Origin of the sequence: Paraliomyxa miuraensis (assembly GCF_026337845.1) — a bacterium.
Classification (GTDB): domain Bacteria; phylum Myxococcota_A; class Polyangia; order Nannocystales; family Nannocystaceae; genus Paraliomyxa; species Paraliomyxa miuraensis.
The window spans coordinates 71,670-187,012 of sequence record NZ_JAOVZF010000150.1 but is presented as its reverse complement, the minus strand read 5'-3'; the positions used below and the strand labels follow the sequence as shown (position 1 = coordinate 187,012).

The window sequence follows — 115,343 nt, the reverse complement described above, 5'->3', positions numbered from 1 at the left end:
GTGCACCTGCTCGTCGAGCACGGCCGGGTCGTTGCTGGTGTCCACGTGTCCCGAGGGCCAGCGCACCACCACGCTGTCGATGGCCGTGTGGGCGCCGAGCCCGAAGTGCGTGGTGAACGAGTTGACCACGCCGTAGCCCTCACCCGCCCGGACCTCTCGCACCATGATGCCCCACGGGCCGTGCAGCTCCACGCGGGCGCCCACCGCCTCCACGTTGCTCTCCACCCCGGTCAGGCGAATGTCGAGCCAGTGGTTGGCGTTGCCCGGGTTCAGGAACAGCCGGTCGGGATTGCCGAAGCTGGGCTGGTTGTAGCCCGTGGCGAAGCCGGCCAGCACGTCGCGGAAGCCGTCGGCGTCCAGATCGCCCACCACCGCGCTCTGGATGCCCAGGCCCCCGGTGGGGAAGGCATCGAGGTCGGCGGTGAAGGTGTGGTCGCCGTTGTTGAAGAACAGGCGGTGCTGACCCTCGCGACCGGTGACCAGGAGGTCGATGAAGGTGTCGTTGTCGAAGTCCTCGAAGTGCGCCTGGATGCCCAGGTCGATGGCCTGGAGGTCCGCGGTCATGCCCGACCCGGCCGTGATGTCGACGAACGGCGCGCCGCCGCCCGGGTTCTCGTAGAGCTGGCTGAGCATGTCGTGGTTGACCAGGAACCCGTCCATGTCGCCGTCGTTGTCGATGTCGCCGAAGTCCATCACCCACGACTGCGCGCCCGGTCTCAGGCCTCGCGCCTCGGCCACGTCGGTGTAGTTGCCGTTGCCGTCGTTCTCGAACAGCAGGTTGAGCCGACGCCCGTCCATGGGGTCGTTGACCGACAGCCGGCACTTGGCGATGTAGAGGTCGAGATCGCCGTCGTCGTCGTAGTCGGTCCACACCGTGCCGTAGTTGCCCGAGTTGTCCGAGGGCACGGTGGACACGGGGTTGATGAGGCCGGTGTCGTAGGTGAAGTTGCCCGAGCCGTCGTTGGACAGCGGCGCGGACAGGCCGTCGTCGTGGCACACGAACAGGTCGAGCGTGCCGTTGTTGTCGATGTCGGCGAAGTTGACGCACTGCACGAACACGCCCGGCGCCGGCAGTGTCGACAGCGTGAAGTCGTCGCCCATGTCGTTGGCGCGCAGCAGCTTCATGCCGTTGTAGGCACCGCCCGCGAAGATGTCCTTGTAGCCGTTGCCGTCGGCATCGCCGATCGCCATGCCCCACTGGCTGCTGCCGGGCAGGCCCTGCATCCACACGTAGTGGCTGAAGGTGCCGTCGGGCTGCTGGTACTCGATCTCGAGGTCGTCCGCGTCGTGCATGCGGATGATGTCGTCGAGCCCGTCGCCGTCGAGGTCGGCCACGCCCATGGCCACCCCGCTCGAGACGTTGGGGTTGTTCAGCATCGGGGTGGCGTTGGTGAACGGATCCAACGCATGGGCCGCTCCGGGAAGTGCCAGCAGTCCCAGCGCACCGACGCCGAGGAGGGAGAGACGCGAGGAAACGACCGGGTGATGGCGCATGCGTAGGTCCATTCGAATCGGCTCGATGGCCGGAGACTACCAGTCCCTTCGTGAGCGCGGGGAATCGTAAGGACGCCCACGCGGACTACGCTCGCCCGACACTCACGGTGCAGGTCGAGCCCGAGGGCGATCCGGACCGGGCGTCGGCGACAGCGTGAGGCCGAAGACCAGGTGGTCGCCGCTGCGGCTGGCGCTCTGCAGCTGGGCGCGCAGGCTCTGCTGGCCCAGTTCGAAGTCGGTGCGGGCGGCGATGCTCTCCACGTGCTCGAAGCTGCGGCGGCTGACCCCGCCGAAGAACAGGCCCGCCTTGACCGCGGCCGAGCCCTCGACGTCCTGCACCTTGGCGTCGCTGGTGGCCAGCACCAGGTGGCCCTGCTCGGCGCTCACCTGCGGCGTGGCGCCGAGGGTGACGTGGGCGCAGTCCTTGGGCGGGCGACCGGCGGCGGCGGGATCGAGCAGGAACGCATGCACGAGCAGCGGCTTGGGGGCGGCGCCGTCCCAGGCGAGGTGAGCCTCCAGAGGGCCGTTGGGATCGGCATTGCCGTCGAGCTCGAAGCGGCGGGGTACCTGACCGCGGCGCATGGCGTCGTTGACCAGCTCGACCGCGGCCGCAGCGTGGATCGTGAGCTCCACCTGGTGGGCCGGGGTTGTGCGCGGCACCGTCGGTGCGATCGCCCCGCGGGAGGGAAGGGGCGTGTGGACGCCGATGACGAGGTCGGCCTCGCTCGAGCGCACGTGGATCTCGTCGACCGGAATCGGCGGGAGGTCGAGCTCCACGCGGGCGACCTTGCCGAGGTCGTCGAGCAGCTCGCGCTCGACCAGGTTGGCGGCGCTGCGCAGCAGCTGGTTGGCGGTGGGCTCGGCCAGGCGTGCCAGATCGCTCTTGGTGGTCAGCATGCGTGCCGCGCCGGGAAGCTGGGCCCACAGCGCATCGATCAGCGTCGTCGTGCCGCCGGGGCCCAGCGTCGCATTCATGGCGACCAGGCCCTCGGGATCGAGCGCGATGACGACCCGGCCGTTGCCCGGATCGAGCTTGGGTCGCACGCGGGCCGTGACGCGCACGGGGAGCAGCGTTCGCGTGCCCGAGCGGACCGAGACGTCGGCCACGAACGACACCTCCTCGGGCGGGCCGGGGACCACCGCGACCCGGTCGACCCCGACGCTCGCCGCACCCAGCGACACTCCGGCGATTGCAGGCAGGGGCAGGTGGGCGCGCGGCAGCCCGCGGAGCTCGCGGTTGACGACTTGGTCGACCAGCGCGAGCGGCATCGACAGGCGCAGATGATCACCCGCGACACCAGGCGCCGTCGGCTGGGTGAGCTCGGTGTGAGCCTGTTCGACGCGAGCACACGGCGACGCGCACCCGCCGAGGGTCGCGGTGGCGCAGAGCAAGGCGAGCAGGGGCGTCGGGCGCATGGCCAGAGGCTACCCGAAGGGCAGCAGCCTCTGGCCATGCGCCCGCTGGCGTGGGTGTCGTCGACGCCCGGGCGCTTTGGTTCACTTGTCCGAGAGCGCCACGTCGCCGATGTCGTAGACCTCGCCCTCGGTCATTCGCGTGCCGAGCGCAGCGCCCAGGGTGATCTGCCACTTGCGACCGGACTTGATGGCCAGGCCGTACGCACCCAGCGGCACGTCGTCGAACGCGAAGTTGCCCTCGGCGTCGGTGGTGCCGCGCAGGTGGGTGGGCGAGCCCGAGCAAGGAGTGCGCGTGTAGATGAGCCCTGGGCTCTCGCACAGCTCGATCTTCACGCCGGCCACGCCGGCGCCGGCCTTCGTGACTCGACCTCGCAGGCCACCCTTCTTGACCGCGCCGGCCTCGGGCAGGGTGGGGCCGTCGCCGCGTACGATGACCTGTGAGATCTGTCCCGCGATGGCCTCCATGCTGCCCGAGCGCCACACCACCGGGTCCTGGCCCGGGGCCACGATGGTGACCCCGGCGTCTCCCGCCGCCCACACGCGGCCTTGCTCGTCGATTGCCACCGCGGAGAGCGTGCCGATCGCCAGCGCCTTCTTGCCGTAGAGCACGGCCTTGTCGGCGGGCAAGAAGATCGAGACGCTCTCGAGCCCGCCCTTGGCCACGCCGTAGGTCGACTGCGAGAACGCGAAGTCGCTCGGGCGCTCGTAGGTGGAGACCTTGACCTTGACCTTGCCGGGCGTGCCGGTGAGGCGAAAGAGTCGATCGTAGGTGGAGAGGTAGACCTCGCCATCGGCCCCTCGTCCCATCTGGTCGAGGTACTTGGTGGGCCCGCTGGGAAGCGACGCCGGCTCCCACTTGCCGCCCGTGCGGTGGACCAGGCCGTCGCTGTTGGCGGCCCATGGCTCACCGGTGGAGTCGACGGCGATCCCCACCGCGAACTCCTCGCTCAGGCCCACCGCGCTCTTGCTCTCGGTGTGCCAGGCACCATCGCGAAACTCGGAGACGCCGGCGGTGCCGATGACCCAGATCTCGCCCTTGGGGCCCACGTCGAAGTCGGCGACGCTGCCGACCGTGTCGTAGTCGAGGGTGGCCACCGAGACCGTCCCGGTGGTGCCGAGCTTCGCGACGGCCGACGTGGACATCGTGTAGAGCTGGCCGTCGGCGCCGTGCAGGAGCTTGGCCGTGTAGGCATTGATCGCGCCGGGGACCGTGGCGAACCCCTCGTCGGTGAGGACCACCAGCCCCTTGTCGCGAACGGCGAAGTACGCCGCGTTGGGCACGTCGACCGGCGGCTTGGCGACGGGCGGGGTCGGTGCTGCGTCGGCGCCGTCGGCCGCTTCGGCGCCGTCGGCCGCCTCGGCGCCGTCGGCCGCTTCGGCCTTCGCGTCGCTGCCCTTGGCGTCGTCGGCTGCGATCGTCGACGTCGGGGTCGGGGTGGGGCTGGGAGACGGCGGAGCCTCGCTGGAATCGCAACCGGCGAGCAAGGCAGCAGTCGAGGAGAGGGCGAGCAGGAACGTCTTCATCGGATTGGGTGAGGGTGCGTGGCCGTCAGTGGCCGGGGGACGATCACACAGATCCGCAAGACGTTCGGCAACCCTCGGGCGTCCCTGGGTGCGGGTGAACGATCGATGGTGCGGCTGGGGCCCCGTCGAGTGATCCGCTGGGGCCCCACCGCACGCAATTTACGCAGGGCATGCGACGACGTCGTCGATGGTCGAGGCTCGAGTTCGTGCGCCAATGGCGCTCGAGCGCCGCAGTCACGGTTGCTGCGGTTCGACCGGCGCGACCGGGCACGATTGGTAGTCGAGGCAACCGCCACCGCCACCACCGCCGCCACCACCACCACCACCACCACCGCCACCCGGCGGGGGAGGGGGCGGGTCCTCGATGCGGCACAGCCCGTTGGTCCCCGTCTCGTAGATCTCCGAGAGTTCCCATCCCGTGAGGACTCGGCCGTAGAGCTGCACCTCGTCGAGCTTCGCGACGATCCTTCCGCTTCCGCTCTCCGAGCGGGCGCCGATTCGCAGGGGCCGGTTGTTGCTCAGCGATTGCGGGCGCACGGTCGCGTTCTTCGAGGACACCAGCGTTCCATCGACGTAGAACCGAAGCCCGCTGACGCCGTCGCGGTCGACCGTGATCGCAATGAAGTGCCACGCTCCATCGGCGACGTCGAAGCCCGAGTCGTAGTTCGTGCAGGAGGCCGAAGCACTCGACGAGCAGGACGAGGAGCCGGTGCCATCGGCGAGCTGGAAGCCGAGCTTGCCGTTCGACAGGTAGGCCACGTAGCCCTGCACGTCGTTGAAGACCTCCTTGCGCTTGTCGACGAGGACCTTGACGCCGTTGACGTCAGTGGTCTTGAGCCACATCACCAGCGACATGTCGCTGATCCCGAAGTCCAGGTTGGAGTGGTCGGCGACCTGGACGTAGCCGGTGCCATCGAGCGAGAACGCACCGCTGGAGAAGCCCGACGCCCCCGCCGAGGCTCCGCCGTGCAGAGCGCCGTGCCGGCTACCGATCTCATCGGTGGCGTTGGTGTCTGCCGTCCACCAGGCCCGCAGCTGCGAGGGCGTGCCCATGCACGGTGCCTGGCAGACGTCGACGGTGGGATCGGTCCCATACTTGGCCCCCACGTTCGAGTCGCACTGCAGACCAGCGCCGCACTGCAGGTCCGAGTCGCAGTCGCCCTCGAGGGGATCGCAAGGACACTCATTGGTGCAGTAGCTCCCGCCCCACAGTGCACCGACACTACACGTGGCTTCGCGGGGAGCGGTGGGGTTCGCGAGCGACTGAGACTCGGGCTCACCGTGGTTGTCCACGACTTGGGCATCGGGATCATCGGTGTCGTCGGGATCGCAGGCCACGAGGGGCAACGGCAGGGCCAAGGCCGCGCAGAGGGAGAGCGAGAGTGGGCGAGGGGAACGAGAGGATCGAGACATACGCATCTTTGTGTCCTGGGTGGTCGTCAGCCCGGCGCTCGGCGCTGGGCGAGAGCATTCACCGAAGGAGTGCCCACCAAGCTCGGTGTTGACGAAGCACGCGATGAGGCTGCTGCGGATCTGGACTCTCGCCCCGCTCAGCCGCCGCGGATCTTCCGTCGCAGGTCGGCCGCCCACGTTCGAAGCCCCATCAGCGTGCTCTCCACCCGCTGCTCGCCGTCCATGAGCGCCCCGAGCCTCTGCCGCAGCAAGACCTTGGCACGCTGCCTGCGGTCGCGGATCGTCGAGGCCGGTACCCCGAGCGCCTCGCCGATCTCGCGCGAGTTCAGGCCTTCCCAGTAGTGCAGCTCGACCACGATCTGGTGCTCGAGGGGAATCCGTCGCAGCGCCTTGACCAGGAGCTTTTGGTCCTGGTTGCCTGCGACCAGCTCGAATGGCCCGAGGCCGAGATCCTCGCAGGAGGCCGCCTCGCCGTCGAGCTCGAGGCGATCGCGTCCGCGGGCGCGCAGATGGTGACGCAGCACGTTGACCGCAATCCCCAGCACGAACGAGCGTACGCTGCCGGTCCCTTGGAAGTTGCTGCCACTCTTGATCAGGTTCTCCATGGTGGTCTGGGTGAGATCCTGGGTGGCCTCCGGGATCTTCGACCGAAAGAAGCGGTAGACGACGTCGAAGTAGCGGTCGTAGAGCTGCTCGCCGGCGCGTCGATCGCCGGCGACCCACGCCTGCAACAGTCGACGATCTTGCTGCTCGGTCGGTTGTTCATCGTTCACGGTCGAGCCCCCGTTCCTCGGCCCATCGTTGCACTTCCGCCCGCCCGAACTCGGCGCCGGGGATTCCGTCCAGTAGCTCGTTGGTCTCCTGCCACCGCTGCCTCGCCGTCGCGCGGTCACCGATTTCGAATGCGGCCTGGGCGTATCGAAAGCCGAGCTCGGCTCGAAGCAGGGCGTCCGCATCCGCCCCCAGGGACTCGTGCGCATGTCGGCTCTGCAACAACGCCAGCTCGGGGTCGCCGGCGGCGAGGGCAGCCTTGGCGAGCATCATGCGAGCCAGCGCCACTTCGGCATGACCGTCGGGGTAGTGCAACACTGCGGTCTCGAGCAATCGCTCGGCGGTGACCCTTGCGTCATGGGGCACACCGAGATCGAGGTGGGCTTCGATGAGCTCGTCGAGCGCGTGCAGCAAGACGGGCCGAGCGACGATTCCCTGAGCGGCGAGCACCGCCACCACATCCAGCAGGATCTCCTGCGCCAGCATTGCCCCACCCTCCAGCCTGAGTGCTCGCGCCAAGGTAATGCGAGCCTGCTGGTGCTCGAGCTCGTCGACGGTCGCGCTCGCCCGATAGAACGCATCGGCCTCACTGGCCAGCTCCCGGGCCTCCTCCACGGCCTGCTGGTCGAGAGCGACGAGGGCGAGGTTGTGCAGGGTGGGTGCAAGGAGCGACGTGCCACCAGCGCGCTCGAGCATCCTGCGGAGGTCTTCCAGGGTCTGCCTCGCGTCCAACAGATCCCCACGAGCGCGCTGGACCTCGGCCACGCCCAATGCCGCTCGGGTCGCATCATGCCCCGGCTCGCCCAGGGACAGAGCTTGCCGATAGTGGCGCAGGGCGTCGTCGAGCGAACCTCGCTCGCGGGCCAAGTCCCCGCGCGCCAGCATCATGCGGCGTGACAGGTCGACATCGAACGGAGCGAGCGCCGCGTGGGCCGCGGCCAGCTCCACCCATATCGAGCGGTCCTCGGATGCTCCCGTGATCGGGGCCATGGCAGCGAGCTCCAGGAAGGCCACCGCTGCCAGGCGTGGACTGCCGGATGCGACGGCGAGCGGTGCCGAGTCCTCCAGCGCCTTGCGAGCCCGGTCGTGCTGCTGCTGGGTCCGGGCCAGGCGCATGCCATAGGCTCCTTCGAGCAAGCGCGCCTCGGCCAGCAGGTAGCCAAACCCCTCCGCCTCGGCCAGCTCGGCCACCGATCGCGCCTCGTCGAGCGCTCGGGGGTAGTCGGCGAGCGCCGCTGCGACTCGAGCCCGAGTGAGGCGTTCGGTGAGCTCGCGCCACGTGGCCTCGGACTCGGGGGTCGCCGAGCGCTCGGTTCGATGGCTGAATGCTCGAGCCCGCGTGGCCAGCTGTCGCACGAGCTCTGCACTGCAATCGGACGCCGGAGCGAGCTGACGGGCGAGCGACAGCGCCTCGATGCCGGCAGGGCCACCGGGGGCTTCGAGCGCAGACCGTATCGACGAGAATTGCACGCGCTGTCGCTCGAGACACGCCACGCGTAGATCCATCACCTCGGAGCTCTGCTCGCCTCGCACGAGGGTCGCCTCGCAGGTGTCCTTGCGCGCCGCGGTCCAGGTGTGGGCGCGTTGGTCGAGCACTGCCATGCTCGGCCCGATCGCCCACGAGTCCGTCGTGGACCGCTCGAGGAGCGCATCGTGGACCCGCGCGCGTTCCTGCACGGTCCAGGGCGCTTCATCCACGGCGCACGGCGATGCCATCGAATCTCGTGGCCACCAATAGCCACCCAACGCGGTACAGAGCGCCACCGCAGCCGCACCACACGACCATGCGATCCGCGTCCGACGCAACAGCACCGCGCGGAGCCGATCGACCAGCTCACTCATCGACGGGTGACGATCGTTCGGATCCGATGCCAGCCCTCGCAGGACCAACCCGACCAGGGCTCGCGGCGCCCCGTGCCGATCTGCGGGCGGTCGCAGGTGCCCTTCCATCACGTTGCTTGCGAGCTCGTCGAGGGTACGGCCCGAGAACGGTGGCGCGTGAAACAGCGCGCGGTAGAGCGCATTGCAGTAGGCGAACTGATCCGCGGGTGGGCCCACGCTCGAGCCCCGATACTGCTCGGGCGCCATGTACTGCGGGGTTCCGACCACACCGAGTGAGGTCGCGGGAATGGCCTCACCGGTGAGGTTGCCGGGGCGAGTCACCTTCAGCTCGTCGGCCACGCGCGCGAGGCCGAAGTCGGCGACCCGCGCGCGACCATCGGTGCCGATGAGCACGTTGCTGGGCTTGAAGTCGCGATGGACGATCCCTTGCTCGTGGGCCGCTGCGAGCCCCTGCCCGATCTGCACGAAGAGCTCCACGATCTCGCGCCACGAGCGTGGGCCCTCGACCAGCCACTGGTCGAGGGTGGGTCCCTCGACCAGCTCCATCACGACGTAGAGGTCATCGCCCTGCACCCCACAGTCGTAGATCTCCACCACGTGGGGGTGCTGCACCCGGGCCGCGCTGCGCGCATCTCGGAGCAGCGCATCGCGGAGACGCTGGGCATCGTCGGCGTCCACATCCGAGCACCCCACGACTCGCTTGATGGCAACGCGGCGATCGAGCTCCGGGTCGTGAGCGGCGTAGACCTCGCCCATGCCTCCGCTGCCGATGAGTTTCTCGAGGCGATGACGACCAATCGTTGCCGCCCGAACGTGACCGAACAGGCGCTGTCGGATGGTCTCGTAGGCGATGCCACGAGCGAATCCATCACCCGCCTCCACCATGGGTCGACGCAGTTCGACCGAGAGTGGATCGTTCGATGCCGAGGCCTCGACCATCGAGTCGTTGGCCCGAACATCCACCATCGCATCATGCCCGATCATTGCGGAGTACGCATACAGCTCGGAGAGCCTTGACAGGACTGATGGCTGTTGCCTCCTGGGGGCACCGTGCCAGTTGGGGTGATGGATTGACCGCTGGACCACGAGAACGAGGTCACCTGCTTGGGCCCGTCGGGCCCGTCGGGCGCGTCGGGCTCGTCATCGCTCGGCGGTTCGTCGTCCGGGGCCGGTTGGTCAGCCTCTGGCCAGGACTCCTCGTCGACCGCTTGGTGTGCGTGGATCGACTCGCTTCGCATCCACGCATGTTCGTCCTCCTGCAGCACGTCATCGCCCAGTGTCTCGTCGTCCTCCAGCGCCTCTACGTCGATCTCGTCGCCACGCCACTCGGCGAGCTCGTCATCCACGCACCCTGAACAAAGAACTGAACTAACGAGCATCATCACAATCCTGCGCATGGCGATTCCCCCTCCAGAGGGATCGTGCCCTCCAGAGGAAATTCTGACGGACCCTCGATCACGAACGCCTCCATGGGCGACCGCTGGGCGTCGATGGAGGCGAACGAGCGGAGCCGAGGTGCGGCGCTCGGGACCCGAAATCACCAACGGCCTCCCAGGAACCCCTGGAAGGCCGTCTCCCCTTTGGTGGGCGCGACAGGACTCGAACCTGTGACTTCCACCGTGTGAAGGTGGCACTCTACCAACTGAGTTACGCGCCCTCGTTGGTGGGCGGGCTGTATAGCCAAAGCGTGGTCGGCTTGCAATGGGCGTCGGGCGTGAGCCAAGGTCGCCGCGCATGACCGTCCACAAGCAGATCATCCAGACCTCGTCGGCCCCGGCCGCCATCGGACCCTATAGCCAGGCCGTGGTGGTCAGCGGCGGCCGCACGCTCTACTCCTCGGGGCAGATCGCCCTCGATCCGGCGACCGGCGCCTTGGTGGGCGAGGGCGACGTGGCGGTCCAGACCCGGCGCGTGCTCGACAACCTCGAGGCGGTGCTGCAGGCGGCGGGCATGGGCTTTGGCGACGTGGTCCGGGCGGGGATCTTCCTGGCCGACATGGGCGACTTCGCGGTGGTCAACGAGCTCTACGCCCAGCGCTTCTCGACCGCCCCGCCGGCCCGCTCGACGGTGCAGGTGGCCCGGCTGCCCAAGGACGTGCGGGTCGAGATCGACGTGGTCGCGGTCGCCGACTGACCACGACGGCGATGGCGGAACCCTAGGCGTCGGGGTGGGGGAAGACCCGGCACCTCGCGGCATGACCCGTCGCAAAATTAGTAGTGAATCACACTTTAAAAAGATCCGGATCGTGAGCCAGATGTAGGTGTCCAACTCACGAGGCGCCACCATGCCCGACCCCATCGAGGGACCCTCGAGGGCGGGAGACACCGGCGACTCGAGGAGCGAGCGGATGCGGATCTTCGCGCATGGGTGCGGGGTCGTGGCCGGGTGCGGCCTGACCATCTCGAGGGCGGCCTCTACGGCCGGTCTGATGGCCAGCCTGATGGCCAGTCTGATGGCGGGGCTGGTGGCTGGCTCGACGGGCTGCGACGCGGCCTCCGGCCGGGCTCCCGGCGAGGGCATCGGCATCATCCTCCCCGGCCAGGACGATGGAGGCGAGGACGGAGGCGATGCAGACGCGGCCGAGGCCCCGCCGCCGGCGCGCGTGCAGCTGCGTCGGCTGACCCGCGCCCAGTATGGCGCGTCGATCCAGGATCTGCTGGGCACGCAGATCGAGCTGCCCACGGCGATCGAGCCGGATCTCGTCGTCGACCTCTATACGACCATCGGTGCCACCCAGGCGGTGCTCTCGGAGCTGGGCGCCGAGCAGCTCGAGACCGCGGCTCGCGACCTGGCCGAGCAGGTGGTGGACGATCCAGCGATCCGCGCTCACGTGATCGGCTGCGAGCCGTCGGCGCCCGACTGCGCGGGACAGTTCATCGCCAGCGTGGGCCGCCAGGCGTTCCGGCGCCCGCTGACCGCGGACGAGCAAGCCCGCTACGAGGGGCTGTTCTCCAGCATGCAGGGGCTGCACGGCGATCCATGGGAAGGGGTGCAGGGCGTGCTGACGGCGATGCTGAGCTCGCCGCACTTCGTGTACGTGGTGGAGCTGGGCGAGCCCGATCCTGGGGACGAGGCGCGGCTACGGTTCTCGAGCCTGGAGATGGCCAGCCGGCTGTCGCTGGCGCTGTGGGCCAGCGGACCCGACGAGGTGCTGCTGGCGGCAGGCGAGGCCGGCGAGCTGGTGGAGCCCGAGGCGATCGAGGCCCAGGTGGAGCGCATGCTGGCCGACCCGCGGGCGCGCCGAGGGCTGGGGCGGTTCTTTGCGGAGTGGCTGGGGCTGGACGTGCTCGACGGGCTGAGCAAGGAGACCGCGCTGTTTCCCCAGGCGTCGCCCGAGCTGTTCGCCTCGATGCGCGGGCAGATGGAGCGCATGGTGGAGGACGCCGCGTTCGAGGGCGGCTCGCTGCAGGCGCTGGTGGCCGGGCGCCGCACGTTCGTCGATGCGCGGCTGGCTGCGCTCTACGGGGTGGCGGCGCCGACCGAGGTCGATGCGGAGGGCTTTGGCGAGATCGAGCTGCCCCAGGACGGACAGCGCACGGGGATCCTGGGGACGGGCGCGTTCCTGGCCACGCAGAGCCGCCGCACGCGGACCTCGCCCACGCTGCGCGGGGTGTGGGTGCAGGCGCGGCTTCGCTGCCACGAGCTGCCGCCGCCGCCCCCCGACGTGGAGACCGACTTGCCCGATGGCACCGACGACTCCGAGATGACCCTGCGCGAGCTCCTCGAGCAGCATCGCGAGAATCCCACGTGCGCCGGCTGCCATGCGCAGGTGGATCCGATCGGGCTGGCGCTCGAGAGCTACGACGCGCTGGGAGCATTCCGCACGACCGACCGCGGCCAGCCGATCGACACCTCGGTGGATCTGGACGGCGTGGCGCTCGATGGGCTGTCGGACCTGGCCGAGCACATCGCCGACGACCCCGCGTTCGCGACCTGCGTGGTCAAGCAGCTCTACCGCTACACCACCGGGCACCACGAGGCGCCGGAGGAGATGCCGGCCATCGAGGCGCTGGCAGGGGCGCTGGTGGACGCCGAGTTCTCGCTGCCGGCCTTCCTGCCCCGGCTGATGTCGTCGCCGCAGTTTCGCACCCTGGCCATTCCCGAGTGAGCCCATCGAACCCGCCCGAGCACGAGAGAGCCGAGCCATGACCACGAACACGCGATCGATCGGACGACGAGCCTTCCTGCGTGGCCTGACCGCCGCCGGTGGTGCGATGGTGGGACTGCCCCTGCTGGACGCGATGATGAACGATCACGGCACGGCGATGGCGACCGGCGAGCCGCTGCCGCTGCGGCTGGGCACGTTCTTCTGGGGCAATGGGATCCGCCCGGGCGACTGGACCCCGGCCGTACAGGGGCCCGGCTGGGCACCCACCCCCAACCTCCAGCCGATCCACGACGCCGGGGTGGTGGCCGACGTGGCGGTGGTGTCGGGGCTCGGGCACGCGAGCGCAGTGGGCTGCCACAACCCCGGGCGCGCGCTGATGCTGTCGGGGAGCTGGGATGGCACGCCCTTCGATGGCAGCGCGGGCCGCTCGTCGGCGACCCTGCCCAGCGTGGATCAGCTGGCGGCCGATCACTTCGCGTCGCTCACCACGTTCCCGTCGCTGGAGCTGGCGATCTCCAAGGCCGGCATCACGGGCCAGGACACGTTCGGCTGTGCCTGGCGCGATGGCAACCTGCTGCCGGCCGAGACCTCGCCGCGGGCGCTGTTCGACCGCCTGTTCCTGGGCTTCTCGCCCGACGACAGCGTGCGGATCGGGAGGCTCTCGGTGCTCGATGCGGTGCTCGACGACGCCGAGGCGCTGCGGGGTCGATTGGGCGCCAGCGATCGCCAGCGCCTGGAGGCGCACCTCGAGGCCCTCTACGCGCTCGAGGTGCGGGTGGAGGCCGAGCCCCCGGTGTGTGCGATACCGGCCGCCCCGATCGACCCGGCGGAGGAGCGGCTGATGGAGCGGACCTCGTCGTTCGCGGAGATCCTGGCGATGGCGCTGGTCTGCGATCTGACCCGGGTGTTCTCGATCCGCTTCACCCAGTCGGTGGGCGACACGGTGTTCACCGACGTGGGGGCGGCCGAGGGGCACCACACGCTGTCGCACACCAACATGGCGATGCACTCGGCCACGGTGACCCACACGGTGGCGTGCTTCTGCGAGCTGGTGCGGCGCTTCGGCGAGCAGGTGGAAGGGGAGGGGCGGCTGCTCGATCGCTGCGCCTTGATGGCGGTGTCGGATCTGGCCGATGGCTCCACCCACACGGTGGAGGACCTGCCGGTGCTGGTGGCCGGGCAAGCGGGTGGCGCATTGGTCACCGGCCAGCACCTGCGCGATGCCTCGGGCTCCCGCGCCAGCATCGTGCCGTTCACGCTGCTGCGCGCCGTGGGGGTCGATGCGAGTGCATTCGGGACCGGCGAGGGCGAGGTGACGCAGACCCTGTCGGGTCTGACGGCCTGAGCCTGCTACGCTGCCGGGTGTTGCCACGCGCACGGGCATGGGGGCTGGCGTTGGGGCTGGTGGTCGGCTGCGCTCCGGCACGGGACGAGCCCGCGGCGCCACGCGAGCCGACGGCGTCGAGCGACCCCAAGCGCACGGTCGCCGGGGCATTCGTGCCGCCCGGGCCCCGGCAGCGTCGCGATGCGGTGGGGTCGCTCGAGGGCCTGCGTGGGCCGGACCGACGGGTGTTCGAGGAGGGCGAAGGGCTGTTTCATCCCGTACCCCAGGCCGGGCCGGGCGACTGGCTCGACGAGCACGCCGAGCGCTTCCAGACGTTCGACGACTATCGCACCCATCGGACGATCCACCCCGACGCGAACCGGCGAGCGATCTATCTGGTGGAGATCGGCGAGTTCCCGCCGGGCTCGAGCCCCTCGGTCGATGCGCTGGCCCGCTACGTGTCGACCTACTTCGCGCTCCCGGTGCAGCGCCTGCCTCCGCTGGACCTGCCCACGCTGGCGGTGGATGCCCGCAGCAGCGAGGGCCGGATCCAGCTCCACGCCAAGCAGATCCTCGAGCGTCTGCGCGAGCGCAAGCCCGATGATGCATTCACCCTGGTGGCGATCACGATGTTCGACCTCTACCCCGACGAGGACTGGAACTTCGCGTACGGCTATGCGGACGGGGCCACGCAGGTGGGGGTGTTCGGGTTCGCGCGCCTGCCCACCGATCCGGCGCAGCAGCTGCAGCGCAGCGCCAAGACCCTCACCCATGAGCTGGGTCATGCCTTCGGCGTGTCCCACTGCACGCACTATCACTGCGTGATGAACGGCCACAATCACGAGGAAGAAGGCCGGCGAGCCCCCATGCACCTGTGTCCAGTGGACCTGCGCAAGCTGCACCACAGCATCGGCTTCGATCCGGTGAAACGCTACCGACGGCTGCTGGAGGTCGATCGAGCGCTGGGGTTCCTGGACGAGGCGCGGTGGCTGGAGGAGCGCCTGCGGCAGATCGAGGGATGAGGGGCGACAACGAGGCCACGTGGGTGCGATAGTGAGCTGCCCTCCGTGATCCCTCGCGACGTCAGCGTCCTGCTGGGTGACTCCACGCCATCGGAGCTGCCCGCCAACATCCTCGATACGATCTCCGAGGTCGTGCACTGTGCCCGCGACGTGGCCACGGCGTTCGCGGAGATCGAGCAGCTCGAGCTGCGGCGCGCCGAGTCGTCGAAGACGACCGAGGCGATCGTCGAGGAGCTGGGGAGCTTTGGGCGGCAGACCGAAGTGGGCATCCGGGCCACGGCCGGCACGTCGCGGCGATCCGAGCTGAAGACGCACGGCGAGGAGGTGATCGCGGCCGTCAATGCGATGATCCTCGGCTGGCGGCAGCAGTACGAGCGCAAGCTGCAGACCTCCCACGCCCAGATCGCCGCGCGCACCACCGAGCTGCGGGCCACGATGCGCGGGGCGCTCGAGCGCTACCTGGTGCCCCGGCGGGTGGATGCGCCGCTCCAGCGGTTCCATCGCATCCACGACGGACAGCGCTACCTCGACTCCGCCACCGTCGAGCCGCTCTCCGGCGTGCGCGTCACCGTGACGCTGGCCGACCCCGAGGTGGAGGTGCCCCGTCGGATCCGATCGCTGCTGGGCAAGGGCCACAAGATCCAGGTGGGCACGCGCCGGGCTCGGCTCCGGCGGACCGAGGAGCCCGTGTACCAGAGCCTCGACGACCAGCTCCTGCTCGAGGCCGAGCGAGGCCCGGGACGGCTGCGGGTGGTGCTGGCGCGCAAGCCCGGGGTACCGGAGATGCTCCGGGTGGAGATCAAGCGCGGCGATGCAGCGCTGGCGGGGCAGGTGATCCGGGGCGAGGGCGAGGGCATCGCCTCGCCGATCGAGGACCTCCCCGTGCTCGAGGCGCTGTGGAGGGCCCTCGACGCCGAGCGCGATCGGATCCTGGGATGTCCGGCGCAGCTCGCCGAGGTCTCGCTGGATTCCCGTCCCGTGGACGGCCCGGGCCCGATGCTCGCGGTGGCCGAGCGCCTGATCCAGTGTCACCGTCCCACCGTGGCCGTGCTGGCGCGGCACAGCCCCAACCCGGCCGAACTCTCGATCAAGCTGGTGACCGGCGATGGCAAGCGCGAGGAGGCCTGGGTCCGGCGCGACGAGCTGGCGCAGCACCTGCTGGGTTTGCCCGGCCCCCTGCGCAAGCGGATGGGGATGCCCGAGCTGCACGACGGGGTCGACGACGACGCGCTGGCCGAGGCCAAGACCGGGGTGCACCAGACGGTCGGAGACGCGTTGGGCGGGGTCGTCGGGGGGACGATCGGCGAGCTGCTCGAGGACGAGTCGCTGCGGATCGAGCTCGAGCCCGCCGATGGGGTGCCGGGGGCACCCGTTGCCGACCTGACCCAGGACATCTCGCTGGGCGAGGTGCTCGTGGAGATCGGTGGCTCGGAGGACAGCGGCTGCATCGACGCCACGCGGGTGCGCCTGCGCTGAGCGGATGCGGCCCGCGAAGCGCGCTGCTACGCTCGGCCCGGCTTGAGCGAGTCGAGCGAGCAGATCGAGCCGAGCGATTCCACCAAGCGCTCCGCTCGGCCGTCCTCGTGGTGGCCGCGGGCGGGCGGGCTCGTGGTCTTGCTGGGTGTGCTGTGGCTGCTGCTCGGTCGCACGGAGCCGCTCGTCGAGGTCGAGGGCGCCGACGGCGACGGCCCGGCCCTGCTCGACGCGGGCACGACCGTGGCGGTCGCCGAGGGTCCGGTGGCGCGAGTGCAGGGCCGGGTCTACGTGGAGCGGCCGCTTCCCCGGCCCGAGCCTTCGGTGGAGGTGGTGGTCGAGGACGACGAGCCGCCCGAGCCCGAGCCGCCGGCCGAGCCGCCACCGGTGGCGCTCGATCCACCACCGCAGGGCGCATGCACGGTGATCGCCTGGCAGCAGGGCGAGCGCGCGTCGGAGCCCACGGCGTGCGCGGCCGACGGGACCTTCGAGGTCTCGCTGCTCCCCGGCCGCCACGGGCGAACGGCCTTCGAGGTGCTGGTGCCGGGACACCTGCGTGCGGTGCTCGAGGCCGACGTGCCGCCGGGTGCGGTGGCGCGCCTGCCCGCCGTTGGGCTGGGCTGGGCGGTGCGGGTGGATGGCCAGGTGATCGATGGCCATGGCGAGCCCCTGGCCGGGATCACGGTGCAGGCCATGCCCCGCGACAACCTGGGCGAGCCTGAGCCGTGGCGGGCCCAGAGCGACCCGAGCGGTGCGTTCGTGCTCGATACCCTGCCTCCGGGACCGGTGACCCTGCGCGCCGAGGCGCCCGGCTACGCCCCGAGCGTGATCGAGGCGATCGCACCGCAGTCGGAGCTGCTGGTCACGCTGCAGGCCCTGGTCGACCTGCGCGGTCGGGTGGTGGGCCCGCCGCAGGCGCTGGCGCGCGCGCGCGTGCGCATCGAGGGCAGCGCGATCTGGCCGGTGCGCGAGCAAGCGGTGCAGGCCGACGGCGGGTTCGTGCTGGCCCAGGTCCCCGATGGGATCTATGCGCTCGAGGCGGTCGTCGAGTCGGACCCGTCCGGTGGGGTCGAGCTGGCCTCGATCCCGCTCGAGAACGTGACGCCCGAGCTGGCCATCACGCTGGCTCTGGTCCCCGCGTTTCGGGTGCCGGTGCAGGTGGTGGCCCCCGACGGCACCCCGGTGGCGGGGGCAAGGGTGACCCTGAGCAACTCGAGCATCGGCCTGCTGCCCCGGCTGGCGGTCACCGATGCGGAGGGCACGGTGGCGATGGGGCCGGTGGTGCCGGGCCCCTATGTGCTACGGGCCCACGCCGATGGCTTCCTGCCCACGCCCCCGGTTGCGCTGTCGGTGGACGGCCCCGACACGCCGCTGCAGGTGCTCACGCTGGCCGAGCCCGGGCGCATCGAGGGCCGAGTGGTCGACGAGGACGGACACCCGGTGGAGGACGCACGGGTGGAGCTGCTGGCCGAGCACCTGTTCACGGCCGGCGAGGGCCAGACCCGGGCTCGCTTCGCCCAGGCCGCGCTGCGCTCGGCGGGCTCGCTGGGGGTGACCACCGGACCCGTACCCGAGGTGCCAGTGGGGGACCAGAGCCATGCGGACCTCGGCACATCGATGCTCACGGGCGAGGGAGGGCGCTTTTCGTTCGACATGCTGGTGCCCGGCAAGTACCGCTTGCAGGCGAGCCACGGGCGCTATGCCCAGAGCGACGAGCTGGAGGTGCGGCTGGGCGCGGCACGAACCCGGGCCGGGGTCGAGCTGGTGCTGCGCACCGGGCATCGGCTCACCGGGCGCGTGCGCGACGGCAACGATCGGCCGATCGAGGGGGCGGTGGTGCGCTTCGACGATGGGCGCCGGGCCAGCACCGATCGCCGCGGGGTGTTCGACGGTGGGATCCGTCGCGGGCGACAGCACCTGGTGGCGCGTGCCGACGGACTGGCCCCGCGCGCGCTCGAGGTGACGGTGCGCGAAGGACCGGTGGACGTGGAGATCGTCCTCGGCCGGGCGGGCGCACGGCTGCACGGCCGGGTCGAGGGCGGCAATGGCGAGGTGCTCGCGGATGCGCGGGTCACCCTGCGTACGCTCGATGGCCTGACCCCGACGCGGGTGACCTGGACCGACCCACGGGGCGTGTATCGCTTCGAGGATCTGCCTCCGGGACCGGTGGAGATCGAGGTCGATCATCCCGAGCACGGGCTGGTCGTGCAGCAGGCGGAGCTGCTGGGCGAGGACGACGAGGCCGGGCTCGACGTGGCGCTGTCCCCGGGATGGGCGATCGACGTGGAGGTGCTCGAGGAGAGCACGGGCCGGCCGCTGTCCGGGGTGCGGGTGGAGGGCGGGGGCGCCCACGCGCGCACCGACGCCGATGGACGCGCCACCTTGCCGCGCTTGACCGAGGAGCGCGTACGGGTGGAGGTCCGCGCCGAGGGCCACGGGCTGCACGATGTCTCGGTGGCGCGTGGCGGGGCCGAGCGGCGCGCGATCCGGATCGAGCTGCGCGAGGGCGGAGGGCTGCGGGGCCGCGTGATCGACTACCGCGGCGATCCGGTGCCCGGGGTCGAGGTGGTGGTTCGTGAGCTCGATGGCGGCGAGCTCGGTCGCGCTCGTACGGACGCACGCGGCCGCTGGGTGCTGTCGGGGGTTCCGGCCGGCGACGTGGAGGTCACGGTGGAGCCACCCTACGATCGCGAGGACGAACTCGCGCCGGATGCACTGCGCAGCGACGTGCTGCGCGGACACGTGACCCGTGGCGTGGATCTACGGCTGGATCGACGGTGAGCCGATCTTGCCCGCCGCGCACGTGCGCGGTGTTGCATCGATTCGAATTCGCCATGGTCCAAATCGACCATGTGCGATCGTGGTACATGCATGATCCCGCGCGCTCATGAGTGAGCCGCTGCCGTTTGCGCGGGCGACTCGTCGCGATTGCGCACGATCCCAGAATGAGCCCCGAATGAGCAGGAACGAGCCCAAAATGAGGACGGAGTGAACGGAGCGACGAGTGTGACGAGTTGTCTTGACGCTCGACTGGCATGCATGCTAACTCGGATCCTCATATGCAGGATGCTGCCCGCAATCGCTTCGATCGCATCGCCGACAACTACGCCAATAGCGAGGTCCATGCGTCCAGCCCCACCTTGCAGCAACTGAGCGAGTTGGTCGGCGATCGCACGGACCTCGAGGTCTGCGATGTCGGCTGCGCAGCCGGGCACACCGCGTTCGTGTTCGCCGGGCGAGCGCGCACGGTGGTCGGTGTCGATCCCTCGCCGACCATGCTGGGCAACTTTCGCACGCTCGCACGGAGCAAGGGCCTCGAGGTCGAGGCCGTGGAGGCCTTCGCCGAGTCGATCCCGCTGGCCAGCGATCGCTTCGACTACGTCACGTGCCGCCTTGCCTCGCACCATTTCTCCGACATCGACGCGGCCATGGCCGAGCTTCGCCGCATCACCAAGCCCGGGGGCAGGGTGGTGATCATCGATCTCCACGGTGACGACGATCCCGAGCTCGACGGACTCAACCATCAACTCGAGGTGCTGCACGATCCGACCCATGTTCGCAGCTACACCATCGCGCGGTGGCGTGAGCTGTTCGGCCGGGCCGGGCTCGAGATCGTGCACCTCGAGCGCGACGTCTCCGAGCGTCCCTCCGGGGTGCCACTGTCACGATGGTGCGAAATTGCGAGCTCCGGTGCGGCGGCCCACGCGGCCCTGGTGACACTGCTCGAGCACACCGATCCCGCTCGCCATGAGGCGATCGGCGTGCGCAGAGGTCCATCGGAATACATGGTTCCAGTGCGAACCTGCATCATCATGGGTGAGAAACCGCGGTGATCCGTGCCGGTCGTCCATGTCTATCATCACGCGGTCCCGGCCGAGGTCCCACGCGTGCTGAGCCGAATCCGCGACCGGGGCGCTGCCGCCGTCGGGGTGCCCTCCGAGCGGCTCTGGGTCCTCTGGCACGAGGTCGACCGTGCGCACGTGTGTCGTCCCGACTGGAGCATCGATCACGACGCCGGTCCGATCGTGCGCGTATTCTGCCGTCGAAGCCACCCCCGACCCCGTGTGGACGCCCTGCTGCGATCGCTTCGCCAGAGCCTGAGCCTCGAGCTGTCATGCCCCGAGCGTAGCGTGTTCGTCCAGGCGGTTCGGGTGGACGACGAGGATGTGATCAATGTCGAGTGAAGCCATCGCCCTGCGACCGATTGCGGTGGTCCACTGCCATCGTACCGACACCAGCGACGACGACTGGGGGAGCGTCGAGTCCACCATCGAGCTCGACGCGGAGCGCTTCGCTCCGGAGGTGCTGCTGGGGCTCGATGCCTTCAGCCACATCGAGGTGGTGTATGCCTTCCATCTCGTCCGCGAGGATCGGATCCACCTCGGGGCACGACACCCCCGAGGACGCAGCGACTGGCCGCTCACGGGCATCCTGGCCCAGCGCGCCAAGGCGCGACCCAATCGGCTCGGGGTGTCACGCTGCGCGCTGCTGGGCGTGGAGGGCCTGGTCCTGCGGGTCCGCGGCCTCGATGCGATCGAGGGCAGCCCGGTGCTCGACATCAAGCCCTACTTCGAGGAATTCGGCCCGCGCGGCGAGGTGCGGCAGCCCGCGTGGAGCCACGAGATCATGAAGGACTACTACCGCTAGCGCCTCGACTTCCCAGGACCCGTACGCTCGCTTGGAGCTCTCGATGAACGTGGTGGCCACTCCAGGGCCCGCCCCGCTGGGGCGGGTGCGCTCCGATCGCAGCATCGCCCGCCGGCGGGTCGGCCCCGACTTCGCCGCCGTCGATGCCGCGCGCGTGTGGGCCCGCGCCGACAGCTTCCAGGCCGACTTCTGCAACGCCTACACGCTGCTGTTGACCGAGGAGCACGAGTTCGTTCGCGTGGTGCGTCATGCGCTGCCCGAGACCCAAGACCCGGACCTGCGGCAGCAGCTCAAGGGGTGGCTGGCGCAGGAGGCCAGCCACGGCGTGCAGCACACCCGCGCGCTGCTCGTGCTCGACCGGCAGGGCCTTCGACATCGCAGGCTCCTGCGCGTGCTGCACTTCGTCGACTTCGGGATCTTCGCGCGACTCCTGGGCCGGCGCCTGATGCTTCGCATCGTGGCCGGGCTCGAGCACTTCAACACCATGCTCGGCGAGATGATCCTGCGCCACCCCGAGTGCCTCGAAGGCGCCGATGAGCGCATGGCGTTGTTGCTGCGTTGGCACTTTGCGGAGGAGATCGAGCACCGCGCCGTCATCCACGACGTGGCCACCGCCCACGGCATGGGCTATGTCTCACGCGTCCTCACCGGGGCCGTCGCGTTCGCGTTCTATGCATTCAACCTGTTCCTGATCACCTGGGTTTTTGCGATCCAGCGTGGCGGTCTGTTTCGGCTCTCGACCCATCGCGGCGCGCTGCGCTTCTTGTTCGTGGACGAGCGCTTCGTGTCCTATCTGCTCGCATACGCACGCGACTACCTGCGCCCTCGCTTCCACCCCCTCGATCGGCCCATCGATCACGTGGCCGAGCCGATCCTCGCGAGCATCGACTCGCGTACATGACGACCAGTCATCGACGTACTGCCTGCGCCACCGCGTCTCCTGCGACGCACGAGGAGGATCATGAACATCGTACTCTCTGGCACGCTCCAGAAGTTCGCGCAGTATCAGCGCGAGCACAGCATCGACGCCTGGACCATTCAGGAAGGGCTCGACCACCTCGTCAAGGCCCACCCCGCGCTCGGCAACGCGCTCTTCGACGGCGCCGGCGAGCTCCGGCGGGCCCACCTGGTGTTCCTCAACGGCGATCAGGTCACGTCCGATCGCTTCTCCGAGCGGGTGGGGGAGCGCGACGAGATCGAGATCTTGACCGCAATTGCCGGCGGATGAGCGATAGTGCCACCGCGCGAAACTGTGACACTGGCTGGTCGTGGATGACCCGATGTGGATGACTCGACGATGATGAACGGTGCGATGACGGCACGGGACTCGACGACGACCGTCGAGCCCCTCGACGACTCGCGCGAGAGGATCGCGCGCTGGGTCACCGACGTCGCCGGTGCGCTGCTCGAGCGCATGTCGGAGACCACCCTGGCGCGCGATCGCGACGGCACGCCGATCGACCGCGGGGACCTGCGGGAGGCCGCGCGCTGCGGTCTACTCGGGGCTTCGCTGCCGGTGGAGGTGGGCGGTCGCGGCATGAGCACGCGGCGATGGGGACGCGTGCTCGAGCACGTGGGCGGGGCGTGCGAGGACGGCTCGTTCGCGCTGCTGGTGAGCCTGTTTCCCGCCGTGGCGCGGATGATCCACGCAAGCGGCCGGGCGGACCTCGTCGACCGCTACGTTCGCGGGTGCATCACCGGTGAGGCGCTGGTCTCGTTCGCGTACACCGAGGACAGCGATCCGTTCTCGTTGGCGAGCACGCTCGAGTCGGCGGGCGACGACGTGATCGTCACCGCCAGCAAGACGATGGTCACCGGCGGGGCGATCGCCGACGCCTACATGACCTACGTGGTCGACCAGACCAACGGCGACCTGGCGGTGGTGATCATCGATCGGGGCGTGCCCGGCGTGGAGGTCGTGCCGATCGACACGATGGGGCTGCGCGGTGCGGGGCTGGCCTCGGTGCACTTTCGCGGCGTCCGGATCCCGAGGTCGCAGGTGATGCTCGAGCACGGCGGCCTCGACCACGTGCAGATGTTCCTCAACCCGCGCCGGGCAATCCTGTGCTGTGCGCCGGTGGGCCGCATGGAGCGAATCATCGAGGACTGCGTGCGGCGGCTGTCTCGCACCGTGCGCTACGGCCAGCCGCTCACGGCCATGCAGGTGGTCCAGGCCCGCCTGGGCAAGATGAAGCTGGCGCTGAACGTGGCGCGTACGCTGCTCGACCGCGCGCTGCTCGAGCTCGACGAGGGCAGCGCCCACCCGCTGTTCGACGAGTACGTCTCCACGGCGAAGTTCCAGATCACCGAGGCCGCAATCGCGCTCTCGCTCGATGCGATGTACCTGCTCGGCAGCCACGGCTACACGCGCGCCGTGCCGGTCGAGCGCTACTTGAGGGACTTTTGTGGGCTGCTGGCCGGCGCCGGTGCGCAGGACGTGATCCAGACCAACCTGGGGATGATGGCGATCGGTGGCGCCAAGAAGGGGAGATAGACCGATGGTGCGACAGACCAAGATCCACGTCTTGAACGACACGAGCTTGTTCGACTCGATGCAGCTCCAGCTGCGGCCGATCCTGACCATCGGCATGCGCTGCTGGGCCCAGTGGTCCAGTGAGAACCTCCATAGCTTTCCGGTGCTCATCAAGGAGCACCGCTTCGGGCTGGTGGTCGTGGGCGCGCAGGTGGTCCACGAGCGGCCCTACGACTTCTTCAGCGCATCCGGGTTCGACGTGGTCGGGCACGCCGAGGTGGTGCAGGAGCGTCGCCTGATCCTGGGCCACATGAGCTTCCTGCACGGCGAGGAGCGCTTCTTGTCGCTGCGGATCACGTGCCGACCGGTGGCGATGGCCGGCGGGGGATCGTTCGCGGCCATGCCCACCGCGATCGAGGGGCACCTGCTCGACAAGCTCGCGCCCGAGGTCACCAATCGCCGGATCGAGCGCGAGGTGCCGGCGCTGTTGGCCGCACTGCGGCCCGAGCAGCAGGTGGCCGAGGCGCTCGAGACCCACCGGCTCCACCGCCACGACTGCGAGGCGGCCGACCAGTGGTCGTACATCGAGATCGGGGCCCGTGCCGCATCGGCGCGCGAGTCGATGGTGAGCCGAGCGTCCAAGGAGCTCCGTCCGCGCCTGCAGGCGGGGCTGACGACGCCGGTGCGCTCGGTCGACCTCGAGATCAAGCGCCCGCTGTTCCTGTTCGACGAGCTGCACGTTCGCACGCAGGCCTTCGTGCAGGACGAGCGCCTCACGTTCGTGCACACCGTGCAGTCGAAGATGGGTGGTCGCCACGATCACGCGGTGATGGTGGAGCGGTTCTAGGGGCCGGTGGACGGTCGGAGACGTGAGGAGGGACGGATGAGCTCGATCGACGCATCGGTGCTGCACGGCGAAGGGGAGGGGACGGGCGCTCGGGCCCCGGCGATCCACCGCGATCACCCGTTGATGCTGGGGATCCGCATGCCGCTGACCGCGGCGTGGATCACGGTGCGCTTGCTCCTGGTCCCGCTGCTCTACCTCCCGTACCGGCTGGGACGCTCGATGCGCTGGGCCCACGAGCTCGATGCCGCCGTCAAGCGTCGGTGCTTTCCGCTGACCGAGCGCGCCGACGAGCACGCCACGCAGCAGGTCGTACCGCGATTGCGCGAGGGCGACCCGATCCCCGACGTGACCGTGGCGCTCGCGGGGCGCTCGGTGTCGCTGCCCGAGCTGGCGGAGGAGGGGCGGCTGCTCGTGGTGCTCTATCGCGGCAATTGGTGCCCCTACTCGCGGCTGCACCTCGGCCACCTCGCGGCCGAGCACGCGCGGCTGCAGGCGGCCGGGATCACCGTGGTGGGCATCACGGCCCACAGCCGCGCGTGGTGGTGGCGGGCCAAGGGCGTGTCGTTCGACATGGTCGACGACCCGAGCGGCACCGTCTTCGACGCGTTCGGGGTCAAGGCCCTCACGTCGCTGCCCAATCGGGTGTGGGGCAAGCTCGTGCCCCACGAGAGCGTGTTCCTGTTCGAGCGCGGTGGTGCGCTCATCGCCGGCGACGTGCGCAAGCTGAGCAGCTACCGCCTGCGGCAGAGCTTCCTCTCCGTCGACGCGCTGCTGCGGCTGGCCGCGCCGCGCGAGGCGTGACGTGAAGAAGGTCGTCTCGATCGTGCTTGGAGTCGCCATGGTGATGTCGATCGCATCCTTCGTGCTGTTCCGGTGGGGAGCGGCACCACCCCCGGAGCCGCCGCTGAGCGCGGCGCTGCGCCGGGGAGCGATCACCGTGGGGGGGCTCGAGCGCACGTTCGAATACTTCGTGCCCAGCGCGCTGCCGCCCGCGCCCGGCCTGCTGCTCGCGTTCCATGGCGGGGGTGGCTCGGCCGCGCAGATGCGGATCCACTCGGGCCATGGCTTCGACGTGCTCGCGGATCTCGAGGGCTTCGTGGTGGCCTATCCCGAGGGCCACGAGGGGCACTGGAACACCTGCCAGCGCGGTCGCGAGACGCCGGCCACCACGCTCGGGGTCGACGACGTGGCGTTCGCCCACGCGCTGGTCTCATGGTTTGGGGAGCACCACGGCGTCGATCCGACCCGGGTGTATGCGGTCGGTTTCTCCAATGGCGGCCACATGGTCTACCGGCTCGCGCTCGAGGCTCCGCAGTCGCTCCGCGCGGCCGCGGCGATCGCCGCCAATCTACCCGAGCCCGCCGATTCCAAGTGCGTGCGCGAGGGTGGGCTGCCGCCGCTGATGATCGTCAACGGGGTGGATGATCCCATCAACCCTCACGAGGGCGGCGAGCTGTCGTTCCATGGCCTGTGGGACATGGGACCGGTCATGGCGACCGAGCAGACCGCTCACACCCTTGCCGATGCCGATGCCGATGCCGATGCCGATGCCGATCCGGAGGCGCGCGTGCGCGAGCCGGAGGTCGATGGAGATCCCGATACCTGGGTCGAGCGCATCACCTGGGAACGGGGACGAGTGACGGTGCTGGCCGTGCACGGCGGAGGGCACGGGGTTCCTCAGCGGCGGTATCGCTTTCCGCTGGCGTTCGGGCCCACCAGCACCGAGCTCGATGCGCCGCTCGAGATCTGGACGTTCTTCGAGCAGCAGACGGGCAGCTAGCTTCCGCGTGACTTGGTCGTTCGGTGCATGCGCGCCGAACCTGCGATGTCGAGCCTCGCTCGAGCACGAATGACACGACGCGAATTCGATCGCGCAGACTTGGAAAGGATGAAAGAGGAACATGCTGGATACCATCGATGCTCGGTCCGATCTCGAAGGATACGAGCCCGACATGGGGGCGCTGCTCGCTCGGCACCCCGAGCTGCAGATCGAGCGCGACGACTACAACATCAACGTGACCGCCAACTATGGCGAGCGCCTGACCCCCCAGGAGGTGCTCGAGCACTACCGCGGGCACCCGGGGGCAGGGGCGCCCACGCACCTCTACTATCACTTCCCGCTGTGTGCGTACATCTGTCACTTCTGCAACTACGTCAAGCAGCTCGCGCCCACCAAGGATCCGAAGGAGGCGTACGCGCGCTGGACCCGGGCGCTCGTCAAGGAGTCGACGTTCTACCTCGATGAGATCCCCTGGGTCTCGAAGGCGAGGATCGAGTCGTTCTACATCGGCGGGGGCACGGCGGCGCTGCTCGAGCCCGAGCACCTCGCCGAGGTCCTCGAGCACGTGCGCTCGCGGTTCTCGCTCATCGAGGGCTGCGAGCTCAACATCGAGGGCAACCCCGACAACTTCTGCGATCCGACTCGCGTGACCGAGCTGGTGCGGCTCGGCTTCAACCGCTTCAGCGTGGGCGTGCAGTCGTTCACCGAGGACGTGACTCGCTTCACCAACCGCGGGCACACCGCGGCGATGTCGCGCCAGGCGATCGAGAACCTCGTGGCCACGGGCCTTCCGTTCAACGTGGACATGATGTTCGGTCTGCCCCATCAGGATCCCGACACGGTCGCCGAGGATCTGCGCACGCTCGTGGAGCTGCAGGTGCCCACCATCACCATCTACCGGCTGCGCAACGCCGATCGGGCGGCGATGGGCATCGGCAACCGTGCGGCCTGGAACCTGCCCAAGGTCCGGGATCGCCTGCAGCAAGAGGGCTTGTTCCCCTCGCTGCACACGACCTACGCCATGCGGCAGCGGGCGGTGGAGCAGCTGCTCGCGCACGGGTATCGGCCGAGCCCGTGCGGGTGGTGGAGCCGGCCCGACACCTATCCCGAGGGCAACATCCCCCGGGTGTCGCGCAACAAGTGGCAGCGCTTCGACACGATGCTGGCGTTCGGTCCCGGGGCCTACGGCTGGCTCACCGGCCACGATCGTCGAGTGGTGCAGACCCACAACGTCTCGGACATTCGCGAGCACATCGAGCGGGTGGAGGCCGGTGGCGAGCCGCCGCTGGCGTTCGGTCGGCTGCTGACGGGCGTGCAGGCGGTGGCGACCGCGCTCGGGTTCGCCTACAAGTCGTGCCAGCCGATCGAGGTCGCGCGCTTCCGCGAGGGCTACGGGGTGGAGCTGCTCGAGGACGAGCCCTACCGGGGCGTGTTCGAGGAGCTCGAGTCCCGGGGGCTGGTGTCGATCGCGAGCGACCGCTCGCAGATCCGACCCACGCTCAATGGCGAGACCCTGCACGAGGAGATCATCTCGATCTACCTGCACGAGCGGATCGGCTCGTTCGCGGCCGAGGTGTGCCACAAGGTGTAGCCGCGCGGCGGCCGAGGAGTTCGTGCACATGTCGGCAACGGCGGCACCCAATTCGATCGCGCTCGTACCCATCGGCCGGGTGCGATCCCCCAGGGACGAGGTGAGCCACGACGAGTGGGGCGACGTGCGCTCACGGATCCACCTCGACCCGACGCGGTTCGAGGTGGACGCGCTGCGGGGTCTCGAGGCGTTCTCGCACCTCGAGGTCGTGTTCGTCTTCGATCGGATCCCGGTCGATCGGATCGAGGTGGGCTCGCTCCACCCGCGGGGCCGGGTGGAGCTCCCCAAGGTGGGCATCTTCGCGACCCGACAAAAGGAGCGCACCAATCGCTTGGGGGTCAGCCGCTGTCGGTTGCTCGCGATCGAGGAGTTGGTGCTCCACGTGGCGGATCTCGACGTGCTCGACGGAACGCCGGTGGTCGACGTCAAGCCGTGGGTCGCGCGGCTCGGTCCGCGCGGCCCGGTGCGAGAGCCGCGGTGGATCACGGAGCTGATGGCGGACTACTACGAGCCTCGTTGAATCCGCTCCGCGGCCGCAGGGCTCGCGCCGGCGCAAGGTGCGCGACGCGAGATTCGGTTTGACAGCCGCCGTCTCGCCTCACTACCGTCGGCCACCGATTCCGTCAGGAGCCATTGCCATGCTCGCCACCGCCGCTCGTGTCGCCCTCGTCACCCTCGTGCTCGGCCCGCTGCTCGCCTGCAGCGGCGAGTCCAAGCCGGCTGCCACGTCGCCCACGCCCGAGGCCAAGTCCGACGCCAAGCCCGAAGGGGCACCGGTGGCCAACGCGGACGGCGGCGACAAGGTCAAGGTGGTCGAGGGGCAGCCTCCGGGCAAGGACGACCGCTATGCGCTGCAGATCGAGCCGCCCGCCGAGGCCACGGCCGGTCAGGAGGCCGAGGTGGTGGTGCGCGTGATCCCCAAGGATCCCTGGCACATGAACCTGGACTTCCCCACCTCGCTCAAGCTCACCCCGCCGGACGGCCTCGTGCTCGCCAACGCCAACCTCAAGAAGGGGGATGCGCGCAAGCTCGACGAGGGCTCGTGTGAATTCTCGGTCAAGGTGACCCCCAGCGCGGCCGGAGAGCACACGGTGGCCGGCCAGCTCAAGTTCGCGGTGTGCCAGGACGAGGCCTGCTCGCCCGTCACCGAAGACGTCGAGCTCAAGCTCGCGGCCAAGTAGTAGGATCACGGGCCAGTGACCGAGCCCGTCCCCCCCATGCCGAACGAGCCGAGCGAGCCGACCGAGCGCAGCGAGTCGAGCGAGTCCAGCGAGTCGAACCGCGGCGAGCCCCAGACCCCGACCTCGAGGATCCAGGCGCTGGCCACCTCGGTGTCCGAGGAGTTCAAGACCACCCGGCGCCTGCTGAGCTTCGACGAGTGGTTCGCGCTCCTGTCCAGCGAGCCCACCGTGCACGCTCGCAGCGCGGCGCAGTACGTGCGCGACGCGTTCGAGCACTTCGGCACCCGCAGCGTTCGCACCCCCAAGGGGCAGATCCAGCGGCTTTGCCTGTTCGACAGCGAGGTCGAGGGCTGGCATCGGTTGGTCGGCCAGGAGGAGGCGCAAAACGAGCTGCTCGAGGCCATCGAGGGCTTCGTGCGGCTGGGGCGGGTCAACAAGCTCGTCCTGCTCCACGGCCCCAACGGCAGCGCCAAGAGCACCATGCTCGAGTCGGTGCAGCGCGCGCTCGAGGTCTACTCGCGGACCGAGCGCGGCGCGCTCTACCGCTTCTCGTGGGTGTTCCCCAACCGCCGCAAGTCCACGGGGGGCATCGGGTTCTCGGCCAACGACGCGCTCCGCGACGCCCTGGGCGAGGAGACCTTCGCGCGCCTGGCCAGCGACGAGATGGATGCGAGGGTGATCGACGAGGTCAAGGACCACCCGCTGTTCCTGGTGCCCGTGTCGGCCCGGCGCGCGCTGCTCGAGGACGTGCTGGCCCCCGAGCGCCGCTTCGTGATCAGCGACGTCATCCTCCACGGCGAGCTGTCGCACCGCAACCGGCGGATCTTCGATGCGCTGCTCGGTTCCTATAGCGGCGACCTGCGCCGCGTGCTGCAGCACGTGCAGATCGAGCGCTTCTTCCTCAGCCGCCAGTACCGCCAGGGTCTGGTCACGGTGGAGCCCAAGCAGACGGTCGACGCCCGCAGCTTCCCCGTGACCCCCGACTCGGCCTACGCCTCGCTGCCGGCCGCGGTGGGCAGCCAGGCCCTCTACGCGGTGCAGGGCGACCTGGTGGATGCCAACCGCGGGGTCGTCAACTTCTCCGATCTGCTCAAGCGGCCCTACGAGCACTACAAGTACCTGCTGACCGCGACCGAGACCGGCCACGTGGCGCTCGACCACCTGGTGCTCAGCCTCGACCAGATGTTCACGGGCAGCGCCAACGACGTGGAGCTCTTGCAGTTCCGGGTGATGCGCCCCGCCGAGTACCAGAGCTTCCGCGCGCGCCTCGAGCTCATCCGGGTGCCGTTCCTGCTCGACTACCGGGTGGAGCGCAAGATCTACCAGGAGCAGGTGGGCGACATCCTCCGCGGCGTCCACGTGGCGCCCCACGTGACCAAGATCCTCGCGCTTTGGGGGGTGATGACGCGGATGCGGCGGCCCGACGCCAAGCGCTACCCCAAGCTCGCCAAGGTCATCGAGCAGCTCACCCCGCTGCAGAAGGCCGACCTCTACGCCTACGGGCGGGTGCCGCGAGGGCTCTCGTCCGAGGAGGCGCGGGAGCTGCTGGCCGCCGTGCCCGAGATGTACCAGGAGTCGTTTCCCCACGCGGTGGTCAAGGCCGAGGGCAGCGAGCACCCGCTGGGGGAGTACGAGGGCAGCTTCGGGGCCAGCGTTCGCGATCTCAAGGCGGTGCTGCTGGCGGCGGCCTCCGAGCCCGGCACCTCGTGCGTGACCGTGCCCAAGGTGTTCAAGGAGCTGCGCGAGTACCTGCGCGACCGCGTCAACTTCCGCTGGATGCTGCTGCCGCCCGACGGCTCGTTCCACCTGCTCGACGGCAAGCCCGAGTCGATCACCGAGCAGTGCTGGCAGCGGTGGCTCGACTGGTCCGACTGGGAGGTGCGCGAGGCCCTGGGGCTGGTGGACGAGGCCCGCTACCTCGAGCTCTATCGCCGCTACGTGGTGCACGTGTCGCACCAGCTCAAGCGCGAGCGGCTGTTCGACGAGGTCACCGGCGAGCTGACCGATCCCGACGCCAAGTTCATGGCCGACCTCGAGAAGACCATGGTGCCCGACATCACCACCGATGCGGCGCGGACCAAGCACCGCGCCGAGGTGCTGTCGCGGATCGGCGCCTGGGCGCTGTCGCATCCCAACGAGGATCCGGCCTACGACGAGATCTTCCCCGACTACTTTGCGCTCTTGCAGGAGGACTACTACAAGCGCCAGAAGGAGGCGGTGGGCAAGAGCGTGCAGGCCATGCTGGGCCTTTTGCGCGACACCGACGAGCTGCGACCGGACAAGGGCGGGGTGCAGCTCGAGGGCGCCGCGCTCGACAAGGCCCGCCACGCGGTCGAGGTGCTGCTGGGCGAGCACGATGGCGGCGATCGACGCGAGCGCCACACGCGGGAGACGCTCAAGGAGACGCTGGTGAACCTGGCGCGCTATCGCTACTAGCGTCGGGTCGCGGGAGCCGAGCGGGATGGAATCGAGCATACGAGCCGTCAGCAGCGGCGGCACGAAGGCCGATGCGCCGACCGCCTCCGAGCACCCTCCGCCCCCGCCGCTCCGCCCCTTCTTCGGCTACTACGGCGGGAAGTGGCGCGATGCGCTCAAGCTCTATCCCCCGCCCGAGCACGACACGATCGTCGAGCCGTTCGCCGGCTCCGCGGGCTACTCGCTGCGCCACTACTACAACCGCAAGGTCATCCTGTGCGAGGTCGACCCCGTGCTCTCGGCGGTGTGGAAGTACCTCACCACGGTCGCGGCCAAGGAGATCCTGGCGATCCCCGACCTTCCGCGCGACGGCTCCGTCGACGATCTCCGGGTAGGCCAGGAGGCGCGCTGGCTCGTGGGGCTCTGGCTCAATCGCGGGGTTGCCAGCCCGCGCAAGCGCCCGTCGAAATGGATGCGCGACGGCATAAGGCCCGGCTCGTTCTGGGGCGCTCGTGTTCGCCAGACGATCGCGTCGCAGGTCGAGGCCATCCGCGACTGGAAGGTGTTCAATCGCAGCTACGTCGATTGCCCCACGCCACGTGCAGCCACGTGGTTCGTCGACCCTCCCTACGAGACCGCAGGGAAGCACTACCGCTATGGGTCCGAGCAGATCGACTACCGTGAACTCGCGGCATGGTGCCGATCACGCCCCGGGCAGGTGATCGTCTGCGAGAACGAGGGGGCATCGTGGCTGCCCTTTCGACCGCTCGCCGACGTGAAGACGACGCGGGTGGATCGCCGCTCGAAGGAGGTCGTCTGGGACTCGAGTACCACCCCTCTCCGATCGCGGACCACGTCGCACGAGTCATGACCGGCCGTGCTTCGAAGGACTCGCGGGCCGAGTATGCGGCCCGGGTCAACCGCGTGATCGACCACATCGAGCGGCACCTGGGCGAGCCGCTGTCGCTGGCGGCGCTGGCCGAGGTGGCCCACCTGTCGCGATTCCACTTCCATCGCATCTTCGGCGCGGTGGTGGGCGAGACCCTGGGGGCCTTCGTGGGGCGCCTGCGGGTGGAGCGGGCCGCGGTGATGCTCGTGACCAACCCGCGGGCGAGCATCACCGAGATCGCGATCGACTGCGGGTTCTCGAGCTCGGCCACGTTCGCCCGGGCCTTCAAGGACGCGTTCGGGATGAGCGCGACGCAGTGGCGGGCCAGCAAGGGCTGCCTGGAGGATCGCAAGATCCGCAAAGCGCTCGGCAACCCCCGGCAAGCGGCCTCGATCTCGCCTTGCTATCTCGATCCCCGGACGTCGACACCGACGTGGAGGTACGAGATGAACGAGAACGGAAGCACGATCGAAGGCAAGATCGAGGTCGCGGAGCTCCCCGCGCACGAGGTGGTGTACCTGCGCCACGTGGGGCCCTACGGGCAGGTCGACGTGGTGCCGCGCCTGGTCGAGGAGCTGCGCGGCTGGGCCGTGCCGCGCGGGCTCTACACCCCGGACACCCGGCTGCTGCTCGTGGCCCACGACAGCCCCACCGTCACCGACGAGGACAAGCTGCGGCTGTCCGTGTGCTTCACCGTGCCGCCGGGCACCGCGGTGGCCAAGGGGGGAGATGGCGAGGTCGGTACGATGACGATCCCCGGGGGCAAGTTCGCGGTGGGGCACTTCGAGATCGAGCCGCGCCGGATCGCCGAGGCCTGGAACGTGGTGATGGGCGACTGGCTGCTCGGCAGCGGCTTCCAGCCCGACGATCGGCTGTGCTACGAGGAGGCCAAGAACGACCCGCGGCAGCACCCGGAGGGCAAGATCGTGGTCGACATCTGCGTGCCGGTGCGGCCGCTTTAGCGGCCAGCCCTCACCCCCGCACGCGGCCGTGCGGGGTGCCCTCTTGCCAGCCGCCGGTGGTCTGCACGCCCACCACCACCTGCTCGTGGAAGGCGGGCAGGGTGGCGGCACCCACGTAGGTGAACGCCGAGAGGATCCCCGTGATCGCATCGACGATGATCGAGCCCACGCTCTCGAAGCCCTCGCGCAGATAGATCCGCGAGGTCGAGATGCCCTCGCGAAAGAAGCCCTTCTTGGCCCGGGTGAATGCATCGTCGGTCTCGTTGCGCTCCTGCACCGCGCGCGCCGAGGCCATGCCGTAGTTCTCCTTGTAGAGCCGCCCCTCGCGATCCTCCTTGATGTCGCCGGGGCTCTCGAAGGTGCCCGCGAGCATGGTGCCCACCATCACCCGCGAGGCACCGGCGGCGAGGTAGAGCGCCACGTCGCGGGGATGGCGGACGCCGCCGTCGGCCCACACGTGGCGACCGAGCGCATGGGCCTGGCGCGCGCAGGCGAGCACGGAGCTGAAGCTGGGGCGGCCCACGCCGGTCTGCATCCGCGTGGTGCACATGGCCCCCGGGCCCACGTTGACCTTGACCACGTCGGCCCCGGCCTCGATGAGCGCCCGGGTGCCCTCGGCCGTGCACACGTTGCCGGCCACCAGCGGGACGCCGGGCCCGAGCTGCTGTCGCACCTCGTGCACCGCCTCGAGCATGCGCCGCTGGTGGCCGTGGGCGGTGTCGATCACCAGGCAGCCCACCCCCAGCTCGCGCAGCGTGGCGGCCCGGCGGGCGGTCTGGCCCGAGATCCCCACCGCGGCCGCGACCATCAGGCGCCCCGCCTCGTCGACGGTGGGGCGCAGCAGCTCCGTGCGCACGGCGGCATCCTTCTCGAGCACGCCGCACAGGCGGCCCCCGTCGTCGACCACCGGGACCGCGCGCAGGCGGGCCTCCTGCATCACCTCGAACGCGGTGCGATTGTCGGCGTGGGACGGGAGGGTGACCATGTGCGTCGACATCACGTGGCCCACCGCCGTGTACTGATCGCGGTCGCGCAGGTCGTGCTGCGTGATGATGCCCAGCGGCCGGCGCTCGTCGTCGACCACCACCACCATCCCGTGCGAGCGCTTGCGGATGATGCCTTGCACGTCGCGCAGGGTGGCCCGGGGGGCGACCTGCAGCGGCGTGTCGAAGCGAGGGCTGGCGGTCTGGATGTGCCGGACGATGCGCTCGACGGTGGCGAGCGACATGTCCTGGGGCAGCACGCCGAGGCCCCCATGGCGCGCCACCGTCTCGGCCATGCGCTTGCCGGTGACCGCGTTCATGTTGGCCGAGACCAGCGGGTGGGCGCCCACGGGGAAGTCGTGAGGACGAAGATCCACGTCTCGGCGCGAGCGCCCGTCGAAGAAGCCCGGCACGATGAAGCAATCGTCCAGGGACAGCTCGAGCTGCTCGTCGCGTTCGGGGTGCAGGAAGCGCATCGGCGGGAGCGTAGCAGGACGGGCGACGGGAGGTTTGCGCGGCGTGGGGCGGGCGTGGGATCCTCGAGGCATGGAGCATGGTCTGGCGGAGCTACGCGCCTCGATCCTGGCGGCGCTGGGCCTTTGGGGAGCGGCGTGCGGACCCGCGATCTCGATCGACGGGAGCGCGGCCAGCGGCGACGAGGTCCCGACGATCACCTGCGAGGGGGCGATGCCGATCCTGCAGGCCGACGTGGCGGGCACGGTGCCCACGGGCTGGGAGATCTGCGACGACGGGGTCGTGCATCGCGTGGAGGCGATCGCCTGCGAGGTTCCGCAGCCGCAAGGGCAGAGCTGCGCGCTCGAGGGCCAGAACTGCGCGACCGATGCCGATTGCACCGCGGGCGCCTTTGGGCGCTGTCTACAGCAGAGCGATCCGTTCTTTGGCGAGGAGTTCTGCAGCTGCTCCTATGGCTGCGCGACCGATGCCGATTGCGACGCCGATCAGGTGTGCGCGTGCGGAGGGACCGTCTCGGCCACCCAGTATCCGACGCGTTCGCGGTGCATCGCGTCGTCGTGCACCGACGACGCCAGCTGCGGCAATTCCCTGTGCGCGCTGGGCCAGGGCGAGGACGGCTGCGGGATCTCGTATGGCGCCGCCTGTCTCACCCCCGACGACCAGTGCCGCTCCGATCTCGATTGCATGGACTACGTGGACTGCTTTCCGCAGAGCGAGGGCCACTGGGCGTGCGAGGACTTCTGCTGCTGCGGTCGACCGCTGCTGGTCGACGGCTGCCCGGTGACGGCTCCCGCGATCGTGCGAGCCGACTGGAGCACCGGGCCGACCACCGACGTCTCCGGGCTCCCGGCCGTGGTGCGCCGGCGGATCGCCGAGCACTACACCCAGGCCGCACAGCTCGAGCACGCCTCGGTGGCCTCGTTCGCCCGCTTCACCCTCGAGCTGATGGCCCTGGGGGCGCCCCCGTCGTTGCTGGCCGATGCGCAGCGGGCCGGGCTCGACGAGATCGACCACGCCCGGCGCTGCTTTTGCCTGGCGTCGAGCTACGGGGGGCGCCCGGTGGGACCGGGATCGCTGGCCACGGCGGGCACGAGCCCGGCGACCACGCTCGAGGCGGTGGCCCGGGCCGTGATCGACGAGGCGTGCATCGGCGAGACCCTGGCTGCGGCAGAGGCCCGCGCGGCCCTGTCCCACGCGACCGTTGCGACCGTGCGGGCGACCCTCGAGGCGATCGCGGCCGACGAGCAGCGCCACGCGGCGCTCGGCTGGCGCACGCTGGCGTGGCTCCTGTCGCGCTGCGGCGGTGCCACACGAGACCGACTGCTCGCGCACCTGCGTCGCGCGGTCGAGGCGAGCGTGCGTGCGATGCCGGTGGCGATGGTGGACCACGATCGCGCGTGGCTGCGCGCGCACGGGGTGCTCGATCCGGCCGACCGCCGCGCGGCCCAGGCCGCCGCGATCGCCGAGGTCCTGCACCCGTGTGCGGCGGCCCTGAGTGCATGCGAGGCGCCGCCCGCCTGCCGCGCGTAGCCAGCCGTCGGTCGTGTGCGAGGAGCCGCGCGTTGCTACTCGGCGTCCTCGGCCGTGTCGTCGGGGTCGGACTTGCTGCGGGCCTCCCCCGACAGCGGCAAGCCGGCCGCGTGCCTCGCCAGCAGCTCGACGATCTCGTTCTGTACGGCGCGCGCCTGCGAGGTGTCGGCGCGTCGCAGGCCATTGAACAGGATCGAGAATGCGATCGGATCGCGATCGGGCGCCCCCGCGTAGCCCGACAGCGCCGACACGCCGTCGAGGGTGCCGGTCTTGGCGCGGATCCAGCCCGCGCGCGAGCTCTTGCGCAGCCGGCTGCGGGTGGTGCCATCGACCCCCATGATGGCCAGCGAGGCCAGGAAGTCCGGTCGCACGCGGAGGTCGGCGTAGACCGCCGAGAGCAGCGCCGTGAGCTGGGCGGGGCTGATGCGGTTGGTGTCGTAGAGCCCCGAGCCATTGCCCAGCGAGAGCCCCTCGCTCGGCACGCCCAGGGCCGCGAGGTGGGCGCGCACGCGGCCGAGCGCGCCGTCGAACGTGGCGGGCGAGGAGTCCTGGTCGATCGTCTTGAGGATCTGCTCGGCCATGAAGTTGTTGCTGAGCTTGTTGACCGAGCGCACCAGCACCGAGAGCGGGGCCGAGGCATGGGCGGCCACCAGCGGGGCCTTGGCGGGGACCTTGCCGGTGGTGATCCTGCTGCGGCCCACCTTGATCCCGCCGCGCCGCAGCAGCGAGGCCAGCACCTGTCCCGCGTGGGTCGAGGGGTCGACCACGGGGTAGCGCAGGGTGGTGGCGCTGCTGCCCACGCCCACCGTGCCGCGCAGGCGCAGCGCGATCGCGGGGCCGTCGTCCTCGTAGTCGGCGAACAGCGAGCGGCGGCGGCCGGAGGCGGTGGTGGCCTCCACACCGAGGGTGATGCCCTCCACCGGCGGGACGACCCCGGCGAACGGCGGGCTGCCCACGCCCTCGGCCGGACGCACGTGCACCTCGAAGGTGTTGAAGTCGACCGACATGCAGCCGCTGGGGGCCCGGTACGACGCCAGCTCTTGCTTCTGGTCGAATCCCGGCGGCAGCTCGTCGCGATCGAAGCAGGTGGCGTCGACCACGATCCCCCCCGTGATCCGCTTGATGCCGCGCGCATGCAGGGTCTCCACCAGCTCGTAGAGGTCGGCGCTCACCAGCGAGGGATCGCCGCTGCCGCGCAGATAGAGGTCGCCCTTGATGGTGCTGCCCGAGAGCGCGCCGTCGTCGTGGTAGAGGCCCGTGGCATAGCGGTGGGCGGGACCGAGCAGCCCCAGCGCAGACGCGGTGGTCACCAGCTTGACGTTGCTGGCGGGGTTCAGCGGCACCGTGTCGCCGCGCTGGTAGAGGACCTCGCCGGTCTCGAGGTCGACCACCGACACGCCCACCTGGGCCTCGGCCAGGAATCGCTTGGCGAGGGCGGCGTCGATCTCGGCCACCAGGGCCGGGGCGGAAGAGCCCTCGGCCGGGCCCGGAGCCAGCGCGCGGGCGGGACGGCCGCCGAGGTCGGGGCCCGTGCCCCAGGACAGGAGCGCACCGAGGAGGGCAGCGCACAGACCCAGGCGCCGGGATCGGTGACGTGGAGGGTCGAAGACGGCGTGGGCCACGGCGCCAGGCTACCGCAGGCCGCCGAGCTCGGGCCACTCGGTCTCCAGCTCGGAGGGCGGCGGTACCCGGCGGGACGGAGCGCTCCGAGGGTCGCGCAGCCCCGGTGGCTCGCTGGCGCCAGCGCCCTCGCCCTCGTCGTCGCCCGGGTGGGCCAGGCACTGCTCGGTGGCCAGCAGGTGCAGCGCCGTGGCCAGCGAGCCCTCCTCGGCGTCGCCCAGCTCGTGCATCAGGTCGTCCGGTGCGGCGCAGGTGGGGGGCAGGCCGTCGTAGTAGTCGCCCACGCCGTCGGCGTTGAGCAGCCGGAAGGTGATCGGCACGGCGATCTTGTCGCAGAAGTCGAAGTGCTTGGAGCCCACGGGCTTGCCGCCGGTGGTGTTGCCCACGATCGACACCGGCACGTGCGCGGCCACGGCGTTGATGAGCAGCTCGCTCGCCGAGAGGGTGGTGCCCGTGGTGACGAACACCACGTGGTCGACCGCGGGCAGGGTGTGATCGAGGCGCATCAGCTCGCGCTCGTCGTTCTCGTCGGCGAACGCGTCGTTGTAGCGCACCTGGTAGGCCATGCGGCCCTCGGCGACGCCCCCGGCCAAGAGGTGCATGAAGTGCCGCGCCACCGAGACCAGACCGCCGCTGTTGTAGCGCAGGTCCACCACCACCTCGCGGACCCCGGCGGCCTTCAGCTCGGCGAAGGCTCCGTTGAGCGCGTCGGTGGAGGTGTCGACGAAGGTGGCGAGCACCACGTAGCCCACCGGTCGGCCCTCCACTTCGTGGATGCGCACGGTGGGGACGGTCACGATCGAGATCCAGTCCTTGACCAACGAGACCTCGCGGACCTCGCCCGTGGCCTCCTCGACGTGCAGATCCACCGCGACCCCCGGCTCGGATTCGCCGTAGACGTCGCCCCAGCGGTTCTCCTCGTCGATCTGCTCGGTGAACAGGCCGCCCACCGACTGGATCACGTCACCGCGCTTCATCCCCGCGGCGGCAGCCGGCGAGCCCTCGTCGACGGTGGCCACGACCACCCGCCCCAGCGGGTCGCGCCGGGTTCGGAAGCCCAGGCCGACCACCTTGCCCTCCTGGAACAGCGCGTCGGAGCGGGCCTTGTCGGAGACCCGGCTCCAACGATCGTGGCCGACGCGGAGCTCGGCGACCATCGCTTCGGGCGTGTCGTAGTCGAGCGGATCGATCTGCGGCAGCTCGTCGGCCCACAGATACGCCTCCTGCATCAAGCCGTACACCCACTCGTTCTGATCGGGAACCTCGCAGCTGCGTGGCCCGCCGAAGTCGAAGGGGTCGCCGACCGAGCATCCCGCCACGAGGGCGGATCCCATCGCTGCGGCGAAGAGCGCCGTCACCACCGATTTCACCATGGACTCGATCAACCTACCACGTGGATCGCCTCGCCGACGACGCCCCATCATCGCCATTGGTCGGATTGGGACGCTTTGCCTCCCGCCGCATCGCGAGGATCGGAGCCCCCCAGCGCGCGCAGCCGATGGGCTATCCTTGCGGCGCCATGCACGGCAGCAGCACGCGGCGCCCTGGGGGCGGATCGATGGGCAGTTCGGCATGCGGACCGATGGGCCGGTTCGTGCGGCGAGGACGGGCGCCGTGGGTGAGCGCGGCGACGATCCTCGGGATGCTGATGGGGGCGGTGGCCCACGGCGCGCCGGGGCCCGTGGGGCCCGAGCTCACGGTGGCGCGCAGCCGGCCGCTGGCGCTCTCGCCTCGGTTGTCGCGCGGCGGTCGGGTGGAGCAGCGCGAGCTGGCCCTGCACGGCCTGCCGGTGCGCGGGGCCTACGAGACGGTGCGGGTGCTGGGCGACGGCAGCGAGCAGGTGCTGTCATCGTCGCATCCCACGGCCGCGCCCCAGCTACGCCCCTCCGATGCGCGGATTCCCGCGGCCGACGTCCCGGCCCTGGTGGCCGCGCACCTCGATCTCCATCGAAACGGCGATCGGGAGCCGCAGCTCGAGGGCCCGCCCATCCTGGTCTATCTGATGGTGCTCGGACATCCCGTGCTCGCCTGGGAGACCCAGCTCGCCCTGAGCCTTCGGCCCGAGCCTTCGCGCCCCACGGTGTGGGTCAGCGCGGCCACGGGTCGCGTGCTGCGGGAGCGCGAGCAGGTTCGCGCGAGCCGGGCGCGAGTGTTCGCCGAGAATCCCTCCAAGACCCCCGTGCCGGTGCAGGTCGAGCTCTACGACATCCACGTGGAGGATGCAGGCCATCCGCTCGTGGGGCCGCGGGTGCAGGCCTTCAACTGCCTGGGGGAGGAGCCCGACGAGGTCTCGCCCTGGTGGGACGAGGACGAGTGCTGGCCGGTCCAGACGGTGTTCTCCAACGACGACGGCGACTTCTTCGTGCCCACCCCCAACGTGGTGCTGGTGCAGGACAACATCGACCGCTTCGATCCCTACGCGGAGCTGTCGATGTACGTGCACGCCGAGCGCTTCTTGGAGGCCATGCGGGAGAAGGGCATCGAGCAGTTCAAGTGCGAATTCTCGTCGATGCTGGCCAACGTCCACACCCTCGAGCCCTCGTCGTCGTTCGACTACAGCCCGCTGAACAACGCCTACTACACCAACCAGTGCGACCCCGAGAAGGGGCCCACCATGCTGTTCGGGCAGGGCTCCGAGGTCGACTTCGGCTATGACGGCGACGTGGTCTACCACGAGCTGGGGCACGGGATGGTCGCGCTGCTGGCCCCCGACAACCTCGGCGATCGTCGCCTGCGGTCCGATGCCTCGCTGGTGGACGCGGGGGCGCTCAACGAGTCGCTCGCCGACTACTTCTCGGTGATGCTGACCGACGACCCCCGGCTCGCCGAGTACGTGGGCCGGTTCTGGTCGGGCATCGGCTCGCCCTCGATCCGCGACGCGGAGAACTCCCGGACCTGCCCCGACGACATCGTGGGCCAGTCGCACAACGACGGCGAGCCGTTCACGGCCGCGCTGTGGGCCACCCGCAAGCGGCTGTCGCAGACCGGCAAGGAGGCGCTCGATCGCGCGGTGATCGAGGCGCTGATGCGCATGCCTCCCGACATCGCGCTCGAGGAAGCGGCGGCGCTCGTGCTCGAGCAGGCCGACCTCGAGGTGCAGGACGGCAGCCTGCATCCCGACGACTGGACGCTCCTGCAGCGCTCGTTCGATGCGCGGGGGCTGCTGCATTGCCCGCGCGTCATCACCGACCCCACGCGCGTCGACGACGGCCGCAGCATGAACCTGCGCCGGGCCGACAGCGGGATCCACCCGTTCCATCCCGCGCCCATGCAGCTGCGCTACGAGGTGCCACCGAACGCCGACGACATGGTGGTCGCCTTCACCCTGCGGCCGCGCGGATCGGACGATCCGGTCGAAGGCCTGGTGCTGGTCAAGCGCGGGGATGCGCCGATCGAGTTCGAGTACCAGCTGGTGGCGGTGGACGATCCTCCGCTGGAACCCCCCGAGGATCCCACCGGGCTCGAGGATCCGGTGCGCGAGCTGGTGCTGGTCACCGGCGACTGGGACCTCGAGCTCGCGGGCACCGAGGTCACCGACGACGACTACGTCGTGACGCTCGGTGGGCTCGAGCCCGGCGAGGTGCTGCACGTGACGGTGGTGGACGCGAGCCCCACCGATGCCTCGGTGAGCGGGTTCCTGGTGCGCAGCTCGGCGGCGCTGCCCGACGACGCCGCGGACGGGGGCAGCAGCTCCGACGACGGCGGCGAGGGGCCGGGGGCGGCGGTCGACCGCGTCGTGCCGGGCGAGGGCGCGGCGGGATGCGCCTGTCGGGCCTCGGTCGGCGACCGCCGCGGTGCCGGAGGCGGGCCCTGGGCGCACTTGCTGCTGCTGGGGCTTCGGCGAGCCCGGAGGCGTCGCCCATGAGGGCGCTGTCGAGGGTGGTCCGGGCGCTCGGGGTGCTCGCCGTGGTGGTGGTGATCGTGGGTCCCAACCTGCCCACGGACTGGGTCGGCGCGTGGTCCTCGGAGCTCGGAGGCAAGCTTCGGCAGGTGAGCTTCGTGCAGAGCTGGCGCATGTATGCGCCCAATCCCCAGCGCGCGCAGACGTACATGAACCTCACCGCGCACTACGAGGACGGCACCACGCGGCCGCTTTGGGAGACCGAGCAGGAGCGCAACGGCTGGGGCACGGTGTGGGCGTGGAACAAGTCCCGCGAGGACATCTGGAGGCACTACGCCAACTTCCATCCCAAGCGCGCCAACGATCACCGCACGTGGTACCTGCGGGCGGTGTGCGTTCGTGAGGCCCGGCAGGGTCCCGTGCCCGAGAAGATCGTGATGGAGCAGGTCACCCGCCGCTTCGCCCGCCCCGAGGAGGTCGCGGCCGGCAAGCCCGCGCTGGGGCGGTCCCGTCGAGCGCTGGTCACGGTGGCGTACTGCAAGGTCAAGCAGGTGCGCGAGATGATCGAGGACGACCAGCGGAGGCGATCCGGCTGATGGCGAGCGCATGGACCCGCGGATGGGCGAGCGTCGATCGCCTGCTCGGTCGCGCGATGCTCGACGACGAGGATCCCACCGCGCTGGGTCTATGCCGCATTGCGGTCGTCGCCGTGATGACCGCCAGCATGCTCACCCACCTCGGGGCGGTGTCGGACTACTTCTCGAGCCACGCGACCATCGGCGGGGCCGCGGCCCGCGAGGCGTTCCACTCGCGGTGGTCGCTGTTCTTCACCATCGGCGAGCCCTGGGCCGTGCGCACCGTGTTCGGCATCGGCGTGCTCGCCCACGTGATGTGGATGGTGGGGCTCTACACCCGGGTGGTCTCGGTGATCGCGTGGGTGGTGTGGATCAGCATGGTGGGGAGGCAGCCGCTGCTCTATGCGCTGCCCGACCAGCTCCACACCGCGCTGGCGACGATCCTGATGGTGGTTCCGGCCGGCCGCGGGCTCAGCCTCGACGCCCGCTGGCGCGGCAAGGGGGGGCGGGTGCCCGTGTGGTGCCGCCGGGTGCTCCAGCTCCAGATCGCGGTGGTGTACGTGTCCACCGGGGCGCTCAAGACCGGCGAGACCTGGCGCGAGCAGGGCACCGCGCTCTACTACACGCTGGCCAATCCCTACAACCGGCACTTCGTCATGGACCGCGCGCTGGCGCTGGTCCAGCCGTGGGTGCTGCGGCCGATGACCTGGGCCGTGCTGGTCTACGAGGTGGGCTTCGGCGGGTTCGTGCTGCTGCACTGGCTGCGCGAGCTCCTCGGCCGCCCGCGGCGCTTTCCCGATCTGCGCAAGCCGTTCCTCGGGTTCGGCGTGCTGATGCACCTGGGGATCCAGGCGCTGCTCTACGTGGCGTGGTTCACCCCGATGATGCTCGCGGCGTACACGGTGTTCCTGAGCCCGGACGAGGTGAAGACGATCGGGGCGTGGCTGCGGCGGCGGTCGCCCGAGGTCCCCGCATCCGATGGCGAGCAGGCGGTGCAAACCGCTCGCTCGCACTCGAGTTCAGCTCAGCTGTCGGCATCGCCGGCACAGGCGGTGCTGTGACCCCGTGGACAAGAACCGCTGCTCGCAGGCCAGACACTCTCGCATCGAGGGCCAGGTGCCGTTGATCCGGCACTGCTGCACGATCTGATTGGTCAGGCCCAGCAATGCGGCCCTCGCACGAACCGAGCGGGCCGAGTGTCCGTGCTCGCGCATCCACTTCAGCAACGCCGCTTCGTCCTCGACCAGACCGCGGAGGATCCGTGCGTCCTGCTCACGGGTGAAGGTCGCCGCCGAGGGCTGGTCGGACGAGTCGGACGGCGAGTCGTCGGTCATCGAGTCGCGCTCCGATCGATCGTGCAGGCCTTGGCGATGCCATCGAGCTCCGCTCGCTGCGAAGCTCGATGGGCAGGAGGTCCAGGATCCAACCAGGTGCTAGTAGCGCCGGCCTCCGGTGCGACCGCCACCGCCACCACCGTAGCCGCCACCGCCACCACCGTAGCCGCCACCTCGACCGCCGCCGCCGCCGCCGCCGCGCTCACTGGCCTCGTTGACGCGGATCGACCGGCCATCGAGCATGCTGCCATCCATCTCGCGCATCGCGGTCTGGGCCGCGCTGCCGTCTCCCATGGTCACGAACCCGAAGCCACGCGAGCGGCCGGTCTCTCGGTCCATCACGACCTTGGCTTCGACGACCGGGCCATGCTGGCCAAAGGCGTTCTTGAGCCCTTCGTCGTTCGTATCCCAGCTCAATCCGCCTACAAACAGTTTGTTCGACATTTCGTTCTCTTCGTGCGTCGAGCGCCACGCCCTGGGCGTGGCGCTCGTTCTTCGTTGGTCGGCACCCGGCATCATCGCCGTCGGCCATCGTCCTCGCCAGCTCCAGCGTGGGAGCTCGCGAACGAACGCCGTCGGCCATCAATCCGAGCGAAAGACCGCTTTATACCCTTGGATCGAGCAGGTTGCACGCTCCTCCCCGTGAAGCGACTCACGGAGGGCTCCGGATGACCGTTCCTGTTCTCCAGCATCCACGTACGTGCCAGCTACGGCACCTCGAGCAGCTCCACGCGATCGATCGTCCACCCGTCGGCGGTGCCCGAGTCGTCGCTGCCGAACACGAACCGCAGGTAGAGCGGGTCGTAGCGGGCAAAGCCCTCGAGGCGAAAGCGTGACTCGGTCCACCCGTCCTCGTCGGGGTTCTGCCCGTGGAATCCAGGCTGGCCGTCGGGGGGCACGTGCGTGGTGCCGAGCGTGCCCGAGTCGTAGAGGGTGCCCGACACCGGCATCAGCACGGTGAAGCCGGTGGTCGGATCGTCGCTGACCTGGAGGTTGCCGCCGTCGGTGATCACGGGGCCGGCGGATTCGAAGTCCATGAAGTGGCGCACGCGGATCTCCAGCGCATCGTGAACGCATCCGCGTCGTAGCTGGATCGGCGGCGAGCGCAAGATGCTGCTCTCGTCGTCGAGGTAGGGCCCGGCGAGGTTCGTGCTCCACACCCCCGAGTGAGGGCCGGGGCCCACCCCGGGCGCGGCCATCCCCTGCGCCCAGCTCGGCGGTGGTGCGGCCGGGTTGCCCGCCAGCGCGGTCCAGCCCTCGGGGCCGCGATCGAACTCGAAGACCACGCCACAGAACGTGCACCCGCTGACGTCCTCGCGGCACTGCGCGTTGCAGATCGCGTCGCCGGCCACCCCGGCGCCGAGGAAGGCGCAGCTGCCCGGCAGCGGCTGCCCCGGGGGCTCGCACTCCTCGACCCCAAGGAGCATGCCGTCGCCGCACCACGTGCACGCGGTGGTGTCGAAGCGGCAGGTCAGCGGGTTGCAGTCGAGGACCCCGCCGGTCAGCGGCCCGGGAGCCTCCGGGTCGTCCACGTCGGCGCAGGTCAGCCCGGAGAGCCCCTCGAGATCGCAGGGAATGCCGCCGCAGTCGCACTGCTCGTCGCCTGCGATCACGCCGTCACCACACACGGCGGGCGGAGGCGGCCCGCTCTCGTCGAGCGCGGTCGTCGTGATCGGGGAGGTCGAGGTCGACTCCGCATGACTCGTGCCCGTACCTTCGCCCGGGCCCGAGCCAAAGCCCGGCCCCGGGTCGGGCACGTCGACCGGGCAGCCCACCGCGGTCACGGTCGCGAGCAGCCCGAGCAGCCCGAGCGTCGGGCGACGGATGCGGCGCGGAGCCATGAGCTGTTCTACCATCGGACCCCCCGTGGCCGACCCCGTCCAGGCCCCCGTTCGGGCCCCCGTTCGGGCCCCCGTCCGGGCCCCCATCCGGGCCCGGCGCGTGCTCACCGTCGCGCTGCTGCTGCTCGTGGTGCTGCACGTGTTTCCGCTGCCGCTTGGCGATTCCGACCAGCTGCTGGCGGGCTTCATCCCCTGGGATCTCGCGTATCCCCTCGCGTGGATGGCCATGGCGTCGATGGTGGTCGTGTACATGACGACCACCCCGTGGCCCGACGAGCCTCCGCCCGAGCGGCAGCCGCGGCCACTGCAGCCGCCGTCGCGGGGTGACGATCGATGAGCGTGGGCGCGACCTTGTTGCTGGTGTGCCTGGTCTACCTCGCGGTGGTCCTGGCGATCGGGGCGGCCGCCTATCGACGCACGGGTACGGGATCCGAGGAGTACTTCCTGGGCGGCCGCACCGCGAGGACGGTGGTGCTGTTCATGGCGCTCCTGGGCACCAACGTCACGCCGTTCGTGCTCATGGGAATCCCCGGTCAGGCCTATCACCATGGCGTGGGCGTGTTCGGCCTCAACGCGGCCATCGTCGCCCTGGGCATCCCCTGGACCTTCTATGCGATCGGGTGGCCGGCCTGGAAGGCGGCGCGGCGCGTGGGCGCCATCACCCCCGCCGAGCTGTTCTCCGAGCGCCTGGGCAGCCCTGCGGTGGGCGTGGTGCTGTTCGTGGCCTTCGTGGTCTACACGCTGCCCTACCTCGTGACGTCGGTGCTCGGGGTCGGGATCGCCGTCAGCACGCTGACCCACGACGCGGTCACGCTGCCCGTGGCGGCGGCCCTCATCCTCGTGGTGACGCTCGGCTACACCGCGGTGGGCGGCATGAAGGCCACGATGTGGACCAATGTCTTTCAGGGCGCGGTCTTCATGGCCTTCATCGTCGTCGCCTTCTTCGCGGTGGCCGATGGCCTGGGCGGGTTCTCGGCCGCCACCGAGGCCGTGCGCGAGGTGGCCCCGCAGCTGCTCCGCAAGGGGGACCGCCCCCCGTTCGCGCCCGGGGCCTGGGCCTCGTGGGGGCTGGCGATCTCGCTGACGGTGATCGCCTTTCCCCACATGCTGGTGCGGATCTTCGCGGCTCGCGACGTCACCGCGCTCAAGAACAGCTGCCGGCTCTACCCGGTGTCGCTGGTGCTCCTGTGGGTGCCGGCCGTGGTGTTCGGGGTGTGGGGCGCCGCGGCGATCCCGGGCCTGCAGGGGCAGCAGTCCGATCGGATCTTCCCGCTGCTGGTCCAGGCCCACATGGGCCCGGTGATGCAGGGGATCGCCCTGGCCGGGGTGCTCGCGGCGGTCATGTCGACCGTCGATGCGCAGCTGCTGACGCTCGGCTCCATGCTCAGCCGCGACGTGGTCCGCCGCCTCGCCCCGACGCTGCCCGACCGCCTCGAGGTGGCCTGGAGCCGCGGCTTCGTGCTGGTGCTCTCGGTGGTCACGTTCCTGGTCGTGCTGTGGCGGCCAGCCTCGATCTTCGGCATCGCCAAGTTCTCGTTCTCGGGCTACGTGATGCTCGTGCCCACGATGTATGGGGCGCTGCACTGGCGGCGCACGACGGCGGCGGGAGCGATCGCCTCGGTCGTGGCCGGCAACGCGATCTTGTTGGCGACCTGGACCTTGGAGCCTCCGCTCGGGGGCCTGCTGCCCGTGGCCTGGGGCCTGCTGGCGGCCATCGTCGCGCTGGTGGTGGTGTCGTGGAGGACTCGACCGCCGCCCCCGGCCGTCGTCGAGCGGGCGCTGGGACCCGCGGGCGGCGCGTCCGCGGGGGCCTGAACGGACGGTCGGGGTGGGCGGGACCGGAGGCGGGAGGGCGATTGACGGTACGCGCCCGCGGCCGAGTGTCCTATGCTCTGCCCGCTCATGGCCAAGCAGCTCGAGTACAACGCCACCCTCGTCGAACGCATCGATCTCGAGCCCGCCTTGTCGATCTTCAAGGTTCGCCCCGACCAGATCACGCGCAAGGGAGGGCCCGACGAGCCGTGGTTCGTGCCGGGGCAGTACCTGACGATCGGTCTCAATCGCGTGGAGTCGGGGGAGGCGGCCGAGGGCGAGGACGATCCCCGCCCGCCGTCGGTGCGCCGCCCCATGTCGATCGCGTCGGCTCCCGAGGAGGGTGAGACGGTCGAGTTCTACATTCGCTACGTCGGCCAGCCCGAGTCGGATCTGCCGCTGACCCACCTGCTGTGGAAGATCCAGCCCGGGGCGCGCATGTACTGCCGGGCGGTGGCCACGGGCAAGTTCACCGTGCGCGACACCATCGGCGACGACGATCCGCGGGTCAAGCTGTGCGTCGCGGCCGGGACCGGGCTGGCGCCGTTCATCAGCATCGCGCGCAGCCGGATCCTCCGCGATCCCAAGGCGCGGCTCGACGACATCGCCATCATCCACGGCGCGAGCTACTCGATGAGCCTGGGCTACAAGGACGAGCTCGAGCGGCTCGCCCAGGAGCACGGCCTGCGCTACGCCCCCACCATCAGCCGGCCCAAGGAGGAGCCCGAGTGGACCGGGCTCGGCGGGCGCGTGGAGGCGCTGCTCGAGCCCGATCGCATCGAGGAGACGGAGGCGGCGCTGGGCCTGTCGGCGGGCGAGCTGCGGCCCGACAAGGCGGCCGTGCTGATCTGCGGGCTCAACGGGACGATCGCCCAGACGATCATCAACCTCAGCTCGCGCGGGTTCGTGCCCGACAACCGCAAGCTGCGGCGGGCGCTCGGCATCGGCGACGAGCGCAAGGCCTCGGTGTTCTGGGAGCAGTACGACAGCACTCCGGTCATCGATACCAACGACACCGCGCTGATCGAGCGGCTTCGGGCGCAGCTTCAGGCCGCGCTGGGGTGAGCATGCCGGGTGCTCGGTCGGGAGCTCGCGGGCTCGGATGCATGCTCGCCGCGATGCTGCTCGGGGCGGGCTGCAGTCGAGGCTCGGTGAGCGAGACTCCCGTGGAGCAGGCGGCCGATGTTGGCGAGCCGATCGCAGACGAGCGCGCGGCCGCAGCCGAGGCCGCCGAGGCCGGCGGGGGCGGGCTGGTGACGATGGTGGAGCAGCAGGTCGAGGCCGCGCGACGAGCCGCGCCGCCCGCCGTGTCGGCCGTACCGTCTGCCGTACCGCCGGGAGCAGAGCTGATCGCGGTGGTGGGCGGCATGCCGATCCCACGCTCGGCGTTCGACGTGCTCTACGCGCTCAAGGAGAAGAAGTACCGCGAGCGTGGACGGGAGATCCCCAGCTCGGCCAAGCGGCGCTATCGCAAGGCCATCGTGGAGCGCCTCGTTCACCACGAGCGTCTGCGTCAGACCATCGCCACGCTGGGGGAAGACGTCGACCCGGCCGCGATCGATGCCCGGTGCGAGCAGCAGCGCCTCGGGATCGAGGACTGGGTCGCGCATCTCGAGCGCCGGGGAGAGACCGAGGCCACGCTGCGCGCCATGATCGAGGCCGAGCTGCGCGAGAGTCTGATCCTCGAGCGCGAGGGGGCGCTGGTGGTGAGCCGGGCCGACATCGAGAAGGACTACGCGGCCATCGAGAGCGAGTGGGTCTCCACCAAGCCCCGCGTGCGGGCCTCGCACATCCTGATTCCATTCGACGAGTCGCTCGATCGCACACGGGCCGAGGCCAAGGCGCTGGCGGAGGCGCGCAAGCTCTACGAGCAGATGAGCGCTCCCGGGGCCGACTTCGAGGCGCTGGCCCGCGAGCGCTCCCATGGCCCCAGCTCGCGCAAGGGCGGCGACCTCGGGATCTTCACCGAGGACCGCATGGTCGCGGAGTTCTCCAAGGTCGCGTTTTCGCTGAACGTGGGCGAGATTTCCAAGCCCGTGAAGACCAAGTTCGGGGTCCACCTCATCAAGCTCACTGGCAAGTGGCCACCGGGTCCGCTGCCGATCGAGGCGCTGCAGGACCAGATCGAGGAACGCCTGCGGCAGCGAGCGCTGCACTCCGGTCGTCGCGCGCTGAAGGACCGGCTCGAGCGCGAGCTGCCGGCGACCCACCACCTGCTCACGCCCGAGGAACTCGCGCCTCCTTCGCCGCGGGGGCCAAGCGTCACCGTCGATCGCGAAGACCTCGAGCCCGAGCAATAGCGCGACGAGTCCCGTGTGTGGCTGACGGCCGAGCGCTCGCGATGACGTCGACCATCGCGAGCGCTCGTGAAGCGGTTGTTCACCGCCGGGCCTACTCGGCCGCCCGGGCCGCCGCCGCGCGCTTGCGCAGCGAGGTGACCAGCGCGGGCACGTCGAACGGCGGCAGCCCCTGCACGAACGCGCTCACGCTGCTCTCGCCGAGGTCTTCGGCATCGCGGCAGCGCACGTTGATCGTCCCGGCCTCGACCTCCTTGGCGCCCACCACCACGAGGTAGGGCACCTTCATCATGGTGGCGGTGCGGATCTTGTAGCCGAGCCGCTCGTCGCTGGCGTCGAGCTCGGCGCGCAGGCCGGCCTCGCGCAGCTGCGCGACGACGTCCTTGGCGTAGTCGAGCACCTTCTCGGACACCGGCAGCACCCGGACCTGCTCGGGAGCCAGCCACAGGGGATAGGCACCCGCGAAGTGCTCGGTGATGATCCCGAAGAAGCGCTCGAGCGAGCCGTAGCACGCCTTGTGCACCATCACCGGGGTGTGCCGGCCGCCGTCGGCGCCCACGTACTCGAGCCCGAAGCGCTCGGGCATCGAGAAGTCGACCTGGATCGTACCGCACTGCCAGGTGCGCCCGATCGAGTCGCGGATGTGGAAGTCGATCTTCGGGCCGTAGAAGGCCCCATCGCCCTCGTTGACCTGGTAGGGGCGCCCGACCGCCTCGAGAGCGCCCCGCAGAGCTCCCTCGGCCTTCTCCCACATCTCGTCGGAGCCGATCGACTTCTCGGGGCGCGTGGACAGCTCGAGCCGCACGTCGTCGAGGCCGAACACCCCGTAGACCTCGAAGTAGAACGCGATCAGCATGGTGATCTCGGACTCGAGCTGCTGCGGCGTGCAGAAGTGATGGCCGTCGTCCTGCACGAACGACTGCACGCGGAACATGCCGTGGCGCACCCCGGAGGGCTCGCGGCGGTGCACCTGGCCCATCTCGGCGATCCGCAGCGGCAGCTCGTGGTGGCTGTGCATGCGGTGCCGGTAGATGATGAGGTGTCCCGGGCAGTTCATGGGCTTGACGGCCATGGCCCGATCCTCCTCCACGTCGGACAGGATCTTCTCGGGGTCGTCCTTGTCCCGCAGCTTGCGCCGCGTGAAGAACATGTTCTCCATGTAGTGGTCGTAGTGCCCCGAGGTGTGCCACGTGGTCTCGGGCAGGATGAGCGGCGTGCGGACCTCCTGGTACCCGTGATGGCGCAGCCGCGATCGCATGAACTCGATGAGCGTGTTGTAGACCAGCGCTCCGCGCGGGTGCAGGAACGGGAAGCCCGGGGCCTCGTCCTCGAAGTGGAACAGGTCGAGCTTCTCGCCGAGCACCCGGTGGTCGCGCTTGCGGGCCTCCTCGAGCATGTGCAGGTATCCGTCGAGATCCTCCTTGGTGAAGAAGGCCGTGCCGTAGACGCGCACCAGCTGCTCGCGGCTGGCGTCGGCGCGCCAGTAGGCGCCCGCGATCTTCATCAGCTTGGTGTGTCGCAGCCACTTGCTGCTGGGCACGTGGGGGCCGCGGCACAGGTCGATGAAGCTGCCGGTGCGATAGAAGCTCACCGTGGGGGCATCCGCCGCGCCGGAGAAGGCTCCCTGGGCCTGCAGCCCCTCGATGATCTCCTGCTTGAAGGGGTTGTTGCCGCCGTCGATGGCCACGTACTCGCGGTAGACCTCGGAGTCCTTGGAGCTGGCCTCGCAGCGCACGAACGGGGCGTCGGCGTCGGCGAGGACCTTCATGCGTGCCTCGATGCGCGGGAAGTCCGACTCCGACAGCGAGCTGCCCTCGGGGAGGTGGATGTCGTAGTAGAAGCCGTCGTCCGTGGTGGGGCCGATGGTGAGCTGGGCTCCGGGCACTTCCTCGAGGATCGCGGCCGCCATCAGGTGGGCGGCCGAGTGGCGCAGCGTGTCGAGGCCCAGGGGGTCTTCGCTGGTCACGATTCGCACGCGGCTGCCGTCGGTGAGCGCGTGGCCGAGGTCCACGGGTCGATCGTCGACCACGCCGAGCACGGCTGCCTTGGCCAGGCGCGGCGAGATGGCCTTGGCCAGGTCACGGACCGTGCTGCCTAGCGGGAGCTCCTTGGCGGAGCCGTCGGGGAGCGAAACGGAGATGCTCATGATGGGATGCCTCGAAAGCGTGACGCGGGGTCGGTCTGGTGGCGGTGGCCGAGCGTGACGGCCGAGCGTGGTGGTGGAGGGTAAACCAACGAAAAAACCCCCGGGGGCCGGGGGTTCTCGCATGCGAACACACCACACCGGCCGGCTACGCCGAGTCGGTAGTGGTGGTCGTGTGGATGCGTGCGTGCATCGTCATGGCAACCATATCGCGTGCGCGGCTGGTGGCAAGGCCGAATGTGGATGCGCAACGTGCGCTGGCCGCGGCCCGTCGCGGCAGGACCGGCGAGGTCGCCTTCACACTTCTTCATGAAGGCGGGTCTTGGGGCTTAACACTCGCGGCTCAAGCTCGAACCCAAGGAGAACGACCCAGATGTTCGGATTCGTCCTTGGAGCATTGTGTGTGATGGGACTGGGCGCCATGGCCCGGCGACGACGCTACTGGCGTGCCTACCATGACAGCGGATGGGACAGCGGATGGGGCAGCGGTTGGGGCCACGACCCGGGGTGTGGCCCCGGTGGCTGCGGCGATGGCTACGGCGGGCATCATGGGCATCACGGTCATCACGGTCCGTGGTCCGGTGGTTGGCATGGACCGGGCGCGGGCGGCGGGTACGGCCGCGGTGGCATGGGCGGTCGATGGTGGCGGGGCGGTTTGTCCATGATGATGCGCCGGCTGCAGCTGACGCCCGATCAGCAGACGGTGGTTCGCGAGGAGCTCGAGCAGCTCGGACGGACGCTCCGCGAGCATCGGCAGGAGTGGCACGCCAGTCGACGTGACGTGGCGGCCGCGCTGCGCACGGAGAGCTTCGACGAGACGGTCATGGGCGAGCTGTTCGGTCGCCACGACGAGCGCCTCACCGAGGTACGCAAGGCGGTGATGGAGGCACTGGGCCGGATCCACGCCGTGCTCGACGACACGCAGCGCCAGCGGCTGGCCGAGCTCGTCGATCGCGGGGCCGGCCCCTGGCACCCGTTTCGCGGAGACATGGTGTGAAGGGAGGCAAGGTCATGCGAGCGATCATCGGAAGTCGCGTGGTGATGGGCCTCTTGGTGGTGGGAGCAGTGGTGGGCTTCGGCTACGAGGCGCATCAGCGTGGGCACTGCCGCCACGCCCACGCCGATCGGCTGACCCGGGTGTGCGTGGAGGCAGCCCTCGGTCGGGGTGACGCCGACGCGGGATGGCACGGCCATCGGGCGCGCTGGGTGGCCGAGCGCTGTGCAGCCCACGCCCAGCAGCTCGAGGGCCCCTGAGCCCGTACGCCCGCGGCGGGTCACCCCCGTCGCGGGCTGCTACCGTTGGGGTACCCCGTGTCGCTCCGCCTGCTCCTCATCGATGACGACGCTCGTCTCCACGCGCTGCTCGAGCGCTTCTTCGGCGAGCACGGGGTGACGCTGCAGTACGCGTCCGACGGGCAGGCGGGACTGCGAGCGCTGCAGCAAGGCGCCTTCGATGCCGTGCTGCTCGACGTGATGATGCCGGGCCTCGATGGGCTGGAGACGCTGCGGAGGATCCGGGAACGGAGCCCCGTCCCGGTGCTCATGCTCACCGCGCGCGGTGACGAGACCGATCGGGTGGTGGGGCTGGAGCTCGGGGCCGACGACTACGTGCCCAAGCCGTTCAGCCCCCGCGAGCTGCTGGCGAGGGTGCGGGCCGTGCTGCGGCGCAGTCGCCCCGAGGCGCTGGGCGAGCACCTCTCGGCCGGAGGGATCACGGTGGACGTGGCCGCACGCGACGTGCAGGTCGATGGACAGCGCGTGGAGCTGACGGGGCTGGAGTTCGATCTGCTGCTGGCCTTGATCCGACGGGCGGGCCGGGTGGTGCCCCGCACGGCGCTGCTGGCCGAGGCCGGCCGCGACGACGTTGCGGTGGGCGAGCGCACGGTCGACGTGCACATCTCGAAGCTGCGCAAGAAGCTCGGCGACGACCCCAAGACCCCTCGCCGGATCCAGACCGTCCGCGGAGTGGGCTACGTGCTGGCGAGGGAGCCATGAGGGGGCATCGGCACCATCACCATCGCCATCACCACGGCCATCATCACCATGGCCAGGAACCGCATCGCCGTCGCCGCTTCGCGCCGCTGGCCTACTACGTGCGCAGTCGGCTGCGGCGACGGCTCTTCGTGTGGTTCGGCGTGACGATCCTGCTGTCGGGCATCGTGGCGGCCACCACGGTGGGGGCGCTGTCGGGCTCGCGGGGCGGGTGGCGAGAGTCGCTCGAGCGCGTGGCGACGTTCGTGGGGCATCGCTTCGGCGAGGTGTGGGACGATCCCGTGGCGCGCGATCGGCTGGCCCAACGAGCTGCGGATGAGCTGCGCCTGGCCATCGAACTCCACGACGCAGACGGCCAGACCATGGCCCGGTTCGGAGGGACGTGCCCGCCGCGCTCGGCCGAGCTGAGGGCACCCGTGGTGCGTGACGGTCGGGTGCTGGGCGAGCTCGCCGCGTGCCAGACCGAGCCGCTCCGCGCCGATCGATCCGCAGTGGGGCTCGGCTTGCTGGGAGTGCTGGGGGTGCTGTGGGCGGCTTCGGGGGCGATCGCCTGGCGGCTGACGCGACCGCTGGCGCAGCTGGTGCAGGTGACCCAGGCGTTCGGCGAGGGCAAGCTGTCGACGCGGGCATCGCTGCCGCGGGGGCCGGGCGAGCTGTCGGTGCTCGCCCGCACGTTCAACGACATGGCCGATCGGATCCAAAAGCAGATCGCCGACCAGCGCGAGCTGCTGGCGGTGGTGAGCCACGAGATTCGAACCCCGCTGGGGCACATGCGCGTGCTCATCGACCTGGCCCGCGATGGCGAGGACCCGGGCATCCTCGACGAGCTCGAGCGCGAGGTACTGGAGGTCGACCGCCTGGTGGACAAGCTCCTGGCCAGCTCGCGGCTGGAGTTCGATCAGGTCGATCGCCGACCGCTGCGGGTCGACGAGCTGGTGGCTCGGGCCCTGACGCGCGCCGAGCTCCCGCCGGAGCTGATGGTGGTGGAGACGGATGCGCTGACGATCCATGGCGACGCCACGCTGCTGTCGCGCGCCCTGGCCAACCTCGTCGACAACGCGCGCGTGCACGGCGGGGGCTTGCGGGCGCTGCGGGTGTACCGTCGCGATGGATCGCTGTACCTGGCCGCGGAGGACGAGGGGCCCGGGCTTCCGGTCGAGGATCGCGAGCGGTTGTTCGAGTCGTTCGTGCGGGGTGGCGGCGGGGGCAAGCTCGGGCTGGGGCTCGCGCTGGTCGAGCGGATCGCCAGAGCCCACGGGGGTCTTGCGTTCGCCGAGGATCGTGAGGAGGGCGGTGCGCGGGTGGGGTTTTGCCTGCCCGAGAGCAAGGACGAGCCTGGCGAGGCTGCTACCCCTGCGGTGCGAACGCGCCAAAGTCGGTGATCGACGGAATCCCGGGGTCGACCAGTATCGAGCGCATCGAGTGGTCGGTGGCCAGGTGGATCACCAGCGCCTCGGGAAAGCTGCGTCGGTAGTCGTTGACGTGGGTGGGCTCGTTGTCGAACACCACCTGCACGCTGCCCACGGTGGGCAGATCGGCGTGGACGCGGGCCTTGAAGCCGTCGTCGTCCTCGTCGAGCGATGGCTTCATCCACAGTCGCACGCCCTGGTCGTCGGGGAGCGGAAGGGCGAGCCGCTCCATGCTCTCCACCGTGCCGTCGCGCATGCCCTCGTGGCGGCCGGTCAGGTAGATCACGATGGCCCCGGCGGCCCGCACGGCGCCCACGAACGGCGCCGCACCGGGCACGGGTCCGTCCACGCGGCAGTACTCGGAGGTGAAGAAGCGGTCGCGCCAGCACACGCGGTAGGGCTCGACGTGGGCCTCGACCTCGTCGGCGGGCAGCCCAGCGGCGCGCATGGCCGCGCGGAAGTCCCAGCCCGTCCAGTGCTCGGGGCGACAGCCGGCGAGCGAGGCAATCCCGTGCTCCCGGCCATACTCGGCCAAGATCCGGGCCTGACGCGGCTTGTTGTCGAGCAGGGTCGAGTCGAGGTCGAACACCACCACCGCGGCGGGACGGCCCGCCCGGGCGACGGCTTGCTGGAGCAGGGTGGTGGCGTCGGTGCCTCGGCGGAGATCGAGGGCGGCGAGCACGGGGTCGACGGAGGAACCGGGCAGGGTATCGTGGCTCATGGGGACGTCGGAGTCTCGGGGGCCGGGGCCTCGTCTTCGAGGGCAGGCTCGTCGGAGGGCTCGGAGGGCTCGCTCGGCGTGGCGGGTGCGTCGTTCCAGCCCATCAGCAGGGGAAGACTGTGGATCGGCGGAGCGCCGTGCGAGAGCGCTTCGTCGTGGAATGCACGGGCGTCGAACGTCTCGCCGGCTGCGGACGCACGGGCCTGCGCTTGCTCGCGCAGGCGCTTCCAGTCCTGTGCTCCGACGAAGTAGGTGGATAGCTGGGTCGAGGTCACCTGCGCCCGCACCCACTTGGCCTTGGCCTCGCTCTCCTGCTGGAACGAACGGAACACCATCAGCTCGAGCGCCTCGAGCTCGTCCATGGTGCCCGCGTGGAGCGAGTGGTCGAGCAGGGCATTGGTCACCGTGCGCAGGTAGAACTTGAGTCCGTGCAGGGCGATGGCCTTGGCGCGAAGCCGAGGCTCGGTCATCACCTTCCACACGCGCTTGGAGACCGAGCCGGGGCGGTCTCCCGCCGGGGCGGCTCCGTCGTAGCCGGCGTCGACCATCACGTGCTCGGCGTAGACCGCCCAGCCCTCCACGAACGGGCCGTTGGCGAGGATCTTGCGGATCTTGGACCCGGAGGGCTCCTTCTTGGAGTAGTAGAGCTGCACGAAGTGGCCCGGGATCGCCTCGTGGATCGAGAGGATCTCGAGCATGAAGTCGTTGTACTCGCGCAGGTACGAGTCCTTGTCGGTCTGCGGCCACTCGGAGGGGATCGGCTGCACGAGGTAGTAGCTGGGCAGACCCTGGCTGCGACCGGGTTGGGCGGCGTCGAGCGGGCCCGGAGCCGCGAGGCCTGCGATGGCCACCCCACGCTGGTGGGGCGGCGTCCAGATCACCTGGAGCACCTCGCCGTCGTCGAGGGTGACCACGCCCGCCTCGCGGACGAAGGCATCGAGGCGGGCGAGCTTGGCCTCGATGACGTCGCGCAGCTCGTCGGGCGAGGGGTGGGCCTGGGCCAGCTCCTCGAGCACGGCCGACACCAGCGCGGCCTGGCGATCGCCGGAGCTTCGATCGATGGTGCGGCGCTGGGCCGGGGTGAGCAGCACGTCGGCGAGCTCGGTGGCGAGCTGGACCATGCGCCCGCGGACCGCGGCATGCTCGAGGATCGCCCGCCGCCGCACCTCGTCGGCCGACAGCTCGGTGTGGAGGGTGAGCCGCAGCTTGCGCTCGAACGCGTCCTTGCCCAGGCGCCAGTCGGCCGCCGCCTCGGGCAGCAGGGCCTCGGAGTGCTCGCGGAGCTCCTGCACCGCCTCGCGGGCGGCCGGGCTGGCCGCGGTGACGGCCTCGAGGGTGGCCGGGGCGGCGCCATCGAGGCGCGCGGGAAGCTCGTCGATGAGCGCGAGCACGCCGTCGAGCTGGCCGCGGGCGACCTCGGTGTGCGGTCCCATGACCTGGGCGGGCTGGAGGTTGGCGATGGCTTCCTCGCACAGCGTGGGCAGGCCCTGCAGGCGGGCCGCCACCGCGCGGGCGCGGTCGTCGACCGGCGCGTAGTCGCGGGAGACCAGGTCGTCGAGGCCGCTGCCGATGAGCTGCGAGTACCACATGGGACTGCGCAGCCAGGGCTGCTCGATCTCGTGCGCGAAGCGCTGGAGCTCGAGCTCGTTGCGCAGCATGTCGAGGTCGACGCGGTCGGTGGCGTCGAGGCTCTTGGGGTCGATGGCCGAGAGGCGGCCGATCCCGTCCTCGATGCGCTGGCGGTCGGCGTCGATGCTCGCGGCCGAGAGCGACGGCCACTGACCGTCGAAGCGGTGCTCGCCGAGCCCGGTCGCGGTGACGGGATGGGACTGGAACCAGGCGTCGAGGATCGCGGCGCTGGCCGCCTCGAGCGGAGGCACCTGCGGGGCGGGCTCGTCGGCGGGCGGGATCGGTGGCGGCGAGTCCTTTTGGCAGGCGCTGGAGGCGAGCAGGGCGAGACCGAGGCCGAGCGCGGCCCCAATCCGGCGAAGGGGGCGACCGGTGGTGAGGCGGGGTGATCGAGTCATGCGGTGGTCACCATCGACGGGGGCAGGTGTCCCGTCTCGTTGAAGCTGATGAGGGCTTCGAAGCCGTTGGCGTAGACCCGCAGCTCGCTGATGGAGGCGTGGGCGATGTCCATCATCGCCCACGCCTCGTAGGGCAGCCGGAGGGTGCGGGCCACGAGGTAGCGGATGAGGTTGCCGTGGGCGAAGAGCAGCACGAAGGAGCGACGCGTGGGGGGCTTGAAGAAGCGGTCGCGGATCTTGTCGATCTGCTGGTCGACGAACACGCGGCCCTCGGAGGGGGTCGCCTCGAGCCCGATCGGAAACGACTTGAACTCGGGGCGCTCGGGGTCGACCAAGGGCACCAGCTCGTGCAGGTACCGCTTGATGCGAATGTTGTCGAGGTCCATCTCGCGGCCGGCGATCTCGGCGCTCTGGGTGGCCCGCGGCCACGGGCTGGCATAGACCCCTTCGAAGCGACCGCTGGCGGAGTCGACGAGCTGGGCCAGCCGGCGACCGACTCGCACGGCCTGTCGCCGCCCGAGCGGGCTGAGGCCCCACACCGTGTCGCCGAGGTTGCCGGTCCGCTCGTAGTGTCCATGCCGCATGAGGAACACGCGGCGACAGATGGGCGGCTCGTGGCTCATGGCAGGAGCGATCTCATAACATGGGCGGGTGGGCGTCGCACGGGCGATCGAGGGGGACCGCACGCCCCACGGGAGCGCGCGCCGCCGTCCCGGGCCCGGTGACGGGCCCTTGCGATCGCGCTATCGTGCCCGCGAGCATGGGTGACGCCATCGATGTGGTCGAGGTCCTCTTGACCAAGGACGTGCCCTACGCGGGTGAGTCGATCTCGGTCGCGACGCTCGAGTCGGCGATCGAGCAGGAGCGCACGCGACAGGACCACCAGGTCAAGGCGCTGCAGGTCCTGCAGCACCGCAACACGGAGGTCTCGGGCTCGCTCGCCCGCGAGGTGCAGCAGCTGGGGCGGGTGTCCCAACACCTGGGGCAGGGGCGGGTCAACGCGTCCGTTTGGGGGCGGTTTCGCGAGGCGATGGCCCGCATACCCGGGTTCTCGTCGCTCGCGGTCACGCCGCAGTCGGTCGAGGAGATCCTGCGCCACCAGTACGAGGTGAGCCTCGTTCGCGTCAAGGAGGCGGCCGAGCTCGCCGATCGCCTCGGTATGGCCGAGGCCGAGCTGCACGACGAGCTCGAGCGGCTCAACACCAAGATCATCGACTCCGCCCGCAACGAGACCCTGGCCGCCGAGCACGTGCTGGCGCTGCAACAGGAGCGCGATCGCCTCGAGCTCGAGCTGGAGAGTGCCATCGAGCCGGGGCCCCGGACCCATGAGATGCAGCGCAACATCGATCGGCTCCGTCGCGTGATGGCCGATCACAGCATGCGCCTGCAGCTCTATCACACGGCGGAAGGGCGGCTGTCGCGGCTGCAGGAGAGCACGCGGCTGCTCATCGGCACGATCGGAAATCTTCGCAACGACGTCACCGCCTACGCGACCGCGGCCAGCGAGAAGCTCGACCTGGTGGCGGGACAGATCCGGGCGATCGGGACGGCCGCCGATGCCTCGGTGGTGATGCTGGAGATGAAGCGCTCGCTCGATGCGATGGCCGAGGCGCTCGACCAGAGCACGCGCTTCATCGCCGACACCCAGCTCTACTTTCGTCAGAGCCTGCCCGGTCTGCTCGACGACCTCCACGTGTTCGACACGCAGACCCGCGACGTGCTCCAGCGCAACCTCGAGCTGAGCCAGGCGCTCGAGGACGAGAGGATCGCCCGGGGGGTGGAATTCGCGCTGCTGATGCAGGCCGAGCAAGAGGCGCTGCCCGAGTCCTCCGATGCTTGAGTTCACCCGTGACCCCTGACCCCATGAGCCAGTGAGCCCGTGACGATGGATCCGCTCGAGTTCGCCTCTCCCTCCGTGTCGGCCGAAGAACTCGCGCTCGAGGGCGATGCGGCGCAGCGCTACGTCGATGGGCTCTCGCGTGCGATCGCGCGGGCGCGGCTCTCGGACCAGTATCCGCCGGGCAAGCGTCTGGCCGCGCAGGTGAGCGCGATGGGTCCCGCGGCCCACGGCGGGCTCTATCCCGAGCTGCGCGTGGATCGGCGCAGCGGCCTGCCGAGCTACCGCGAGTGGACCCGGGTGAGCGCCGACGCCGAGCTGTCGAGCAAGATCCTGGCCGAGCTGCCGCCCGAGGACGAGCTGCGCGCGCGGGCGCAGCGGGAGGCCGGGGGGGCCCACGACGGGATCTGGACCAAGCAGCTGCGCAAGCTGTGCTACCACCGCCTGCTGTCCACCATCGACGGCACCCCGCCGTCGCAGATGGTGGTGAAGCTGCGGCGCGTGGATCCAGGGCAGCGTCGGGCATGGTTCCACGTGGTGCTCGACAAGCTCGATCAGAGCGGGGTGTTCGTGCGCTCTTGCCTCGACCTGGCGCAGACGGCCTCGTTCTGGAGCCGCCCCATGCTGCGGCTCGACGACGACGCGGTGCGCGAGACCCAGGCCCTGCGCACCATCATCTACCGGCTCACCTCGCTCGACGCCGAGCTCACCTTCGTGCGCCTGGCCGACACCGAGGGGCTGACGATCGAGCGGGTGATCAAGGGCACCGTGGGCCCCGTGTACGTGCCCGGGGTGGCCATGCCCGAGGCGCTGCGGGCCGAGCTGCCGGGGCCGCCAGCGCCCGGGTTCCTGATGGCGACGTTCGGCCTCGACATGGCAGCGGGCGACGTGGCCGAGGACGGCGACAACGATCCGGTGGAGGACCTGCTGACCGAGCGGCTCGATCCCGAGGGCCAGGCCGCCTATGCCGCCGCCCGGCAGCGCTACGGCTATCGCGTGTACAAGGATCGCAAGCTCGTCGTGAGCAGCCCCGCGCTGGTCGACGTGGCCCATCGCTTCTGCGCCCGCATGGGCACCCGCAACGTGGTCTACGCCCTGCGCGGAGGAGCGACATGAGCCGGCCGCACGACGTCGAGGTGGGTGACGCGCTCGCGGAGCTCGTCGATCAGTTCGCCGACCCGCTGGTGTTCCTGCGCGAGCTGGTCCAAAACGCGCTCGACGCGGGCAGCCCCGAGGTCGACGTGTACGCCGAGCTGAGGCCGTCGGGCGACGACCCGGACCAGGGCGTGATGGTGATCGGCGTCGACGACTACGGCGAGGGCATGGATCGCCAGATCATCGACACGCGGCTGACCCGGCTGTTCAGCTCGGCCAAGGACGGCGATCTGACCAAGATCGGCAAGTTCGGGATCGGCTTCGTGTCCGTGTTCGCGCTGCGCCCCGATGCGGTCTGCGTGGACACCTCGCGGGGCGGCGAGCACTGGCGGATCTTGTTTCGGGCCGATCGCAGCTTCGTGCGGATCGCTCGCGAGCACCCGGTGGACGGCACCAAGATCCAGGTGTTCAAGGCGGTGACCAGGGCCGAGTACGGTGACCTCGCGGCGCGGGCCGAGAAGACCCTGCGCCACTGGTGCAAGCACGTGTCCGGCACCGTGCGCTGGAACGACGACGACATCGCCGAGCCGTTCGACGTGCCCGGAGCGCTGTGCTCGGTGCGGAGCGAAGCGGAGGGGATCCGGGTGGTGGCGAGCTATCTGCCCGGGGGCGCGTCGTCGTTCGGGTTCTACAACCGGGGGCTCACGCTGCTCGAGGGCACGGGCTCGGGGTTCATCGACGGCGTGGCCTTCAAGGTGGACAGCCGCTACCTCGAGCACACGCTGGCGCGCAACGACATCATGCGTGACGCCAACTTCGACAAGGCGATGGCGGTGGTGGAGGGGCTGGCCAGGGAGCAGCTGCCGGCGGCGCTGTGGCAGCGAGTGCAGCAGGTGCTCGAGGCGGAGGCCGACACCAGGTCGCTCGATGCGGTCCACCGCGTGGCGGCCCGGGTGGCGGCGTCGTCGGAGGTGCCCTCGCAGATTCCGCTGCTGCGTGCCATCGACGGCGCGCCGCTCACGGCCGCGGCCGTGCGCAAGGCGGCCAAGGCGGGGACCCTGCGCAACGCCGAGCAGCGCTCGGCCCTGGCCGACGCCGCGGTCGCGGCGGGGGTGACGGTGGTCGAGGTTCGCTCGGGCTGCGCGGGTACCCTGGCCCTGCTCGGTTGGCTGGCCGACGGGGAGGTGCATCACGTGGCCCGCACCTTCATCATGCCCGGGCCGCTTCGGGATGCGGAGGAGCAGACCCGCTGGGCGCCGCTTCGGGCCGCCACCGAGGCGCTCTTGCAGGCGGCGGGCGTGCGCGTGGCGGGGGTCGTGCCCGCACGGTTCGACTATGCGGGCTCGTGCATCGCGCGTCGGCTGTTCGTGCTGCAGCGCGAGCCGCTGTCGTTGTCGCCCTGGGCCGAGGAGGTCGTGCGACCCGCGGAGTGGAAGCGCAAGGACACGGTGGTGATCAATGCCGCCGGGGACGGCGTGGATGCGGTGCTGACCCTGGCGCAGCGCGAGCCCGAGCTGGCCGCGTATGCCCTGGTCAAGCTGCTGCACCTGGCCGTCGGCCCCTTGCCGGTGGAGGTCGACGCGCAGCTGTGCAGCGCGAGCGCGGAGCTCCGCGCCACGCGGCTCTCCGAGCGCCTGGGGGTGGTGGCGCGGTGATCGACGACGTCCTGCGCGAGCTGCAGGCCGTGGGCACGGTGGAGTCCGAGGGCGAGTTCACCCTCGACCGTGCCAAGGCCCGCGAGAAGATGCGACGGTTCCAGCTCGCCGATCCGCGGGCCTACGTGCTCGAGCTGGTGCAGGCGGCCTCGCTCAAGGGCGCCACCCGGGTGCGCTTTGCGATCGACAGCCGCGACATGGTGATGGAGCTCGACGGGCGCCCGTTCACCGTCGAGGACTTCGACGACATCTACGGCGCGGCGCTCAGCCGCCGGCTCGATCACGACGTGCTCGCGCGGCGACAGCTGGCCCTGGGGATCAACAGCGCCATGGCCCTGCGGCCCAGCAAGATCGTGGTGGAGAGCGGCGATGGCCAGACCGGGGCTCGCCTCACGCTGCGGCCGGACGAGGACGACGAGCTGGGGGTGATGGAGACCACCTCGCTCCGGGGCACGCGGATCCACGTGCGCGAGCGCTTCCGGCTGGGGACGTTCGTGGCGTTCTTCAAGGACCTGCGGGGCACCCTGGCCGAAGAGCAGCTCTTGCGCGCGCGCTGCACCTACGCGTCGTTCGAGCTCGACCTCGAGGGTACGCGGATCGACGCGGGCCTGCGGCTCGACACCGAGCCGGTGCTCGATCCGATCGAGCATCGCACCGAGCACACCACGGTGGTCGGCGGGATCCACCCGGAGCTCGAGGGCATCGCCTACATTCGGATCGTCAAGGACGGGGTGTGGATCACCGATCACGCCCTGCCGAGCCAGCGCTTTCCCGCTGCGTTTCGTGCGGTGGTGCAGGACCACGCGCTGCGCAAGGAGGTCTCGCAGGGCGACGTGGTGCGCGACGAGGCCTACGACACCATGCTCGCGGTGGTGCAGACGGCGGCGTTCTTGGGGGTCGAGGCGCTGGTCGAGCGCTTCGAGACCGGCCAGGCTCCGGCGTGGGCCGAGCTGGAGCTGCTGCGGCAGCTGTCGCGGCTCGACGCGTCCTCGATCGGTGCGCCGAGCGAGGCATCCGGGAGCATCCTCGCGCTGCGTCGCCTGGTGCTGTGGGAGAGCACCGATCGCCGCCGGCTCTGCCTGGACCAGATCCTGGCCGAGGCCGACGCCCAGGGCAGCGTGGGCTACACCTCGAGCTCGCGCTTCGAGGGCCTGTCGCTGCCCTCGCGCTCGTTCGTGCTCTACGTCGTGGGCGTGGACGAAGCGTCCGCACTGCGCAAGGAGGTCCTGGGCACGCTGCTGGGCGACCGCCTCGTGAACGTGACCGATGCGCTCCAGCGCATGCACCTGCGCGAGAAGGCGCGGCGAGCCTGGCGGGCGCGGCCGGCCGAGCCGCGGCTGCCCGCGGGGTCGTACCTGGTTCGTCGGCTGATCGAGGGCCCCGGGGTTCGGGGCGAGGTGGGCATCGTGAGCGCGGCGACCGATCGCGCGCGGGTGGGGCTCATCGCCGACGGCTGCATGGTGGTGGAGAAGCAGCTCGAGCTGCCGTGGCTGGGCCTACGGGTGGTGGTGGAGGCCGAGGCGTTCCAGCCGACCGAGAGCTACGTGGACCTCGTGCGCGATGCGGCGACCTTTGTCGCGATGCTGGCGGTGGGGGAGCAGCTCGCCGCGCTCTATGGCGAGCTGGACGGCGTGCCGGCGAGCCCGTGGCGCGATGCGTGCGCGCGCAGCCTGCTCGATGCGCTGCTGCGCGAAGAGCCGGTGGGGGTGGGGTTCGCCCTGTACCTGTGCGATGTGGCCGACGCACTGGCCTCGAAGGAGGTCGAGGCGTTCGGGCGCGAGCGGCTGCGGGTCGAGCTCGAGCCGCTGGGGTCCTCGCCGCATCCGGTGTCGACCATGCCGCTGTTTCCCACGCTGGGGGCCAAGCGCTACTCGCTGACCGAGCTGTGCGGGCGCGCGCGCAAGGGCGAGGTGCTCGAGGTGGTGGAGAAGGCCGAGGAGGGCATCACGGCCGACATCCTGGTGCTCGACGCCGAGGACCGCGAGCTGCTGCAGCCCTTGTTCGCGCGGAAGTTCGTGGACGCCTCCAAGAAGGTCCGCCGGCTCGTGCGCGAGCGCGACTTCATGCGTCGACCCACGTTCACGCCCTTGGTCGAGCGAGCGGGGCCCGCGGTGCTGGTGCCGGTCGAGGGCGAGGGCATCACGGGGATGCTGCGCGTCGATCCCCACGCGAGTCCGATCGCGCGATCGCAGGCGATCACGCTCTTGTATCGCCAGCGCGCGATCGGAGGGGTCCCGCTGCTGCTGGTCGGCGCGTGCGAGGGCTGGGTCGAGTGCACCGAACTCGTGCCCCGGGCCGACTACTCGGGGGTCAAGAGCACCCCGGCGCTCGACGGGGTGCGGGTGGCCGTGCTGCGGGCGTTCGCGGCGGCGTGCCTTCGGATCGCCGAGCGAGCGGCCGAGCGCCCCGCCGCCGTGGATCTCGCGTTTCTGCGCGAGGTGGTGGCGCTGCCGTTTCCCACCCGGGGGCTGCGCTCGGTCTACGACAAGCTCGAGCGCAGCAAGGGGGTGTCGCGCGCCCAGACCCTGGAGGCCTACGCGCGGCTCTACGCGACGCTGCACGTGGAGGGCGGCGGATCCGACCTCGAGCACCGCATGTGGAGGGCCGCCCGGTCCAGGTCGACGCTCGATGAGCTGGCCGGGGTCGAGTCGCCCAAGCGCGGGATCTTCTGGGCCTTGGCCGCGATCGATCGGCTGTTTCCCCCGCGGGATCGAGACCAGCGCATGGACGAGCGCGCGCTCGCCCCGGTACCGGCGCTGGCCGAGCTGCCGCTGTTCCAGCGCCACGATCGGCGGCCGCTGACGCTGGCCGAGCTGAGCGCCAGTGGGGGGCGGGCCGACACCGTGCTCCACGTCGATGACTTCGTCGCGGTCGACATGGGCGAGCGTCTGGTGATCCAGGCCGACGCCGAGCGGCTGGAGCTGCTGCGCCGCATGCTCGGGACCAGCCGGATGCTCAATGGCGAGGGGGCGGTGGAGCGCGAGCGCCAGCGCCATGCGCTGAAGCAGCGGCCAAAGGTCGCCACGATCGCCTTGCCGCGGGGGGAGGCGATGGTCTCGGTACGCTGGACGCAGGCCCATGGCAAGAAGCAGGTCGAGGGCGAGGTGGGGCTGGCGAGCGAGCACCTCGGCGATCCCAGCCGCATGCCTCGGCTGAAGCTGCGGATCCATCGCGAGCGGGTGGAGATCGAGACGGCGCACGTGCCCGATCAGGCGGCGGAGCTATGCGCCACGGTCAACGACGATCGGCTGGCGCTCGCGGTCGACTTCAAGAGCATCCACCGCAACAAGGCGTTCGAGAGCCTGGTGGAGGCCTGCGAGGCCAAGGCGCCCGAGCTGGTGGCGCAGCTGATGGCGCGCTGGTCCGAGCTGTCCTCGGCTGCACGCAAGACCGCGTGGTACCACGTGCTCGACTTCCTGCGCGCCAGGCGACCCGATGGCATGCGGGGCTGGGCCGACGCGAAGATCGCAGGGGAGTGGTATGCACGCGCGGCGTCGCTGTCCTGGTTCTTCGCGGTGGGCGGGGCGCAATGGACGGCCGCCCAGCTCGCGGCGCTGTTCGAGCGGCGAGGGACGATCGAGGTGCTGCCCGCCCCCTGGACCGCATGGGGAGCGTCTCCGCTGCCGCCCGAGCGCCCGGTGATCTGCGTCGATCCCTACGAGATGGTGGTGCTGCAGGCGATGTTCTCGAGCGTGGTCGACGTGCGGAGCTCGTGGGGCCGGTGGAAGGAGCGGGCCAACAACCTCCAGGCGGCCTCGATGGCCTCGACGCCCTCGAGCGTGCCCAGCCTGGTGTCTCGTGCGGTGCAGGCCGGAGGGATCGAGGGCTGGCTGGCGATCCCCACCGATGAGCGCGTGATGACGATCGAGCTGTGCGCCGAGGGGCGGGTGGTGGTGCGACGATGGATCGAGCCGATGCTGCCGTGCGTGGGCTCGGTCAGCGGAAGCGGGGTGACCCCCGACGAGCTGTTCACCGCGGTGAGCGTGAGCCCGCAGGCCCTCGCCGCGTTGTCGCTGGCCTGCGTCGAGCTCTACCGCGAGCTGGGGCGGTGGTTTCGCGCCAATCGCGGACACCCTGCGCACGAGCGGGTGGCTTTGCTGCTCGAGCGCCCGACGGTCGCGCTGGCCAAGCAGGGGCGGTCGCTGGAGCTCGCCTGGCAGCTGCTGCTGGCCGAGCTGCGCGAGCTGCCCGTGCTCGCGCTTCGCAATGGGCGGCGGATCAGCCTCGAGACCGCGCTCGAGGAGCAACCCGACGAGCTCGGGCCCCTCGATCTGTGGCCCGCACGGGCGCATCGGCTCCAGCGAAAGTTCGAGGCACCGCCCGAGCTCGACGCGATGCTCGAGATGGTCGCGACAGGGGGGCCGTCATCGGCGCCGGTGAGCCAGCCGGCCGCGTCGCCGCCACCGCCCAAGCCCCGCGAGCCCACGCCGTCCGAGCGCCTGGTCGAGGCCGTCCGGGCCGAGCTGCGGCTGGTGCGAGACAGCAACCGCGAGCTGCTCTCCGAGGAGCACCTCGATCGGATCCGCGTGGACGAGCTGCCGCGCAAGCACCGGGCGCTGATCGCTCGGGCCGACCAGGGCGGCGTGATCGTCAACGGCGAGCACCCGGTGGTGAAGCAGGCGCTCGCTCGAGGACCGGTCGATCCCGTGTGGGTGAGCTACGTGTCCTCGGCCGTCTACACCGCGCTCAACGTGTGGCTCGAAGCGATCACCGACGCTCACGAGAAGCGCTTCGTGGTGCTCATGGCCAAGCTCGCGGCCAGCGCCTGAGGTCGGGATGATCGACGACCTCCTGCGGCAGCTAGAGGCCTCGGGTCGCGTGGACTCCGAGGGCTGCTTCACCCTCGACCGCGCCAAGGCTCGCGAGAAGCTGCAGCGCTTCCAGCTCGCCGATCCTCGCGCCTATGTGCTCGAGCTCGTGCAGGCGGCCGCGCTCAAGGGGGCGAGGCGGGCCCGCTTCGACATCGACAGCCGCGACATGGTGATGGAATTCGACGGCCGTCCGTTCACGGTGGAGGACTTCGACGACGTGTATGCGGCGGCGCTGCGCCACAGCCTCGAGCCCGACTTGCTCGCGCGGCGGCAGCTGGCGCTGGGGCTCGGCAGCGCGATGGCGCTCGGCCCCACGGCCATCGAGGTGGAGAGCGGCGACGGCACGACCGGCGCGCGGCTGCAGCTGGGGCCCCGGGGCGACGATGCCTTCGAGGCGATGCAGACCGCGCGGGTGGGCACGCGGATCCACGTGCGCGAGCGCTTTGGGCTGCAGACCCTGGGGGCGTTCGTGCGCAACCTGAGGGGGGCTCTGGCGGAAGAGCGGCTGCTGCGGGAGCGCTGCGTCTACGCCACCATGGCGATCGATCTCGAAGGCCGCTGGCTGAGCGGCGGGCTGCGCTTGCGCGAGGCGGTGTGCGACGAGATCAAGCTGACGCACGGGCCCACCACGCTGGTCTGCGGCCTGCGCATGGACGGCCAGGGCGTTCCCGTCGTGCACCTCGTCAAGGACGGGGTGTGGATCGTTTCGCACGAGCTGCCCGAGGTGCGGTGCCCCGTTGGGTTCGTGGCGGTGGTGCAGGATCATGCCCTGCGCAAGGAGGTCTCGCAGACCGACATCGTGCGCGACGCGGCCTACGTCGCCATGACCAAGGTGCTGTGGCGCGGAGCCGCGCATGCCGTGGCTGCGCTGGCGTACCGCCAAGGGACCGGCGCGGCGCCCGTGTGGGCCGAGGACGTGCTGCTGTCGCTGATGCAGCACCTGGCCGAGCTCGAGGTGAACTGGCACGAGGACGAGCCTACCGGGCGGATGAAGGCGCTGCGCGCCCTGCCGCTGTGGGAGACCACCAAGGGGCAGCGGGTGAGCCTGCTGCAGGTGCTCGCGGAGCTCGAGGCCAGGGGGAGAGTCGTCTTCACCCTCCGCCAGCCGCCGGACGGCGAGCCGTTGCCCGGGACCTCGTTCATCCTCCGCTTCCTCGCGGGCGATCCGAAGCATGCCGTGCGTCGCGAGATCCTCCAGTGGATCCTGCGAACGCGGCTGTGCAACGTCGACGTGGTTTTGCAGCGTCGCGCGACCTGGCGAGCGCGGCCCACCGCACCGGTGCTCCCCGAGGGGGTCTACCTCGCTCGCCATGCGTTCGAGGCACCCGGGGTGCGTGGCGAGGTCGGGATCGTGGCCGAGCCCAAGGCCGACGCGATCGTCACCCTGGTGGTCGAGGGGTGCGTGCTCTCGCAGCTGCACCTCTCGCTGCCGTGGCCGGGCCTGCGGATGATCGTGGCGGCCGATGCCTTCCGTCCGAGCGCGGACTACGACCGCCTGGCGCGCAGCGTGGAGTCTTCGCTGGCGCTGCTGCACGCGGTGGCGGCGATTCCCGAGGCCTACGCCGGGCTCGCGAGGGCGCCGCAGAGCGCGTGGCGAGACACCTGCGCGCGCAGCTTCTGCCGGACGCTCCTCCAACGCGCTTCGTTGCTGGTGCTGTGGCCCACGGCGCGAGATCGACCGAGCCCCATGATGCAGCAGGCGATCGCGGCGTTCGGGGCCAAGCGCCTGCGGCTCGATCCTGGCCTGGACGAGGGCCGCACGCCGCACCCGGTGCTCGGCATGCCGCTTTGGCCCACGCTCGGCCCGCGGCCGGTCTCGGTGCTGCAGATCCGGTTGCACGACGCATGGGGCGAGTCGGTCCAGTTCGTGGTGCCGGGCATCATCGGGACGGCGAGCACCGACGTGCTGGTGCTCGACGAGGACGATCGGGCGCTGCTGCAGGGCTGGTTGTCTCGACCGGCCGTGAACGTCTCGAGCGGGTACCGTGCGCGGCGGGCCGTCACCGCCGACGTGCACGCCCGCGTGGAGCCGAAGGTCCTTCAGGCCCAGACGCTCGAATTCCTCGAAGCGCGGCAGTCCTCGGTCGACGCCGTGGAGCCGGTCTCCACGTCCGTGCACTCGGGTGGGTCGTCCGAGGCGGAGGTCGAGGCGGCCGAGGCGGCCGAGGCGGTCGAAGCGGAGGTCGACCTCGAGGAAGGCGAGGAGGTCGAGGCCGAGGTCGAACTCGAAGAAGACGAGGTCGAGGCGGAGGTCGAGGCGGAGGTCGAGGATGTCGAGGAGACCGAGGTGGTACCCGAGGCCGTGCCCGAGCCGTCGCCGGAGGAGCGCCTGGTCGAGGTGCTGCGCGCCGAGCTCGGCCGCGTGCGCGAGCGTGACGACACGCTGCTGTGCGACGAGCACCTCGAGCGGATTCGCGTGGCGCCGTTGACCCGCAAGCGTCGGGCGTTGGTGGCCTGGGCCGGTCACGAGGGCGTGATCGTCAACCGCGAGCACCCGCTGGTCGCGCTCGTGCTGTCCGAGCCGCACGGCGATCCGGTGTGGCGCGACTACTTGTGCGCGGCGATCTACACCGCGATCAACGTATGGCTCGAGGAGATCACCGACGCCGACGAGCAGCGCTTCCTCGTGCACTGGGCCCGGCACGCCGCGTTGCGCTGACGCCCGCGCTCGGAGGCTCAGTGGAAGCTGCGGATCTGCGTGGGTGGGGCCGCGGCGCGCACCGTGGGCTCCCACAGCCGCTCGGCCACCAAGTGCACCACGCCCTCGGCTTGCTGGATCTTGCCGCTGACGCCCAGCACCGCCGCGCTCTTGATCAGGATCGCGTGCTCGCTGAACACCCGCTGCCACACCACCACGTTGACGAAGCCGGTCTCGTCCTCGAGGGTGAGGAAGGTGACCCCGCTGGCGGTGCCCGGGCGCTGGCGGCAGATCACCAGGCCCACGAACTCGGCACGTTGCTGGTCGCGCATGTGGGCCACGTCTTCGGCCCAGGGCAGCCCGGCCGGGAGCCCGGGGCGGATCGTCTCCATGGGGTGCCCGCGCGTGCTGTGGTGGCTGGCGCGGTAGTCCCACAGGATCGCCTCGGTGGGGTGCACGGCGGCAAAGCGCGGCTGATCCTGCGCGGGGGCTTGATCGGCCGACAGCGGCAGATCGTCGCCCTGCTGGCCCCACAGCCCGCGCACGGCCCACAGCGCATCGCGGCGATCGAGCCCGAAGCACGACAGCGCTCCGGCCTCGGCCAGCGCCTGCAGCGATCGCAGCGGCAGCCGGGTGCGGCGCACGAAGTCGTCGAGATCGGCGTAGGGCGGGGGCTGCTGCTCGAGGTCCCAGCGCTCGCGCTCGCCGAGGCCCTTGACCAGCCGCAGGCCCATGCGCAGCGCCCAGCGCGAGCGCGGCTCGTCGTGGCCGTCGTCGCTGCCGTCCGCAGCGGCGGGCTCGAGCGTGCAGTCCCACTCGCTGTGCTGCACGCTCACCGGGCGCACGGGCACCCCGCGGCGCTTGGCGTCCTCCACGATCGAGGCGGGCGAGTAGAACCCCATGGGCTGTGCATTGAGCAGCGCGGCTGCGAACACGGCCGGGTGGTGTCGACGCAGCCACGCGGTGACATAGGCGATGAGCGCGAACGAGGCCGCGTGGCTCTCGGGGAAGCCATACTCGCCAAAGCCCTGGATCTGCGAGAACACCCGCTCGGCGAAGTGCGGCTCGATCCCGTTGGCGACCATGCGCGAGAGCAGCCGCTCGCGGTGCCGCTCGATGCGGCCGGCCGAGCGCCACGCCGCCATGTCGCGCCGCAGCTCGTCGGCCTGTCCGGGTGTGTAGTCGGCCACGGCAATCGCCAGCTTCATCACCTGCTCCTGGAAGATCGGCACGCCGTTGGTCTTCTCGAGCACGCGGCGCAGCGCGGGGTGGGGGTACTCGACCGGCTCGAGCCCCTGCCTGCGTCGCAGGTAGGGATGCACCATGTCGCCCTGGATCGGGCCCGGGCGGACGATCGCGACCTCGATCACCAGGTCGTAGAACGTGCGGGGCCGAAGGCGCGGCAGCATGGCCATCTGGGCGCGGCTCTCGATCTGGAACACGCCCAGGGTGTCGCCGCGCGAGATCATGTCGTAGGTGGCGGGATCCTCGGTGGGGATCTGGTGCATCGAGAGCGGCGCTTGCTCGTGGTGCTCGAGCATCGCCAGCGCTCGCTGCACCATCGACAGCGCGCCCAGGCCCAGGAGATCGACCTTGAACAGCCCCAGGTCCTCCACGTCGTACTTGTCCCACTGAACCACGGTGCGGCCCTCCATGGTGGCAGGCTCGATCGGCACCAGCGTGTCGACCGGCTCGTGCCCGAGCAGGAAGCCGCCCGGGTGGATCGACAGGTGACGCGGAGTGTCGAGCAGCTCGGCGGTCAGGTGCAGCAGGTGCTGGTGGGCGGGGGCGAGCGGATCGAGGCCCGCGTGCTGGAGGACCTCGGGGCCGAATCCATCATCGTGCCCGTTTCCGTGCCCCTCTCCGTGGTAGTAGAGGAGCTTGGCCAGCCGATCGAGCGCCGTCGCCGGCATGCCCAGCGCCTTGCCCACGTCGCGGATGGCCGAGCGGGCGCGGTAGCGGATCACGTTGGCCACCATCGCGGCGTGCTGGCGACCATAGCGGGCGTAGACCCACTGGATCACCTCCTCGCGGCGCTGGTGCTCGATGTCGAGATCGATGTCGGGGGGCTCGGCGCGCTCGCGGCTCAAGAAGCGCTCGAACAGCAGATCCATCTTCACCGGGTCGATCGCCGTGATCCCCAGGCAGAAGCACACCGCGCTGTTGGCCGCCGAGCCGCGGCCCTGGCACAGGATCCCCTGCTCGCGGCAGCGCTCGACGATCTCGTACATGGTCAGGAAGTAGCCGCCGTAGTCGAGCTCGGCGATGAGCTGCAGCTCGCGCTCGAGCTGATCCTGGACGGAGGCCGGCACGCCCTCGGGGTAGCGGCGGGCCGCCCCGCGCAGGGCGAGCAGGCGCAGCCAGTCGGCCTCGGTGTGGCCCTCGGGAATTCGTTCGCCGGGGTAGCGGTAGCGGATCTGATCCAGCGAGAAGGTGCAGCGCTGTGCCACCTCGAGCGAGCGGGCGAGCGCCGTGGGGTCGTCGGCGTAGAGCGCCTGCATGACCTCGACGGGTAGGAGGTCGTGCTCGGCGTTGCCGCGGATCCGCGTGCCCGCGGTGGCGAGGGTGCAGCCATGGCGGATGCAGGTGACGATGTCCTGCAGCGGGCGACGGCTGCGGTGGTGGTAGAGCACCTCGGTGCTGGCGACCACGGGGGTGGAGGTGGCCGACGCCGCCGCTCGCAGGGTTCGCTCGCGCAGAGCGTCGTCGTCCTGGCGGTGGCGGGTGAGCAGGGCGTAGAGGCGATCGGCGAACGGCTCGCGCAGGGCGGGCAAGAGGGCGGGGTCGGGGCACAGCGCGAGCAGTCCCGGGCCGACGCTGCGCAGCTCCGACGTCAGCACGCGGCTTTGGCCCTTGGGACAGCGGGCACGGCCCTTGGAGAGCAGCTGGCACAAGCGGCCGTAGCCCTCGCGATCCTGGGCGAGCAGCACCACCAGGCGCGGCGGAGCGTCGACCGTGTCCTGCACGGTGACCTGCGCGCCATGGATCATGCGCAGGCCCAGCTCCTTGGCGCGCACGTGCGCGCGGACGATGCCGTGCACGCCGTCGCGATCGGTCAGCGCGAGGGCGGGCAGGTGGAGCTCGTGCGCGCGCTCGACGAGCTGCGAAGGATGGCTGCTGCCCTCGAGGAAGGAGAAGTTGCTCTTGACCCAGAGGGGGGCGTACATGGGCGGGGAGCGGATGATACTGATATTTTGTTCAGCTATGCAACATGGACGGCCAAACCTTCCCGATGGGGCCGCAACTAGCCGCAACTACCCACCCCGCGCTCAGTACTTCGAACTCGAGTGCAGCATCTGCCCCCCGTACCCATTGACCAGCTTGCGCGGCCGCTTGCCCGGTCCGGGCACGTCGATGAGCTTCATGCCGGGCTCGCCGATGTAGATCGCGACATGACCCATGGTGCCGGGCCGCGTCCAGCCCACCACGTCGCCCGGCTCGACGCCGCTATAGTCGTTGCCCGATCCCACCGAGTGGGCGTCCTGGCCCAGGAGCGAGTTGGCCTCTTCCCAGGGCACGCCGAGCACCTCGCAGACGAAGCCGCTGCAGCCCTGGAGATAGACGCGCCCCTCGACGAGCAGGCGCTTGGCAATTTGTACGCGTTTGGACTTGGTGTTGGACATGATGGATCGGACCTCGCAGTGAATCCCGATCTCACGGCGACGCACCCCGATCGTCAAGCGGATCCTTCGTTCTCGACCCGAATGGGGCGCGGTCTCGGACGCCGCGGGGCGGTCTCGCACCGAGGTGCCCTGCGGCGGCTCACGGCCGAAATCCCACGTACTCCCAGGTCTCCGCCACCGCGCTCCCGGGCCCGCCGTTTTGCAGCTGCCCGCCGAAGAGGATCGCCCGGTTCTCGCCCACCACCTCGGCCATCGAGTAATTGAACCGCGGCGTCGGCTCGCCCATCGGCATGAGGTTGGCCCACGTGTTCGCCACCGGATCGTAGGCGTACATCCCTGGGCTGGGATTGACGCAGCAGTTGCCCAGCTTTCCGCTCCACACGACCATGCGCCCGTCGTCGAGGATCTCGCCGTCGAGCACGGCGCGGGCGCCCGGACCCCCGGTGATGGTGCCGCTGCTCCAGCTGTTGGTCGACACCGCATAGCGCCACGTCTGGTTGATCGGGTTCTGGCTCTGGAAGCCACCGATCACGATGGCGGTGTCGGCATCGTCGAACGCGAGGGCGAACGACGCCGTGGGCTGCGGACCCGCGGGCGGGACCATGTTCTGCCACGCGTTGGTCGCCCCATCGAAGACCCACGTGTCGCCGAACTCGTTGCCGGGACTCATCATGCCCCCGAAGAGGAGCGCCCGGTTGTCTCCGATCGAGACCATCCCGTGCTGAAAGCGGGCCGGGGGCGCGGCCCCGGGATCCAGGCTCCACTGCTCGGCGACGGTGTCGAACAGCCACGTGTCCCCGAGCGCACCGCCGGCTCCGCTGTTGGTGCCGCCGAACAGCACCACCGTGTCGGCATCCAGCCTCGCCATCCCGTGTGCGTTGCGAGCGGGTGGGGCCATGGGCGGAGCCAGCGGGAGCTGGGTCCACGTGTGGGTGGCCAGCTCGAAGATCCACGTGTCCCCGAGCCAGATCCCGTTGTTGTCGCGCCCGCCGAACAACAGCAGCCGGCCATCCTGCAGGTCCACCAGCGGTGCGTTGAACCGCGCCGAGGGCCCCATCGCCATGATCGGCCGAAATGCATTCTCGATGGTGTGCCCGCGCACGGTGATGTCGTAGGGGTTCTCTTCGGGATCGTCGCTCGCGAGGCTGAGGAGCGCCTGTCGCAGTCCGCCGGCCTGGGGGGTCAGCATAACCGTGAACGCGCTCGCGTCACCGGCGGCGATCGTGGTCGCCAGCCCGCCTTGCTCGACCACGAAGTCATCGGTCCCGGGTCCCATGACCAGCACGCCGCCGATCTGCAGATCGTCGGTCCCCACGTTCTCCACCGTCACCGTCACCGCCGCTCCGACCTGGCCCACGGCCACGGTGTCGGCGAGGTCGAAGCTGCCGCCGGGGTCGATCACCATGCCATCGACCGAGACCTGGATGTCCGGTACCAGCTCGGCCGTGGTTTCCTCGGGGCCGGTGGTGGTGGAGTCGACCGCACCGTTGGTGGTGTCGAGATCGGACACGGTGGTGGAGCCCGTCGTCATGCCGCCCGTGGTCGGATCGACCAGCGTCGTGCTGCCCTCGCCGATCGCGGTGGTGGACGAGCCCTCGCTCGGAAGCGGCGTCTCGGGTGGATTGAAGCACCCTGGTGCGACCAGGGCGATGCACGGCGGCAAGACCAACGACAGGGAAAGGGGACGAGCCCGAAGCATTGCCCTAGCCTAACAGCACCCTCCTCGCACGGGGACGGCACCGTTTTCGCGCAACCGAGCGAGTCCCGCAGCCCCGCCGACCCATGGCCCCGCTGACCCGTTGCAAGTGACCGAAGGTTGGCGCGACGATTGCCTTGGACGACTCGCTCCATGCACGCCCCCGCCTTGGTCCTCTTCGTCCTCGTTGGATCGGCGAGCCATGCCGAGCCAGCACCCGAATCTGCGCCGCCTCCATCCGCGGCGGCGCCAGCCGAGCCTGCGCCGCCGGTCGAGACCGTGCCGCCATCGGAAGCCGAGCCGCCACTCGAGGCCGCTCCGCCGACCGAGGCCGCTCCGCCGCCCGAGTCCGGAGGCGACGCGGTGCCGGGGACCATCCTCACTCGGGAAGAGATGGAGGCCGAGGACGATCTGTTCGCCGAGACCGAGACCGAGCCCGAGCCTCCCGCGACCGACGAGGTGCACTCGTTCGAGGACTTCTCCGAGGATGCCACCGCCGAGTCGTTCCAGCTCCAGCCCCCGGGTCCTCGTCCCAGCCGCCCGCCCCCGGTGTTCGGCCCCAACTGGCTGACCTTCGGGCCCATCCTCGGCCGTGGCGCCATTGGCCTCGGCGTCTCCTACGTGCGCTTCGTGATCCCCCACCTCGGAGTCGGAGCCGACATCGAGGACGTCGTGTACTTCGGTGGTGACGTCATCAACTTCTTCCACCTCACCCCGAAGGTGACGTTGATGATGTTGCCGTACCGTCGCTTCTCTCCCCTGGTCCAGACCGGGATCGGCTTTGCGGCCCTCAGCGCAGGGGTGGGGGTCTACGCTCGCTGGATGGCGGGGCTGGGGTTCGCGATGGCCTTCAATCGCTTCTCGATGCGCATCGGGGCGGACGTGTGGGGCTTGATGCCGGATTCCACCTTCGCGCAGCGGGTGACCTGCCCGCTGGTGTCGACCCCGTGCTCGCTGGGGATCTCGCCCTGGATCGCCGTTGGACGGGGCTTCTGAGCGTCGCCCGTTCTCGTCGCTCATCCCCGCAGCACGATCGCCCCGTCCGCATCCTCCCCAAACCGCGCCCCGAACGGCTCACTCATCCGATCGAGCGCCTCGGCCAGCCAGCGTCGGTCGGGCTCGTCGGCGCGACGTAGCTGCATCCGGCACATCCGCATGGGGTAGAGCCGGAGCTCCACGAGCGTCCCGGCCTCCGGCGACAGCGTCACCATGCCCATCACGCCCAGATCGCTGCGCCAGCGCGAGGGGGTGCAGATGCCCTCGTAGTCGGTGATGAGATCGCCCATGCCGTAGAAGATCGGCCGACCCCGGTACAGCTCGATCGCGCGTACGTGGTGGGACGAGTGCCCGTGCACCACGGCGATGCCTCCGTCGACGAGGCGGTGGGCGAAGTCCACGTGCTCCTGCGGAATCTCCTCGCCCCAGTTGCTGCCCCAGTGGATCGAGACCAGCGCGACGTCCCCCGGCCGCGCCAGCAGGCGGGCCTGCTTGGCGATCGCATCGGCCACGGCGGAGGTCGGCTCCCGCAACAGCCACAGGCCAGGGCGCGTGGTGCTGGCGGCCCAGTCCCATGGGATTCCGCTCGAGGGACTGCCCAGGGCAAAGACCCACAGCGTGCGCCCGTGTCCCAGCGTCACGCGGGCGGGTCGCGTGGCCTCGACCAGGTTGCGACCGGCCCCGGCGTACCCGATCCCGACGCGCTGCAGGGTCTGCAGGGTCTGCAGCAGGCCCATGCGCCCGAAGTCGAGCACATGGTTGTTGGCCAGCACGCACACGTCGAGGTGAGCGGCGCGCAGGCAATCGATGTTGTCCGGGCTCATGCGGTGGTGCGCGCCCTTGCCGGGCCGGAAGTCCCGGCTATTGGTGATGCTGGTCTCGAGGTTGACGACCGAGGCGGCGGGCTGGTGCTGCTGGAGGATCGCCAGTCCGTCGCCCCAGACGTACGTGGGATCGACCGGGGCCAGAATGCGTCCGTGGGCCTTGGCCGCCAGCCGAACGTAGGCGGTGGCCCGGGTGGCATGGGCCTCGCGCAGCTCGGGATCGCCGGGGTGGGGGAGGACTTGATCCACGCCCCGGCCGGTCATGACGTCGCCTCCGAGGAACAATGTCACGGGCGGCCGGTCCGAATCGCTCGTGGCCATGCGGGTCTGCGTGGATGCAGGGGGCATACCAGCGAGGACGCATCGCGGTGGCCCCTCGCGATTCGCCGACCGGGTCGGGCCGGTGCCTGGGGAAGTTCACGCGGCGGTGGGGCATCGTCCCCACGACCGAGGTCATCCTGGTACCCTTCGCGGGCATGGAGAAGATCACGGGCATCGGTGGGTTCTTCTTTCGCTCGCGCGACCCCGGCGGGCTGGCGAAGTGGTACGAGCAGCACTTCGGGATCTCCGTGGTCCCCACGAGCTACGACGGGGAGGCGTGGGCGCAGGAGGCGGGAACCACCGTGTGGGCTCCGTTTCCGGAGGACACCAAGATGTTCGGGCGACCCGAGCAGCAGTGGATGATCAACTTCCGCGTGCGGGAGCTCGACGCCATGGTGGAGCAGCTGCGCGGCGCGGGGATCGAGGTCGTGGTGGATCCCGAGCAGTACCCCAACGGACGCTTCGCCACGCTCGCGGACCCCGAAGGCAACCCGATCCAGCTGTGGCAGCCGCAGGTCGTGGGCTGAGCGCCTCGGCGCCGGCTGGCGGGCGCCGGCGTCGATTCCTTCGCCTGGCTCGCGGCATCGGGTAGGCTCGAGGCCATGCGCGACGCCCTCGACCGCTTCGTCGAGCACCTGCAGAGCCAGGTGCGGTCGTCGCCGCACACCGTGCGCGCCTACCAGCGAGACATCGCGCAGTTCCTCGACACCGTCGAGGAGCGCACGGGCCGGGGCGCCACGCCGGCCGACCTGCAGGTCCGCCAGGTGCGGGCGCACCTGGCCACCATGCACGGCAAGCGGGCGCCGAGCACCATGGCACGCAAGCTCTCGGCCTTGCGGCGCTTCGGCGAGTTCCTGCGGCGGCAGGGCCTGGTCGAGGACAACGAGGCCGCGCTGGTGAGCAACCCCAAGCGGGGGCAGCGGCTGCCGGTCGCGCTGCCGGTGGAGGACGTGACCGCGATGATCGAGGCCCCCGCCGAGGCGGTCGCGGCCTCGACGGTGGTCGTGCCGAGCGAGGTCCATGCGCGTCGCGATCGCGCCGTGCTCGAGGTGCTCTATGGCGCCGGGCTGCGCGTGAGCGAGTGCGTGCGGCTGGATCTCTCGCACCTGCGCTGGGAGGGCGATCGCCTGCTGGTGCGGGTGGTCCTCGGCAAGGGCGGCAAGGATCGCGTGGTGCCGCTGGGGCGGCCGGCCGCGCAGGCGCTGCGCGAGTACCTCGAGCTTCGGCCGCGCCTGCTGCGGCCCAAGTCGCCCGCCGAGGCGGTGTTCCTGGGCAACCGCGGGGGCCGGCTGTCGGATCGTCAGGTGCGCTACCTGGTCGAGCGCCGCAGCATCACCGAGGCCAGCGCCCGGATCAGCCCCCATGGCCTGCGCCACAGCTTCGCCACCCACCTGCTCGAGAGCGGGTGCGACCTGCGGGCGATCCAGTCGATGCTCGGTCATGCGAGCCTGTCCACCACGCAGCGCTACACCCACCTGTCCATCGGGCGGCTGATGGACGTCTACGAGCAGGCGCATCCGCGGGCCCGCATGCCCCGGGGGCAGGGCGACGGATCGTCGAAGGGATAGCCCGCGCCCCGGGCCGAGGGCGACGGGGCGGCACGGCCGGCAAGAACGCCGTTGCCCGTGGGCGATCGTGGGCGTGCTCGGGTGCCGCGACGACGGGGTAGGATTGCTCGATGCAACGTCGGCTTGGTCTCGTCGCGCTCTCGGTCCTCGCGCTCTTCACCTCCTCGCTCGGCTGTCGCGACGATCGCAACGGCGAGCCGCAGTACGACGAGCTCGTGGACGCACAGATCGATGCACTGTGCGACTACTTCGTCGCGTGCGGCCTTGCGACCAGCGCAGACCTGTGCGTCGACGCCTGGGGCTCGTTCGTGCGCCTGCCGGCCGATCTCGACGCCGCCATCGCCAACGGCACCGTGATCTACGATGCCTCGGCGGCCGGCACCTGTCTCGATGCCATTCGCAATGCGACCTGCGAGGGCTTCCTCGACACCTTCGCCGAGGAGTCGTGCGAGCGGGTGTTCCAGGGCACCATCGACAACGGCAACGCCTGCTTCATCAGCGAGCAGTGCGTCAGCCAGTACTGCCAGGCGACCGAGTGCACGATGGCCTGCTGCCAGGGCACCTGCATCGCGCCGCCGCCCGAGGCGGCGGTCGGGCAGGACTGCACGGGCGAGGCGTTCTGCGTCGACGGGGCCTACTGCGACTACGAGACCGGACTCTGCGCGGCGGAGAAGGCCGCCGGCGAGACCTGCCCGGGCGGCTACGAGTGCCGCAGCGGGCTCTCGTGCATCAGTGGCGTGTGCGATCCGGGCCCCGGGGAGGGAGCGGCGTGCGCCGACTTCCAGTGCGCGGCGCCGTTTGCCTGCGACATCGACTCGATGACCTGTCAGCGCCTGCGTGGCGAGGGCGAGGCGTGCAACCCCGAGGCCAGCATCTGCGCCCTGGGCCTGAGCTGCGACGCGGGCTCGAACACTTGCGCCGTGCCCGGAGGCGTGGGCTCGTCGTGTGACTACGGCTTCATCGGCACGGGCTGCAGCGGCGATCTCTACTGCGACTACGACCTCGAGTTCGGGGAGGGGACCTGTCAGCCGCTGGTGGCCAACGGGGGCGCGTGCGAGGACGATGAGGCGTGCGAGAGCCAGTACTGCGGGATGGCCGGGACCTGCGAGCCCGAGCCGGTCTGCGTGCAGTAGGGGTGGTGCGTGCGGCTCGGGCGCTACACCGGCTCGAGCCGCACCGGGCAGACCTTGAGCTCCGCCGTCTCCGTGACCGGATCGTACCCCGCCCCGGTCAGGACGTTCACCGGCACGTCGCCGAACGAGAAGCTGCAGAACACGGTGCCCCGCGGCGAGCGATCGGTCGCCTCCACCCGCAGCTCCACCGCCCCGCGCGAGCCGACCATGCGGCACTTCCCTCCGTCGGTCAGCCCCCACCGGGCCACGTCGTCCGGGTGCACCTCGAGGACCTCCTGAGGCACGAAGAAGTGCATGCCCGCGCGGCCGGTCATGGTGCGCGTGTGGTAGTGCTGCAGGCGGCGCCCGGTGGTGAGCCACACCGGGAACTGCTCCGAGACCACCTCGGCCGGATCGCGATAGCCGACCCGCATGAACTTGCCCTTGCCCGAGGGGCTCGGGAACTCGTCCTCGTGCAGCCGCGGCGTGCCGGGGTGGCCCTGCTCCGGGACCGGCCAGTGGTACTTGCCCGTGCCAGCCTTCTCCCAGTCCACCCCGGCGTAGATCGGGGAGACCGAGCACAGCTCGTCGAAGACGTCCTGGGCCGAGTGCCATTCGAACCCGGGCGCGCCCATGCGCTGGCCGATCTGCGCCACGATCCACCACTCGGGCTTGGCCTGCCCCTGCGCGGGCACGGCCGCGCGCACCCGCTGGATCCGTCGCTCGGTGTTGGTGAACACGCCATCGGTCTCCGCCCACGCGCTCGCGGGCAGCACCACATCGGCCAGCTCGGCCGTCTCGGTGAGGAAGATGTCGATCACCACCAGGTGATCGAGGTTCTCGAGCGCGTGCTGGCAGTGCGCCCGATCGGGATCGCTGACCAGCGTGTTCTCGCCCGCGATGATCATCGCGTGCAGCTTGCCCTCGGCCGCCAGCTCGAGCGCGCGCACCTTGGTGATGCCCTTGACGGGCTCGATCTCCCGCCCGTAGAGCTCGCTGAAGCGCCGGGCGTTGTCCGGGTCGGTCACCGGCAGGAAGCCCGGGAAGTTGTTGGGCAGCCCGCCCGCGTCGCCGGCGCCCTGGATGTTGTTCTGACCGCGCATCGGGTTGATGCCGGTGCCCTCGCGCCCGATGTTGCCGGTCATCAGGGCCAGGTTGCACAGGCTCTGCACGTTGTCGACGCCGCAGATGTGCTCGGTGATCCCCAGCGTGTAGTAGATGGCCCCGCGCTCGGCCCGGCCGTACAGGAGCGCCGCGCGCTCGATGTCGGCGGCCGGGACCCCGCAGATGGTCTCCGCCCACTCGGGGGTGAACTGCCGCACGTGCTCGAAGAACGCCTCCGCGTCCTCGGTGCGGGCCTCGATGAACGCACGGTCGCACAGGCCCTCGCGCTCGATCACGTGGGCCATCCCGAGCAGGAGCGCCACGTCGGTGCCGACGCGCAGCGGCAGGTAGATGTCTGCGATCTCGGCCAGCGGAATCCGCCGCGGGTCGGCCACGATCATCGTGGCCCCGCGCCGCAGCGCCTTCTTGAGCCGAGTGGCCGCCACGGGGTGGCACTCGGTCATGTTGGTCCCGATCGCGAAGATCACGTCGGGCTTCTCCATGTCGGCCAGAGGGTTGCTCATGGCCCCGCGTCCGATGGTGGCGGCCAGACCGGCCACCGTGGGAGCGTGTCAAGCCCGTGAGCAGTTGTCGACGTAGTTGGTCCCGCTGGTGGCACGGATGAGCTTTTGGATCGCATAGGCCGACTCGTGCGGCGCACGACCCGAGGCGATCGCATAGGTGCTGTGGCGGCCGTGGTCGTGCAGCGCCTTCGCAAAGCCGGCCGCGGCCCGATCGAGCGCCTCGTCCCAGCTCGCGGGGCGCAGCGTGCCGTCGTCCCCGCGCACCAGCGGGGTGCGCAGGCGATCCTCGTGCTGCACGAAGTCGAACGCGAACTGACCCTTGACGCAGAGCGCCCCCAGGTTGGCGCCGCCGTCCCGCGCGGGGCGAATGCCCACGAGCTTGTCGCCCTTGGACAGCAGATCCACCGAGCAGCCCACCCCGCAGTAGGGGCACACCGAGCGGGTGGCCGCGATCGGCTCGGGGTCGGCCTGCGCCCGCATGGCCTTGCGATCGGCGAGCGCCCCGGTGGGGCAGGTCTGCACGCACTGGCCGCAGAAGGTGCAGGCCGAGTCCTGCAAGAGGCCGTCGAACTCGGTGGTGATCTTGGTCTCGAACCCGCGACCGCGCACGCTGATGGCGTAGTCACCCTCTTGCTCGGCGCACACCCGCACGCAGCGGTAGCAGGAGATGCACTGGTCGTAGTCGCGCAGGATGAAGGGGTTTGCGTCGTCGGTGCGGCTTTGGCCCGAGTGGTGGCCGGCGAAGCGCTCGCCGGTGACGCCGTAGCGCGTGCGCAGCTGCACGAGCTCCTGCGAGGCGCTGCCCCGCAGCGGATCGATGGTGGCCTTGGGGTTCTCGGAGACCACGAGCTCGAGCAGCGTCTTGCGATGCCGCTCGAGCGTGGGGGTCTTGGTGTGCACCTTCATGCCGGGCGTGGCCTTGGTGGTGCACGAGGCCACGGGATTGCGCAGCCCCTCGACCTCCACCACGCACAGGCGACACCCCCCGAAGGGGTCGAGCCGGTCGTCGTAGCATAGCGTGGGCACCTGCCGACCCATGCGCTGGCTGACCTCGTAGATCGTCTCGCCTGGGGTGAACGAGACCTCCTGGCCGTCCATCTCCATGACGGCGGCCAAGGTGGAGGGGGCGGGGGTCTGGATGGGCTGGTTCATGCCTTCCTCGCGGCGAGGTGGCGGGCCACCTGTTCGGGAAAGTACTTGAGCAGGCTGTCGGTGATGAGCGGGGCGGCGGTGCCCAGGCCGCAGGCCGAGGTGGCCTTCATGGCATCGCCGATGTCGACGACCTCGGTCGTCCAGGGATCGAGCTCGGTGGGGCCCGAACCTCCGGGTCCGGGACTGAGCCTCTCGCTGAGGCGCTGGGTGCCGATCCGACACGGGAAGCACTTGCCGCACGACTCGTGGGCGAAGAACGCCATGGCCTCGTGCGCCACCGCCACCATGTCGCGGGTGTCGTCGAAGACCATGATGCCGCCCGCGCCGAGGAACGAGCCGTGGCTGCGCAGGCAGGGCTCGTCGAGGGTGACGTCGAGGCGCTCGGCCCCGAGCAGGCCGCCCGAGAGACCGGCCATGGTGACGGCCTGGACCGAGCGCCCCGGGCCGGGGCCGCCGGCCCACTCGTCGAGCAAGGTGCGAAGGGGCAGGCCGATCGGTACCTCGTAGTTGCCGGGTCGGACCACGTCGCCCGAGAGGCTGATGACCTTGGTGCCCGCATGATCGCCAAGCCCCAGCGTGCGGTACCACGTGGCGCCGTGGCGAAGAATCGGGGCCACCGCGCACAGCGTCTCCACGTTGTTGACCACGGTGGGCTTGTCCTCGTAGCCGTGGGTCACCGGGTAGGGCGGGCGGTTGCGCGGGAACGGGTGCTTGCCCTCGAGGCTGTTGAGCAGGGAGGTCTCCTCGCCGCACACGTAGGCCCCCGCGCCTCGGCGCACGCACAGGGCGAAGCCATCGAGCAGCCCGGCGGTCTTCGCCTCGGCGATGGCACGCTCGAGGATCACCATCGTGTCGGGATACTCGTAGCGCAGATAGATGAAGCCTCGCGTGGCGCCCGTGGCCCGCGCGGCAATGGCCATGCCCTCGATCAGCGCATGGGGATCGTGATCCATCAGGGCACGGTCCTTGAAGCAGCCGGGCTCACCCTCGTCGGCGTTGCAGACGATCGTCTTGGGATCGCCGGGTGCGTCGGCCACCGCCTGCCACTTGCGGCCGGTGGGAAAGCCGGCGCCGCCGCGGCCAGCGAGGCCGCTTTGGGTGATCACGTCGATGATCTCGGACGGGCTGCGCGCGGCGGTGAGGGCCTCGTAGCCGCCGGTGGCGCGGTAGCCGGCCAGGGTGGCGCGACCCGGCGTGCGGATCTCTGCGAACACGCACTCACCGCTGCCGTCCCCCGCCGCACCGGGGTAGGGCGGGGGCAGGGGCGAGGGCTCGAGGCGAAGGAACGCCTCGGGGGGCGGCCATCCACGCTCGTCGCCTTGGGCGCCGAAGGCCCCGCCGGCGGTCGTGCCGACCAGCAGCTCGGCGCCGCGCAGCACGGGGATCGGTGCATCGCAGCGACCCGCGCAGGGCATTGGGGTGGCGTCGGGGAGCGCCCGCAGCAGCGCGTCGCAGCCGCGGAGGCGGCACACCGGTCCGTCGCACACCCGCGGCGCGCGCTGGCCCGGAGGGGTGCGGGCGAAGTGGTGGTAGAAGGTCACCGTTCCGAACAGGTCCGCGAGGGGCATTCGCAGCCCCTTGGCGACCGCGCGCAAGGCGTCGTCGGTGAGGTGGCCGTCGCGATCGTGGAACGCGTGCAACAGGGGCAGCAGCGGGGCAGGCTCGCTGCGCCAGCGTTGGATCAGCTCGTCGTCGGTGGGCGTGGGCACGGGCGGGACCAAACGAGAGGGGGCTTGGCCAGGGTACCACCCGGTTTTGGCGCGCAGAAAGCGAATGCAAGCGTTGCGCGCACCAATGGGTGTCGGATGGCTCACCGATCCGGGGTGTTCGATGCCGGCGTCGAGCTCGGAGCGTGGTCCGAGGCTCGGCGTCGGTGTCGGCCGAGGGCCAGCGCGATGCCCAGCAGGATCAGGGCGCTGCCACCGATCGTCGAGCGCGTCAGCGGCTCGTCGCCTGCGGCCCAGCCCAGCCACAGCGCCAGGGCGGGGGTCACGTACGCGATGAGGCTCAGGCGGCTGGCGTCGACGTAGCGCAGCAGCCAGTAGTAGAGCCCAAACGACACCACGGTGCCCACCAGGGCGAGGTACGCCAGCCCCGCGACGGCTTGGCCCGTGAACGTGGCGCTCGACTGGGTCTCGAGGGGCAGCGCCACCAGCCACAGCGCCGTCGCGCCCACGATCATGCCGTTTCGATTGAGCAGGGTGGCCGATACGGCCGGACCGTGGCGCTTGACCAGCACCTGGCCGGCCGCCGCCGACAGCGGGCTGAGCAGGAGGAACGCCCCCGTCCACAGCGCCTCGCCACCGATCCGGCGCAGATCGGTGGCGAACAGCACCGCCACCCCGCCGAGGCCCACGCAAAAACCCAGCCACTGGCGGGCGCCCAGGCGCTCGCCGGGCAAGAAGCGATGGGCGAGGGCGGCGGTCATCATGGGGAACACGGCCCACAGCACACTGGTGAGCCCCGAGGGGATCACGGTCTCGGCCATGTAGACGATGCCGTAGGAGATCGCGAAGTTGAGCAGGCCCATGCCCAACGACAGCCACCACGCGGGGCGCTCCCCGCCCTCGCGGCGGTGAAGGAGCGGGGCCAGCAGGGTGAAGACCAGGGCGGCCAGCGTGAAGCGGGTGGCGGCCGACGACAGCACCGGGAGGTCGCGCAGGCCCGCCTTGATCACGAACCAGGTGCTGCCCCAGATCCCGCACAGGATCATCACCGCGAGCGCGACGACCAGAGGACTCGGACCCGCACGGCTCGCCGCATGGTTCATGAGCGAACCGCTCGATAGCCTGGACCCGGGGGGTTGTCCAGGTGGCCTGGCGCCCACGCTCGCCGACCCGCGCCGGCTCCGAGTCAGTCCCCCAGCCGGGCCCTCGACTCGATCCGTTGGCCCTTGATCGGCAGCACGCGATCGCGGGCCTGCGCGTCGACGGTCACATCGACGAATGGAGCGGGCAGGGCGAGCTCCGCGTCGCCTTCACCGCCGGCGTGGGGGTGGGACAGGTGAAGATGGATGTGGGCACCGGTGCTGCGCCCGCTGTTGCCGACCTCTGCGACCACTTGGCCGGCCTCGACGTGATCGCCCACCTTCACGCGCAGGCTACCGGGGCGCGCATGCCACAGCGACGAGACCTCGCCAAAGCCATGATCGATCACCAGACCGTTGCCGCCCGCCTCTCCTCGCACGCCGGGTTCGTTGTCGGGCACGCCATCGACCACGCGGATCACCTCGCCGGCCGCGGGGGCGCGCAGCAGCTGCCCGTAGGCATGGTAGCCATCGTTGTCCTTGGTGCCCCGGCGACGAAAGCGGCCATCGACCATCAGCACCAGATCGTAGGCGAAGCGCTGGGACGTGCTGCCGTGGTGGGCGTTGAGCTCGCGCGTGGGCCCGCCCTGGGCGACCGTCCACTCGCCCTGCGCGGGCACGTGCAGGCGGGTCACGGGCACGTAGGCCTGCGCGGGAGCGGTGAGCTCGTCGATGAACCAGTGCTCGCGGACCAGCAGGCGCTCGAGCTGGCGGGTGGGGGTGAGCGCGAATTGGTAGAGCACCGGGGTCTGCACGACGCGGCCGCGAGGGCCCGGGCGCTCGTGGACGATCAGGCCCGAGTACCACAGCAGCGCCCCCTCGCGCTGGAGGCGTTCCTCGAGGATGCCCGCGGGTTGGCCGTAGCGCTGCGCGAGGTCGCGGCTGGATCGCTGCAGGGTGAGCGCCGGCAGCCGCTCGCGCAGGCGCGGGGTCATGCGGGCGGCGACTCGATCGACCTCGCCCGAGGCCAGCGCCGCGATGATCTCGTCGGCTTCACCCATGAGGGCGGAGTGGGCCAAGACCGTCAGCTCGCGCGGCGGCGTGGTCGAGCCCTGGCGAGCACAGGCGGGTGCGAACGCACAGAAGCCAGCGAGGGCAAGGGCGAGGGCGCGCACGCACGGAGGATAGGCGAGGAGCGACGTGGGGGCGCTGCGGAGCCGCTCCGGCGCCCTGCGGAGGCTGAACGCACGGATCCACGATCCATTCGTTCATTCTCTTGGGGTCGAACACCCCCACCTCGATCCGCTTCTTCATCCTCATTGGGGTTGGCCAGCCCCATTTCTTGGGGGAGTGGAGGATTCACCCGATGTCACCGGGGCCACGGAACCAAACGAAGTCCCGTGCGTACATCGGCCGATGCGCATTCGGCTCTTGGTGGCAGCTGCGGGGGGGCTCTCGATGGCGGCGCTGGCCGCGTTCTTCGCCACCGAAGTGCTCCATGCCGAGGAGGCACCCGCGGCGCTCGCCCACGACCAGCCCGCACCCACCCCGGTCTCGTCGGTGGTCGGCGAGCCCACGCCCGACCAGACCGCGGAGGATCCAACCCCCACCAAGCCCGACGATGCGCCGAGTGATGCCGAGCCAGACGAGTCGGAGGACGAGTCCGACGAGGTCTGGGTCGGCCCCCCCGACGTGATCCCCGACTGCGAGGCCAAGCTCGCCGAGGCCGGCATCGAGTACAAGCCCTCGCGGATCCCCCTGCACAAGACCAAGTCGGGCATCACCTGCGGGGCCGCGCAGGTCGTTCGCTACACCAAGGGCCCCGGCGGGATCAGCTGGGGCAACCCCCAGGTCACCTGCGGCGTGGCCCTGGGGATGGCCAAGCTCGAGGGCATCATCCAAGAGGAGGCCGAGCGCCACCTCGGCCGCCGGGTCAAGCGGATCAAGCACATGGGGACCTACAGCTGCCGCGAGATGGCCAACTACCCCGGCTGGGTCAGCGAGCACAGCTACGCCAACGCGATCGACATCAAGTACTTCGCGCTCACCAACGGCAAGGAGATCCCGGTGCTGGGCAAGTACCCGCGCGACGGCGCCGAGCCCAAGGACGCCGCCGGCCGCTTCCTGCGGGCGGTGGCCCGCCGCACCTACGACGAGCACGCGTTCTCGGTGGTGCTCACGCCCTCGTTCGATCGGATCCACCGCAACCACTTCCACCTGGACATGGCCCGCTACCTCGTGGACGGCACCTGAGTCCATACTCTCGTCCGTGTCCTGGTGGGCCGCAGCCCTGCTCGTGGGGCCCTTGCTCGATGGGATGCCCGCCGCGGGGATCGACCCCACCGGGTATCGCGTGCTGCAGACCGCGACGCCGCTGCCCGGGGTGCTCGTGGGAGATCACGAGCCCGTCGACGCGCTGCTGGTGACGCTGACCTGGACGTGGCCCGACTCGCTGGCGTCGTTGCTCGAGGCGGCCGCTCCTCATGTGCCGGTCATGGTGCTGCGCGAGGACGAGGTCGACGCCGCGCAGGCTCAGCGCTGGCTCGATGCCACCCTGTCGCCCGCCGCCCGGACGCGCGTGGAGTTGCTGCCGGTGATGGTCGACTCTCCATGGGTTCGCGACTACGGGCCCCTCCAGCGTCGCGATGCCGACGGCACGCTGCGCTGGCTCGACCCCGCGTACGAGGATCGACCGCTCGACGATGCAGTGCCCGTCGTGCTCGGACGGCGCTTGGGTGTCCCCGTGACCCCCTTGCCCTGGTCGGTCGATGGCGGTGCGGTGGCCAGCAGCGGCGATGGCCTGTGTGCCGCCACCCATGGCTACTTCCGGGCGCATGGCCTGCGCGACGCGGGCGCTGGGATCTCCACCGAGCTGCTGCCCGCGCTCGGCTGCGAGGTGCTGGTGCTGGTACCGGGTTTGCCACAGGAGCCCACGGGGCACATCGATCTCATGGCCCAATTCCTGAGCCCGAGCACGGTGGCGGTGGCACAGGCGGATCCGGAGCTCGAGCCGGAAGTGGCCGCGGCGCTCGACACCGTGGTGCGTGGCCTTCGAGCCGCTGCGGACCAACGCGGCCGGCCGTTGACCGTGGTGCGCCTGCCCACCACGCGCAACCTGGTGGGAGATCTGCATGCCTACGTCAACGGCGTACGGCTGCCCCACGCGTACTTGCTGCCCTCGTTCACCGATCCACCCAGGCCGGCCGAGCAAAGGGCCATGGCGATCCTGGAGCATGCGCTGCCCGGGGTCGAGGTCGTGCGAGTGCCCGCCGCGGAGCTGACCGATCTGGGGGGCGCGGTGCACTGCGCGGCGATGGGGTTGTTGCTCCCGCCGTCGTCGTTCGGCTTGTCAACCGAGCAGCCGCGGGGCTAATACGGTGGGCCATGGTCTCGTCGTCTCGTGATCGCGATTTCATGGTGGGCGTAGCGGTTGGCCGACTGGCCAGCCGCTTGCTCGTTCCAGTGGCCCTGCTGCCTGCGTGCACCGATCCGCCAGGTGTCGTCTCGACTGCGGGCTCGTCGAGCACCGGTGACGAGACCACCACGAGCCCTGCCGTCGACTCGACCACCGGTGCCTCCACGGGCGGCACCGCAGTGGTCACCAGCACGGGCGACGGCAGCAGCAGCGACTCGACCACCGTGGCTCTCGACGACACCGACGGCAGCAGCAGCGAGAGCAGCAGCGGCGGCGAGCCTGGCTGCACGGGTCCCGAGGATCCCGGCTGCGGCTGCGATGGCATCGATGTGCCCGACGTCGGTGGCGTGGACGAGAACGCCGACGGCATCGACGGCCTGGCCCACTGCTCGGTGTTCGTCAGCGATCTGGGCGGCGACGACTCCAACACCGGCCTGTCGAGCGACGACCCCGTGGCCACCATCGCGCGCGGCATCGAGATCTCACAGGGGTTCGATCCGCCCCGCCCGGTGCTGATCGCCGAGGGCACCTACGAGGGCACGATCACCCTGGGCAACGGCACCAGCCTCTACGGGGGCTACGACGCCAGCAGCTGGAACCGCAACATCCTGAGCAACGACGTCACGATCGTCGCCACCGAGGCGCGGGCGGTGATCGCCAACGACATCGACCGGGTCACCGAGATCGACGGGCTGACCATCGTGGGCATGGACTTCGCGAGCGCTGGCGCCAGCACCTACACGGTATGGGTGCGCAATGCGATGGGGGGCCTGCTGCACTTCGACTACTGCACCGTGGTGGCTGGGGCAGCCGGGGCCGGGGCCAGCGGAGCGGACGGCACGGCCGGCACGGCCGGCGCGGCCGGCACGCCGGCCGACCAGGGCTCGGGGGGCACCGGAGGCACCTCGGTCTGCGGAGCCGTCGGTGGCAACGGAGGCAACGGCAACGTGTGCCCGTCGCAGAACGGCCAGCCCGGGTCGGCCGGTGGCGATCCGACCGCCGTGGGCGCAGGCGGGTCGGCCGGCTCGAGCAATTGCGGCGGGTGCTTCGATGGCGCCACCCCGGGCTCGACGGGGTTCGCCGGCGGGGTGGGGGCCAACGGCCTGGCCGGGGTCGTGGCCACCGATCCCGACGGCCTGTTCACCATGAGCGGGCTGTGGATGCCGGCCGCCGGCAACGATGGCGGCCGCGGGCTGCATGGTGGGGGTGGGGGTGGCGGTGGCGCCGGAGGCTTCGACAGCGATCCCCTCGGCTGCGACATCAACACCGCCGAGGAGCCGTGCAGCGGTGGCGGTGGCGGCGGTGGAGCCGGGGGCTGCGGAGGTGCGGGCGGGCTGTCGGGCTCCTCGGGCGGGGGATCGTTCGCCATGGTGATCATCGATGCCGAGATCGAGGTGACCAACACCGACGTGTTCCTGGGCTCCGGAGGCGACGGCGGAGCCGGAGGCGACGGCGGCAACGGGGGCTCGGGCGGTGCGTTCGGAGCCGGGGCACCACCGTGTGGCTGTACCAACTGCGGCGAGGAGCCCGAGCCCGGGGCGGCCGGAGCCGCGGGCGGTGGCGGTGGCGGTGGCGGTGGCGGTTCGGGAGGCTGTGCGGGCCCGGCCATCGGCATCGCCTCGGTCGGCTCCACCATGGTGACCACCGGCAATGTCGCGTTCATGGGCGGATCGGCCGGCACGGCCGGCCCGGGCGGGCAGGGAGGCCTGCGCGGCGATGGCTCGGGCGCATCGGCGCCCGCCGGTCCGGGCGGCTGCGCGGGGGTGGTGGCCGACGAGCGCGCGTACTAGCCCCGTCAGCGACGGCCGCCCGGGCCCAGCGTCTCGGACACGAAGTCGAGGAACGCTCGCACCTTGGGCGTGCTCTGCTGCCCGGGAAGCACCAGCGCGTGGACGGGGGGGCCGGGGGCGGCGTGGTCGCGCAGCACCTCGACCACGCGGCCGTTGGCCAGCGCGCGCTCGACCATGAAGTCGAACACCTGGGCCACGCCCACGCCGGCCTCGGCCGCGGCCACGATGAGCTCGCCTTGGTCCAGGTCCACGCGGCCCGGAACATCGAGGCTGCGCGGCGATCCGCCCGGGGCGTCGAGGAAGGTCCACGGCACCGCCTTGCCACGTGGCGAGCGAAAGCGAAGGCACGCGTGATCGGCCAGCGCCTCCGGGGTCCCCGGTGCCCCGTGGCGGGCGAGGTAGTCGGGCGCGGCCACCGTGATCCAGCGCGGCTGCATGAGCTTGCGAGCCACCAGCGTCGAGTCGGGCAGGGGACCCACCCGCAGCGCCACGTCGACCCGATCGTCGACCAGGCGCACGCGACGATCGGTCAGGCGTAGATCGAGGTGGAGCGCAGGGTAGCGCGCCAGCAGGCGCGGCAGCCGGGCCACGAGCGTCGGCCCCAGCACGTACGACAGCGAGACCGTCAGCTCGCCGCGCGGGGCTCGGGCCGCGGCCGCCGCTTGATCGCGCCCCGCCTGCACGTGGGCGATGGCGTCCTCGCAGCGCGCCAGGAACCGCGTACCCTCCTCGGACAGGCTCACCTTGCGGGTCGTGCGGTGCAGCAGCGTGGCCCCCAGCTCGGCCTCGAGGCGCTTGATCGCCTTGCTGATCGCGGCCGGGGTCACCCCGAGCTGCTCGGCCGCCACCCGAAAGTTGCGGGCCCGCGCGGCGTGGACGAAGGGCACGATTCCATCGAAGAGGTCCGCCATGGCGGACTCGAGTATGCCGTGGATTGTCAACCCGTGGTTGATGAAGTGCCAACGAAGCCGACGTTGTATCCGCAGGGGTGGGGGTCTAGCTTTCGCATGCACCCGGGAGGCTCGAACGGCCTCTCCATCCGACGAGGGGCAGGACGAAGGAAGGCACGCACATGAAGATCGCAGTCTTGGGAACCGGCACGGTCGGCCAGCAGATCGGCAGCAAGCTGGTCGCGCTCGGCCACGAGGTGATGATGGGCTCGCGCACCGCGGGCGGCGACAAGGCGACCGCATGGGCGCAGCAGGCGGGCAAGGGGGCGTCCGAGGGCACCTTTGCCGAGGCGGCGGCGTTCGGCGAGCAGGTGTGGAACTGCACCGCGGGCGGGGCCTCGCTGCAGGCCCTGCAGGCGGCGGGGGCCCAAAACCTCGCGGGCAAGATCCTGGTCGATCTGAGCAATCCGCTCGACTTCTCCAAGGGCTTTCCGCCCACGCTGTCGGTCTGCAACGACGACTCGCTCGGCGAGCAGATCCAGCGCGCGTTCCCGGAGGCCAAGGTGGTCAAGACGCTCAACACCATGGCCAACCCCATCATGGTGGACCCCGGGTTCGTGCCCGGCGATCACGAGGTGATCGTCAGCGGCAACGATGCGCAGGCGAAGGCCGAGGTGACGCGCTTGTTGACGGAGCAGTTCGGGTGGCGCTCGGTGATCGACCTCGGCGACATCACGACCGCCCGCGGGACCGAGGCGTGGCTCTTGCTGTGGACCCGGCTCTACGCGGCGCTCGGGAACGCCGACTTCAACCTCCACCTGCAGCGCAAGCCCAAGGAAGGCTGAGGGGGCATGGCCCGGCCACCCGCGGGCGGGGCCGAGCCCGTGGGAGCCCAAGAGCGACGCGCTGGGCTCGATCTCCGGAGATCCCGAGGTCGAGCCCAGAAACGGCTAGAGTAGGCCCCCGTGGCCCTCGACCGCTCCCTGCGTCTGGAGCTCGATCCTCAGGCGCGCCCCGAGACCATGCCGCTGCGGCCGGAGGAGTACTTCGTGCTCAGTCGGGTGCAGGGGCAGCTGACCGTGGGGGAGCTCATCGCGGGCAGCGGGCTGGGGACCGCAGCCGCCGAGCAGCTGGTCGAGCGCCTGCTCGAGCTGGGCGCGCTGCGTCGCGCGGGAGAGCCCGCGCCGGCGCCGTCGGTGGCCACGACCCCGCCCCGTCGGCGCCAGAGCACCCAGGAACTCCGCGTGCAGGCCGAGGAGCGGCGCCGACGCGTGCTGCAGCAGCAGCTGGTCGCGAGTCGTCGCAGCACGCCGACCCCCGTCCCGTTTGCCCCCGAGCCCGTGGGCGACTCGTCGCAACCGTCGGCGCGGGGACCCGCGACCGGTGAGGTCCCCGTGGTGGCCGAGCCCGACGATGGGCCCGTCGTGTCGCCGGTGTCCGCCGATGATCCTCGTCTGGATCCGACGCTGGGCATCGGCCTGGACGATCAGCGCTGGCTGCTGGCGCTCGAGGATCGCGTCGACGAGCTCACCCCGTTCGAGTGGCTCGGCCTGCGCCCGACCGACGATCTCAAGGTCATTCGCGGGGCCTTTCGCGACTCGAGCCGCCGCCTGCACCCCGACGCCTACAAGGGGCGCGATCTCGGGCGCTACCGCTCGCTGCTGTCGAGCCTCTTCGCTCGAGCCAAGGCCGCGCATGCGGCACTCCAGTACGAGGAGGTTCGCAATCCCCTGGTCGAGGCGGAGCGGGCCGAGCAGGTCGAGCGCCAGCGTCGAGCCGAGCAGCAGGAGGCAGCGCGCAAGGCGGCCGAGGAGCTACGGCGACGAAGGGAGGAGCAGGAAGCAGAGCTGCGCCGAGCGGAGCGCGAGGTCAGGCGCGCCGAGCGTGAGCGCGAGCGGCTGGTGGGCGCGGTCAAGACCAAGGTGGCCGAGCACCTCCTGGCGGCCGACGAGGCCGAGGCCTCCAAGAGCTACGCCAGCGCGGCCAACAACCTTCGACTCGCGCTGCAGCTCGATCCCAGCGACGAGGCGCTCCGGGAGCGCTGGGAGGCGGTGCGCTCCCTGGCGCGCCATCAGCGCGCCAAGGACGCATTCAAGCGCGCAACGACGATGGCCGAAGGGGGCTACCGCACCGAGGCGATCCCACTGTTCCTGGAGGCAGCGGAGTCCGATCCCACCGTCGAGCACCTGGCCCATGCGGCAGATGCGGTGCGCGAGCAAGACCCCCCTCGTGCGCGGGACCTGGCGCTCGCGGCCCTGCGCGGCCTCGTGGAGCCCAGCGAGGGCCCCGCGTCGCTTCGGGCGTCGGTGGTCGCCGATCTGCGGCTGATGATCGGCCGAGCGTTCCTTGCCGCGGGACAGCTCGAATCGGCGGCCGAGCAGGCGCGGCTCGTGCAGCGCGTCCGTCCCGGCGATCCTCAGGCGCGCGCACTTCTCAATTCGGCCAAAGTGACCTAGCCTCGCGTTGAGGGCGCACCTGCTGTGGAGCGGCAGGGGCCCGAGCGAGCGAGCAGCATGGACAACGTCGTCGGCATCGACCTTGGCACCACCAACACCTGCGTCGCGATCGTCGAGGACGGGGTGCCCACGGTCATTCCGAACAAGGGCGGCTACAAGACCACCCCGTCGATGGTGGCCATCTCCGAGAGCAGCAAGCGGCTGGTGGGGCACATCGCCAAGCGACAGGCCGTCACCAACGCGCAGAACACGGTCTACGCCGCCAAGCGACTCATCGGTCGTCGCTGGGATTCCCCGGCGGCTCATGCGGTGCAGCAATCGTGTCCCTACACGGTGGTCGAGGGACCGCATGGCGACGTTCGCATCCGCCTGCGCGACACCGTCTACAGCATCCCCGAGATCAGCGCCTTCATCCTGCAAGAGATGAAGCTCGTCGCCGAGCAGTACCTCGGCAGCACGGTCGAGCGCGCCGTCATCACCGTGCCCGCGTACTTCAACGACAACCAGCGCCAGGCAACCAAGGATGCCGGGCGGATCGCCGGGCTCGACGTCGTGCGCATCATCAACGAGCCCACCGCGGCGGCGCTGGCCTATGGGTTCGGCAAGGATCTCGAGCGCAAGGTCGCGGTCTACGATCTCGGCGGCGGCACCTTCGACATCTCCATCCTCGACATCGGGCGCGGGGTGTTCGAGGTGATCTCGACCGCCGGCGACACGTTCCTGGGCGGCGAGGACTTCGACGTGCGCGTGATGGATGCGCTCATCCAGTCGTTCCAGGAGAAGACCGGGGTCGACGTGGCCGACGACCGCATGGCGCTCCAGCGCATCAAGGACGCGGCCGAGAAGGCGCGCTGCGAGCTGTCGGTGGCGCGCGAGACCCTGGTGGATCTGCCGTTCCTCTACACCACGCCCAGCGGGCAGACGTTCCACATGCAGGAGACGCTCACCCGCGACACGCTCGAGGAGCTCACCCGCGACCTGGTCGAGCGCACCGTCGCGATCTGCGACAAGACCCTGCGCGACTCCAGCATCGACAAGGGTGATCTCGACGACGTGATCCTGGTTGGTGGCATGACCCGCATGCCGCTGGTGCAGTCGCGGGTGGCCGAGTTCTTCGGGCTCGAGCCCTGCAAGGGCGTGCACCCCGACGAGGTGGTGGCGCTCGGCGCCTCGATCCAGGCCGCGGCCCTGGTCGACGAGAACATCGACGTGCTCTTGCTCGACGTGACCCCGCACAGCCTGGGGATCATGATCGTGGGTGGGTTCTTCCACCGGCTCATCGAGCAGAACACCACCGTGCCCACCGAGGCCTCGCACATCTTCACCACCGTGCGGGACAACCAGACCTCGGTGAAGATCCTGGTGCTGCAGGGCGAGAGCGATCGCGCCACCGACAACGAGCTGCTCGGCGAGTTCATCCTCAGCGGCCTGCGCAAGGCCCCCAAGGGCGAGGTCGAGGTCGAGGTCACGTTCTCGATCTCGGCCGACGGCCTGGTGAGTGTGGCGGCCAAGGATCTCGAGACCGGGCGCGAGCAGAGCATCACCGTCACCGCCACCTCGGGGCTCACCGAGGAGGAACTCCACAAGCTGGTCGAGAGCAGCCAGAACTACATGGTGGAGGTGCGCGCCAGCGAGGAGTTCGAGCGCCAGCGGCAGCAGGCCGATCGGCTGATCGCCGAGGTCCGCGAGCTGTTCCCGCAGGTGCAAGGGATCATGAGCGGCACCAGCTTCGGGCGCGACGCGATCGCCAAGGCCGAGGGCGTGCTCGAGCGCGCCGAGCGGGAGATCAAGAGCCAGGACGCGCGCAGCCTCGAAGAAGTGGTCGAGAGCCTCGAGCGCACGCTCAACATGTTCCGCGGCGTGGTCAGCAAGACCGGGCTGAGCTGAGGCAGGGCGGGAACGAGCGCGTCGCGGTCGGAGCTTGAGCCGTGACCGGGGCCCGGCTAGTCTCCGGCCGTGGGGCCGCGTGCGGATGGCTCCAGGAGCGACGTAGGACGATGTTCCGCGGGAGAACGAGGACTCGAATGAACCAAGGGCTTGGCCGAGGGCTTGGGTCGATCGTGCTGGCCGCTGCGTGCTCGGGTACCCCCGAGTCGGCCGACGTGACGACCGATGCGACCGATGCGACCGATGCGACCAGCGCTGCGACCACGCAGCCCTCGACCACCGAGGGTGGTACAGCGGGGACCACGACCGACGAGCCCGCACCCACGGCCGATGCCTCGGGTGGGGTGCCCTCGAAGGGCCGGGTACTGATGGTCGTGGCCTTCAACCACACGTGGTGGGCCGAGTACAAGGTGATGGCGGAGGGACTCGCGGCCGCTGGCTACGAGGTCGAGGTGCGAAGCAGCACCGACGACGCCGTCGCGCGAAGCTACGGCGAGCGGGTCGACGCGACGCCGGCGGGCGTGCCCGGGGTCGATCCGCTCGCGTACGAGGACTTTCGCGCGCGCTTCGAGGCGAGCTTCGGCGTCGCGTGGGACCCCGTGTGGGACGAGCCCACCACCATCGCGCTCGACGGGCGGGTGCAAGACGCTGCGATCGAAGACTACGTCGGGCTGGTGTTTCCCGGCGGCTCCGGGAGCCAGCACTACCGCTACGACGGCGAGTACGAGGACTTGGTCGATGCCGGGGGAGCAGGCCACGTGTCGCCGGCAGACGACGTGGCTTCGGCTGCGGCTGCGATCAACACGCTGGTCGTCGATGCCCTCGTGACGGGGCGGCCGGTGCTCGCGGTGTGTCACGCGGGGCCGACGCCCGGCTTCGTTCGCGTGCCCGGGACCGAGGGGCAGGGGCCCGGCGGCCTGGGCTCGAGCATCCTGCAGGGGCGTCGAGCCACCGGATTCCCGCTCGACATCGAGGTCTACGGAGCCGTGGGCGACGTGGCCGAGCAGTACCAGGCGCTCGGCATCGAGTTCGCGCGCGACGAGGCGGTGGTGGTCGACGGGCCGATCGTGGATCTCGACGGCGACGGAACCCCCGATGGCGAGGGCCTGGTGGTGACCGCCCGCTCTTGGTACCCCGAAGAGGTCGTGGCCGGGCTGGACGCGATGCTCGAGATCCTGGAAGGATGAGTGAGCCCGGGCTCGACGTGCTCGACCCGACGATAGCACGCCCGGCGTCGACGCGGCAGCTCGTGCGTTCTCGCCGGCGGTCGCTCACTCTTCGATCGCATGCCCCCTGCGCGCGAGTCCTCCACCGTCTCCCCTGACGTGTTGCCAGCGCCACTGCGCCTACGGCTGCAGCGCCTGAGTGCACTATGGGACGCGGCGCGCAGGGCCTGGCCGGGTCAGGGCGTGCCCGCGGTCGCCCACCTGCGCGTGCGTACGAGCGGACGCACGCGCGACGTGCTGCTGGGCACGCGCACGGCCAGCCACGCCGACCTCGTGGTGGTCGACTGGCGCACGGCTCCGCTGTCGGAGGCGCTGCTCGGCTACGAAGAGGGCGAGGACTACGAGATCCTGCTGCCCGATCGCACGCTCGAGGGCACCGTGCTCGAGCAGCACTTGCTCTCGGTCGAGCACGGTGAGCTCGCGGAGGTGCTCACGCCCAACGAGCGGCTGTGGCGTGACGGTGCGATCTGGCGGGTACAGCCGCGGGCCGAGGAAGGCGAGCTGCATCCTCGCGGTGCCGCCGCGCGCCGATGGGCCGAGGGGGCCGTGGTGCTCGATGAGCACCAGCGAGCGGCGGTGCAGCAGCCGGCCGATACCACGATGCTGGTGCTGGGGGAGGCGGGCTTCGGCAAGACCACGGTGGCCCTGCATCGCCTGGCATGGCTCGCCGAGCGGCGTGCCCCATCGTCGCCGACCGACGGGGGCAAGGCCTGGGCGCTGGTGATCGTGCCCACGGAGGGCTTGCGGCGGCTCTGTGCGCGACTGCTGACCCGGCTCTCGGTGCCGGGGGTCGACGTGCTCACCTTCGCCAGCTTCATCATCCGGCAGGCGCGGGCGGTGTTCGACGACCTGCCGGCCCGCCTGTCACGCGACGCGTCCGTGCTCACGGTTCGGCTCAAGCGCCACGCCGCGGTGGCCCAGGTGATCCCCACGGTCGCGGAGGGCACCGAGGCCATGCGGGCGGTGCTCCGTGGTCGCCGGCCCAAGCACGCCACCTGGCAGCACCTGCTGCACCTGTGGGGCGATCGCGAGCTGTTGCGGCAGATCGCCGCGATCGCGGGTGAGGAGGTGCTGCCCCCACGTGTGATCGACGAGGTCATTGGTCACACCCGCGTGCAGTTCACCCCGACCACCGAGCAGGCCATGCGCCACGTCGACGCCCAGCGCCTGCGCACGGTCGACGGCTGGTCGATCGACGAGGGTACCCCCGAGCAAGACGCACGGACGGTCGACCTCGAGGACCTGCCGGTGATGTTCGCCATCAACCACGCGATGACCGGTACCGATGCCACCCGCGCCGGGTCGCTTCGGACCTGGGAGCACGTGGTGGTCGACGAGGCGCAGGAGCTCGCGCCGCTCGAGCTGGCCGTGCTCGGCCGGGCGGTTGCGCCGGGCGGGGGGCTCACCGTGGTGGGCGACGAGCGCCAGCAGGTCGACGAGTCGGCCTGCTTCGGCGGCTGGGATCGGACGATGGCGTGGCTGTCACGAGCGGAGCACGCCCGGGTCGAGCTCCGCGAGAGCTACCGCTCGCCGCCAGCGATCGAGGCGCTCGCGAAGAGCCTGTTCGACCCGAGTGCATCGCTCGAGGCCGTGCGCGACCCGGCGTCATCGCTCGCGCTCGCGTTCCTGCGCTGCTCCTCGACGCTGCACCTCGCGACGGTGATCGGCCGCTCGCTTCGCGAGCTCCGCGACCGCGATCCCTCCGCTTCGGTGGCCGTAGTCCTCCGCCACCCCGAGGCGGCGCGCAGCCTCCACGGCGCGCTGGCCCGCGCCGCATCGATCCGCTTGGTGCTCGACGGCGAATTCACCCTCGGCCCCGGCGCATGCGTGACCACGGTGGCGCAGATCAAGGGGCTCGAATTCACCCACGTGGTGGTGCCCGACGCGACCTCGCGCAGCTACCCCGACGACGCTCGCGCCCGGCGGGCGCTCTACGTCGCGATCACTCGCGCGATGCACCAGGCGTGGCTATGCGCCGACGGCCCCTGGTCGCCGCTGTTGGCCGAGGCTCGGGCAACGGCGCACACCCGCGCCGCGGCGGGATCCTAGCCGCCTTGGGCCGCCTTGGGCCCCCGTGGCGCCGGTGCTACGATCATCGCCCCACCGTGCGGCTGCGGGCGCTCAGCTACAACATCCACAAGTGCATCGGGGGCATCGATCGCCGGTACCAACCCGAGCGAGTCATCGCCACCATCGCCCACTACGCGCCCGATCTCGTCATGCTGCAGGAGGTCGACGCCGGCGCCAAGCGCAGCGGAGGCCACCGGCAGGCGGACATGCTCGCGGAGGCGCTGGGCCTTCGCCATCACGCGTGGTTTCCCAACGTGTTCCTGCGCTCCGGCGGTGCCTACGGCAACGCGGTGCTCAGCCGCTTCCCCTGTCGCACCGCCTTCAACATGGACCTCAGCCTCGCCGGGCGAAAGGCCCGCAGCGTGCTGCACACGGTGGTGCGGATCCGCGTGGGCAGCCGCAGCCGCACCGTGCACGTGTTCAATCTCCACCTGGGCCTGCGGCAGGACGAGCGCCGCCGCCAGCTGGTGCGCTTCCTCGGCAGCCATCCGTTCGCCCACATGCACGCCCGCACGCCCGTGATCGTGGCCGGCGACTTCAACGACGTCTACGGCACCCTCGGCGCCCGGTTGCTCGTGCCGGCGGGCTTTCGGGCCATGCCCTCGGCGCCCAACACGTTCCCCGCCTATGCCCCGCTGCGTCCGCTCGATGCCTTCTTCGTGCGAGGCGACGTCCAGATCCGCAGGGTCGCGCGCGGCGAGATCTCCATGGCCCGACGCGCATCCGATCACCTCCCGTTGGTGGTCGACCTCGAGCTGGCCAACGCCTGAGCCCGTGTCCTTGTCTCCGGTCGGCCGCTGCGCCATGCTGGGCCGATGACCGATGACCTCTCGCTGCCGCCGATGGAGCGCTTCGCCCGGTGGGTCGACCAGGCCGAGCGGATCCTGTTCATCACGGGCGCGGGGATCTCGGCCGACTCGGGCTTGCCCACCTACCGCGGGGTGGGGGGCCTCTACGACGGGGCCGGCACCGAGGACGGCATGCCCATCGAAGTCGCGCTCTCGGGGCCGATGATGCACAAGCGCCCCGAGGTGTGCTGGAAGTACATCCACCAGGTCGAGCGGGCGTGCCGCGACGCCGCCCCCAATCGCGCTCACGAGGTCATTGCCGCGCTGCAGCGTCGCCGCGAGGGGGTGGTGGTGCTGACGCAGAACGTCGACGGCTTTCATCGTGCGGCGGGCAGCGAGGACGTCATCGAGATCCACGGCAACGTCCACGAGCTCCACTGCACCCGCTGCGCCTGGGAGCAGGTGGTGCCCGACTACGCGGGCCTGACGATTCCACCGCGCTGCCCGTCCTGCGATGCCCTGGTGCGGCCGCGCGTCGTGCTGTTCGGGGAGATGCTGCCCGATCGCGCCCTTGGTCGCCTTCAGGCCGAGCTCGCGCGCGGGTTCTCCCTGGTCGTCATGGTGGGGACCACCGCCGTGTTCCCGTACATCGCTGCGCCCGTACACTACGCCCCTCGCTGGGGCGCTCACACGGTCGAGATCAATCCCGGCGACAGCGAGGTCTCCCGATTTTGCGAGCTACGCCTGCCCGCCCGGGCCGCGCCCACCTTCGAAGCCCTGGCCGCGGCCCTGGGTATGTGAACCGTCTACAGCGGGATCTTCACGCCGTGCTTGCTCTTGCACGTGTTGCGCACGCCGGCGCGCTTGAACAACGGCACCAGCCTGAGCGCATTCTTGGCCTTGCCGATGTCGTTCATCGCGCAGGCCGACAGCGCCATCACCTCGGCTGCATCGCCGCTGGGCTTCATCTTGTTGCTCTTGGACGCCATGGAGTACGCCGATGATCCCTTGCCGGCGGCGTACGCCGAGCGGGCGCGCTTGAGCAGCTCTTCGGCCGAGAGCTCCTCGTTCTTGGGCGGCGCGGCCTTGGGCTCGTCCTTGGGCTCGGGCTCGGACTTGGCGCGCGATGGCTTGCTTCCGCCGCCACGCTTGCTCTTGCCACGCGACCCGCTGGCCGACGCCACCGCGTCGGACTCGTCACCGTCATCGCCCTCTTCGCCGTCGGCGAGGTCGTCGCCCTCGCCGTCGTCGATGGCTCCCGTGCTCATGGCGGCCTCGACGGCTTCACCGGTCGTGCCGTCGGCCGTGGTGCCGGCCGCGGGCTCCTCGTCGGCGGCTCCGGAATCGGCCGCCGGGATCGGCTCCGGAGGCGCGGGGTCCGTCGCGAGCGCCTCCTCGGGCGAAGCGGGCGGGGTGGTGGGAGCCGCGGGCGCGGCCGCAACCCGAGCCGGCGGATCGTCGTCACCGCCCTTGGCCAGCATGATCACCAGCACGAGCGCTGCGACGGCAGCGAGCGCGCCCACGATCATCAAGGCGCGGGGCTTGGCCGCGTCCTCCTTGGCTGCCATCGGCATGGCCTGCGGGCCCCACAGCGCCGCGCTCAACGGCGGTTTGGGCGCGACCTCGGTCGAGACCGACTCGGCCCTCACGGCCTGCTTCGTCTCGGCGGCCTGCTTCGCCTCGGCGGCCTGCTTCGCCTCGGCGTCGGCCCTGGCCTGCTCGATGAGCTCCGAGGCGACCTCGGCCACGAGCTGCATCGTGTTCTGCGACGCGAGCGCGCCGCCGTCACCGGGCTGGGGAGGCCGAAGCCGAGGCGGGAGCGAGCCCGAGGGTGGTGGCATTGCCGCTGCCGTCTGAGGGCGCTGCCGCGGAGCGGCCCGAAAGTCGGCCGCCTTCGGGATCGATCCATCGCGCAGCATGCCGGGCATGGGCAGCCGGGGCACGGACGCCACCGGCTCCTCGCTGGCGTCCGGGTCGTCGTCCCGTTCCGCTGCAACTGCTTCGACCGCTGGTTCGGCCCTGGGGGCGGCGGCCAGCAGCGCGGCCAGGGCCCCCTTGGACGCGTCGTCGTCGGAACTCGCCTCGGGCTCGGCGCTGACCTCGGTCGTCGGCGGTCGCAGGCGCGGCAGCGGCCCCCCCAGCGTGGGCGGCGGGAGCTCGAACGACTTGGCCGGCGACGCGGCCTTGGGTGCCTGGTCTTCTTCGTCGTCGAGATCCCACCCGTCGTCCGGTGGGACGCGCATGCCGCTGGTGCTCGACTGTGCATCGAGCGAGGGCACCTTGAGCCCGCTGGTGCTCGACTGCGCATCGAGTGAGGGCACCTTGAGCCCGCTGCCGCTCGACGAGGCCTCGATTCGAGGAGGCGGTGGCACCAGCGGACGCTGGGGTCTCGAGGGGAGCGATTGCGAGCCCGCATCGTCGACCGGCTCGGCCTCTACGCTCGGCCCGGGCGATGCGCTCGACTCGTCCTCCCCGTCCGGGGGGGCCTTCGCGGCCTCGTCGGTCGGCGCGGTCGGGCCCGGCCGGGAGGGCGTCGGGCGGGCCGAGCCGATGGTCGGCGGCGGGGGCATGATCCGTGAAGGCGGCATTGGGGCGAACCAAGCTTATCAGCCTCCTTGCCGGGATCTCCATTTGCTCCCATATCGAGCGCCCCTCGGCGGGGGCATCGATGTCGTGGAGCCTACGAAGACGACGGGGCGGACCCGTCGATCCGCGTGATGCGCTGATCGGTGCCCATCGTGCTCTCGTCACCGGACGGCGGGCTGGGCGGCTCGGGCGGACCCTTTCGCGGCGCTCCCGTGTCGACGATGGTGGGCGGCCCCATGCGGCGCAAGTCGTGCTCGTCCTCGTCGGGCTCGAGCAGGGCAACGTCGTCGAGCTCTTCGGGCACCGGCGGGCTCGTGGGCACTGCGGTCGGGCGACGGCTGGGCGGCGCTTGCTCGGGGCCGTCCGCCTCGCGCACGGGCATCGCCACGCTCGGCGTGCCGGCGGCCGGCGGTGGCGCTGCCCCCGGGCGCTGCGCCGACGGGCTCAGCCTCAGGAAGCGAGCCATGAGGAACTCCACCTCGCGCCGGAGGTCGTCGAGCGATCCGTCGTTCTCGACGATGTAGTCGGCGCGCCGTCGCTTCTGGTCCTCGTCCATCTGCGCCGCGATGCGGGCGCGCACCTCGGTCTCCGTCACGTCGTCGCGGGTGCGAACCCGGGCCACACGGCGATCGGTCGGCGCGGTCACCAGGATCACCGCCTTCATCTCACCCTGGAGATTGCGCTCGAACAGCAGCGGTACCTCGTACACGGCCACGTCGTGGCCCGCCTTCTCGAGCGCGTCGAGCACCTGCTCGAAGCGATCGCGGATCCGCGGGTGCAAGATCGCCTCGAGCTCGCGGCGTCGCTCGGTGTTGCGGAACACCAGGTCGGCCATGCGGCGCCGGTCGAGCTCACCGTGCTCGTCGAGGATCTCCGGTCCGAACGCCTCGACCACCGCGCGCAGTCCCTCGCTGCCTGGCGCCACGACCACCCGCGACAGCTCGTCGGCGGAGACCACCGGGACCCCATACTCCTCGAGCAACTCGGCCACGGTCGACTTGCCGCTCCCGATCCCTCCCGTGAGGCCGTACACATCCATGGAGCCCGCAGCGTAGCAGCTTCCGCGTCTTCCCTGGGTCTTTGGGTCGGTCGCCATGGTACGGATGCACGGGATGGCCCAGTCCCGCACCCGCACCACGGGAGCCGACGCTCCGCCCCGCACCCCCGCGGGCTGGCGGGTCGTGGACGCCCAATTCGTCACGAGCGCCCCCACCGTCGACGACTGCCCGGCCGACGAACTCCCCGAATTCGCCCTCGCCGGCCGCTCCAACGTGGGCAAGTCCAGCCTGCTCAATGCCCTGTGCGGTCGTCGGGGGCTGGCTCGGGTCAGCCGTACTCCGGGGCGCACCCAGCTGCTCAACGTCTTCGAACTCGCCCTGTCCGGCCCCGGCGCGCAGCGCCGAGTCCTGCGCTGCGTCGACCTGCCCGGCTACGGCTACGCGGCCGCCCACCGCAAGGTTCGCGAGGGCTTTGCGCCGATGATCGAGGGCTACCTGGCCGGGCGCCGCGCGCTGCGTGCGTTGGTGCTGCTCATCGACGCCCGCCGAGGCGAGCTCTCCGAGCTCGACCTGCAATTGCTCGAGCTGGCCACCGCCCACGGCCACCCCGCGTTGCTGGTCGCCACCAAGGTCGATCGGATCGGCGCCTCCGAGCGCGGCTTGCTGCGCCGTCGCCTCGGCGCCGCCGTCGGCGCTCGGCCCTCCGACGTGCTGCTGACCAGTGCGAGCGCCAACCTCGGCCTGTCCGGACCCGACGGCTTGGCGGCCGATCTCGCCGCGCTCGCCGAGCCAATCGCCGAGCCGATCGCCGAGCCGGAGCCGGGGTCGACCACCGACGCCGCCGAGCGAGCATCCACGTGAGCGCCGCCGATGCGGTGGGCCGCCCCGCCACCGCGATCGACCTCCCCGCGCTCGCTGCCCTCGATGCGGCGTGCTTCGGCAACCCGTGGTCGCTCGAGGACTACCGCCAGGAACTCACCCGATCGTTCGCCCGCCTGCACGTCGTCGAGGTCGCCGGGGTGCTCGTGGGCATGTCGTGCTCGTGGGTCGTGGGCGACGAGGCGCACCTCTTGCGCATCGCGACCTCCTGCGGCGAACGCCGCCGCGGGCGGGGCAGGGCGCTCTTGCGAGGCGTGCTCGACCACGCCACCGCCGCAGGCTGCCAGCAGGTCCTGCTCGAGGTCGCATCGAGCAACGAGGCCGCCCTGGCCCTCTACGCCGCCTTTGGCTTCGTCCCCATCGGCAGGCGCAACGGGTACTACGCGCATCCTCCCGACGATGCGATCGTGATGCGCCGCGTGTTGTCGCATGCGCCGTCGGCGAACCACTCCGACTGATTTCCATGGGATGCCCAGGTCAATCGGTATACGGCTCCGATCCCCGAAATTTACTCGTTTTACTCGTCACTGGAGAACGACCGCCAAGGAGATCCGCTCGGCGATCGATCCCACATCGACGGCGCGAGGAACCCGCTCGTCCCCCGCCGGCGTTCGCGACGAGTGCGGAGCTCGTTCTTCCGCTTCGTTTGGCCCGCGGCTGCGGTTGCGGCGTGAACGCGATGGTAGCGGCCATGCGTGCGCAACGCAGGGGTCATCCAACATTCGTCCGACGCTCACCAAGCCGGACGGTGGACGACCGGCGGCACCTGTCCTATCAACGCGGCCCGTGGTGACCCCGTCGCCCTCCCAGTTTCGGGCCCGCGTGGTGGATACCCGTGCGCTCGTTGGCGGCTACTTCGTGCTCTCGATGGAGGGACCGGCGCAGCCCGCCCCCCTCGCCGCCGTGATTCCCGGTCAGTTCGTCATGCTCCGCGGCGAGTGGGGGCGCGATCCGATCAACCCGCGCGCCTTCTCGGTGCTCGACTCCGATGGCGACGGTCGCTTCTCCGTCATGCTCAAGGCCTACGGCCGTGGCACCGCACGCCTTTGTGCCATGCGCTCCGGCGAGCCCGTCACCGTCACCGGTCCGCTGGGCCAGGGAACGTTCGTCTCGCCCTCGGCCCACGGTCCCACTCAGCTGCTCGTCGCCGGGGGCGTGGGCCTGCCGCCGCTGCACCTGCAGGCGCGCCGGGCCGCCGCCGCCGGCCTGGCCTCGCGCGTCGAGCTGCTCTACGGCGGTCGCGACCGCGATGACCTGGTGCTGTTGACCGACTTCGAGGGCTGGGGCGTGCGCATGCACCTGGCCACCGAGGACGGCAGCCTCGGCGATCGCGGCTTCGTCACGGTGCCCTTGCAGCGGCGCCTGCAGGCCGCCGCCGACGCCGGCGAAGCGCTCCAGATCCTCGCCTGCGGGCCCACCCCCATGCTCCGCGCCGTGCGGGCGATGGGCCTGCGCCACCACGTGCCGACCTTCCTGTGCCTCGAGGAGGAGATGGCCTGTGGCTTTGGCGTGTGCCTGGGCTGTGCCGTCCCCGTCTACGGCGACAAGCCCTACGAGTACTGCTGCACCGAAGGTCCCGTGTTCGAGGCGCGGAGGGTTCGCTGGTCATGACCGCGCCCGTCCGTTCCGCCGCGTCCCTGCGCCCCGAACAGGTCGAGCTGGCCTGCCGCTTCGGCTCGCTGTCGCTGCCGCACCCCATCATGACCGCCTCGGGCTGCTTCGCCTACGGTGACAAGTTCGCCCCGTTCTTCGATCTGCGTCGGATCGCCGGCCTCTCCACCAAGGGCATCTCGCCACGTCCTCGCCCCGGCAACCCGCTGCCACGCATCTGCGAGACCGCCGCGGGCATGCTCAACTCGATCGGTCTCGAGAACGTGGGCGCGCAGGCGTTCCTCTCCGAGAAGCTCCCCTGGCTCGCCGAGCTCGGCATCAGCGTGTGGGTCAACTTCTTCGGCGAAGACATGGATTCCTACGTCGAGTGCGCGCGCATGCTCGACGCCGGCCACGACCGCGGCATCGACGTGCTCGAGATGAACATCTCGTGCCCCAACATCAAGAAGGGCGGCATCGAGTTCGGCACCGTCCCCGCGGTCGCCCACGAGCTCACCAAGCGCTGCGTCCAGGCCACGCGGATCCCCATCGTGGTCAAGCTCAGCCCCAACGCCGCCGACCTGCCGGCCATGGCCCAGGCCGTCGCCGAAGCGGGCGCGGTCGGGGTCTCGCTCATCAACACCATCACCGGCATGGCCATCGACGTCCGCACGCGGCAGCCGCGGCTGGCCACGACCTACGGGGGCCTGTCCGGTCCCGCCATCAAGCCCATCGCCTTGCGGATGATCCACCAGGTGCACCGCGCCATGCCCCAGCTTCCGATCTGCGGCATGGGTGGCATCACCACCGGCGAGGACGCCCTCGAGTTCCTCATGGCGGGGGCCAGCTGCGTGCAGGTCGGCACCGCCAACTTCGCCCAGCCCGCGATCGGACCTTCCATCCGCGACGAGCTACGCGACCTCATGGCCGAGCTCGGCATCGCCCGTCCCGCCGACGTGATCGGCTGCATACGACCCGTGCCTCCCGAGCCCGCGTGGGCCTCCGAGGCGCCGGAACCCGGCTCCGCCTCCTAGTTCCTTGCCCGAGCCTGCCCCGATCCCCTTTCTTCGTTCCTGCCGCCATTTCACCGTCGAGGCCTGCCCCATGGATTCCACCGAGATGCTCAAGGTCGAGGCGATCATCCGCCCGTTCGCGCTCGACGACGTCAAGGAGCGCCTCACCGAGGTCGGCGTGGGTGGCATGACCGTGTCCGAGGTCCGCGGCTTCGGGCGTACCGGAGGCAAGCGCGAGGTCCACCGCGGCTCGGCCTACGTCATCGACTTCGTCCCCAAGATCAAGATCGAGGTGGTCGTACCCGCCCGTCTGGTCGAAGAGGTCGTGCAGGCGATCCGCGAGGTCGCAGCGTCCGATCGCATCGGCGACGGAAAGATCTTCGTCATCCCCGTGCTCGACGCCATCCGCGTGCGGACGGGCGAGCGCGGCGAATCAGCCCTCTGAACCGGCCCTCTGAACCGGCCCTCTGAACCGGCCCTCTGAACACCCGGTCCCTGGCCACTCCCAACCATCCGCACGCAACGTCACGACGAGACGAGACGAGAGCACCGTGAGCAACTCCAATTTCCCGCAAACCAAAGAAGAGGTCCTCGAGCTACTTCGCGATCAGGACGTACGCATGGTCGACGTGCGCTTCATCGACCTGCTCGGGGCCTGGCAGCACTTCACCGTGCCCTCCCACCAGCTCGACGAGGCTGCCTTCGAGGAGGGCTTCGCCTTCGACGGCTCGTCCATCCGCGGCTGGCGGGCCATCAACAACTCCGACATGCAGGTGATGCCCGAGGCCTCCACCGCGCGCATCGATCCGTTCATGGAGGTGCCCACGCTGGTGCTGTGCGGCGACATCCGCGATCCCATCACCGGCCAGGACTACGAGCGCGACCCCCGGACGCTGGCCAAGCGCGCCGAGACCTACCTGCGCTCGACCGGCATCGCCGACACCGCCTACTTCGGTCCCGAGGCCGAGTTCTTCATCTTCGACGACGTGCGCTTCAACAACCGGGGCAACACCGCCAGCTACGCGGTCGACTCGGTCGAGGGCCACTGGAACTCGGGCCGCGAGGAGTTTCCCAACCTCGGCTACAAGGTCCGCGCCAAGGCCGGCTACGTGCCCGTGCCTCCCACCGACGCGCTCCACGACCTGCGCACCGAGATGGTGCTCGCCCTCGAGGACGTGGGCATCACCGTCGAGCGCCAGCATCACGAGGTCGCCACCGCCGGCCAGGCCGAGATCGACATCCGCTACGACTCGCTGGTCTCGCAGGCCGACAAGATGTGCTGGTTCAAGTACATCATCAAGAACGTGGCGCGCCGGGCCGGCCGCACCGTGACCTTCATGCCCAAGCCCCTCTACGGCGACAACGGCAACGGCATGCACACGCACATGAGCCTTTGGCGCGACGGCAAGCCGCTGTTCTCGGGCGAGGAGTATGCCGGCATGAGCGAGCTGGCCATGCACTTCATCGCCGGCATCCTCCAGCACGCCCCCGCGCTGTGCGCCTTCACCAACGCCAGCACCAACAGCTACAAGCGCCTGGTGCCCGGCTACGAGGCGCCGGTCAACCTGGCCTACAGCGCCAGCAACCGCTCGGCCTCGATCCGCATCCCCGCCGCGGCACGCTCGCCCAAGGCCGCCCGCATCGAGTTTCGCACGCCCGATCCCACCGCCAATCCCTACCTCGCGTTCGCGGCCCTGCTCATGGCCGGTCTCGACGGCATCGAGCGCAAGCTCGACCCCGGCGAGCCCCTCGACAAGGACATCTACAGCCTCTCCCCCGAGGAGCTCAAGGACGTTCCCTCGGTGCCGTTCAGCCTCGAGGGGGCCCTCGACGCGCTCGAGCGCGACCACGAGTTCCTGCTGCGGGGCGACGTGTTCAGCACCGACATCATCGACGCCTGGGTCAAGTGGAAGCGGGGGCAAGAGGTGAGCGAGGTCCGCATGCGACCCCATCCCCACGAGTTCGAGCTCTACTTCGACGTTTGATCCGTCCCGAGCGCGACACCGGGTCGACGGGGCCGGCCGGGGTCGTGCGACCCCAGTCTGCCGCCGTCGACCGGACCGGAAGGGAACCTCCTTGCCTGGGGCGCAGGTCGCACCCCGGGTCCCTTGCGTGCGGGGCAGGCGCTCAGCTAGTCTACGCGCGCTGATGAGCGATCGCGGAACTCCCCTGCGCGCCCGTCTTGCTGCTGCTCTCGTGCACGCCACGCCCGACTGGTCGGCCGTGGTTGCCAGCCGGCTGATGGGGGCAGCGGCACGCATGCGCCTCCCGGCTCCGGTCGGGCGGGCGGCGGTCGGCGCCTATGCGCGCTACTTCGACGTCAACCTGCGCGACGTCGATCCCCTCATGCTCGAGGACGGGTTCGCCTGCTTCGACGAGTTCTTCACGCGCCCCTTGCGTCGCGGCGCGCGCTCGATCGATCGCAGCGCCACCACCGTCGTGTCTCCCTGCGACGGCGAGCTCCGCGACGTCGCACCGGTCACGGGTGACACCGAGGTCGTCGCCAAGGGCCACGCCTTCTCGGTGGGCGAGCTGGTCGCCGACGAAGCCTTGGCTCGCGAGTTCATCGGTGGCACCGCGCTCACCATCTACCTCCACCCACGCGACTACCACCGCGTCCACTCGCCATGCGATGCGCTCGCCCACCGCGTGGTGCACGTGCCCGGGCGGTTGTTGCCGGTCACCGCCGCGTCGGCGCGTCGCGAGCCACGCCTGTTCGCCCTCAACGAGCGCATGATCCACGTGCTCGAGACCGGCCACGGCCCCGTCGCCGTGGTCATGGTCGCGGCCTTCGGTGTCGGTCACATGACCTGCAGCTATCAGCGCTTCGATCCTCATCCACGCGAGCTGCAGGTACGAGACTGCGATCCACCCGCTCGTCTCAGCAAGGGCGACGAGCTCGGAATGTTCCATCTCGGGAGCACCGTCATCCTCTTGGCCGGCCCCGGTTTGCACGGCACCGAGCCCGCCTTGCCCACGCCGGTACGGCTCGGCCAACCCTTGCTCGAGGAGCGGGGCGCGGGAGGCCGTAGATCGTGAGCGCGTGGCAGATTGCGCGAGAGCAGTGGCTCGCCTGGATCGAGGACGATCTGGCGCTTGCCCGGCATCCATCCGGCCCCCTCGACCAGCTCGATGCCCATCTCGAAGTACGCCTCGGACGGGGTGGATTCGTGGCGGCCGAGCAAACCCTCGCCCGACCGGGCGTCGAGTCGAGCACCCACTCGTTCGAGCGCCGCGCCACGCTCGTTCGCAGCACCTTCGACGACGACGATGACGACGACCAGACACGGATCCGTCCGGAGCCGCGAGGTCTATCCGCGGGTCCGCCCGCTGTAGACGAGGCGATCGAGCCCCTTGCGAGCCCCGCCCCGGACGTGCTCGAGGTGGGCTTGCGCGTTCCCGAAGCCGGGCTCGAGGTCTCGCTCCATGCCCCTGTCGGAGATACGGTCGTTGCTCCGACCCCTTCGGGGGGCACCGTCATCGCTCCGGCCCCCGTGGGGCCCTCATACGACGATCCTCTCCCGGAGCCCCCGCCCCCGGCCGTCGAGGCCCGTGGGAATCGGGACGACGCCGCAGCCGAGCCGACCGACGCCGTCGACCAGGACGCCGACGATGGTCTGTTCATCCCAACGCTGACGCGTTTGACTCCCGAGCCGGAGCCCATCCCCATCGACGACGTTCCCGAGGAGCCGCTCGACGAGCTCCCGCCGGTCGTCTCCGGTCAGACCGTCGTGGGGCCCCCCCCGGTCCCGCCCGACGAGCCGGCGGAGGAGCTCCCGATCGAGTCTGCCGGAGTCATCGCGGTCGAGCCCGACGAATCGGCGCAGACTCTCATCCGCGGTGAGATCCCCTCACGAGACGAAGCTCCGCCGCAAGCCGAGGTACCGCGCAAGTCCAAGGTCGTCATCGATCCCTCGGCCAGCGGGGTGATGAGCGCCGTATACGACGAGGAAGAGCCCGACGAAGCCGTCGACGACGAACCCGACGAGCTCGATGCCGATGACCTCGTCGAAGACGACGAAGACGACGACGATGAAGACGAGCCGACTCACGAGGCTCTACCTCCACCGGCGCCCAGCCGCCCTCCCGCCCGGGAGGGCCGTACGGTGGACATCGGTCCTCCGCCACCGCCGGTGTCGGCTTCGAATCTGCACGCCGCGTTGTCTGCGCTGCCTGCGGCTCCCCCCGTTGACGAGGATTGGCAGGTCGATGCCTTTGGCGATCACTACGCCGCGTTGGTGTCTCCCCTGCGAGCGGGGGTGGTGGCTGGCGAGGTCGAGTTCCTCGCGTACTCGCTGGGGCTAGGTCCGGGCGCATCAGTGCTCGACGTAGGCTGTGGCGACGGCGCCCATTGCGTGGCACTGGGCACACGTGGCGTGGCCGTGACCGGTCTCGACGCATCCCCCGTGCAGCTGATGCGGGCCAGTCAGGCCGCCCAGTCGGCCGGCATCCCCTTCGAACTCATCTCGGGTGACATGCGCCAGCCGCCAGTCGAGGGCCCCTTCGACGCGATCCTGTGCATCGGTGGCACTTTGGGGATGTACACGGATGAGGACGATCGCATCGCGCTCCAGCACATGCGCGACCGCCTGGTCCCAGGCGGACGGGTCATGCTGCACGTCCTCAACCGCGACTACATCGTGGGACGTCTGCCGGCGCGCTCGTGGTGGCAGGGTCAGGGATGCCTCGTCCTCGACGAGGCTCAGATGTTCGCCCCCACCAGTCGCGTCCACGTGCATCGCACGGTGGTCTTCGAGACCGGCAAGCAGTTCGAGCACAACATCGCACTGCGCCTCTACGGGTTGACCGAGCTGGTACACATGTGTGCGCAGGTCGGCCTTCGCGTGCTCGAATACTCGGGCAGCCGGCACACACGGGGGCGTTTCTATGGCGCCACCTCGTCGGAGGTCTGGTTGGTCGCGCAGCGCTCCGACGGCTGACGACGTCGAGAGATCCCTGGGGATTCCGACCCGCTGGGTCGAGCGTGGACGATCCGTGTGCACCGCTACGGTCGCCGAGGTGTGACGCGAATGTCGTGGGTATGACGGACCTGACGGGCGGGAGCGGGGCGAAATCGGCCCGTTGTGAGACCCCGATCACGTTTCCAGGCGCTTTGAAGCTTCGGGATGGCCCGGGCCATGAAACCTAGGGACGCCCAACCCGTTCATTTGCCTGGGTCTAGGACAGCCAGCGCGCAGTTCGGTGTTCAACTTGCAAGAGCGAGGAATGTCGCTCTCGACACCGTTACCCCGAGGCTCCTGGCGACGTTCTCGCCCTTGCGGAAACTTTCACGCCCGTTCGCGTGTTCCTAAACGAACGGGCTCCCGGTCCGCGAACCTCCTTACCAACCCACTTCCATCACGAAGGTACAGCATGGCACGGCGCAAGGTCACCCGCGGAGCTCCTCCCCGTCTCGCTCGCTCGCGGAGCCGCACGTGGGCGAGCTCGCGTCCCCGTCGCGAAGGTGCCGGTGCAGGCAGCACCGTGTCCAGCAAGCCCAAGGGCACGGGCGACGAGGATGCCGACAGCACCCTGGGGGCCTACTTCAAGGAGATGTCGGGCCTCGACGTGATGAGCCCCGAAGAGGAGCTTGCTGCCGCCACGCGCATCGCCCAGTTTCGCATCGAGTACTGGCGCCGCTTGCTGGCGTATCCGCCGTTCATCGACGGCATCGTGGCGTTGGTCGAGGAGTCGCTCGACTCCGAGGACGTGCCGACTGCCGAGCTTCGTTCGATCCGCAAGACGGCCCGCGCACTTCGTGATCGCGAGACTCGGAGCAACAAGGACCAGTTCGAGCACAGTCGCGCTGCATTGGCGGATGCTCTGTCGAGCATCGACACCGATGGCATCGTGTCCGATCGGATCCTCGAAGAACTACAGGCGATCGACGGAGGACAGCGTAGCGGTCTGTCGCTCGCAGTTCGCCCGCCGCGGCGGGGCAGCCAGCCCTACAAGGAGTACGTCGAGCGGGCTGCACGTGCCCAGTTCGCGCTTCGCACTGCCAAGCATCGCTTCGTCAAGTCCAATCTGCGCCTCGTCGTCTCGATCGCCCGTCGCTTCAACCATGGCCGCATGCCCCTCCAGGATCTGATCCAAGAGGGCAACATCGGTCTGATGAAGGCCGTCGATCGGTTCGACCACCGCAAGGGCTTTCGCTTCAGCACCTACGGGAGCTGGTGGATCCGTCACGCAATCAGCCGGGCCATCGCCGACAAGGGCCGGGCCGTTCGTCTGCCGGTCCACATGATCGATGCACACCACAAGGTATCCAAGGCCCGACGCGAGCTCGAGCTGCTCCATGGCCGGGAGCCCACGCCCGAAGAGCTGGCGACCCACACGGGCCTCGCGGCTGCGAAGATCGAGAAGATGCAGACCCTGCTGCTCGAGCAGCCGGTGAGTCTCGATCGTCCGGTGTCCGATGCCGATGGTCGCAAGGTCGTCGACTTCCTCGAGGACGAAGAAACCGAGCAACCTGGCGATAGCATGGAGGCCGATGCGATCAACGAGCAGGTTCGTCAGGTCATCACCGGGCTGCGCCCGATCGAGGCCGACATCCTGCGCAAGCGGTTCGGTCTGGAGTACGACGAGGAACTCACGCTCAAGGAGATCGGCGAGCAGTACTCCCTGTCGCGGGAGCGGATCCGACAGCTCCAGGAGCAGGCGCTCGGTAAGATCCGCCGGGAGCTGCGCCGCCGAGACATGCTGTAGGTCACGCAAGACCCTTGGCCGGCCGGGGCAGGCACGAGTAGTGTTTGCCCCGTGCTCGCGCTTCCTTCCTCGAGCCTCCTTCGCAGCGGTGCGGTCACCTTGCTCGTCGTGGTCGGTGCGATTGGTTGTTCCATCGAGCATCCACTGACCGCGAGCCCGTCACGCGGTGGGCAGGGAGGCGGCCACGTGGTGCGCATCGAGGGGGAGGACTTTGCGGGGCACGGACCCGTGTCGGTCTACTTCGGCGTCAAGGGAGCCAAGGCGGTGGTCATCGAGAGCCCTTGGCTCATCACGGTCCTCACTCCGCAGGCCGAGGAGCCCGCGACCGTCGACATCGAGGTGCGCTTTGGCGACGGAACCACGCTCGAGCTGCCCCAGGCCTACACCTACGAGGAGGAGCCGGGCATCGTCTTGCGGCCGGAGATCGGGGGGGGCTGACCTCGCGCGCCGAGGATCGAAGGCTCACGCTCGATCGAGCTGGAAGAGCTTCTGACCAATGAGCACGAGGCTGCCGTAGGGCAGCACCGAGCCGGAGCGCACACGCATGTACGTGCCGTTGGAGCTGCCGAGATCCTCGACGAACACCCCGGTGTCGTCACCGAAGACGCGGCAGTGCGAGCCAGAAACGTAGCCGTCGTGGGGAAATGTGATGTCTCCGTGCTCACGACCGATGGTGAGTCCCTCGCCTTCGATGGCGAACGCCTGGGATGCCACGGTGGGCTCCACCAGCAGGCTGAGCCGGCCCCAGTAGCCGGGGTTGGGGCTGCCCATCCGCTCGGTGCCGTCGTCGGTGGGCGTGGGCTCGGGAAGGTCTTCGTAGTGGAGCAGCTCCTGACCCACGCGGAATTGATCGCCGTTTTGGATCTCCACTCGGCCGTGGATCTTGACGTAGATCCCATTGAGCGAGCCATGATCCTCGGCGCGGATGCCATTGGGCTCGGGAGTGAGGGCGCCGTGGTCGTTGTCGAGGTAGGCGTCCTCGTCCCATGGCGGCCCGGCGGCGCGACCGATCTGGAGGACCTCGCCGGGCGTGAGCACTCGCTCCCCGACGGGAGAACCATCGGGGCCGAGCATGATGAGCCGAGCCGATGGCGTACCAACCGCAGCCTGGGCGGGGGCGGTGGAATGACGAGGCGGCGGCTTGGAGGCCGTGGACGCGGCAGCGGCTGCTTCGCGAAGCTCGCGCATCTCCTCGGGTGCGTGCTCGACGAATACCGTCTGCGCGACACCGACGTCCTCGACCGGGGGCGGAGCGGCTAGCTTGGTGCCGCAGCGACCACAGAACGCGAACCCCGGGGGATTGGAGAACGTGCACGAGGGGCAGGCGGTGTACCCGTCGGTGGTCGGGGCTGCCGATGACCCCTGGGGCGCAGCAGCAGCAGAAGAGGCGGCGGGCGTGGATGGAGCGGGTGGCGGGCTCGGTGGATGGGCACCGCTCGTGGTCGGAGAAGAAGGGGCGGAGGTCGGTGGTCCGGCGCTACGGCCAGGACCGGGTGGTGGCGGTGGCGGCCGGGAGGCGGTCGATCGGGGAGGTGGCGGTGGCGTGCCCGATCCCCCTGCCCAGCCGTCGGTCA

92 protein-coding genes and 1 tRNA gene (1 of these 93 only partly in view) are annotated in these 115,343 nt (G+C 70.4%); 63 read left to right on the top strand and 30 right to left on the bottom strand.

Annotated features, from left to right (window positions below):
- The 8 genes from OEB96_RS17645 to OEB96_RS17610 all read right to left on the bottom strand — a co-directional run.
- Positions 1 to 1,494 carry the 5' portion of an FG-GAP-like repeat-containing protein gene (locus OEB96_RS17645; protein WP_266217174.1) on the bottom strand. 540 nt of this gene lie to the left of the window's left edge, so the window shows 1,494 of its 2,034 coding nt (coding positions 1-1,494); its start codon is at positions 1,492 to 1,494; the stop codon falls past the left edge of the window.
- Positions 1,495 to 1,596: 102 nt separating this feature from the next.
- On the bottom strand, positions 1,597 to 2,910 hold the full coding sequence (locus OEB96_RS17640; protein ID WP_266217173.1) for a hypothetical protein: 1,314 nt from the start codon (positions 2,908 to 2,910) through the stop codon (positions 1,597 to 1,599).
- 81 nt (positions 2,911 to 2,991) lie between these two features.
- Positions 2,992 to 4,434: a carboxypeptidase-like regulatory domain-containing protein gene (locus OEB96_RS17635; protein WP_266217172.1), complete on the bottom strand. Its 1,443-nt coding sequence runs from the start codon at positions 4,432 to 4,434 to the stop codon at positions 2,992 to 2,994.
- A gap of 234 nt (positions 4,435 to 4,668) precedes the next feature.
- Positions 4,669 to 5,793, bottom strand: a complete 1,125-nt coding sequence (locus OEB96_RS17630) for a LamG domain-containing protein (protein ID WP_266217171.1) — start codon at positions 5,791 to 5,793, stop codon at positions 4,669 to 4,671.
- Positions 5,794 to 5,984: 191 nt separating this feature from the next.
- On the bottom strand, positions 5,985 to 6,620 hold the full coding sequence (locus tag OEB96_RS17625; RefSeq protein ID WP_266217170.1) for an RNA polymerase sigma factor: 636 nt from the start codon (positions 6,618 to 6,620) through the stop codon (positions 5,985 to 5,987).
- Positions 6,610 to 9,444, bottom strand: a complete 2,835-nt coding sequence (locus OEB96_RS17620; RefSeq protein WP_266217169.1) for a serine/threonine-protein kinase — start codon at positions 9,442 to 9,444, stop codon at positions 6,610 to 6,612. The genes OEB96_RS17625 and OEB96_RS17620 overlap by 11 nt, the downstream gene beginning before the upstream one ends.
- On the bottom strand, positions 9,441 to 9,857 hold the full coding sequence (locus tag OEB96_RS17615; protein ID WP_266217168.1) for a hypothetical protein: 417 nt from the start codon (positions 9,855 to 9,857) through the stop codon (positions 9,441 to 9,443). Before OEB96_RS17615 ends, OEB96_RS17620 begins: the two co-directional genes overlap by 4 nt.
- A 184-nt stretch (positions 9,858 to 10,041) precedes the next feature.
- Positions 10,042 to 10,117: transfer RNA gene (locus OEB96_RS17610), tRNA-Val, on the bottom strand.
- Between the two features lie 77 nt (positions 10,118 to 10,194).
- Here OEB96_RS17610 and OEB96_RS17605 point away from each other — a divergent pair.
- The 21 genes from OEB96_RS17605 to OEB96_RS17505 all read left to right on the top strand — a co-directional run bounded on the left by OEB96_RS17605 (position 10,195) and on the right by OEB96_RS17505 (position 33,172).
- Positions 10,195 to 10,593 carry a RidA family protein gene (locus OEB96_RS17605; protein ID WP_266217167.1) on the top strand — a complete coding sequence of 133 codons (399 nt, stop codon included), beginning with the start codon at positions 10,195 to 10,197 and terminating at the stop codon, positions 10,591 to 10,593.
- 151 nt (positions 10,594 to 10,744) lie between these two features.
- Positions 10,745 to 12,568 carry a DUF1592 domain-containing protein gene (locus OEB96_RS17600; RefSeq protein WP_266217166.1) on the top strand — a complete coding sequence of 608 codons (1,824 nt, stop codon included), beginning with the start codon at positions 10,745 to 10,747 and terminating at the stop codon, positions 12,566 to 12,568.
- Positions 12,569 to 12,605: 37 nt separating this feature from the next.
- The gene (locus OEB96_RS17595) at positions 12,606 to 13,913 is read left to right on the top strand and encodes a DUF1552 domain-containing protein (protein ID WP_266217165.1); all 1,308 of its coding nucleotides are present in this window, start codon (positions 12,606 to 12,608) and stop codon (positions 13,911 to 13,913) included.
- Positions 13,914 to 13,933: 20 nt separating this feature from the next.
- Positions 13,934 to 14,914, top strand: a complete 981-nt coding sequence (locus tag OEB96_RS17590; RefSeq protein WP_266217164.1) for an archaemetzincin — start codon at positions 13,934 to 13,936, stop codon at positions 14,912 to 14,914.
- A gap of 45 nt (positions 14,915 to 14,959) precedes the next feature.
- Entirely contained in the window at positions 14,960 to 16,390 is a 1,431-nt protein-coding gene (locus OEB96_RS17585) for a hypothetical protein (RefSeq protein WP_266217163.1), read from the top strand.
- 42 nt (positions 16,391 to 16,432) lie between these two features.
- Positions 16,433 to 19,168, top strand: coding sequence for a carboxypeptidase regulatory-like domain-containing protein (locus tag OEB96_RS17580; protein WP_266217162.1), 2,736 nt, complete (start codon positions 16,433 to 16,435; stop codon positions 19,166 to 19,168).
- Between the two features lie 278 nt (positions 19,169 to 19,446).
- A complete protein-coding gene (locus OEB96_RS17575) occupies positions 19,447 to 20,220 on the top strand; it encodes a class I SAM-dependent methyltransferase (protein ID WP_266217161.1) in 774 nt (257 codons plus the stop codon).
- A gap of 3 nt (positions 20,221 to 20,223) precedes the next feature.
- The gene (locus tag OEB96_RS17570) at positions 20,224 to 20,571 is read left to right on the top strand and encodes a hypothetical protein (RefSeq protein ID WP_266217160.1); all 348 of its coding nucleotides are present in this window, start codon (positions 20,224 to 20,226) and stop codon (positions 20,569 to 20,571) included.
- Complete coding sequence (locus OEB96_RS17565; protein WP_266217159.1) at positions 20,561 to 21,034, top strand: SAM-dependent methyltransferase; 474 nt, start codon at positions 20,561 to 20,563, stop codon at positions 21,032 to 21,034. The genes OEB96_RS17570 and OEB96_RS17565 overlap by 11 nt, the downstream gene beginning before the upstream one ends.
- A gap of 43 nt (positions 21,035 to 21,077) precedes the next feature.
- A complete protein-coding gene (locus OEB96_RS17560; RefSeq protein WP_266217158.1) occupies positions 21,078 to 21,935 on the top strand; it encodes a metal-dependent hydrolase in 858 nt (285 codons plus the stop codon).
- A gap of 60 nt (positions 21,936 to 21,995) precedes the next feature.
- Positions 21,996 to 22,262 carry a MoaD/ThiS family protein gene (locus tag OEB96_RS17555; RefSeq protein ID WP_266217157.1) on the top strand — a complete coding sequence of 89 codons (267 nt, stop codon included), beginning with the start codon at positions 21,996 to 21,998 and terminating at the stop codon, positions 22,260 to 22,262.
- Positions 22,263 to 22,346: 84 nt separating this feature from the next.
- Positions 22,347 to 23,528 carry an acyl-CoA dehydrogenase family protein gene (locus OEB96_RS17550; RefSeq protein ID WP_266217156.1) on the top strand — a complete coding sequence of 394 codons (1,182 nt, stop codon included), beginning with the start codon at positions 22,347 to 22,349 and terminating at the stop codon, positions 23,526 to 23,528.
- 4 nt (positions 23,529 to 23,532) lie between these two features.
- Positions 23,533 to 24,354, top strand: a complete 822-nt coding sequence (locus tag OEB96_RS17545) for an acyl-CoA thioesterase family protein (protein WP_266217155.1) — start codon at positions 23,533 to 23,535, stop codon at positions 24,352 to 24,354.
- Positions 24,355 to 24,390: 36 nt separating this feature from the next.
- Positions 24,391 to 25,155, top strand: a complete 765-nt coding sequence (locus OEB96_RS17540) for a redoxin domain-containing protein (protein ID WP_266217154.1) — start codon at positions 24,391 to 24,393, stop codon at positions 25,153 to 25,155.
- 43 nt (positions 25,156 to 25,198) lie between these two features.
- On the top strand, positions 25,199 to 26,134 hold the full coding sequence (locus OEB96_RS17535) for an alpha/beta hydrolase family esterase (RefSeq protein WP_266217153.1): 936 nt from the start codon (positions 25,199 to 25,201) through the stop codon (positions 26,132 to 26,134).
- A gap of 121 nt (positions 26,135 to 26,255) precedes the next feature.
- Positions 26,256 to 27,725, top strand: a complete 1,470-nt coding sequence (locus tag OEB96_RS17530; RefSeq protein WP_266217152.1) for a coproporphyrinogen-III oxidase family protein — start codon at positions 26,256 to 26,258, stop codon at positions 27,723 to 27,725.
- Between the two features lie 79 nt (positions 27,726 to 27,804).
- Positions 27,805 to 28,245, top strand: coding sequence for an SAM-dependent methyltransferase (locus OEB96_RS17525; protein WP_266217151.1), 441 nt, complete (start codon positions 27,805 to 27,807; stop codon positions 28,243 to 28,245).
- Positions 28,246 to 28,363: 118 nt separating this feature from the next.
- On the top strand, positions 28,364 to 28,906 hold the full coding sequence (locus OEB96_RS17520; RefSeq protein ID WP_266217150.1) for a hypothetical protein: 543 nt from the start codon (positions 28,364 to 28,366) through the stop codon (positions 28,904 to 28,906).
- A gap of 15 nt (positions 28,907 to 28,921) precedes the next feature.
- On the top strand, positions 28,922 to 31,342 hold the full coding sequence (locus tag OEB96_RS17515) for a serine protein kinase PrkA (protein WP_266217149.1): 2,421 nt from the start codon (positions 28,922 to 28,924) through the stop codon (positions 31,340 to 31,342).
- A 25-nt stretch (positions 31,343 to 31,367) separates the two neighbouring features.
- Positions 31,368 to 32,192 (top strand): hypothetical protein, encoded by an 825-nt coding sequence (locus OEB96_RS17510; RefSeq protein WP_266217148.1) that lies wholly within the window; start codon positions 31,368 to 31,370, stop codon positions 32,190 to 32,192.
- Positions 32,189 to 33,172: an AraC family transcriptional regulator gene (locus tag OEB96_RS17505; RefSeq protein WP_266217147.1), complete on the top strand. Its 984-nt coding sequence runs from the start codon at positions 32,189 to 32,191 to the stop codon at positions 33,170 to 33,172. Before OEB96_RS17510 ends, OEB96_RS17505 begins: the two co-directional genes overlap by 4 nt.
- Before the next feature lie 10 nt (positions 33,173 to 33,182).
- Here OEB96_RS17505 and OEB96_RS17500 read toward each other — a convergent pair whose 3' ends face one another.
- Positions 33,183 to 34,631 carry a GuaB1 family IMP dehydrogenase-related protein gene (locus OEB96_RS17500; RefSeq protein ID WP_266217146.1) on the bottom strand — a complete coding sequence of 483 codons (1,449 nt, stop codon included), beginning with the start codon at positions 34,629 to 34,631 and terminating at the stop codon, positions 33,183 to 33,185.
- A 70-nt stretch (positions 34,632 to 34,701) separates the two neighbouring features.
- Between OEB96_RS17500 and OEB96_RS17495 the strand changes: the two genes are divergently transcribed.
- Positions 34,702 to 36,159 (top strand): ferritin-like domain-containing protein, encoded by a 1,458-nt coding sequence (locus OEB96_RS17495; protein WP_266217145.1) that lies wholly within the window; start codon positions 34,702 to 34,704, stop codon positions 36,157 to 36,159.
- A gap of 35 nt (positions 36,160 to 36,194) precedes the next feature.
- Here the strand turns inward: OEB96_RS17495 and dacB are convergent, their stop codons facing one another.
- Together dacB and OEB96_RS17485 are read right to left on the bottom strand one after the other, a co-directional pair.
- Positions 36,195 to 37,781, bottom strand: a complete 1,587-nt coding sequence (gene dacB / locus OEB96_RS17490) for a D-alanyl-D-alanine carboxypeptidase/D-alanyl-D-alanine endopeptidase (RefSeq protein ID WP_266217144.1) — start codon at positions 37,779 to 37,781, stop codon at positions 36,195 to 36,197.
- A gap of 9 nt (positions 37,782 to 37,790) precedes the next feature.
- Complete coding sequence (locus tag OEB96_RS17485) at positions 37,791 to 39,152, bottom strand: S41 family peptidase (RefSeq protein WP_266217143.1); 1,362 nt, start codon at positions 39,150 to 39,152, stop codon at positions 37,791 to 37,793.
- 209 nt (positions 39,153 to 39,361) lie between these two features.
- Here OEB96_RS17485 and OEB96_RS17480 point away from each other — a divergent pair, with 209 nt between their 5' ends.
- The 3 genes from OEB96_RS17480 to OEB96_RS17470 are packed head-to-tail and all read left to right on the top strand — an operon-like array spanning position 39,362 to position 43,256.
- The gene (locus tag OEB96_RS17480; RefSeq protein ID WP_266217142.1) at positions 39,362 to 41,644 is read left to right on the top strand and encodes a gluzincin family metallopeptidase; all 2,283 of its coding nucleotides are present in this window, start codon (positions 39,362 to 39,364) and stop codon (positions 41,642 to 41,644) included.
- Positions 41,641 to 42,216, top strand: coding sequence for a hypothetical protein (locus OEB96_RS17475; RefSeq protein WP_266217141.1), 576 nt, complete (start codon positions 41,641 to 41,643; stop codon positions 42,214 to 42,216). Before OEB96_RS17480 ends, OEB96_RS17475 begins: the two co-directional genes overlap by 4 nt.
- Positions 42,216 to 43,256, top strand: a complete 1,041-nt coding sequence (locus OEB96_RS17470; protein WP_266217140.1) for an HTTM domain-containing protein — start codon at positions 42,216 to 42,218, stop codon at positions 43,254 to 43,256. The genes OEB96_RS17475 and OEB96_RS17470 overlap by 1 nt, the downstream gene beginning before the upstream one ends.
- Here OEB96_RS17470 and OEB96_RS17465 read toward each other — a convergent pair.
- The 3 genes from OEB96_RS17465 to OEB96_RS17455 form a co-directional block, all read right to left on the bottom strand.
- On the bottom strand, positions 43,215 to 43,529 hold the full coding sequence (locus tag OEB96_RS17465; RefSeq protein WP_266217139.1) for a hypothetical protein: 315 nt from the start codon (positions 43,527 to 43,529) through the stop codon (positions 43,215 to 43,217). The two genes, OEB96_RS17470 and OEB96_RS17465, sit on opposite strands and share 42 nt — an antisense overlap.
- A gap of 99 nt (positions 43,530 to 43,628) precedes the next feature.
- Positions 43,629 to 44,048 carry an RNA recognition motif domain-containing protein gene (locus tag OEB96_RS17460; RefSeq protein WP_323137411.1) on the bottom strand — a complete coding sequence of 140 codons (420 nt, stop codon included), beginning with the start codon at positions 44,046 to 44,048 and terminating at the stop codon, positions 43,629 to 43,631.
- A 188-nt stretch (positions 44,049 to 44,236) separates the two neighbouring features.
- Positions 44,237 to 45,370, bottom strand: a complete 1,134-nt coding sequence (locus OEB96_RS17455) for a hypothetical protein (protein WP_266217138.1) — start codon at positions 45,368 to 45,370, stop codon at positions 44,237 to 44,239.
- A 25-nt stretch (positions 45,371 to 45,395) separates the two neighbouring features.
- Here OEB96_RS17455 and OEB96_RS17450 point away from each other — a divergent pair, with 25 nt between their 5' ends.
- The 4 genes from OEB96_RS17450 to OEB96_RS17435 all read left to right on the top strand — a co-directional run bounded on the left by OEB96_RS17450 (position 45,396) and on the right by OEB96_RS17435 (position 49,482).
- Positions 45,396 to 45,707, top strand: coding sequence for a hypothetical protein (locus OEB96_RS17450; RefSeq protein ID WP_266217137.1), 312 nt, complete (start codon positions 45,396 to 45,398; stop codon positions 45,705 to 45,707).
- 2 nt (positions 45,708 to 45,709) lie between these two features.
- Positions 45,710 to 47,185 carry a sodium:solute symporter family protein gene (locus OEB96_RS17445; RefSeq protein WP_266217136.1) on the top strand — a complete coding sequence of 492 codons (1,476 nt, stop codon included), beginning with the start codon at positions 45,710 to 45,712 and terminating at the stop codon, positions 47,183 to 47,185.
- 87 nt (positions 47,186 to 47,272) lie between these two features.
- Positions 47,273 to 48,247: a ferredoxin reductase domain-containing protein gene (locus tag OEB96_RS17440; RefSeq protein ID WP_266217135.1), complete on the top strand. Its 975-nt coding sequence runs from the start codon at positions 47,273 to 47,275 to the stop codon at positions 48,245 to 48,247.
- Positions 48,248 to 48,333: 86 nt separating this feature from the next.
- Positions 48,334 to 49,482, top strand: a complete 1,149-nt coding sequence (locus OEB96_RS17435) for a peptidylprolyl isomerase (protein ID WP_266217134.1) — start codon at positions 48,334 to 48,336, stop codon at positions 49,480 to 49,482.
- Positions 49,483 to 49,573: 91 nt separating this feature from the next.
- On the opposite strand, the gene thrS is transcribed toward OEB96_RS17435, so the two are convergent.
- Positions 49,574 to 51,625 carry a threonine--tRNA ligase gene (gene thrS, locus OEB96_RS17430; protein WP_266217133.1) on the bottom strand — a complete coding sequence of 684 codons (2,052 nt, stop codon included), beginning with the start codon at positions 51,623 to 51,625 and terminating at the stop codon, positions 49,574 to 49,576.
- Between the two features lie 370 nt (positions 51,626 to 51,995).
- Here thrS and OEB96_RS17425 point away from each other — a divergent pair, with 370 nt between their 5' ends.
- Genes OEB96_RS17425 through OEB96_RS17410 form a run of 4 tightly spaced genes read left to right on the top strand, consistent with a single transcriptional unit; the run spans position 51,996 to position 54,996 of the window.
- Positions 51,996 to 52,619 (top strand): periplasmic heavy metal sensor, encoded by a 624-nt coding sequence (locus OEB96_RS17425; protein ID WP_323137410.1) that lies wholly within the window; start codon positions 51,996 to 51,998, stop codon positions 52,617 to 52,619.
- A 14-nt stretch (positions 52,620 to 52,633) separates the two neighbouring features.
- The gene (locus tag OEB96_RS17420; RefSeq protein ID WP_266217131.1) at positions 52,634 to 52,876 is read left to right on the top strand and encodes a hypothetical protein; all 243 of its coding nucleotides are present in this window, start codon (positions 52,634 to 52,636) and stop codon (positions 52,874 to 52,876) included.
- A gap of 57 nt (positions 52,877 to 52,933) precedes the next feature.
- On the top strand, positions 52,934 to 53,617 hold the full coding sequence (locus OEB96_RS17415; protein ID WP_266217130.1) for a response regulator transcription factor: 684 nt from the start codon (positions 52,934 to 52,936) through the stop codon (positions 53,615 to 53,617).
- Positions 53,614 to 54,996 carry a HAMP domain-containing sensor histidine kinase gene (locus OEB96_RS17410; protein WP_266217129.1) on the top strand — a complete coding sequence of 461 codons (1,383 nt, stop codon included), beginning with the start codon at positions 53,614 to 53,616 and terminating at the stop codon, positions 54,994 to 54,996. The genes OEB96_RS17415 and OEB96_RS17410 overlap by 4 nt, the downstream gene beginning before the upstream one ends.
- Here the strand turns inward: OEB96_RS17410 and OEB96_RS17405 are convergent.
- From OEB96_RS17405 to OEB96_RS17395, 3 genes are read right to left on the bottom strand one after another with little or no spacing between them, the layout of a single operon-like run.
- Positions 54,962 to 55,744, bottom strand: coding sequence for an HAD family hydrolase (locus OEB96_RS17405; protein WP_266217128.1), 783 nt, complete (start codon positions 55,742 to 55,744; stop codon positions 54,962 to 54,964). The two genes, OEB96_RS17410 and OEB96_RS17405, sit on opposite strands and share 35 nt — an antisense overlap.
- Positions 55,741 to 57,771 (bottom strand): DUF885 domain-containing protein, encoded by a 2,031-nt coding sequence (locus tag OEB96_RS17400; RefSeq protein WP_266217127.1) that lies wholly within the window; start codon positions 57,769 to 57,771, stop codon positions 55,741 to 55,743. Before OEB96_RS17400 ends, OEB96_RS17405 begins: the two co-directional genes overlap by 4 nt.
- Positions 57,768 to 58,394 (bottom strand): histidine phosphatase family protein, encoded by a 627-nt coding sequence (locus tag OEB96_RS17395; RefSeq protein WP_266217126.1) that lies wholly within the window; start codon positions 58,392 to 58,394, stop codon positions 57,768 to 57,770. Before OEB96_RS17395 ends, OEB96_RS17400 begins: the two co-directional genes overlap by 4 nt.
- A 137-nt stretch (positions 58,395 to 58,531) precedes the next feature.
- Between OEB96_RS17395 and OEB96_RS17390 the strand changes: the two genes are divergently transcribed.
- Genes OEB96_RS17390 through OEB96_RS17370 form a run of 5 tightly spaced genes read left to right on the top strand, consistent with a single transcriptional unit; the run spans position 58,532 to position 69,828 of the window.
- Positions 58,532 to 59,611 (top strand): coiled-coil domain-containing protein, encoded by a 1,080-nt coding sequence (locus tag OEB96_RS17390; RefSeq protein WP_266217125.1) that lies wholly within the window; start codon positions 58,532 to 58,534, stop codon positions 59,609 to 59,611.
- A 45-nt stretch (positions 59,612 to 59,656) separates the two neighbouring features.
- Positions 59,657 to 60,724, top strand: coding sequence for a hypothetical protein (locus tag OEB96_RS17385; RefSeq protein WP_266217124.1), 1,068 nt, complete (start codon positions 59,657 to 59,659; stop codon positions 60,722 to 60,724).
- The gene (locus tag OEB96_RS17380; RefSeq protein ID WP_266217123.1) at positions 60,721 to 62,358 is read left to right on the top strand and encodes an ATP-binding protein; all 1,638 of its coding nucleotides are present in this window, start codon (positions 60,721 to 60,723) and stop codon (positions 62,356 to 62,358) included. The genes OEB96_RS17385 and OEB96_RS17380 overlap by 4 nt, the downstream gene beginning before the upstream one ends.
- Positions 62,355 to 67,127, top strand: a complete 4,773-nt coding sequence (locus tag OEB96_RS17375) for a hypothetical protein (RefSeq protein ID WP_266217122.1) — start codon at positions 62,355 to 62,357, stop codon at positions 67,125 to 67,127. Before OEB96_RS17380 ends, OEB96_RS17375 begins: the two co-directional genes overlap by 4 nt.
- A 7-nt stretch (positions 67,128 to 67,134) precedes the next feature.
- Complete coding sequence (locus OEB96_RS17370; protein ID WP_266217121.1) at positions 67,135 to 69,828, top strand: hypothetical protein; 2,694 nt, start codon at positions 67,135 to 67,137, stop codon at positions 69,826 to 69,828.
- Between the two features lie 17 nt (positions 69,829 to 69,845).
- Here the strand turns inward: OEB96_RS17370 and OEB96_RS17365 are convergent, their stop codons facing one another.
- The 3 genes from OEB96_RS17365 to OEB96_RS17355 form a co-directional block, all read right to left on the bottom strand.
- Positions 69,846 to 72,974, bottom strand: coding sequence for an error-prone DNA polymerase (locus OEB96_RS17365; RefSeq protein WP_266217120.1), 3,129 nt, complete (start codon positions 72,972 to 72,974; stop codon positions 69,846 to 69,848).
- 102 nt (positions 72,975 to 73,076) lie between these two features.
- Entirely contained in the window at positions 73,077 to 73,430 is a 354-nt protein-coding gene (locus OEB96_RS17360) for an NlpC/P60 family protein (protein WP_266217119.1), read from the bottom strand.
- A 139-nt stretch (positions 73,431 to 73,569) separates the two neighbouring features.
- Positions 73,570 to 75,129 (bottom strand): Kelch repeat-containing protein, encoded by a 1,560-nt coding sequence (locus OEB96_RS17355; protein ID WP_266217118.1) that lies wholly within the window; start codon positions 75,127 to 75,129, stop codon positions 73,570 to 73,572.
- Between the two features lie 276 nt (positions 75,130 to 75,405).
- Here OEB96_RS17355 and OEB96_RS17350 point away from each other — a divergent pair, with 276 nt between their 5' ends.
- Positions 75,406 to 76,122, top strand: a complete 717-nt coding sequence (locus tag OEB96_RS17350; RefSeq protein ID WP_266217117.1) for a hypothetical protein — start codon at positions 75,406 to 75,408, stop codon at positions 76,120 to 76,122.
- 20 nt (positions 76,123 to 76,142) lie between these two features.
- Here OEB96_RS17350 and OEB96_RS17345 read toward each other — a convergent pair whose 3' ends face one another.
- Positions 76,143 to 77,267: a CapA family protein gene (locus OEB96_RS17345; protein ID WP_266217116.1), complete on the bottom strand. Its 1,125-nt coding sequence runs from the start codon at positions 77,265 to 77,267 to the stop codon at positions 76,143 to 76,145.
- Between the two features lie 47 nt (positions 77,268 to 77,314).
- On the opposite strand from OEB96_RS17345, the gene OEB96_RS17340 reads away from it, so the two are divergent.
- The 3 genes from OEB96_RS17340 to OEB96_RS17330 all read left to right on the top strand — a co-directional run bounded on the left by OEB96_RS17340 (position 77,315) and on the right by OEB96_RS17330 (position 79,968).
- A complete protein-coding gene (locus OEB96_RS17340; RefSeq protein ID WP_266217115.1) occupies positions 77,315 to 77,794 on the top strand; it encodes a VOC family protein in 480 nt (159 codons plus the stop codon).
- A 75-nt stretch (positions 77,795 to 77,869) separates the two neighbouring features.
- The gene (locus OEB96_RS17335) at positions 77,870 to 78,835 is read left to right on the top strand and encodes a tyrosine recombinase XerC (RefSeq protein ID WP_266217114.1); all 966 of its coding nucleotides are present in this window, start codon (positions 77,870 to 77,872) and stop codon (positions 78,833 to 78,835) included.
- Positions 78,836 to 78,945: 110 nt separating this feature from the next.
- A complete protein-coding gene (locus OEB96_RS17330; RefSeq protein WP_266217113.1) occupies positions 78,946 to 79,968 on the top strand; it encodes a Dickkopf N-terminal cysteine-rich domain-containing protein in 1,023 nt (340 codons plus the stop codon).
- Between the two features lie 23 nt (positions 79,969 to 79,991).
- On the opposite strand, the gene fdhF is transcribed toward OEB96_RS17330, so the two are convergent.
- From fdhF to OEB96_RS17305, 4 genes are all read right to left on the bottom strand, one after another.
- On the bottom strand, positions 79,992 to 82,673 hold the full coding sequence (gene fdhF, locus OEB96_RS17320) for a formate dehydrogenase subunit alpha (RefSeq protein ID WP_407674645.1): 2,682 nt from the start codon (positions 82,671 to 82,673) through the stop codon (positions 79,992 to 79,994).
- Between the two features lie 50 nt (positions 82,674 to 82,723).
- Entirely contained in the window at positions 82,724 to 84,436 is a 1,713-nt protein-coding gene (locus tag OEB96_RS17315) for an NADH-ubiquinone oxidoreductase-F iron-sulfur binding region domain-containing protein (protein WP_266217112.1), read from the bottom strand.
- Positions 84,437 to 84,537: 101 nt separating this feature from the next.
- A complete protein-coding gene (locus OEB96_RS17310; protein WP_266217111.1) occupies positions 84,538 to 85,497 on the bottom strand; it encodes a DMT family transporter in 960 nt (319 codons plus the stop codon).
- An 83-nt stretch (positions 85,498 to 85,580) separates the two neighbouring features.
- The gene (locus OEB96_RS17305; protein WP_266217110.1) at positions 85,581 to 86,648 is read right to left on the bottom strand and encodes a M23 family metallopeptidase; all 1,068 of its coding nucleotides are present in this window, start codon (positions 86,646 to 86,648) and stop codon (positions 85,581 to 85,583) included.
- A gap of 241 nt (positions 86,649 to 86,889) precedes the next feature.
- On the opposite strand from OEB96_RS17305, the gene OEB96_RS17300 reads away from it, so the two are divergent.
- From OEB96_RS17300 to OEB96_RS17290, 3 genes are read left to right on the top strand one after another with little or no spacing between them, the layout of a single operon-like run.
- Positions 86,890 to 87,726, top strand: coding sequence for an extensin family protein (locus tag OEB96_RS17300; RefSeq protein WP_266217109.1), 837 nt, complete (start codon positions 86,890 to 86,892; stop codon positions 87,724 to 87,726).
- A 16-nt stretch (positions 87,727 to 87,742) separates the two neighbouring features.
- The gene (locus OEB96_RS17295; protein ID WP_266217108.1) at positions 87,743 to 88,846 is read left to right on the top strand and encodes an agmatine deiminase family protein; all 1,104 of its coding nucleotides are present in this window, start codon (positions 87,743 to 87,745) and stop codon (positions 88,844 to 88,846) included.
- A gap of 11 nt (positions 88,847 to 88,857) precedes the next feature.
- Positions 88,858 to 90,678: a hypothetical protein gene (locus OEB96_RS17290; protein WP_266217106.1), complete on the top strand. Its 1,821-nt coding sequence runs from the start codon at positions 88,858 to 88,860 to the stop codon at positions 90,676 to 90,678.
- 5 nt (positions 90,679 to 90,683) lie between these two features.
- Here the strand turns inward: OEB96_RS17290 and OEB96_RS17285 are convergent, their stop codons facing one another.
- Positions 90,684 to 91,589 (bottom strand): LysR family transcriptional regulator, encoded by a 906-nt coding sequence (locus OEB96_RS17285; protein WP_266217104.1) that lies wholly within the window; start codon positions 91,587 to 91,589, stop codon positions 90,684 to 90,686.
- Positions 91,590 to 91,750: 161 nt separating this feature from the next.
- Between OEB96_RS17285 and OEB96_RS17280 the strand changes: the two genes are divergently transcribed.
- The 7 genes from OEB96_RS17280 to OEB96_RS17250 all read left to right on the top strand — a co-directional run bounded on the left by OEB96_RS17280 (position 91,751) and on the right by OEB96_RS17250 (position 100,796).
- Positions 91,751 to 92,413 carry an NADPH-dependent F420 reductase gene (locus OEB96_RS17280; RefSeq protein ID WP_266217102.1) on the top strand — a complete coding sequence of 221 codons (663 nt, stop codon included), beginning with the start codon at positions 91,751 to 91,753 and terminating at the stop codon, positions 92,411 to 92,413.
- A gap of 120 nt (positions 92,414 to 92,533) precedes the next feature.
- Positions 92,534 to 94,024 carry a tetratricopeptide repeat protein gene (locus OEB96_RS17275; RefSeq protein WP_266217101.1) on the top strand — a complete coding sequence of 497 codons (1,491 nt, stop codon included), beginning with the start codon at positions 92,534 to 92,536 and terminating at the stop codon, positions 94,022 to 94,024.
- A gap of 57 nt (positions 94,025 to 94,081) precedes the next feature.
- Positions 94,082 to 95,911 (top strand): molecular chaperone DnaK, encoded by a 1,830-nt coding sequence (gene dnaK / locus OEB96_RS17270; protein ID WP_266217099.1) that lies wholly within the window; start codon positions 94,082 to 94,084, stop codon positions 95,909 to 95,911.
- Positions 95,912 to 96,048: 137 nt separating this feature from the next.
- The gene (locus tag OEB96_RS17265; protein WP_266217097.1) at positions 96,049 to 97,098 is read left to right on the top strand and encodes a hypothetical protein; all 1,050 of its coding nucleotides are present in this window, start codon (positions 96,049 to 96,051) and stop codon (positions 97,096 to 97,098) included.
- Between the two features lie 138 nt (positions 97,099 to 97,236).
- Entirely contained in the window at positions 97,237 to 99,186 is a 1,950-nt protein-coding gene (locus OEB96_RS17260) for an ATP-binding domain-containing protein (RefSeq protein WP_266217095.1), read from the top strand.
- 56 nt (positions 99,187 to 99,242) lie between these two features.
- Positions 99,243 to 99,977 (top strand): endonuclease/exonuclease/phosphatase family protein, encoded by a 735-nt coding sequence (locus OEB96_RS17255; protein ID WP_266217094.1) that lies wholly within the window; start codon positions 99,243 to 99,245, stop codon positions 99,975 to 99,977.
- A gap of 45 nt (positions 99,978 to 100,022) precedes the next feature.
- Positions 100,023 to 100,796 carry an SIR2 family NAD-dependent protein deacylase gene (locus tag OEB96_RS17250; RefSeq protein WP_266217092.1) on the top strand — a complete coding sequence of 258 codons (774 nt, stop codon included), beginning with the start codon at positions 100,023 to 100,025 and terminating at the stop codon, positions 100,794 to 100,796.
- Positions 100,797 to 100,801: 5 nt separating this feature from the next.
- Here the strand turns inward: OEB96_RS17250 and OEB96_RS17245 are convergent, their stop codons facing one another.
- Positions 100,802 to 102,367, bottom strand: a complete 1,566-nt coding sequence (locus OEB96_RS17245; protein WP_266217091.1) for a hypothetical protein — start codon at positions 102,365 to 102,367, stop codon at positions 100,802 to 100,804.
- 308 nt (positions 102,368 to 102,675) lie between these two features.
- Positions 102,676 to 103,620 carry a dephospho-CoA kinase gene (coaE, locus tag OEB96_RS17240; RefSeq protein WP_266217090.1) on the bottom strand — a complete coding sequence of 315 codons (945 nt, stop codon included), beginning with the start codon at positions 103,618 to 103,620 and terminating at the stop codon, positions 102,676 to 102,678.
- Between the two features lie 73 nt (positions 103,621 to 103,693).
- Here coaE and yihA point away from each other — a divergent pair, with 73 nt between their 5' ends.
- The 10 genes from yihA (at position 103,694) to OEB96_RS17190 (ending at position 114,207) form a co-directional block, all read left to right on the top strand.
- Positions 103,694 to 104,440, top strand: a complete 747-nt coding sequence (gene yihA / locus OEB96_RS17235) for a ribosome biogenesis GTP-binding protein YihA/YsxC (protein WP_266217088.1) — start codon at positions 103,694 to 103,696, stop codon at positions 104,438 to 104,440.
- Positions 104,437 to 104,916 (top strand): ribosomal protein S18-alanine N-acetyltransferase, encoded by a 480-nt coding sequence (gene rimI, locus OEB96_RS17230; protein WP_266217087.1) that lies wholly within the window; start codon positions 104,437 to 104,439, stop codon positions 104,914 to 104,916. The genes yihA and rimI overlap by 4 nt, the downstream gene beginning before the upstream one ends.
- Positions 104,917 to 105,244: 328 nt before the next feature.
- Complete coding sequence (locus OEB96_RS17225) at positions 105,245 to 106,069, top strand: dihydroorotate dehydrogenase electron transfer subunit (RefSeq protein ID WP_266217085.1); 825 nt, start codon at positions 105,245 to 105,247, stop codon at positions 106,067 to 106,069.
- Positions 106,066 to 107,082: a dihydroorotate dehydrogenase gene (locus OEB96_RS17220; protein ID WP_266217083.1), complete on the top strand. Its 1,017-nt coding sequence runs from the start codon at positions 106,066 to 106,068 to the stop codon at positions 107,080 to 107,082. Before OEB96_RS17225 ends, OEB96_RS17220 begins: the two co-directional genes overlap by 4 nt.
- A 70-nt stretch (positions 107,083 to 107,152) precedes the next feature.
- Positions 107,153 to 107,506 (top strand): P-II family nitrogen regulator, encoded by a 354-nt coding sequence (locus OEB96_RS17215; protein ID WP_456320259.1) that lies wholly within the window; start codon positions 107,153 to 107,155, stop codon positions 107,504 to 107,506.
- A 106-nt stretch (positions 107,507 to 107,612) separates the two neighbouring features.
- Positions 107,613 to 109,046 (top strand): type I glutamate--ammonia ligase, encoded by a 1,434-nt coding sequence (glnA, locus tag OEB96_RS17210; protein WP_266217081.1) that lies wholly within the window; start codon positions 107,613 to 107,615, stop codon positions 109,044 to 109,046.
- Positions 109,047 to 109,209: 163 nt separating this feature from the next.
- The gene (gene asd / locus OEB96_RS17205) at positions 109,210 to 110,100 is read left to right on the top strand and encodes an archaetidylserine decarboxylase (RefSeq protein WP_266217080.1); all 891 of its coding nucleotides are present in this window, start codon (positions 109,210 to 109,212) and stop codon (positions 110,098 to 110,100) included.
- Complete coding sequence (locus OEB96_RS17200; protein ID WP_266217078.1) at positions 110,097 to 112,001, top strand: SAM-dependent methyltransferase; 1,905 nt, start codon at positions 110,097 to 110,099, stop codon at positions 111,999 to 112,001. Before asd ends, OEB96_RS17200 begins: the two co-directional genes overlap by 4 nt.
- A 544-nt stretch (positions 112,002 to 112,545) precedes the next feature.
- A complete protein-coding gene (locus OEB96_RS17195) occupies positions 112,546 to 113,769 on the top strand; it encodes a sigma-70 family RNA polymerase sigma factor (RefSeq protein ID WP_266217077.1) in 1,224 nt (407 codons plus the stop codon).
- 51 nt (positions 113,770 to 113,820) lie between these two features.
- Positions 113,821 to 114,207 (top strand): IPT/TIG domain-containing protein, encoded by a 387-nt coding sequence (locus OEB96_RS17190; RefSeq protein WP_266217076.1) that lies wholly within the window; start codon positions 113,821 to 113,823, stop codon positions 114,205 to 114,207.
- A 24-nt stretch (positions 114,208 to 114,231) separates the two neighbouring features.
- On the opposite strand, the gene OEB96_RS17185 is transcribed toward OEB96_RS17190, so the two are convergent.
- Positions 114,232 to 114,843 carry an FHA domain-containing protein gene (locus OEB96_RS17185; protein ID WP_266217074.1) on the bottom strand — a complete coding sequence of 204 codons (612 nt, stop codon included), beginning with the start codon at positions 114,841 to 114,843 and terminating at the stop codon, positions 114,232 to 114,234.
- Positions 114,844 to 115,124: 281 nt separating this feature from the next.
- On the opposite strand from OEB96_RS17185, the gene OEB96_RS17180 reads away from it, so the two are divergent.
- On the top strand, positions 115,125 to 115,343 hold a 219-nt coding region (locus tag OEB96_RS17180; protein WP_266217072.1), incomplete at its 3' end, for a hypothetical protein.

Bases quoted from the DNA above. Each gene is read 5' to 3' on its own strand.
- OEB96_RS17640 (WP_266217173.1), bottom strand. From the start codon at position 2,910: ATGCGCCCGACGCCCCTGCTCGCCTTGCTCTGCGCCACCGCGACCCTC.
- OEB96_RS17635 (WP_266217172.1), bottom strand. From the start codon at position 4,434: ATGAAGACGTTCCTGCTCGCCCTCTCCTCGACTGCTGCCTTGCTCGCC.
- OEB96_RS17620 (WP_266217169.1), bottom strand. From the start codon at position 9,444: ATGATCGGGCATGATGCGATGGTGGATGTTCGGGCCAACGACTCGATG.
- OEB96_RS17615 (WP_266217168.1), bottom strand. From the start codon at position 9,857: ATGCGCAGGATTGTGATGATGCTCGTTAGTTCAGTTCTTTGTTCAGGG.
- OEB96_RS17605 (WP_266217167.1), top strand. From the start codon at position 10,195: ATGACCGTCCACAAGCAGATCATCCAGACCTCGTCGGCCCCGGCCGCC.
- OEB96_RS17600 (WP_266217166.1), top strand. From the start codon at position 10,745: ATGCCCGACCCCATCGAGGGACCCTCGAGGGCGGGAGACACCGGCGAC.
- OEB96_RS17595 (WP_266217165.1), top strand. From the start codon at position 12,606: ATGACCACGAACACGCGATCGATCGGACGACGAGCCTTCCTGCGTGGC.
- OEB96_RS17575 (WP_266217161.1), top strand. From the start codon at position 19,447: ATGCAGGATGCTGCCCGCAATCGCTTCGATCGCATCGCCGACAACTAC.
- OEB96_RS17565 (WP_266217159.1), top strand. From the start codon at position 20,561: ATGTCGAGTGAAGCCATCGCCCTGCGACCGATTGCGGTGGTCCACTGC.
- OEB96_RS17560 (WP_266217158.1), top strand. From the start codon at position 21,078: ATGAACGTGGTGGCCACTCCAGGGCCCGCCCCGCTGGGGCGGGTGCGC.
- OEB96_RS17555 (WP_266217157.1), top strand. From the start codon at position 21,996: ATGAACATCGTACTCTCTGGCACGCTCCAGAAGTTCGCGCAGTATCAG.
- OEB96_RS17550 (WP_266217156.1), top strand. From the start codon at position 22,347: ATGACGGCACGGGACTCGACGACGACCGTCGAGCCCCTCGACGACTCG.
- OEB96_RS17545 (WP_266217155.1), top strand. From the start codon at position 23,533: ATGGTGCGACAGACCAAGATCCACGTCTTGAACGACACGAGCTTGTTC.
- OEB96_RS17540 (WP_266217154.1), top strand. From the start codon at position 24,391: ATGAGCTCGATCGACGCATCGGTGCTGCACGGCGAAGGGGAGGGGACG.
- OEB96_RS17535 (WP_266217153.1), top strand. From the start codon at position 25,199: ATGTCGATCGCATCCTTCGTGCTGTTCCGGTGGGGAGCGGCACCACCC.
- OEB96_RS17530 (WP_266217152.1), top strand. From the start codon at position 26,256: ATGCTGGATACCATCGATGCTCGGTCCGATCTCGAAGGATACGAGCCC.
- OEB96_RS17520 (WP_266217150.1), top strand. From the start codon at position 28,364: ATGCTCGCCACCGCCGCTCGTGTCGCCCTCGTCACCCTCGTGCTCGGC.
- OEB96_RS17510 (WP_266217148.1), top strand. From the start codon at position 31,368: ATGGAATCGAGCATACGAGCCGTCAGCAGCGGCGGCACGAAGGCCGAT.
- OEB96_RS17505 (WP_266217147.1), top strand. From the start codon at position 32,189: ATGACCGGCCGTGCTTCGAAGGACTCGCGGGCCGAGTATGCGGCCCGG.
- OEB96_RS17500 (WP_266217146.1), bottom strand. From the start codon at position 34,631: ATGCGCTTCCTGCACCCCGAACGCGACGAGCAGCTCGAGCTGTCCCTG.
- OEB96_RS17495 (WP_266217145.1), top strand. From the start codon at position 34,702: ATGGAGCATGGTCTGGCGGAGCTACGCGCCTCGATCCTGGCGGCGCTG.
- OEB96_RS17485 (WP_266217143.1), bottom strand. From the start codon at position 39,152: ATGGTGAAATCGGTGGTGACGGCGCTCTTCGCCGCAGCGATGGGATCC.
- OEB96_RS17480 (WP_266217142.1), top strand. From the start codon at position 39,362: ATGGGCCGGTTCGTGCGGCGAGGACGGGCGCCGTGGGTGAGCGCGGCG.
- OEB96_RS17475 (WP_266217141.1), top strand. From the start codon at position 41,641: ATGAGGGCGCTGTCGAGGGTGGTCCGGGCGCTCGGGGTGCTCGCCGTG.
- OEB96_RS17470 (WP_266217140.1), top strand. From the start codon at position 42,216: ATGGCGAGCGCATGGACCCGCGGATGGGCGAGCGTCGATCGCCTGCTC.
- OEB96_RS17465 (WP_266217139.1), bottom strand. From the start codon at position 43,529: ATGACCGACGACTCGCCGTCCGACTCGTCCGACCAGCCCTCGGCGGCG.
- OEB96_RS17460 (WP_323137411.1), bottom strand. From the start codon at position 44,048: ATGATGCCGGGTGCCGACCAACGAAGAACGAGCGCCACGCCCAGGGCG.
- OEB96_RS17455 (WP_266217138.1), bottom strand. From the start codon at position 45,370: ATGGCTCCGCGCCGCATCCGTCGCCCGACGCTCGGGCTGCTCGGGCTG.
- OEB96_RS17440 (WP_266217135.1), top strand. From the start codon at position 47,273: ATGGCCAAGCAGCTCGAGTACAACGCCACCCTCGTCGAACGCATCGAT.
- thrS (WP_266217133.1), bottom strand. From the start codon at position 51,625: ATGAGCATCTCCGTTTCGCTCCCCGACGGCTCCGCCAAGGAGCTCCCG.
- OEB96_RS17425 (WP_323137410.1), top strand. From the start codon at position 51,996: ATGTTCGGATTCGTCCTTGGAGCATTGTGTGTGATGGGACTGGGCGCC.
- OEB96_RS17420 (WP_266217131.1), top strand. From the start codon at position 52,634: ATGCGAGCGATCATCGGAAGTCGCGTGGTGATGGGCCTCTTGGTGGTG.
- OEB96_RS17410 (WP_266217129.1), top strand. From the start codon at position 53,614: ATGAGGGGGCATCGGCACCATCACCATCGCCATCACCACGGCCATCAT.
- OEB96_RS17405 (WP_266217128.1), bottom strand. From the start codon at position 55,744: ATGAGCCACGATACCCTGCCCGGTTCCTCCGTCGACCCCGTGCTCGCC.
- OEB96_RS17400 (WP_266217127.1), bottom strand. From the start codon at position 57,771: ATGACTCGATCACCCCGCCTCACCACCGGTCGCCCCCTTCGCCGGATT.
- OEB96_RS17395 (WP_266217126.1), bottom strand. From the start codon at position 58,394: ATGAGCCACGAGCCGCCCATCTGTCGCCGCGTGTTCCTCATGCGGCAT.
- OEB96_RS17390 (WP_266217125.1), top strand. From the start codon at position 58,532: ATGGGTGACGCCATCGATGTGGTCGAGGTCCTCTTGACCAAGGACGTG.
- OEB96_RS17385 (WP_266217124.1), top strand. From the start codon at position 59,657: ATGGATCCGCTCGAGTTCGCCTCTCCCTCCGTGTCGGCCGAAGAACTC.
- OEB96_RS17380 (WP_266217123.1), top strand. From the start codon at position 60,721: ATGAGCCGGCCGCACGACGTCGAGGTGGGTGACGCGCTCGCGGAGCTC.
- OEB96_RS17370 (WP_266217121.1), top strand. From the start codon at position 67,135: ATGATCGACGACCTCCTGCGGCAGCTAGAGGCCTCGGGTCGCGTGGAC.
- OEB96_RS17365 (WP_266217120.1), bottom strand. From the start codon at position 72,974: ATGTACGCCCCCCTCTGGGTCAAGAGCAACTTCTCCTTCCTCGAGGGC.
- OEB96_RS17360 (WP_266217119.1), bottom strand. From the start codon at position 73,430: ATGTCCAACACCAAGTCCAAACGCGTACAAATTGCCAAGCGCCTGCTC.
- OEB96_RS17355 (WP_266217118.1), bottom strand. From the start codon at position 75,129: ATGCTTCGGGCTCGTCCCCTTTCCCTGTCGTTGGTCTTGCCGCCGTGC.
- OEB96_RS17345 (WP_266217116.1), bottom strand. From the start codon at position 77,267: ATGGCCACGAGCGATTCGGACCGGCCGCCCGTGACATTGTTCCTCGGA.
- OEB96_RS17335 (WP_266217114.1), top strand. From the start codon at position 77,870: ATGCGCGACGCCCTCGACCGCTTCGTCGAGCACCTGCAGAGCCAGGTG.
- OEB96_RS17330 (WP_266217113.1), top strand. From the start codon at position 78,946: ATGCAACGTCGGCTTGGTCTCGTCGCGCTCTCGGTCCTCGCGCTCTTC.
- OEB96_RS17310 (WP_266217111.1), bottom strand. From the start codon at position 85,497: ATGAACCATGCGGCGAGCCGTGCGGGTCCGAGTCCTCTGGTCGTCGCG.
- OEB96_RS17300 (WP_266217109.1), top strand. From the start codon at position 86,890: ATGCGCATTCGGCTCTTGGTGGCAGCTGCGGGGGGGCTCTCGATGGCG.
- OEB96_RS17290 (WP_266217106.1), top strand. From the start codon at position 88,858: ATGGTCTCGTCGTCTCGTGATCGCGATTTCATGGTGGGCGTAGCGGTT.
- OEB96_RS17285 (WP_266217104.1), bottom strand. From the start codon at position 91,589: ATGGCGGACCTCTTCGATGGAATCGTGCCCTTCGTCCACGCCGCGCGG.
- OEB96_RS17280 (WP_266217102.1), top strand. From the start codon at position 91,751: ATGAAGATCGCAGTCTTGGGAACCGGCACGGTCGGCCAGCAGATCGGC.
- dnaK (WP_266217099.1), top strand. From the start codon at position 94,082: ATGGACAACGTCGTCGGCATCGACCTTGGCACCACCAACACCTGCGTC.
- OEB96_RS17265 (WP_266217097.1), top strand. From the start codon at position 96,049: ATGAACCAAGGGCTTGGCCGAGGGCTTGGGTCGATCGTGCTGGCCGCT.
- OEB96_RS17250 (WP_266217092.1), top strand. From the start codon at position 100,023: ATGACCGATGACCTCTCGCTGCCGCCGATGGAGCGCTTCGCCCGGTGG.
- coaE (WP_266217090.1), bottom strand. From the start codon at position 103,620: ATGGATGTGTACGGCCTCACGGGAGGGATCGGGAGCGGCAAGTCGACC.
- yihA (WP_266217088.1), top strand. From the start codon at position 103,694: ATGGCCCAGTCCCGCACCCGCACCACGGGAGCCGACGCTCCGCCCCGC.
- OEB96_RS17220 (WP_266217083.1), top strand. From the start codon at position 106,066: ATGACCGCGCCCGTCCGTTCCGCCGCGTCCCTGCGCCCCGAACAGGTC.
- OEB96_RS17215 (WP_456320259.1), top strand. From the start codon at position 107,153: ATGGATTCCACCGAGATGCTCAAGGTCGAGGCGATCATCCGCCCGTTC.
- asd (WP_266217080.1), top strand. From the start codon at position 109,210: ATGAGCGATCGCGGAACTCCCCTGCGCGCCCGTCTTGCTGCTGCTCTC.
- OEB96_RS17185 (WP_266217074.1), bottom strand. From the start codon at position 114,843: ATGCTCGGCCCCGATGGTTCTCCCGTCGGGGAGCGAGTGCTCACGCCC.